The sequence below is a fragment of the Mesorhizobium wenxiniae genome, assembly GCF_002284535.1.
Classification (GTDB): domain Bacteria; phylum Pseudomonadota; class Alphaproteobacteria; order Rhizobiales; family Rhizobiaceae; genus Mesorhizobium; species Mesorhizobium wenxiniae.
The window spans coordinates 173,015-284,497 of record NZ_NPKH01000016.1 but is presented as its reverse complement, the minus strand read 5'-3'; the positions used below and the strand labels follow the sequence as shown (position 1 = coordinate 284,497).

Genomic DNA, 111,483 nt, shown 5'->3' with positions numbered 1-111,483 from the left:
GCTGCGTCATCGCTGCGATGAGCTTCATGGCGGCTTCCTTGTTCGGCGCTCCCTTCGGCACTCCAAGGCAGTCCGTGCCGATGACCGACCCCTTGAACGTGTAGTCAGCCGCGCCGCCATCTGCTTTCACAGTCTCTGCCCGTCCGTTCCAGGTGACGACCAGATCCGCCTCACCGTCTTTCAGCAACTGGGCGGACTGAGCTCCCGAGGTCCACCACACGGCGACATGTGGTTTGATTGCTTCAAGCCGCTTGATGGCGCGCTCCAGACCTTCCGGCGTGCTGAGCACGGAATAGACGTCCGCCGGCGCCACGCCATCGGAGAGAAGCGCGATCTCGATCGAGTCTTGCGCATTGGCGCGCAACGCGCGGCGGCCCGAGAATTTGGCAACGTCCCAGAATTCCGCCCAGGTCTTGGGCGGGTTCTCGCCATAGGTCTTGGTGTTCCACGACATGACGGTGCCATAGGAATCGAACGGATAGCAGTAGTCGGACTTTGCGCCGTCCGGCACGGATTTGGGATCGATGATCATGTAGTCGAGCGGCTCCAGCAGCGACTGAGCGGCCGCCTGGGCCCCTTCCGGTGAGCCCAGGTGAATGACGTCGGTCGCTACCGCACCCGAAGTGACCTGCATCTTCAACGCGGCCAGGCCGTCGCTCTGGGTCTCCTCGCGGACATCATAGCCGAGCTCTTTTGCAGCCGGGCCCCACATGGCCTCTTTCATGGCGTTGCCATAATCGCCACCTGCGGTCGTGATGGTGACTGTTTGCGCATGGACGGGCAAGGCAGCCGAGATTGCGAATGCTGCAAGGGAAATGCGTAGCCAAGACATAGGTTCTCCTCCCCAACTTTTATCAAATGTTGCTCGAAATGGCCTTTTATTTGTAATCGTAACGTTACGATTGCATCTGAATGCGCCAGAGTCAAGCTGCTTCCTATGGCAGTTTGGATTGACCGGGATGTCGAATCCGGTAACGTTATGGCGGTCAGCAATCAGCCGGCGCTTTCGCAAATGAAGTCGGGCGAACAATGGCCAATCTAAAGCAGATCGCGGCGGAACTTTCCCTGTCGGTGACCACGGTGTCCCGCGCTCTGAAGGATGGGCCGGAAGTGCAGCCCTCGACCATAGCCCGCGTCAAGGAGGCGGCTAAGCGGGTCGGCTATCTACCAAATCATCATGGTCGTGCGCTCAAAACCGGTCGAACGCTGACGCTGACGGCAATACTCCCGATGGAGACACGAGACCATCTGTCCGATCTGTTGAAGCTTCCTTTGATCGAAGGCATGACGCTGGCGGCGCGGCAAGCTGGGTATAGTCTGTCCATCTATTCCACCACTCCCGACGACGATCCCGTCGAGAGTGTGCAGCGGCAGCTTCAGGCGCGCAGCACGGACGGCCTGATCATCACGCGGTTGGTGTCGGGTGATCCGCGCGTCACGCTGCTGCTGGATAGACGCATGCCATTCGTCGCGTTTGGAAGAACCGACCTGGATGCCCCGTATCCCTATGTCGATGTCGACAACGAACAGATTGCCTACGAGGCAACCCGACGGCTCATGGATAAGGGCTGTCGACGCATTGCACTGCAACTGCTGGTTCCGGAGGATCAGGCGAGTGCCATGCGTCTTGCCGGGTATGGAAGGGCAATGGCCGAGGCCGGTATTCCGATCGACCAATCGCTGATCGGTCATGGCATGTTCACCATGGAATCGAGCGCAGCCTGGTTCGATCGCTTGCTGTCTTGTTCAGATCCACCGACAGGCTTGGCATGCGCCAACGAACTGGGCCTTCTAGGGGCGCTACACGCTCTTGGCAGAAGAGGCCTTGCGCCGGGGAGCGACGTCCACATTGTCACGCGTGACAGCACGCAGCTGGCACGCTTCCTGCCGGCGAAGATTGGAGTTCATTCCGTGGACATGGCGGGGGCCGGACGCAAACTCATCGAAGTCCTGGAGAGCCGGATCATTAATCCGCTGGGGCCGGTGGAGACAATCTTGCTAAAGGGTGACTTCGACCCTGGCGAGTAGTCTGCTTCACGGCGCAACCGATCGCCGCAATCCCGCAACCGTCCCGTCGAGCGGAGCACATACGTTTCGACTGCAGGGGGCCGGCTTATGTATGCAAGGCGACTGGCGAGACAAGTCGAATGGTCTCCGGCAACCCGTGATTGTATTAGCCGCGTTTCTGTGGCGCCGAGCGATACCGCTTGGCTGCAAGATGCTCTGGACATCACTCGGCCGGAGCCGTGCCGACCTGGCCGGCGACTTCCCGATCCAGCTCGGCAAGGAAATCCACGATGCGGGCCGCATTGTCGCCAAGGTCGTAGCGGCCGTAACGCGAGGCCGAACGCATGTCGACGATGACCGTATCGCCATCGTCGGTCACGCGGATGGCGACGTCGGTGGGAAGGCTGAGGATGAAGCTCTTGGCCAGCGCGCTGATCGTCACCTCGCTTTGCCCGATCGCACGGGGAAACGGCGCCGTTAGCTGCCAATCCCGACGATCGAGCACGGTTTCGACTGCTTCCAGAACCCGATCGAAAGGCAGGTTGTAGCTGCGTCCGGTGACAAGCGGATAGGTCTCGGTCTGCAGACGCTGCTCGCCCGGGGTCGGTGGCGAAAGCGCGTTCATGTTCCCGGTCCGGGTGCTGGTGTCGAGCACCGGCGGATCGTCGAAATCCGTCGAGATGTCCCTGAGCGGCGGAGAAGTCGCTGCCCAGTAGGCAGCAATACCAAAGGGAGCAAGCACCAACAGTGCCAGCACCGTGCCGACGGTGAGATCGCGACCGCCACGGTCGCCGAAATTCCACAGTCTCGAAAAGGCAAATCCGGCGAACAACAGCGCAAAGGCGGCAAGCAGCGCGACAATACCGAGCACCCAAAGGAAGGCCGGCGTTTCAACAAGCTCATATCGGTGGCCGAGGAGAACGGTCAGGAGCAGGACCGCCGAAAAAGCGCCTGTCCGCCGCGACCAGCCGGCCGCCTTCGACGTCTGTCGCCCGGGAATTTCCATTGTTTTCTGCACTGCTCCACCCGAACGAGCGTTTAGCGCCGTTTAGCGGCGGCTGGAAGGAGAAAGACAGCATCTCAGTTAATCCGTCGGCAGACGATAGTCCCTGAATTGCCGGCGCAAGGTGGTCTTCTGGATCTTGCCGGTGGCGGTGTGGGGAATTTCGTCGACAAAGGCGACGTCATCCGGCATCCACCACTTCGCCACCTTGCCATCCATGAAAGCGAGGATATCCATCTTGGTCGGCTCCCGGCCCGGCTTGCGGACGACGACGAGCAACGGCCGTTCGCCCCATTTCGAATGTTGGATGCCGATGGCGGCCGCCTCCGCCACATCCGGATGACCGACTGCGAGATTCTCGAGCTCGATGGTCGAAATCCATTCGCCGCCCGACTTGATGACGTCCTTGGCACGATCGGTGATCTGCATGTAGCCACTTGGGTCGATATGGGCGACATCACCGGTATCGAACCAGCCTTCTTCATCGAACTGTTCGGATCCGATGCCGCCATAATAGGCACGCGCGACAGCCGGTCCGCGGACCTTCAAGCGTCCGAATGTCTTGCCGTCCCATGGCAGCTCCTTGTCGTCGTCGTCGGTCACCTTCATTTCGACGCCGAAAGGCGGATAGCCCTGCTTGCTCTGGACGTCGAGCCGGGCTTCGCCCTCAAGCCCGGCATAGTCCGGCTTCATGGTACACAGCGTGCCGAGCGGAGACATTTCGGTCATGCCCCATGCATGGATGACCTCAACATCGTAATTGTCCTGGAACTTCGTTGTGATCGCACGCGGGCAGGACGAGCCGCCGATGACGACCTTCTTCAGATAGGGAAGTTGTTTGCCGGTCTCCTCCAGATGCTGAAGCAGCATCAGCCAGACTGTCGGCACCGCGGCGCTGAACGTCACCCTTTCGGTGTCGAGCAACTCATAGATCGAGGCGCCGTCCATCTTGCAGCCAGGCATGACCAGCTTGGCGCCGATCATCGGCGCGCTCTGGCCAAGACCCCAGGCGTTGGCGTGGAACATCGGCACGACCGGCAGTATTGTGTCGCGCGACGAGAGCCCCATCGCGTCGGGCATCGCGGCGATCATGGCGTGCAGCACGTTCGAGCGATGGCTGTAGAGGACGCCTTTCGGATCGCCTGTCGTGCCCGAGGTGTAGCACATGCCGGCGGCGGTGTTTTCATCGAACGTCTTCCAGGTGAAGGCGCCGTCGGCTTCGCCAAGCCATTCCTCATAGGCAACGACGTTCGGCAGCACCGTTTGCGGCATGTGCGCCTTGTCGGTCAGCACGACCACTTTTCTCAGCGATTTGACGGCGCCGGCGATCTTTTCAAGCAGCGGCATGAATGTCAGATCGACGAAGATCGCCTTATCTTCGGCATTGTTCATGATCCAGACGATCTGCTCGGGAAACAGGCGCGGATTGAGCGTGTGATAGATCGCGCCGACACCCATGATGCCGTACCAGGCTTCGATGTGGTGCGCCGTATTCCAGGCCAAAGTGGCGATGCGGTCGCCAAGCCCAAAGCCATCACGCTCGAGCCGCTCAGCGACCCGCAGGGCGCGGCGATGAATTTCGGCGTAAGTGGTCCGGACGATAGGGCCCTCGATCGAGCGCGACACGATCTCGCGTTCGCCGTGCTGCCTGGCTGCGTTGTCGATGAGCTTGTGGCAAAGCAGCGGCCATTCCTGCATCAGTCCGAGCATTCTTTCCTCCCATTGGTTTTTCGTTCCATTGTGGGACGAACAAGCATATTGTCCAGCCATGACCGGGCAGAAGCAGCGCATTGGTCGAAAAGACAGGGAAAACCGCCACAATCCGGCCATCGTCGGCGTTAACTTTGATTGGGCAGGGGTGCGATTGGCGAATGAAAGAGGTTCGCATGGACGCGCAGCTCGAAGACAAAACTCTCGAAGATACGCTCGCCGAAAGCCTGGCCGATCTGGTGCCGGACGCCAAAACCGTTTCCGAAGACGAATTCGTCGAAGTTGTCGGCGGCGCGCTTGAGGCGGTCGGCGGCACGCTGCTGTTCAAGATGTGCGTTCAGAACGAAGGCGAAGGCCAGCACGTCGCCGCGGCTTGCGTCGGCGATGGCGGCAACCGCCAGTTCCTGCTTCTTACCCTGCCGACCGGCGGTGGTGCACTCAAGGTCGAAACCGCGTCGAGAAGCACCAATCCGGTTGCCGGTATCGCCGCCGCCTATGCCGGGCTGTTGGATGCGTTTCAGGCTGCCGCCTGATCGGTCAACGGCAAGGCCGTTTGACGAGAGATCTGCCTGCGCCGAGGGCGATGGTTTTTGAGTCCCGTATTCGACGGCGGCCTTGCGCGGCGCGCACGCCCGACACACCTTAAAGTGCGTCGCGTCAAAGGACTTCACGCGACGCGCTTTAAGTCCTTATTTCTATGCATGTCGTTATCCCAAAACCGCTGCGCACTTTTGAGCGACATGCATTAGGTCGTGCAAGGAGAACCCGTCATGGACCAGATCGCCAATCCGTCACCCGGCTTTCAACGCAACCCGGGTAAAGTGATCACTGTCGAGCCCTACATCGGAACTGTGACCGTACGCGCCGGCGACGCGGTCATCGCCTCGTCTAAGAGGGCCAAGGTGTTGACCGAATCCCCCTACCCCCGGGTCCTCTACATTCCATTCGAAGACATCGATTTCGACCAGCTTCGCAAGACGGAATTGTCGACTCATTGCCCATACAAGGGCGATGCGAGCTATTGGAGCGTGCTGCCTGCCGCGGAAGCAGGCAAGGATGCGATGTGGGCCTATGAGCAGCCTTTCGACGAGATGATCGAAATCCGCGATCACGGCGCGTTCTATCCCAACAAGGTGACGATCGAAGCCAAACCAGCCTGAGCGGGGACGGCTCGAGACCTGTCCTTACCGATCATCCGGTGGAACGGTCACGGCCAGCGTCGTGCCCTTTACCCGCGACCGTTCTTTGCAGCCTGTACCGCCGCCTGCGCGGCAGCCAGCCTGGCGATAGGCACGCGGTAGGGCGAGCACGACACGTAATCGAGGCCGACCTCCTCGCAGAAATGGATCGATGCCGGATCGCCGCCATGTTCGCCGCAAATGCCGAGCTTGATCTCCGGCCGCGTCGCCCTGCCTTTTTCGGCTGCCATCCGCACCAGTTCGCCGACGCCCTCAATGTCAAGCGACACGAACGGATCCTGCTCGATGATGCCCTTCTGGCGATAGGTCTCCAGGAATGAGGCCGCATCGTCGCGTGAGATGCCGAAGGTGGTCTGGGTCAGATCGTTAGTGCCGAAAGAGAAGAATTCGGCCGCCTCGGCAATGACATGGGCGCGGAGCGCGGCGCGCGGTAGCTCGATCATCGTGCCGGTAAGATAATCGATCTTGACGCCGGTCTCCTCCATTACGCTCTTGGCGACGGCGTCGATCCGCGCCTTGACATAGTCGAGCTCCTTCACCAGACCGACCAGCGGCACCATGATTTCCGGAACCACCAGCGCGCCGGCCTTCCTGCCGGCCTCGACGGCGGCCTCGAAAATGGCGCGCGCCTGCATCTCTGCGATTTCGGGATAGGAAACCGCAAGCCGGCAGCCGCGATGGCCAAGCATCGGGTTGAATTCGTGCAGGGCTTCGGTGCGCTGCCTGAGCTTGTCGGGCGACACCTTCATGGCAGCAGCGACTTCGGCCACCTCTTCCTCGGTCTTGGGCAGGAATTCGTGCAGCGGCGGATCAAGCAAGCGGATCGTCACCGGCAGGCCGGCCATGATCTCGAACAATTCGAGGAAATCCGAGCGCTGCATGGGCAAGAGTTTTGCGAGCGCCGTTCGCCGGCCCTTTTCCGTGTCGGCCAGGATCATCTCGCGCATGGCAACGATACGGTCGCCCTCGAAGAACATGTGCTCGGTGCGGCAAAGTCCGATGCCTTCGGCGCCGAAGGAACGCGCCATGCGCGCGTCGAGCGGCGTCTCGGCGTTGGTGCGCACCTTCATGCGACGCACGGCATCGGCCCATTCCATGATGGCGGCGAAATCGCCCGAGAGTTCCGGCTGCAGCATCGGTACGGCGCCCTTCAGCACCTGGCCGTTACCGCCATCGATGGTAATGATGTCGCCCTTGCGGAACGTCAACCCCATCGCCATCAGCGTGCCGGCTCTGTAGTCGACGCGCAGCGAGCCCGCGCCCGACACACAAGGCTTCCCCATGCCGCGCGCCACCACAGCGGCGTGGCTGGTCATGCCGCCACGCGTGGTCAGGATGCCTTCCGCCGCATGCATACCGTGGATGTCCTCGGGGCTGGTCTCGATGCGCACGAGGATCGCCTTGCGGCCTTGCGTCTTAAGCTCCTCGGCGTCGTTGGAGGAAAAGACGATCTCGCCGGTGGCTGCACCCGGAGACGCGGGCAGACCGATGCCGATCACATCGCGCGCCGCCTTCGGATCGATGGTCGGATGCAGCAACTGGTCGAGCGAGGCCGGATCGATGCGGGCGACGGCCTCCTCCTTTGAGATGAGCTTGTCGCGCGCCATGTCGACGGCGATTTTGAGCGCCGCCTTGGCGGTACGCTTGCCGGACCTCGTCTGCAGCATCCACAATTTGCCGCGCTCAATGGTGAATTCGAGATCCTGCATGTCGCGGTAGTGCTTTTCAAGACGGTCGGAGATGGTGACGAAAGACTGGAAGGCTTCCGGCATCAGCTTCTGCAGCGACGGCTTGTCGGAGCCGGCGGCAATGCGCGCCGCCTCGGTGATGTTTTGCGGCGTGCGGATGCCGGCGACGACATCCTCGCCCTGCGCATTCACCAGGAACTCGCCATAGAGCATCTTTTCGCCGGTGGAAGGATTGCGGGTGAAGGCGACGCCGGTGGCCGAGGTCTCGCCCATATTGCCGAAGACCATGGCCTGGACGTTGACCGCAGTGCCCCAGCTTTCGGGAATGTCGTGCAGGCGCCTATAGGTGATGGCGCGGTTGTTCATCCAGCTCGAAAACACGGCGCCGATCGCCCCCCAGAGCTGCTCGTGCGGATCTTGCGGAAACGGTTTGCCGAGTTCCTCCTCGACCTTGGCCTTGTAGAGTGCGATCACGCCCTGCCATTCGATGGCCGTCAGTTCGGTATCGAGTTCGTGGCCGAGCCCGCCCTTCTGGTCTTCGAGGATTTCTTCGAACACCTCATGGTCGAGGCCCATGACGACATCGGAATACATCTGAATGAAACGCCGGTAGCTGTCATAGGCAAAGCGCGCATCGCCCGAATCGGCGGCCAGCGCCTCGACCGTCTCGTCGTTCAGACCGAGGTTGAGCACGGTGTCCATCATGCCGGGCATCGAAGCGCGGGCACCGGAACGCACCGACACCAAAAGCAGTTTCGAGGGATCGCCGAAACGGCGCCCAGTCAGCCGGCCGATGTGATCAAGCGCAACCGCGACGTCGGCCTCCAGCGAGGCCGGGTACGTGCGGCCGTTGGCGTAGTAGGCGTTGCAGACCTCGGTGGTTATGGTGAACCCCGGCGGCACGGGCAGACCCAGGCTGCACATTTCGGCCAGATTGGCGCCCTTGCCGCCCAGGAGGTTCCTATCGCCGGCACGGCCTTCCGCAGCGCCGTCGCCAAAGGTGTAGACCCATTTGGTCATGCTTGCTCTCCGGTTGCAGGAGATTGAAAAGATTGGCGAAGCCGAAATTTCGCCGTGTCCCATCCGAGCGATATGATGCTGCAGTGCGAAAGGCAAGCGTCGGCAAAGCCAGCCGGCTTCTACAATCGATTAAGAAAAAGCGATGGCAAAAAGACTTGCGGCTCGGCGGCCACTTGAGTAGAACATAACAGGAACCCCGGGGGGGGGGGGTAACACCGTGAAACTGACCGGAAAACTCGATTATCTGGAAATGCCGGCAACTGGTGGAACGCTGGATAGGCTCAAGGCTTTCTACAGCGCCGCCTTTTGCTGGTCGTTCCCCGACTACGGGCCGACCTATTCGGCCTTTTCGGAAGGTCTTGACGGTGGCTTCCAGGCTGATGCCGGCGAAGCGCCCGCCAAGCCGCTTCCTCTGCTTTATTCCGAGGATTTGGAAGAAACCCTAAGCGCCGTCGAAAATGCCGGCGGCACGATCGTCAAGCCGATTTTCTCATTCCCTGGTGGCAGGCGGTTTCATTTCGTCGATCCGGCCGGCAATGAAATGGCCGTCTGGGGTGAATAGACGCCATCGCTCGACAGCAGACGATGATATGCGAACGCCAATCTGCGGGAACCGGTGGATCAGTCCCGCGCACTTGCTATTCTCGGCATTGAGCTTTCCGTCGGCTCGTCCTATAAGGCCGCGCGCACAGCGGGCATGTTCCCGCTGTTGGGGCGTAGCCAAGTGGTAAGGCATCGGTTTTTGGTACCGACAATCCCAGGTTCGAATCCTGGCGCCCCAGCCAGTCATCTGATAATGAAACCAACAGCTTAGTTCACCTTTAAGACAACCGTGCAGTGCAGTTGTCGAGATCAACAATAGTCCCATTATTTCGACAGCGTCTGTAGCTGCCAAAAATATAAATCTCATTGCGCCGTTCCCTGCGGTGATTCCAGCGCTCTCTCCGCCAGCGCATCGGCAACGGCCATTCAACTCAGGTCGACTACTTTAGATGCTTGGATCGTCACAACTGACTTGGTGCCACTGATCCATCTGCCGCTCGTGTCTTGCCTACCTGGGCCGAGTTCGGGGCATCCTCAGCCAAGAGCGTGGTCGGCCGCGGTCCAACTGGTGCATGACCGGGGTCACCATAACGCCATGCATAACAATTGAACTCAGAACGGCGAAGCAGACGGTTACCCAAAGAATTGTCGCACCCTCGAATTCAGCCTGCCCAAGTGCAAATGCGAGGTAGTAGAACGATCCAAGGCCGCGTATTCCAAAAAAAGCAATCACGGCCTTTTCGCGTGATGACGTCTGAAATCCGATTAGCCCAACCCACGCCGCGAGCGGGCGCACAACGAAAAGCACCAAGGCGGTCGTGACGATCACCTGCCAACTCAAGGCGCCAAAAATCGACCCTTCTGCGATGGCTGCCCCAAAGCAGACCAGCAGGACCATCATCAGCAATCGCTCAATCTGCTCCGCGAAGTCGTGCAAGCTCTCATGATACTCGTGCTGGCGTTCGACAGACCGTAGCGCAACGGCCGCGACGAACACCGCAAGGAAGCCGTAGCCGTGAAGCATTTCGGTCGAGCCGTACGCAAGGCAAGTGATACCGAGCGCAACGAAGCCGTCTCTCGTCTCTGACAAACCCGACCGTTTTGGCAGATGAAACGTAAGGTAGCCCATAACTTTTCCGCCCAGCCATCCGATGCCAACGCCTGCGGCGATCTTCCAGAGAACGTCAACGGCGAGCCAGCGTGTGAAGAAAGGCTCGCCGGACGCACTGGACAGCGCAATTGCGATGGCGAGATAGACGAACGGAAACGCCGCTCCATCATTGAGCCCGGCCTCGGAGGTGAGAGCAAAACGCACATCATCCTCCTTGCCGGATTGAGGTGGACCAACCTGTATGTCGCTTGCCAGAACAGGATCAGTAGGCGCGAGAGCAGCCCCAAGCAGAAGTGCGGCAGCAAGGCCAAGCCCGAGAATTGACCAGCCGAGAAATGCAATTCCTGCGACCGTCAGAGGCATGGCGATGCCGAGAAGGCGCCATGACGGCTCCCAACCCCGCCAACTCACCGGCCGGTCCAGCTTCAGGCCTGCCCCCATCAGGGCGACGATGATAACCGACTCTGTGAGGCGCTCGGTTAGTATCCGGTTCTCGAGTGGGTTCACCCCTACGAGCGGAGAGAATGGCGACCAAACCAAAAGAACCCCGATCCCGATGCAAACCATTGGCAGCGAAACCGGAAGCTTCCTAAGAAACAGGGGTAGCCAGGCCGTGAGGAGCACGATTGCTCCAAAAACCGCCAAGAGGAGGGCATTGGATTGCATGTGGCTTAAGCCGTTGACGGCATGTTCGAAGCGCCAACATGCTTCCAACCCGAGCACAAACAGGCACCCCTCCTTACCCAATATTCGCTCGCCATATGCTTCCCAACGCGTCGTTCGACCGACGCAATCGTAGCACGGACATAGAGCCGCTGTCCGCGCCCTAAGGCAGATCACCGTCGGCGGCGACCCGCGGCCATATGCGGAGGCGCTATCGCGGCTTATCCTTCTCGAAATCGGTAGCTAAAGCTCGAGCAGGATTGATCCGTCCGCCGCACATCAGTTCATTGGCCATACGATCATTAGCATCGGCACAGCAACGATGACGACGAGGAACGATAGCGGCAGTCCCAGACGTGGATAATCGCTGAAGCGGTAGCCGCCCGGCCCCATGACGAGCGTGTTGCACTGGTGGCCGATCGGGGTGAGAAAATCGCAGCCGGCGCCAATGGCGACCGCCATCAGAAATGCTTCCGGCCTGTAGCCGAGATCGCCGGCGAACTCGGCGGCGATAGGCGCCATGACCAGAACGGTGGCGGCATTGTTGAGGAATGGTGTAACGGCCATGGCAGCGACAAGGATGAGCATCAATGCGCCGGCCGCCGGAAGAACGGTGCCCAGTCTGGCAAGCTCGCCGGCTATTACTCCTGTGGCCCCTGTACTGCGTAGCGAATCGCTCACTGGAATGAGAAGGGCGAGCATGATGAGGATTGGACCATCCAGCGATTGGTAGACGTCCCGGACCGGAATGACCCTGAAAAGCACCATTCCGACCGCGGCCGCAAAGAACGCGACGGAGACGGGGAGCAGCCCAAACGCAGTCGCCAACATAGCGAGAGCAAGGATCGTTACCGGCACGATACCCTTGCGCACGCTACCAAGCAGGATAGCCCGTTCTGCCAGCGGCAGGCAGCCGAGTTCACGCAGTATCTCGGGTATCGTCGCTGCATTGCCCTGCAACACGATGACATCACCGAGCCTTAGCTGGATTTCGGCCAGCCTACGGTCGAGGCGCTCGCCGTGACGGCTGACAGCCAGGAGGTTGACATTGAAGCGGTCGTAAAGGGCAAGGCGCTGGGCTGACCAGCCGATCAAAGGGGAGCTTTCACCGATCACGGCTTCGATAGCGATCATCTCGCTGGCCGTGTCGTCACTGCCGACCCTATCGCCCGTGACGCTGAGCTTGCCCTGCGAGACAAGGCGATCCAGCGCCTCTGGGTCGCCCTCGAGCAGCAGGATGTCGTTCGCTTTGAGGACAACATCGGGCAGTGGTGTCATCCGCATAGTCCGGTTGCGCAGGATCGACGTCACGATAGCATCGCCGCCGGACAGCTTAATGAGGTCTGCGACGGTTTTCCCAAGCACCGTGGATTCGCTGACAATTCGGGCCTCTGTCAGGTAATTCTTGATGGCGATGGCCTCATTCAGCGAACCGCCGAGCTTTTCGCGCACCGGTAACAGCCAATAGAAAAGCAGCAGGAAGATCGTTCCGGCGGCGGCTAGGGCGGCTCCAACAGGTGTAAAGTCGAACATTGTGAAGGCGGTGCCGGTCAGCTCCTCCCGCACACGGGACACAACGATATTGGGAGATGTTCCCACCTGCGTCATGAGCCCGCCGAGCAGTGATCCGAACGCCATAGGCATCAGGAATATCGAGGGTGAAACGCTCGACCGGCGCGCGAACTGGAAGGCGATCGGAATCATGATAGCGAGCGCACCGATATTCTTTACAAAGGCAGACAGGATCGTGACCACGATCACCAGCAGCGCCAATTGCGACCGAACGCCCGATAGGTTGGGAACAAAGCGCTTGATGGCGATTTCCATGATGCCCGAGCGGGCTATGCCTGCGCTCACCAGCAGGGCACTGCCGACAATGACCACGATATCGTCGCTGAACCCGCTGAAGGCCTCGTCAAAAGGCACGATGCCAACCGCGAGTGCAAGCAACAGTGCCGCGGCTGCGACCAGATCATATCGATACCGACCCCAAACGAGCGCCGCCATCATCACGAAGATGACGGCGAACGACAGAATTTGCGGCGTAGTCATGTCTTCGGATGCTCCGCCGCTAATGCGGCTGATCAGAACGGCCAAACCGCCCTTTTGTTGCCTTCGCTGATCACGGTTTTGCTAACACGGTTCTAGATGCTGAGCTTCCATGCTTGCGAACAAGCCCGTGTCGGCGATGGTCCTGCCTCTTGGGGGCCATCCTAGCAGCGTTGCATCAAGGTGCGCGATCGGTCAGTGCGCTTGCACCTTCCTCCGCGGCGCAATGTGCGCAGCAGTAGATAATGTCACCTTGTTCGACGCCATGTCCGATGATCCGGCACCCGCAATGCGGGCAGAGCGGCGCAAGTTTGTGGATCGCGCATTCGAAGCTGTCGAACGTATAGGTTTCCTCAGCCAGCTTCACTTCGAAAGCCTTGTCGTAGTCATTCCCGCATTGACCGCATCTGGCCATAGTTCTTTCCTTCTTCTTCATTGGCTCAAGCTCGACCAACCCGCCGCATGGCGACAGGTTCCCGTCAGGATCGTAGAGTCATTAGCAGGAGACGAGCGCGAGCCGGCGTCACGCGCGCCGATCGATCAAGCGGATCACCTCCTCGATGCCCCGCGGCTCGATGTCGAGTTCCTTCAGGCCAGGCGCGCCGATTGCTGCCACATTGTCGTGCCGCATAAGATCGACCTGGTTGCGCGTTATGGGCGCGGCCGGAAGGAGTTCCGCGACGCCGGCCAAGGCGCCCCACGCCGCAAACGGCACCGGCATCAGCCTGATGTGGGTACCGAGCTGTCGGGCGATCTCCCGCAGCAGTTCCTTATAGGTGTAGATGCGCGGGCCACCGAATTCGAGTGTAAATGAGCCCTTGTGGTTTCGCCCGTCGATAAGCCGGCCCACTGCTTCTGCGACGTCTGCCACATAGACCGGCTGAAGCCGTGTGCCACCATCGCCGAACAGCGGATAGACCGGCAGGAGACGTATCAGCCTCACAATCGTCGTGAGGAAAACGTCGTCAGGTCCTGTCATGACGGCGGGACGAACAATGAAGGCGCCGGGAAATGCGCTCGCCACCGCCTCTTCTCCGCGCCCACGTGCCCCAATATATTTCGAATCCGATTGAGGATCGGAGCCGATCCCCGAAATCTGGACGAACCGGTCTACCCCGCCATCGCGCGACGCAGCGGCGAGATCAGCGGCAGCTTTCACATGCACGCGTTCAAACGTCTGCGCGCCCTGCTCGACATAAAGACTGACAGCATTCACGACCGCCTGTGATCCGGCAATGGCCGAGCCGATCGAGGACGCATCCAATATATCCGCCTCGACGGCTTCGGGCATCCTTGCAGTCGAAGAAAAGACCGGGCCCACACGAGCCGGGTGGCGGGATGCGGCGCGGACCGTGAAGCCTCTTTCAAGGAGGCGCTTCACGATCCTGCGCCCGAGAAAGCCTGTTCCGCCGAACACAGTGGCGATCCGTTCCGTGTTGAGATCGTCTGGATCCATCGCCATCCCTTCTTCGCGTGCCGGCCAAGCGCCTGCCGCGAGGATTGCCCCTGGCCGGCGTATGAACCAGCCGTCGAACATCAGGACGGTTGGAGAACAATGCAGGAACGCTTTTTGTTCCAGTCAGCGCTGGGTTGATCGGGGGACGGCCGATGTCGCCATAGAAGGGCGAGTGTTTGCCGCTGAGTTGCTTTATCCGTGCTATCAAGACTGGTCGAGGCACTGCAGCGTCGAAATTGACAAATCATCGCTTGCAAATCGGTCGCCGCTGTCTTTTGCTCGCGCGACAGTTGTCCCATGACTGTTGAATGGTTGGCGAACGGATGAACAAAATCGATCGGCGACGGCCAGAGTCTGAAGCGGACGCCACCGTAAATGCCGCGCGGCTTGGAACGCGGTTGCGCCTCGCCCGGCAGACACGGGGCATGACGCTGAAGACGCTGGCGACAGCTGCGAACTGCTCTGAAAGCCTTTTGTCCAAGATCGAGAACGGCAAGGCTTCGCCATCCCTGCCCATGCTTCACCGCCTGGTCGAAGTTCTGGGGACCAATATCGGCTGGATGTTCGAACAGGTCGACGACGACGAGGCGATCGTGTTCCGCGCAGGCGCGCGGCCATTGATCTCGCTCGACGCGCTGAGGCGCGGCGAGGGCATTTCGCTTGAGCGCATCATTCCGTATTCGCCCGGTCACCTGCTGCAGTGCAATATCCATCATATCGAGGCGGACGGCGAGAGCGAAGGCCCCATCCAGCACGTCGGCGAGGAAGTCGGCTATGTGCTCGCTGGCCGGATCAAGCTGATCGTCGATGGCAAGAGCCATGATCTCGCCACTGGCGATGCGTTCGTGTTCAGGTCGGAGCTGCCGCACCATTACCGCAACATCGGCAAGGAGAGAGCCAGCATTTTCTGGGTCAACACGCCGGCGACGTTCTGACGGCGCTCAGAGATCAAATTCGTTGACAAATATTCAAGTCTCTTGAATGTTTGCCTCGTGCCTAAGCACCAATGGGACCAGCCGAACAGGTTTGGCCCGCAAGCAAGGGGAACCGTAAATGCGTCCGTTCAAACTTCTCTTCCGTTGCGCCGCCGTCATCGCCATTTGCTCGACCGCGATGGGATCGGCGTTCGCCGATACGTTCGCTCTCGTCAACATCAACCAGCAGGCCCTGTTCTTCAACCAGATCAATGAGGGCGCGCAGAAGGCCGCCGACGCCGCAGGCGCCAAGCTGGTCATCTTCAATGCCAACAACGTGCCGAGCGCGCAAAATGACGCGATCGAGAACTATATCACACAGAAAGTCGACGGCATCATTTTAGTCGCCATCGACGTGAACGGCGTCAAGCCTGCAATCACCGCCGCGAAGGCGGCCGGCATCCCCGTGATCGCCATCGACGCGCAGATTCCCGACGGCGACAACGTTGCGTTCATCGGTGTCGACAACGCCAAGGCTGGCGAGGATATCGGCAAATTCTACGCGGACTATGTCAAGTCGGAGATGGGCGGCACTGCCAAGATCGGCATTGTCGGCGCGCTTAATTCGTACATCCAGAACCAGCGGCTCGACGGTTTCAAGAAGGCGGTCACCGACAGCGGCTTGGCGATCACCTTCCTCGACACGGTCGACGGCCAGAATGTTCAGGAGACCGCAATGAGCGCTTCGGAGAATTTGATGACCGCCAATCCGGACATGACGACGCTATATGCGACCGGCGAGCCGGCGTTGCTCGGCGCTGTTTCGGCCGTAACCAGCCAAGGCCGCACCGGCGACGTCAAGGTGTTCGGCTGGGACCTGACCAAGCAGGTCATTCAGGGCATTGACGATGGTTGGGTGGTGGCGGTCGTCCAGCAGGACCCTGCCGGCGAAGGCAAGGCCGCTGTCGAAGCATTGACCAAGCTCAAGAAGGGCGAAACGGTCGACCCGATCATCAATATTCCGGTGACGATCGTAACCAAGGAGAATGTCGAGCAATACCGCGCGATGTTCCAGTAAACTGCGTCGATGACCGGTCCGCGGCGCCGCTTGAGGCTACGCTGCGGACACTTTGCAAATCCCGTGGGATCCAAGATGAGCAGTGGCGAGACCTATCGGGTGCGGATGAGCGGCATCTCAAAGCGCTACAACGCCATCCAGACGCTCGATGATGTGTCGCTGGTGCTGAAGCCGGGCGAGGTCCTGGGACTGGTCGGCGACAATGGCGCGGGAAAGTCGACATTGAGCAAGGTGCTGTCGGGGGCGGTGGTTCCCGATGCCGGCACGATCGAGATCGATGGCATGCCGGTGACCTTCAACTCGCCGGCGGATTCGCGTGCAGCGCGCGTCGAGATGGTCTATCAGGATCTGTCGCTCTGCGACACGGTCGATGTCGCCGGCAATCTCTTTCTCGGCCGCGAGCCGCGCCGCCGCATCGCCGGCATTTCCTTTCTCGACAAGAAGCGCATGCACGAACAGACGCGCCAGATGCTCGATCGACTCGGCATCGTTATCGCCGACACGCGGCTCAAGGTCGAGAACCTGTCCGGCGGACAGCGGCAGTCGATCGCGATCGGCCGCGCCGCCTCGTTCGAGCCGTCCGTGCTGATTATGGATGAGCCGACGGCAGCGCTTGCCGTCGCCGAGGTCGAGGCTGTGCTCGACCTGATCCGCGCAGTGAGCGCCCGCGGCGTCAGCGTTATTCTGATCACCCACCGCCTTCAGGATCTGTTCCTCGTATGCGACCGCATTCAGGTCATGTACGAAGGACGCAACGTCGCCGAGCGGCTGATCGGCGAAACCAATATCGAAGATGTCGTCAACCTGATCGTGGGCCGCAAATTCAGCGCTCGTTCGGCCACCAGCGCCTATCGCGATGGAGCGCCAGCATGAGCGACGTGAGTTCGACCCACTCCGCTCAGTCTCGAAGGGTTCGCGAAGGCACATGGCGAGATGCGGTGCTCGCCAATGGCAGTGTCGTGTCGATCGCGTTGTTCTTTCTTGTGGTTTGCGTCATCTTCTCGGTGACGACGGACGCTTTTCTGACGTCGCCCAATCTGCTGAACATCCTGCGGCAGTCGGCCCCGCTGCTGATCGTCGCCGCAGCGATGACCTTCGTCATCACCACGGGCGGCATCGACCTTTCTGTCGGCTCCGTGCTGGCGCTGGTGGCAACGTTGTCGGCGACACTGCTGCAGCTGGGCCTGCCATGGCCGGCGGTCATCCTGGCCATGCTTGCGCTGGGTGCCTTGCTTGGCGCGGTGCAAGGCTATTTCGTTGCTTATGAGGGCATCCCGGCCTTCATCGTCACGCTTGCCGGGCTTTCGGTGATCCGTGGCGTGGCGCTGCTGATCACCGGCGGCTACTCGATCCCGATCGAGCCGGGAAGCCCTTTCACGGTGCTGGGCCGCGCCTGGTTTCTTGGCGTGCCGGCGCCTGCGCTGATCGCGCTGGCGATCCTTGCGATCGCCTATATCGCCTTCAACGAGACGCCGTTCGGCCGCTACGTGACCGGCATCGGAGCCAACGCCGAAGCGGTCAGGCGCGCCGGCGTCAACACGCGGCTGACGACGCTTTTCGTTTACGTGATTTCCGCCGCCGCGGCAGCACTTGCGGGGATCATCATTGCGGCCCGGCTCGGATCCGGATCGTCGAACGCCGGGCAAGGCTTTGAGCTCGAAGTGATCGCTGCGGTCGTGCTTGGCGGCACCAGCCTGTTCGGCGGCCGCGGAACGATTATCGGCACGGTGCTCGGCGCGCTTACCGTGGCCGTCATCGGCAACGGCCTGATCCTGGCGCATCTGTCGCCCTTCCTGACGCCGATCGTGACCGGAACGATCATCCTGGTCGCCATCTGGCTGAACTTCCGCCTGTTCCGCGGCGCCGTACGGAGCCGTTGAGCCTATGAGTGATCTCTTCGATGACGCAGCTCCCAGGCAGCGGCTGGCGATCGGGGTCGAATCCGGCCAGGTGATGACTGTGCTCGGCCCCGTTCCGGTCGAAGAAATGGGCGTTACCCTGATGCACGAGCACATCCTGCTCGACGGCGCGCGCACCTGGAAACGCCCCTGTCATCCCGACGACATGGCGCTCGCCGAGCAGCCCGTGAACATCGAGATCATCGGCGAACTGCGCATGAACCCTTACGTCAACCGCGACAATGTTTCGCTCGGCGACAGCGACCTGGCGCTGTCTGAGCTGCAACGCTATCGCGCGCTCGGCGGCCACACCGTCGTCGACGCGACCAATATCGGCATCGGCCGTGAAGCGGAAAAGCTCGCCCGCATCAGCCGCATGTCCGGCCTGAAGATCGTCATGGGCACCGGCTTCTATCTGGAGCACACCCATCCCGAATGGCTGAAGACCATGGATGTCGACGCGGTGACCGAATTCATCGTCAACGATGTCGGCGGCGGCGAGATGCAGCCGACGATCCTGGCCGGTCTGATCGGCGAGGTCGGCGTCAGCAAGGACTTCACCTCCGAGGAACGAAAGTCACTGCGAGCTTCGGCGCGGGCCTCGCGCATCACGGGCGTGCCGCTGTCGATCCATTTGCCCGGCTGGGAGCGGCTGGCGCACGAGGTGCTCGATGTCGTCGAGGCAGAGGGCGCCGATCTTCGCCACACCGTGCTCTGCCATATGAACCCCAGCCACAACGATCTCGACTATCAGACAAGCCTCGCCCGGCGCGGCGCTTTCCTGGAATACGACATGATCGGCATGGACTATTATTATGCCGATCAGGACGCGCAATCGCCCTCCGATGAAGAGAATGCACGGGCACTTGCGGCACTTATCGACGCCGGCTTCGGCGACCGCCTGCTGCTGTCGCAGGATGTGTTCCTCAAGATCATGCTGACCCGCTTCGGCGGTTTCGGCTACGGCTATATCCTCAAGCATTTCGTACCGCGCCTGAAACGGCATGGCGTCGAGCAACCAGCCATCGACCGCATGCTGGTCGCCAATCCGAGGGCTGTGTTCTCGCGGCGGAACTGACTTACGACGGAGTTCAAATGTCCAAGAAAAAGATTCTGCTAGCCGGTGAATCCTGGGTGTCGACCGCGACCCATATCAAAGGCTTCGACCAGTTTCCGACGGTCACCTACCACACCGGCGCCGACGAATTGCTGACGGCGCTGAAGGCGACCGACTTCGATGTGACCTTCATGCCGGCGCATGAGGCGCAGCGCAGCTTTCCGCAAACAATGGAGGCGCTCTCGGCCTATGATGCGGTGGTGCTCTCCGACATCGGCGCCAACACGCTGCTTTTGCATCCCGACACTTGGGTTCACTCGAAGCCGACGCCGAACCGTTTGCGCCTGCTGCGCGATTATGTGCGCGACGGCGGCGGGCTTTTGATGTTTGGCGGCTATTATAGCTTCCAGGGCATTAATGGCGGCGCGCGCTATCGCAAGACGCCGGTCGAGGAGGTGCTGCCGGTGAACTGCCTCGCCTTCGACGACCGCGTCGAGGTGCCGGAAGGGTTTTCGCCTGTTCTGAAAGGCTCCTCGGACCACCCGATCTTGAAGGGTCTCGGTTCGGCTTGGCCAATCCTGCTCGGCTTCAACGAGGTGACGCTGAAAGACGGGGCGGAAGTTCTGGCAACCGTGTCTTCGGATTACGGATCGCTGCCGTTGCTCGTCGCCGGCCACTATGGCAAGGGCCGCACTGTGGCCTGGACATCCGATGTCGGGCCGCATTGGCTGCCACCGGAGTTCATCGCCTGGAAAGGCTACAAAACCCTGTTCGAACAGATGCTGAACTGGGCGACCGGTGAGAGCTGAGCGATGCATGTCCATGTCGTGGGCAATGCCTGCGTAGACACGATGTTTCGCGTCGGCCGCTTCCCCGCCGCCGGCGAGACTTTGAACGCCAGCAGCTACGCCGACGGCCTCGGCGGCAAAGGCGCAAACCAGGCCGTTGCGGCCGCGCGCACGGGTGCTGCGGTGACGTTTTGGACGGCGCTCGGCAAGGACCGCGCAGGCGCATGGATCCGAGCCTCTCTCGACAGGGAGTTGTCCGACCTCGAGGTGAGCGAATTCGACCTGCCGAGCGACCGCTCGACCATCGTCATTGAGGCCGGCGGCGAGAACTTCATCGTCAGCGGTGTCGCCTGCAGCGAAGCGTTCGATCCGATCGCGCAAACGGCACTTGCGCGACGGATCGCGTTCGGCGACATCGTCGTCTGTCAGGGAAACCTGCGAGGCGCCGCGATAAATGCCTGCCTGCGGGCAGCACAGGAAAATGGCGCGCGCACCGTCCTGAACGCCAGTCCTATCAATGCCGCGGCTTTGCCTGACTTCGGTCTGGCGCAGCTGTTGGTCGTGAACCAATCCGAGGCGAAAGCACTGACCGGCGAGGGTGATATGGCAGCTGCGGCCGACGCGCTCGCGGCCAAAGGCGCCGGAACAGTCGTGATCACACTTGGCGCGGAAGGTTGTCTCGTGCTTGGCCCGGACCAGGAAGCACCGCTTCGTTTGCCGGCGCCCGGCGTCGAAGCGCTCGACACCAGCGGCGCCGGCGATGTGTTTTGCGGCTGTCTGGCCGGCGGGCTTTCCAAAGGAATGTCGGTTACCTCAGCGCTGAAGTTCGCGCTCGCGGCCGCGGCAATTGCGGTGACTCGCCCGGGCACATTGATATCCTGTCCTTCCGCGCCTGAAATGGCGGCGCTCATCGATGATACGGAGCTCTCATGACCCAACTCGGCCAATCGGGCGCCGACGCGCTCGTAGAACTTTTCGGCCGCACCAAGGTGGTGATCGGTGTCGTTCATCTTGCGCCGCTTCCTGGCTCGCCGCGCTTTGACGGCGAGGCGGTCGAGGCGATCTATCAGCGGGGTCTCGATGATGCGAGGTCCTATCTCGACGCCGGATGTGACGGCGTGATCGTCGAGAATCATGGCGACATCCCCTTTGCAAAACCTGACGATATCGGACCGGAGACAGCGGCCTATATGGCGGTCGTTTCCGACCGTATCCGCCGCGAACTCGGCAAGCCGGTCGGCATCAATGTGCTCGCTAACGCCGCGATCCCTGCCCTTGCGATCGCCAGTGCCGCCGGCGCGGGTTTCATCCGCGTCAATCAATGGGCGAATGCCTATGTCGCCAACGAGGGATTTGTCGAGGGCGAGTCGGGTCGCGCGGCGCGCTACCGCGCCAAGCTTCGCGCCAACGGCATCCGCGTTTTCGCCGATGCTCATGTCAAGCATGGCGCACACGCCATCGTTGCCGACCGGCCTGTGGAGGAACTGGTCAAGGATCTGGTCTTCTTCGACGCCGACGCCATCATTGCGACCGGTCAGCGCACCGGGCACGCTGCGGATCTGAGCTACATCCGCATGATCAAGGAGGCCGCCGGCCTACCGACGCTGGTCGGCAGCGGCGTGACGCCCGACAATGCTAACGATATCCTTGGCATCGTCGATGGCGTCATCATCGCCAGCGCACTGAAGCATGACGGCGTCTGGTGGAACCAGGTTGACCCTGCCAGAGTAAAGACCTTCATGGCCGGGCTGAGGCGATGATCGAGCGGCAATGATGCCATTCTGTTTGTGGCCGGAGCGAAGTCGCGGGGCCGCAAACGCAGATGCCAACAGGCAACGACGACACTCAGGCCGCAGTCACCTTGTCGTTGATCCTGCAACCCATTCGGACCGGTACCAGTCGACGAATTTCTTCAGACCATCTTCGATCGAAACGCTCGGCTTGAAGCCGAAATCGCGCTCCAGTGCCGTCATGTCGGCATAGGTCCGCTCGACGTCGCTGCTCTGCATCGGCTCGCTGTGGCGGATCGCCTTTACACCGAGCAGTCTTTCCAGAGTGTCGATGAAATCGCCCAGCCGCACCGGCCGGTTGTTGCCGACGTTGTAAATCCTGCTGGGTGGGGCATCGGCCATGGGCGGCTTGTCGAGCACGGCAACGACCGCCCGCACCACATCGTCGACATACGTGAAATCCCGCCACATCTCGCCATTGTTGAATACCCGGATCGGCTTTCCCTCGAGGATCGCCTTGGTGAATATCCAATAGGCCATGTCGGGCCGGCCCCAAGGGCCGTAGACGGTGAAAAACCGCAAGCCGGTTTGCGGCACCCCGAAGAGATGGGCATAGGTGTGGCTCATCAATTCATCTGACTTCTTGGTAGCAGCGTAGAGCGAGACGGGCCTGTCGACCTGATCGGTCTCGCTGAACGGCACCTTGCGGTTGCCGCCATAGACCGAACTCGACGAGGCATAGACCAGATGCTCGAATGCTGGCTGCGCGCGACAGAATTCGAGCACTTCGAGATGGCCGACGACATTGGAACGGGCATAGAGCCTCGGATTGTCGAGTGAATGGCGCACACCCGCCTGAGCGGCGAGATGGACAATCCTGGTTATGCCTTGCCCGGCCAAAGCGGTGGCGAGCGCGCCCTGTTCGGCGATCTCGATCTCATGAAATGAAAAATTCTTGTGGGGCTGAAGGCGGGCGAGCCGCCCCTCTTTGAGCGCCAGGTCGTAATAGTCGTTCATATTGTCGACGCCGACGACTGCTTCCCCCCTGCTCAAGAGGTGGTGGCAAACGTAGCTGCCAATGAATCCCGCGGCTCCAGTGACAAGTATAGGCAACAAGGTTCTCCATGCACATGATCGCGAAATCGAGATCGATTTCCGAAACGACCATGTGCAACATCAAAATGCTACATCCGAATGAAGGACCGTCTCAGCTCGTGCTATAGCCGATAGGCGCTACCGACAAGCTGTGCTGTCGAAGCGTCAGCTCGCCTCGCGCAGAGCCTCGGCCGCCTGCAGATCGACCGACACGAGCTGGCTAACGCCCTGCTCGGCCATGGTCACCCCGAACAGCCGGTTCATGCGGGCCATGGTGATCGGGTTGTGCGTGATGATGACGAAGCGCGTCTCGGTGGTGGCGGCCATTTCGTCCATCAGATTGCAGAAACGCTCGACATTGTGATCGTCGAGCGGTGCGTCGACTTCGTCGAGCACGCAGATCGGCGCGGGATTGGTCAGGAACACGGCGAAGATCAGAGACATCGCCGTCAACGCCTGTTCGCCGCCGGAAAGCAGCGTCATCGTCTGCGGCTTCTTGCCGGGCGGCCGCGCAAGGATTTCGAGACCGGCCTCGAGCGGATCGTCGGACTCGATCAGTTGCAGTTCCGCCGTCCCGCCGCCGAACAGATGCGAAAACAGCCGCTGGAAATGACCGTTGACCACGTCGAAGGCAGCCAGCAGCCGTTCGCGGCCTTCGCGGTTCAGGCTCTGGATCGCCTGCCGCAGCTTGCGGATGGCCTCGATGATGTCCTCGCGTTCGGAAACGATGGTCTCGAGCCGATCGGATAGTTCCTTCTGCTCTTCCTCGGCGCGCAGATTGACGGCGCCCAGGCGCTCGCGCTCGATCTTCAGCCGGTCGAGCTGACGCTCGATCTCAGTCATCTCCGGCATCGGGCTGTCGGCCTCCAGGCCGGTGTGGCGGATGACCAGATGCGGCGGCGTGTTGAGCGTTTCCTGAATGCGCGCCTCGACCTCCAGCCGTCTTTCGTCGGCAGCGGTCAGCCGCTCTTCGGCGCGGACGCGCGTTTCGCGCGCCTCGGCCAACGACTGAATTGCTGATGTCGCGGCCTTGTCCAGTTCGGACTGCTTGTTCTCCGCCTCCTGCAACCGGTCGCCGGCTGCCTGGCGCAGGCTTTCGGCTTCGGCAAGCTGCGACAGCAAGGCGCGCCGCTTGGCGTCGATCTCGTCGGGTGCGTCGGCCAGTCTTTCGCGCTCGGCCTCGGCCTCGGCCTTGCGTTCGCCGAGTGCCGCGATCTGCGTCGAGGCGTTTTCGGCGCGCTCCAGCCAGTTGCGGCGTTCCTGGCCGATGGCGTCGAGGCGGCGCGTTCGCGCTTCGGCTTCCCGCCTCAAGCCTTCATGGACGGCGCGGGCATCGGCAAGGGTGGCGCGGTCGCGAGCGACGTTGGCGGCCGACTGTTCGAGCTGCAACTGCAGATCACCGAGGTCGGGAGCGCTTTGCAGCAGCATCTCCGCCTCGACGAATGCCGCCGCCGTCTCTTCATGGCTGTCGACGATACGCGCGCGGGCCTCGTCAAGCGCGGCGCGTCGGCTCGACAGCTCGCCGCCGGCCTTCTCGGCCTCGGCCAGCGCGTTGCGGGCGGCGTCCAGCCCATGCTGGGCATCGCGCCCGGCTTGACGGGCGTAGCGCTCGGCCTCGCTCGCCCGGGCAAGCGCCTGCTCGGCATGGGCAAGAGCCTCTTCGGCCTGGCGCAGGATGCGGGTCGCGTGGACCGCCTCGGCGTCGAGCTCGGCCAGCCGGTTTTTCTGCGCCAGCCGCTGCGCGGCCGCGGTCGGCGCGTCGGCGCTGGCGGTGAACCCATCCCAACGCCAAAGCGCCCCTTCGCGGCTGACCAGCCGTTGCCCGGGAGCAAGCAGCGCTTGCAGCCGCTTTCCGTCGCCGGCCTCGACGATGCCGATCTGCGCCAATCGGCGGGCCAGTTGCGCCGGCGCGCGCACCACAGTGGCAAGGCTCTTGATGCCTTCGGGTAGAGCGGCGTCGCCGGGCTGGATCTCGCTTTGCCCCCAATGCACCGGCGCGCTGCGGTCGAGCGGCACATCGAGTTCCTCGCCAAGGGCCGCGCCCAGCGCCGTCTCGTAGCCGCGTTCGACGCTGATCTGCTCCAGGACAGAGGGGAAGAGGTCGCCGCTCGCGGCATTCAGGATCTTGGCCAGTGTACGGGCCTCAGTTTCAATCCGCGCCAGCTCGGCCTTTGCATCCTGAACCGGCGGGCGGGCAGCGCTTTCCGCCGCGCGCGCATCGACGACAGCCTGTTCGGCGGCAATCGTTGCGGCTTCGGTCTCCTCCAGCAGCGCCAGCGCCTGTTCGACCAGCAGCCGCTTCTCGGCGGGATCGGGCAGGCCGGCGACCCTCGAAACGATGTCGGACAATTCCCGGTCGACATCGGCGAGCTGGCGGGCGAAACGGTCGCGGCGCTCGGCGGTATCGCGCAGCGTTCGTTCGATCTGGTTGCGGGAGGCGGCGGTCTCCGCCCGTTCGGCCGTGAGGCCAGCGAGTTTGGCTTCACTCGCGGCAAGCGTCGACGCCGCCTGTTCGAACGCCGCCCGGGTGCTGGCCTCGCGCTCGGCGGCGCCGGCGTTCTCAGTGTTGAGCACGGCTTCTTCGGCGGCGAGGCGCTCAAGAATATCCGCATTGTCTCGGACCATCCGCTCCTCGCGGACGATGTCGCCGTCGAGCTGCTGGAGCCGGCGGTCGAGTTCTGCTTGGCGGGCGCGGATGCGGCCCGCTTCCTCTTCGATCTGCGTCTTGGCGATCGACAGGCGCTGGAAGGCGGCAGCGGCGGCGGCTTCCGCATCGCGCAGTTCCGGCAACCGATGCGCGCTGATCCCTTGCTCCCTGGCGGCAGCCATCTGGGCGGCGGCGCGGTCGCCGACCAGTGCCGTGGCAATCGCCAGCGCCGAGCGCGCCTCGCCTTCTTGTGTTTTGGCCAACGTCCAGCGCAGATGCAGCAGCGTCGCCTCGGCCTTGCGGATGTCGGCCGACAGGTTCTTGAAGCGCGAGGCCTGGCGGGCCTGGCGCTTCAGGCTTTCGATCTGGCTTTCCAGCTCGCCGACGACGTCGTCCAGCCGTTCCAGATTCTGTTCGGCCGCCTTCAGACGCAGCTCCGCCTCGTGACGGCGTGTGTGCAGACCCGAAATTCCGGCCGCCTCTTCCAGCAGCGCGCGGCGCGCCTGCGGCTTTGCCTGAATCAGCTCGCCGATGCGGCCTTGCCCGACCATCGAGGGCGAGCGCGCGCCGGTCGACTGGTCGGCGAAAAGCAGTTGCACGTCCTTGGCGCGGGCTTCCTTGCCGTTGATACGGTAGAGCGAACCCGCCTCGCGCTCGATGCGGCGTGAAACCTGCAGTTCGTCTGCGTCGTTGAAGGCGGAGGGCGCGCTACGGTCGCTGTTGTCGAGGAAAAGAGTGACTTCGGCGGTGTTGCGGGCAGGACGCGTTCCCGAGCCGGAAAAGATGACGTCGTCCATGCCGGACGCGCGCATGTTCTTGTACGAGCTTTCGCCCATCACCCAGCGCAGCGCCTCGACAAGGTTCGACTTGCCGCAGCCGTTCGGCCCGACGATGCCGGTCAGGCCGCGTTCGATAACGAACTCGCCGGGTTCGACGAAGGACTTGAAACCGAGCAGGCGAAGGCGCGAGAACTTCATTCGCGCCGCCCAATAGCCAAGTTCCGCAAAACTGTTCGGCGGTTTTGCGACAGGGCGCCAGGCGCGCGGCACGACAAAAAGCCACGCACGCCTAAGCGCAGCCGCTTCGGCGCCGCTGAAACGTCAGAGCAGAGGGTCGATAATGGCCGAGATTTCCTCAATCGACAGCGCCCCCTTGTAGGTCTTCCCGTTGATAAAGAAGGTCGGCGTCGAGTCGACCTTGAATTCATCGGCGCCACGCTTTTGGACCGATCTCACATCGTCCAGAAGTTTCTGGTCCGTCAAGCAGGCCTCGAACGACTCCTGTGTAAAACCGGCCATCTTGGAGATTTGCAGCAGGGCGTCCTTGGTATTGGCAACACCTGCCCAGTTCGCCTGCTGCCTGAACAGAACGTCCACCATCGGGAAATAATTGTCCTTGGAGCAGCGTGCCAGCATGAAACCGGCCTCGGCGCTGGGGTCGAACGGAAATTCGCGCAGGATAAGGCGGGCCTTGCCGGTGTCGATATATTTCGTCTTCAGCTCAGGCAGGGTGGTTTCGTGGAAATGCGCGCAGTGCGGGCAGGTCATCGAGGCATATTCGACAATGGTGACCTTCGCGTCGTCCTTGCCCAGTTGCTCGTCGGGCAGTGCGCCGGGTTTCAGCAGAGCCGCCATGTCCACCGTGCCCTGGGCCTCAGGCGCCTTGGCCGCGGCAGGAGTGGCCGGCTTCATCGCATCGGCGGGAGCCGCAGGCTTTGCATCCTGCGCCACGGCTTTCTCGCCCGAGTCGCTGCAGGCGGCGAGCAGAGCCACGGCCGGAATGGCGGCCAGCGACGACAAGAGGGTTCTGCGGGACAAAAGACGGGCCATACGAATCACCTGACAATGGTTGGATTTTGCAATGCAAAGGCTAGAAAAGGCGAGAGTTGGCGCGAATTAAGGCATCCCCGTCCCCATTCCAATCGCCAAACCTTGTGTACGCGATCACGAAAGCGCGAGATTATACTTTCTTTTGACCGAGAATGGTGGCGCCGAGCCGCTCAAGCGCAGTGCGCAGTTCGTCATCCTCGATCATCCCGACCGTGCCTGACAACTTCGCCTTCTCGGCCGGGGTCAGCGGTCGGAAGCTTGGTTTAGGCCGCCCTTTGTCCGCCGTCACCGGCTTTTGGACGATTCTGATCCGGCCGATAGCGTTGAAGCCGAGGAAGGCGTTGACTCTGTTAATGATCTCGCCGGTCTCGTGCTGCAGATGGAGCGCGGCCATGCCTTCGCAGGCGATGACCAGAACCGCCGGCTCGAACGGATCATCTTCATGCATGCGGCGCGGCCACTGGATCTTTTCAGGGCGCGAAAGGCTGGCGAGCCGCGGCCCGGCAATCTCCTCCCAGGACTGGACGAGCCCGATCGACATGCCGGCCCGCTTCCGCAACACCGGATCGAGAATCTGGGTTGCGAGATCACTCACCGGAACGGGATTGCCGAAGGGCCTTTTCCCTGCCATGTGCGTTCTCCAGTCACGACCTTCACCACGCATCGGTTAGGCCAGTCTTCGATCAATGGCACTGCACGACCAGACCCGCAAGACCGCATCCGGGGATAGCAGCAAGGCTGCGTCTGGGGATAGCCGCCATATCGCGTCCCGCCTGCTCGGCTGGTACGACGCGCATCACCGCGATTTGCCGTGGCGCATTGCGCCGCGCGAAATGGCACGCGGCATGCGTCCCGATCCCTACCGCGTCTGGCTTTCAGAAGTCATGCTGCAGCAGACCACGGTCGAAGCGGTAAGATCTTATTTCCGGGCCTTTGTCCAGAAATGGCCTGATGTTGAGGCGTTGGCTGCGGCACGGGCCGAAGATGTCATGAAAGCCTGGGCCGGGCTCGGCTATTACTCCCGCGCGCGCAATCTCAAGGCCTGCGCCGATCTCGTTGCACGGCAAGGCGGCAGGTTTCCGGACACGCAGACTGCCTTGAGAGAGCTGCCCGGCATCGGCGCCTACACGGCGGCGGCGATCGCGGCGATCGCCTTCGACCAGCCGGCCGCGGTCGTCGACGGCAATGTCGAGCGGGTCGTTTCCCGGCTGTTCTCGATTGCCACGCCGCTGAGCGAAGCCAAGGGAGACATACGCGCCTATGTCGAGCGCATGGTTCCAGCGACCAGACCGGGCGATTTCGCCCAGGCGATGATGGATTTGGGCGCGACGATCTGCACGCCGCGCCGACCGCGTTGCATGCTGTGCCCGCTGCGAGAGGATTGCAGCGCCACTGTTTCAAGCGATCCCGAGCGCTTTCCTGTCCGCCTGCCGAGGGGCGAGAAACCGTTGCGGCGCGGGGCTGCCTTCGTTGCCGTACGTGACGATGGCGCCATTCTTTTGCGCAAACGTGCGGATAAAGGCCTGCTCGGCGGCATGACCGAAGTACCGACGACCGGCTGGACCGCGCGGATCGACGGCGCCACCACGGACGCGGCAGCGCCCTTCCCCGGCAACTGGCGGCCAACCGGGCGGATTGGCCATGTCTTCACCCATTTTGCGCTCGAACTCGACGTCTTCAAAGCGATGACCGATGCCGCCGCCCCGGCGGGTCATTTCTGGTCGCTGGCCCACGAAATTTCCGGCGAAGCGCTGCCCACCGTCATGAAAAAGGTAATCGAAGCGGCGATACCGGGCGCGACGAAGAAGCAGCGCGCACATTGAATCGCCTACATCACCCCACATGAATTGCATTGAACGAGGACTAGAATGACCGAAATCCGCCACATCGTTTTCGACATCGGCAAAGTGCTGATCCACTACGATCCGAACTTGCCCTTCAGCCGATTGATCCCCGACGCCGACGAGCGGAAATGGTTCTTCGACAATGTCTGCACGCATGACTGGAACATCGAGCAGGACCGGGGCCGGACCTGGGAAGAGGCCGAGGCGCTGCTGATCGCCGAACACCCGGACCACGCCGAAAACATCCGCAACTTCCGCCGCCTCTGGCACGAGATGGTGCCGCACGCTTATGACGACAGCGTCCAGATCATGGAGAAGCTGATCGAGAGCGGCCACGACGTCACCATGCTGACCAATTTCGCCGCCGACACGCTGGCTGAAGCCCGGCAGCGTTTCGACTTTCTCAACCGTCCGCGCGGTGTGACCATTTCGGGCGAGATCGGCATGATCAAGCCGGATCGCGGCATTTACGACCATCATGTGACCGCGTTCGGCCTCGAGCCCGCGGCCACCTTGTTCATCGACGACAGCCCGAAAAATGTCGACGGTGCCAAGGCGGCCGGCTGGCAGTCGGTGCTGTTCACTGACGCAAAGACGCTCGAGGCGGACCTCAGAGGGCTGGGGGTCAGAGTGTGATTTGAATGACTTCGACTGGCCGATTGATAATCCGCTTTAACATGGCAGACACATACGATCCGTTCGTCAGGCCCCTGCCCGCTCCATGCCGAGGCGGGCGATACGGCGAAGCTCGTCGATCGGGGTCAGGCCGCCGCTGCGCTCATAATGCCAGAAGGTCCAGCCGTTGCAGGCATCCAGCCCCTGAACTTCCGCGCCGATCTTGTGGATCGATCCGGCGCTGTCGCCGACCGCCACCGTGCCGTCGGCGCGCACCCTGGCCGCCCAGCGCTTCTTGGCGTCATAGAGTGTGGCACCGGGCAGCATCAGCCCGGTGTCGATGAGGCTGACGAAAGCAACGCGCGGCTCGGCGCGCTTGCCGGTGAGCACGGTGAGATCAGCGCGGTCCAGCGGCCGGACTGCATCGATGCGCTCGTTGGCGGCGTCGATATAGGCCTGCTCGCGCTCGATGCCGACGAAATGGCGGCCAAGGCGCTTGGCCACGGCGCCGGTGGTGCCGGAGCCGAAGAAAGGATCGAGCACGATATCGCCGGGCTTCGTCGAGGCCATCATGACGCGGGCGAGCAGCGCCTCGGGCTTCTGGGTCGGATGCAGCTTGTCGCCATTTTCATTCTTCAGGCGCTCGCCGCCGGTGCAGATCGGAAACAGCCAGTCGGAACGCATCTGGATGTCATCGTTCGACGCCTTCAGCGCTTCGTAGTTGAAGGTGTAGCCCTTGCCCTTCTGGTCGCGCGAGGCCCAGATCATCGTCTCATGGGCGTTCTGAAAGCGGCGGCCACGGAAATTCGGCATCGGATTTGTCTTACGCCACACGACATCGTTGAGGATCCAGAACCCCAGATCCTGCATCTTGGCGCCGACCCTGAAAATGTTGTGGTAGGAGCCGATGACCCAGATGGTGCCGCTGGGTTTCAGCACGCGGCGCGCCGCCAGCAGCCAGGCGCGAGTGAAGGCGTCGTAGACCTCAAAACTCGCGAACTGGTCCCAGTCGTCGTCGACGGCATCGACCCTGGACTGGTCGGGACGATGCAGATCGCCGTCGAGCTGCAGATTGTAGGGCGGATCGGCAAAGATCACGTCGATGGATTTTTCGGGCAGCCGGTCGAGCGCGGCGACGCAATCGCCCTTCAGGATCGTATCCAGCCATTCGGATTGCTGGGGAGCATGGGAAAGCTCGTCGAGAAGACGCACGGCAGACATTGTGACACCCAAAGCACGCGTTACTGTTTACTCCCTGTTATGGTTACCGATCAGCGTAAATATTCGATGAAGGCCGAGGGTGCGGAGCCCAGGTAATTTGCGAAGAACGGTCTGTTGGTGTATGCCGCGCCGCCTGAACCGTCTCAGCCCCTCCCTCCCGCTTTCCGGATCGCTATGCCCCAGCCAGACCTTGTCATCTTCGATTGCGACGGCGTGCTCGTCGATTCCGAAATCATTGCCGCGCGCATCGAAGCCGAGCTTTTGACGTCGGCCGGTTACGAGATATCGGCCGAGGAGCTTTCTGAAACCTATGCCGGGCTGACCTTCAAGGACATCATGATGCGAGTCGAAGAGAAGTCTCGCATCCCGTTCCAGGCCTCGCTGATCGATCGTGCCGAAGAGCTGGTCGACCGCCGGCTGCGCGCCGACGTGCGCGCCGTCGACGGGGTGCACGAGGCAGTCGCCGCGGTGACAGCACCGCGCTGCATCTGCTCGAATTCGCGCACCGAGCGGATCGAATTCATGTTGGAGAAGGTGCGTCTGCTGCCGTTTTTCACTGGGCACATTTTTTCCTCGCTGGAAACGCCGAGCGGAAAATCCAAGCCGGCGCCCGACGTGTTTCTCTTTGCCGCGGAAAAACTCAAGGCCGCCCCGGCGAACACCTTCGTCATCGAGGATTCCGTGCACGGTGTGACCGGCGCCAGGACAGCCGGCATGCGTGTGATCGGCTTCACCGGAGCGGCGCACAGCTATCCCGGACATGCCGACGCGCTGACCGAGGCCGGCGCCGAAACGGTCATCCGCCGCTGGGCGGAGCTGAAAAGCGTGATCGCCGCCCTGTCGGAATGGTCGGCGGATGCGTGATGCATGCGCCTCCGACCGTAGGCGGCTCCAACGCCGCCGCTATTCGGCCGCGGCAATCCTTTTGTCGGTCTTCTTCGGCGGGCCTTCGTCATAGCCGGCGAACGCCTGATAGTCCCGCGCGGTGGGCTCGGGAACGACAACGTTCGAATCGGTGAAGACGAACTGGTTGGCACTCGAGGGATTGGTAACCTGGACCTGATGTTGGTGAAGCTGCGAGTAAAGGACCTCGGTGCCATGCATCACAGCGATACGGATCGGCATGGTGATGGTACCCGGGCTGAACATCGGTCCCGGAACGACCTTGCCGGCGACGGCTATCTTCATCGTCAGCGAGCCGTTGGCACGGTTGCAGTCGCGGGTCACATCGGTGATCGAGGCCTGATAGATGATCTTCGCGGAATCGTCCTGCTGGTCGCTGCTCGCGTCAAGCGCGGCAGCTTCGGCGTCCTGAGCGGCGGCTTTTTTCTTGGGCTTTTGGCCGCCCTTGGCATAGGTGTTGAAGAAGGCGGTGCCGTCGCGCAGCGTCACTTTCGGACAATAGGCCTGCAATTGGCTGGCGAGAACCTTGGGGTCCGGCGGTGGTGGCGGTGTTGTGTCCGTCTTTCCGAAGCCCAGGATGCCATTGCCGCCTGATTGGCAGCCGGCAACGGTAAGCATAAAGCCAGTGAGCGCCAGACCCGCGACAAAACGACCGTTGAATGTATGAAACGCCATGAACTGCACTTCCCTCTCGCAAAGCGGGTGACGTATATCAACCGCGCGGCAAAAATGCGACTGAACAAGTCCGGAAATTAACCACTTTGCCGCGGACGAAACCGCCCGGCAGCAATGGAACATGACGATGCAATATGTGAGTACCCGCGGGGAAGCGCCCGTGCTTGGATTTTCCGACGCGGTGCTGGCGGGCTTGGCACGCGATGGCGGTCTTTATGTGCCTGATACCTGGCCGCAGTTTTCGGCGGCAGAGATCCGCGCCATGCGCGGCCTCGCCTATCCCGACCTCGCCATCCGCGTGCTGTCGCCGTTTATCGGCGGCGAGATCGCGATGCCGGTGTTCGAACGCCTGGTGCGCGAAGCCTATGCGACCTTCCGTCATGAGGCGGTCTGCCCGCTGGTGCAGACCGGCTCGAACATGTTCGTTCTGGAACTCTTCCATGGCCCGACGCTTGCCTTCAAGGACGTGGCCATGCAGCTTCTCGCCCGGCTGATGGACCATGTGCTTGCCGAACGCAACCAGCGCGCCACCATTGTCGGCGCCACGTCCGGCGACACCGGCGGCGCCGCCATCGATGCCTTCGCCGGGCGCAACCGCACCGACATCTTCGTTCTTTTCCCGCACGGCCGGGTCTCGCCGGTGCAGCAGCGGCAGATGACGACGTCCTCTGCCGCAAATGTCCATGCAATTGCGGTCGAAGGCAATTTCGACGATTGCCAGGGGCTGGTGAAGGACATGTTCAACGATCACGCTTTTCGCGACCGGGTATCGCTGTCCGGCGTCAATTCCATCAACTGGGCCCGCATCATGGCCCAGATCGCTTATTATTTCTCATCGGCGCTGTCGCTCGGCGCGCCCGACCGGCCGGTTTCCTACACGGTACCAACCGGCAATTTCGGCGACATCTTCGCCGGCTACGCCGCCAAGAAGATGGGGCTGCCGATCGAGCGGCTGATCATCGCGACCAACGATAACGACATTCTGGCGCGCACGCTGTCGAGCGGCGAATATCGCACGAAAGGCGTCTTTTCGACCACGTCGCCGTCTATGGACATCCAGGTTTCTTCGAATTTCGAGCGCTTGCTGTTCGAGGCGGCCGGCCGCGACGCCTCGACCGTGCGGCGCTACATGAGCGGCCTCAAGCAGTCCGGCGCCTTCACCATCGAAGCGGGCGAGATCGCCAGGATCCGCTCCGAATTCGATGCCGGCCGTTCGACCATGGACGAAGTCGCCGCTACGATCCGCTCGACGCTCGCAGCCAGCGACTATCTGCTCGACCCGCATACGGCCGCAGCCATGCATGTTGCGGCTGCGAAGGCCACCAATGCCGTGCCGATGGTGGTGCTGGGCACCGCCCATCCGGCAAAGTTCCCGGCCGCCGTCGAAGCCGCCAGCGGCGTGTCGCCGACCCTGCCCGCATGGCTAGGCGGGTTGATGACATCGGAGGAAAAATACACGGTACTTCCATCCGACCTGAAAATGGTGGAAGATTATGTTAGCCGCCAGACGCGGGCGGCAAGTTAGGGAGTATCAGCTATATGGGTGTTGAGGTAAGCCGTCTGTCGAACGGCCTGACAGTCGCCACCGAAACCCTTCCAAGCCTCGAATCCGTCGCTCTTGGTGCCTGGCTCAAATCAGGCGCCCGCAACGAGCGTAGCGAAGAGCACGGAATGGCCCACTTGCTTGAACATATGGCGTTCAAGGGAACCAGAAGGCGAAGCGCCTTCGAGATCGCCTCGGAAATCGAGGATGTCGGCGGCGAGATCAATGCCGCTACCAGTGTCGAGACCACCTCCTATTATGCCAGGGTGCTGAGCGACGACGTGCCCCTGGCCGTCGATATCCTCTCCGACATCTTGCAGGAATCCGAGTTCGACCCGCAGGAGCTGGAGCGCGGAGCAGCATGTGATCCTGCAGGAGATCGGCGCCGCTCACGATACGCCCGACGACATCGTCTTCGACCGCTTCACCGAGACGGCTTTTCGCCACCAGACGATCGGCCGCTCAATCCTCGGCACGCCGGAAACCGTCAAATCCTTCACCTCGAAGCAATTGCACAAATTCATCGAACGGCAATATGGCGCCGAGCGCATGGTGGTCGTCGCCGCCGGCGACATCAAGCACGACAATTTCGTGCGCGAGGTCGAGAAGCACCTTGGCGGTTTCCGCAGCAAGTCCGACAACACGATGCCGCAATTTGCGCAATATGTCGGCGGCGATTTCCGTGAGGACCGCGACCTGATGGACGCGCAGATCGTCCTGGGATTCGAGGGCCGCGCCTATCATGTACGCGACTTCTACGCCTCGCAGGTCCTGTCGATGATCCTTGGCGGCGGCATGTCGTCGCGTCTATTCCAGGAGGTCCGCGAAAAGCGCGGGCTGTGCTATTCGGTCTATGCCTTCCACTGGGGCTTTTCCGATACCGGCATATTCGGCGTCCATGCCGCGACCGGTCAGAGCGACATCGCCGAGCTGGTGCCGGTGGTCATCGACGAGTTGCAGAAGGTCGGCGAGAACATCCTGCAGGAGGAACTCGACCGGGCACGTGCCCAGTACCGTGCAGGCCTGATCATGTCCGCCGAAAGCCCGGCCAGCCGCGCCTCGCAGATCGCCCGGCAAATGCTGCTGTTCGGCCGGCCGATCGCCAAGGAAGAGCTGATGGAACGGCTGTCGGCGCTGACGGTCGAGCGCCTGACGGACCTGTCGTCACGGCTGTTTTCGACCAAGCCGACGCTGACTGCCGTCGGACCGGTGGGTACGCTCGCTCCCTATGAGGCGGTCCTCGAATCGCTTTCGGGCACGCAGACCACGGCCCGAAAGCTCGCCGGCTAAAGTCCATCAAAGCGTCATGTTCGCGCTCCCTTTCTTTCGCCGTGACCTGCCGGCACTGAAGGGTGACCGGGTCACGCTGCGCGTGCCGCTGACCAACGACTACCGCGAATGGTCGGTGCTGCGCGGGGAAAGCCGCGCCTTCCTGGAGCCGTGGGAGCCGCGGTGGAACCCCGACGAGCTCGACCGCACGGCCTGGCGGCATCGCCTCAGCCGCTATCGCGAAGATTATGCGCAGGGAACGGCCATAGCCTTCTTCATCTTCGAGAAAGGCAGCGGCAAGCTTGTCGGAGGCATCACCCTCGGCAACATCCGCCATGGCGTCGCGCAAAGCGGCCATATCGGCTACTGGATCGGCGAGCGCTACAGCGGCCGTGGTCTGATGACCGACGCGGTCAAGGTCGTGACGCGCTTCGCCTTCGATACGCTGAGGTTGCACCGGATCGAAGCTGCCTGTATTCCCGACAATGCCCGGTCGATCCGCGTGCTTGAAAAAGCCGGATTCCGGCGCGAAGGACTTCTGCGATCCTATCTCAGGATCAATGGCATCTGGCAGGACCACTACCTCTACGCCCGGATCGAAGACGATCCGCCGGGCGCGGGAACGAAGGACTAATTTTGACGAATTTCCTGCGAATCGGGTCGTTGTTCGCCTTTGTGCTGACGGCAATCGTCGTGCTCTGCGCGGCGTCCTCGGCCTTCGCCGTCGAGCCGATCAAGATCGCCCGCGACGACGTGGCGCTCGACCTTTCGGGCGCCGTCGAAATCTACCGCAACCAGGGCGAGAACTTTCAGGTGTCGACCGCTCCAGGCCCGGACGGCATCGTGCGGCGCATCGAGGTCGAGGCCAATGATGCGCGCTCGACCGGCGACTGGGCGGTGTTCGCGCTTGCCAACACCACCGACCAGCAGCTCGACAGGCTGATTGTCGCACCGCATTTCCGGCTGGTGAATTCCGGCATCTTCTGGCCGGATCTCGGCTCGACCCGCATTGCCGCGATCACGCCCAGCGAGGGCTTCGCGCTTGACCGCCAGAGCAGTCCCGACGCCGATGTGTTCCGGGTGACGCTGAACCCCGGAACGGTGATCACCTTTATTGCCGAACTTGCCTCGCCCAAACTGCCGCAGGTCTATCTATGGGATCCGGAATCCTACAAGGACTCGGTCAATTCCTACACGCTGTTTCGCGGCATCGTCATCGGCATCGCCGGCCTTCTGGCGCTGTTCCTGACCATCCTTTTCGTGGTCAAGGGGACCTCGATGTTCCCGGCAACCGCAGCACTCGCCTGGGCGGTGCTCGCCTATATCTGCATCGATTTCGGCTTTCTCAACAAGGTCCTGGAAATATCGCCCGGCAACGAGCAGATGTGGCGAGCCGGAACGGAGGTGGCGCTTGCGGCGACCTTCGTGGTGTTCCTGTTCGCCTATCTCAACCTCAACCGATGGCACGGCCATTTCAGTTACGGCGCGCTGGTCTGGATTCTGGGGCTGCTGCTGATCGCTGGCGTTGCGATCGTCGATCCGGCGGTCGCCGCCGGCATCGCCAGGCTGTCCTTCGCCGCCACCGCGCTGACCGGCCTCGGCCTGATCATCTTCCTCGGCATACGCGGCTACGACCGTGCCATCATGCTGGTGCCCAGTTGGGTCATGGTCCTGTTGTGGCTATGCGGGTCGTGGATGGCGATCACCGGCATGCTCGACAACGACATCGCCCAGCCGGCACTGGGCGGCGGGCTGATCCTAATCATCCTGCTGATCGGCTTCACCGTCATGCAGCACGCCTTTGCCGGCGGCGCACTACATCAGGGCCTGTTCTCCGATCTCGAACGGCAGGCGCTGGCCGTCGCCGGATCGGGCGACACGGTGTGGGACTGGGACGTGATGCGCGACCGCGTCGTCACCAGGCCGGATGTCAGCATCCAGCTTGGACTTGCGCCCGACAGCCTGGGCGGAGCTGCTCGCAACTGGCTGCCGGTACTTCATGCCGACGACCGCGACACGTTCCGTACCACGCTCGACGTGGTGCTCGAACACCGGCGCGGCCGGGTGTCGCAGAATTTCCGCCTGCGCGGCGCCGACGGGCACTATCACTGGTTTTCGCTGCGCGCACGGCCGGTGATCGGATCGGACGGCGAGGTCATCCGCTGCGTCGGCACCATGGTCGACGTGACGGAGCAGAAAAAGTCCGAGGAGAGGCTGCTGCACGATGCCGTGCATGACAATCTGACTGGCCTGCCGAACCGGGAATTGCTGATGAATCGGCTGGAGGCGATCATTTCGATCGCGCGCACGGAAGAGAAAGTGCGTCCGACCGTCTTCGTCATCGACATCGACCGGTTCAAGCAGGTCAATGACGGGCTCGGCATCTCGGCCGGCGATACCATCCTGCTGACGGTTGCGCGCCGGCTGCACCGGTTGCTCAAGCCGAAGGATTCGCTGTCGCGCTTTGCCGGCGACCAGTTCGCGCTGATGCTGCTTTCCGAACAGGACCCGGCCCGCATCGCAGCCGTTGCCGACGCCATCAAGCATGCGATCAACAATCCGATCACCTTTGCCAAGCGCGAGATCGTGCTGACCGCCTCGATCGGGCTGGTCACCTGGACCTCGGCGCAGAGTTCGGCCGAGGACATGGTCAAGGACGCCGAGCTTGCCATGCACCAGGCCAAACGATTTGGCGGCGATAGGATCGAGCCGTTCCGCCCCGCCTTCCGGACCGTCGGCACCGACCGGCTGCAGTTCGAGTCCGACCTGCGCCGCGCCATCGAACGGCGCGAATTCACACTCGCCTACCAGCCCATCGTGCGGCTGGAAGACGGCAGTGTTGCCGGCTTCGAGGCGCTTTTGCGCTGGGACCATCCGCGCCGCGGCATGATCCCGCCGGGCGATTTCATCCCGGTCGCCGAGAGCTGCGGCCTGATCGTGCAGCTTGGCCTGTTCGCTATGCAACAGGCCGCCGAAGATCTGGCGGGATGGCAAAAGCAGATCGGCGACGCGCCGCTGTCGGTTTCGGTCAATCTGTCCAGCCGTCAGCTCATCCGCCGCGATCTGGTCAGCGACGTCCGCTCGGTGATCGCGCGGGCCAACCTGAAGCCGCGCTGCTTCCGGCTCGAACTCACCGAATCGCTGGTGATGGACAATCCCGAGCAGACAGCCCATGTGCTGAACAAGCTGAAGAAGCTTGGCATCGGCCTGTCGCTGGACGATTTCGGCACCGGCTATTCCTCACTGGCCTATCTGACGCGCTTTCCCTTCGACACGATCAAAATCGACAAGAGCTTTGTCGACGACGCGACACCGAAGCGCGCGGTGCTGCTTAAATCCATGGTCAACATGGCGCATGAACTCGGCCTTTCGGTCGTGGCCGAGGGCATTTCGGATGAAAGCGATGCGCTCGAACTGCGCCAGATGGGCTGCGAATATGTGCAGAGCTTCATGTTCGGCGCGCCGATGCCCGGCGATCAGGTGCTGAAGACGCTGAAGGAACAGTATCCGCTGGCTCAGGCTTGATTTTGTGCATGTCGGTTGTCCCAAGTCCGCTGCGCACCTTTGGGCGACGTGCGGGGGGTCCGCTTCCCGGCGCTCGGAGGTCGCAAGTAAACCGTCCTAGTCACTCAGTATTGAAAGTTTTAGTCTCCTACCCGTGGCGCGGCCCCATCAATGTTGGCAAGCCTGAATCAACGGCGGCGATAGAGATAGCTCTCGGAAAGGCCGAGGCGACGGCACGATTGAACAGCCGGGGATGAAGGAAGCACGATGCTCTCGCAGATTGCCGCCGTAGTCTTCACAAAAGCATGCTCCCACGGCGTCAGGGTCCAGCGGTCGCCGAGTGCCAAGCGCTTGCGCACCCAGCGCGGTAGGATCTCGACGGCCGCCTTCAGAAATGGCCGCTGGAGCGGTTGAGCCACTCCCGGCAAGGCGGGAACGTCTTCCATGATCTCCAGGAATTCCAAGACGATCGGCGACGCGACGAGTCTTTGCCTCATCGCGTCGAACAGCGCGTAAAGCTCGGCCTGTGACGTGGGCGAGCCGGCCGCACCATAGAGAAGTGCGACGGGGCGAGCCTCAGCAAACATCGCGTCCCGTTCGAAAAAATGCAGACGATGCACATAGACGTGATACGCCTCCATGAAACCAAACCCGGCCGTAGCTTGCACCCAGTCCAGCAACTCCGGGTCGGTGGCGTGGTATGGCTCACCTTCGCTGGTTCGACCTGAAACGCGCCCATGCATCCTGACCACACCTTCAATCATGGCCTTAGCCTTGGTTCGAGGCCCGTAGACCGTAACCAAGGCAGCGAGGCCCGTACGCTGTAATCGTCGGAGCGCGTGCGAGCGGAATGTGCTGTGCTGCCAAATGGCGTCGCGAACCCGCGGCTCCGCCAATTCGAGCAGCACCGCAGTAACCCCGCCGATGAAGAGCGCAACAGGGTTCTTGAAAATACGCCAGGACATCGAGGTGGGCGGTAACAGCGCCGGCTCGCCTTCCGGGGTCGAGAAGTCCATCTGAGATCCGAGCCGCTGGCGCATGAACGACTGCGCAAGAGTATCCACACGACGCTCAAGTGGGTGAGGCAGAGGGATGATGCCCGAATTGCCAAACATGGTACGCCTCCGACTCCTGGGAACAACACGCGTCGAACCAGTGGCTAGCGGATGCAGTATGCACGAACGTCTTGGTCTTTCCGTCGTTCCAAATGATCAGCCTGGCGCGCTGCGCATGATCCGCAAGAACACCGGGCCCGGATGGTCATCACGAGCCCGGTCGTGCTGGCCTTATGGCGTAAGATCGAGCGCCGGCACGATTCTGTGGTAGGGCAGGCCTGCATCGTCGTTTAGACGCTTCACGTCGGCATCAGAGACAGCATCAAACAGGCACATGCAGCGCCCGTCCTCCGGTGCGAAGGTCGAGCGCAGATAGCTGATGTCGGTGCCCTTGGACGTCATCTCGGCGGCCTGGCTGATCGCCGCCTTCTGCGCATCTCCCAGAGCTTCCATGCTGATGCCCTTGAGGTCGCGTTCCACCATGTAGACAGTCATTTCCAGATCTCCTCCTTTGAACAGTGACCACAGGAGTTGAATGCAGCGGCGGGCGAAAGAGAACGACATTTTTTCTATCGATCGATAGCCGACAGTTATCGATGAAAGGGCTACAATGTCGTTTCGTGGAACCGCCTCGGGAGGGCTCGCCATGGAGATGTTTCAGGTCCGCTACGTGCTTGCTGCCGCGAAGATGCTGAATTTCACCAAGGCAGCCACCGATTGCAATGTGTCTCAGCCGGCGCTCACCAAAGCGGTCAAGACGCTCGAGGATGAGCTTGGCGCGCCCTTGTTCCACCGCGAGGGAAAGCGCGTCCTCCTGAGTGAGTTCGGGCGCTCCATTCTGCCGCATCTTCAGCAGATCATGCAGGAGGCCCACGCAACCAGGACGCTTGCCGACAATTTCAGGCTGCTCAACCAGGTGCCGATCCGCCTCGGCGTCATGTCGACCATCGGCCATGTGAAGCTCGCCCGGTTCCTGGCGAAGTTCCAGCGCGACTATCATGGCGTCGAGCTTGAAGTCAGCGAGGCGAGCGTTCAGGAACTGAAAAACAGGCTTGAGCAAGGCGATCTCGATCTGGCCGTCCTCAATCCGCTGGAGGGACTGGGAGCGGCTTTCCGCGTCCATGATCTCTACAGTGAGCGCTACGTCGTCGTATTCGCGCCGGATCACCGGCTTGCGAGCCTCAATGCAATCAAGTTAGTCGATCTCTCTCAAGAACCCTATGTCGATCGTCTGTCCTGCGAAATGCGGGACCTGGTGATGGGTGTGTGCCGGGAAAGAAACGTCAGCCTTTATGCCCGCTTTCGTTCCGAGCGCGAGGATTGGGTCCAATCAATGGTGCTGGCGCGGATCGGCTTCGCCTTCATGCCTGAATATTCGGTGACATCGCCTGAACTTCTGCAGCGTCCGCTGATCGAACCCGCGGTGGCACGCACCGTGTCCCTGGCTAGCGTTCCGGGCCGGCCCTATAGCCCGGCGACGGCGGCAATGGTCCGAGCTGCCCAGAGCTTCGATTGGCCAGGCTAGGCGTTTGTTGCTGAAGCTGATTTTAGAAGCGTTCTGCCGCCCTGGCGGTCCTCGGACCGGTACCGACCCTATCCAGGATTACCGACACTCAATCGCTGCGCATTTTGGGCGATGTGGCTGCATGAGACGCGCAAACTCGGTGAGATGGACATGGCTATGCTCGCGGTGGGAGAGATGCCCTCCAAGCTCGGCCTCGAGCTTCTGGATAGCGCGGGTCAGCGCCGGCTGGGTCACGCAGCAGCGACGCTGCCCGGAAGTAGCGGATTTCGTGTATCTCCGTGGATCGCCCTTTCCCGATGACAGCCTTGCATCGGCGCGATGAAATATTAGCATTCTTTTTCTCCGAAACGACTGCAACTTTCTTGCTTCGTTGGAATCGCGCTCGCCGAAGGAGCGCGGGAGAGGCCCACAATGGCCGGATGGAAATTGAGGGGAGGACAATCATGACCTTGCCCAGTTACGCAATGAACCAGGCAAGTTTCCCGCAGATGTACGAGCGGTGGCTGGTCGGCCCTCTCTTCCGTCCATGGGCCGAGATGGCTCTTGACGAGCTGGAATTGTCTTCGGGCGATCGCCTACTCGATATCGCCTGTGGAACAGGAATAGTGGCGCGCGTTGCAAGAGAGCGGCTCGGTGAAGCCGGATATATCGTCGGCGTCGACATCAGCCCGGACATGCTTGCCGTGGCGCTGGCTGTAGAACCAGCCATTGACTGGCGCCAGGGCAATGCCGGCGAGCTGCCTCTGCGTAACGGTGAGACGTTCGACCTGGTCGTCTGCCAGCAAGGGCTGCAGTTCTTTCCTGACAGACCCGCGGCGGTGGCGCAGATGCGTCGCGCGCTGGCGAAGGATGGCAGGCTGGCGATCGCCATGTGGCGCCCGGACGACGAAATCCCGTTCTTTCGCGAACTGCGCCGCGTTGCGGAGCGCCATCTGGGCGCCATCGCCGATCAACGGTACAGCTTCGGGGAAGCGGCTCCACTTGAGGCGCTGCTGCGAGACGCCGGCTTCCACGAGGTCCGATCAAGGATTATTTCGCGCACCATCCACTTCGGGGAAGGCGCACCTTTCCTGCATTTGAATACGATGGCACTGGTCGGAATGAGTTCTTTAGCCAAGGAAATGGGCGATCAGGAACGCAAGCGCGTCGTGGAGGAGATCGTGAGCGAGAGTGCGCCCGTGCTGCGACCGTATGGCAATGGATCGGGATTAGCCTTCGAGCTCAGCGCCAATCTGGCGACGGCCAAAGGCTAAAAAGATCTCTCTTCACAAGCAACGCATCGCCTACGCAACGCTCGATAAAATCATCTTATTGTACATTACGAACTGTCCTCGCCGCATTGCGGCCATTGTACCGCCACGATCCATGACTAGCTAGAGCAAGCACTGACCGTTCTTCTTGTCTTTTTCGACGTTGACGGCTCAACGTTGGAAATAGATCTGCCCCAAAGTATCTGGGCGGCTAGCAAGGAACGGAGGGGGACCTGGCGTCACTCCAAAGAACACGTGAATTCTTTGCTTGCGCAGACGTCATCCTTTCGGGCGGACGGCCTTTGTCGAAAAGGATCGCCGGGCTTGGCTTGGCGGCGACAGTGGCGGCCATGCCCTGGCCGGTCTATTCGGGAGTCTTGGTCAACGGAGTGACCGAAGCCGCGGTTGCCACTGCTGTTCCGTCCTCAGCTCTGAGTTTCCCCTCGGCCGCGCCCGAGTTCGACATCATCGATCCGGGCACCACGTTGACCTCCCGACGCAAGGGAGAAGGCATACTGGCCGACGCATTGAAGGGTACCGTGGCCATCCTTTCCGAAGGCGCGGAACAGATCGTCATCGGCATGTCGGTGCACGAGTTCGGCGAATACAAGGTGTCGCAGTACATTGCCAGCGAGATTCTGCGTGCCGCCAAGGACACCCAATTTCCTGCCGATACCCTTTTCGCGATCGCCGAGAAGGAGTCCTCCTTCGACCTCAACAATCGCCCGCCTAAAGGGTCGGCACTTGGTCTTATGCAGTTCCTCGACCAGACATGGCTCGAGGCGGTGAAGAAGTACGGTGCAGAGTTCGGTCTGGGCGACGAAGCGGAACTGATCCGGATCCGCTTAGAGGGCAAGCGCGAACACCATTTCGTCGACGACAAGGCCGATGAACAGCGCATTCTTGAATTCAGGCGCGATCCCTATCTGTCGGCAGCACTTGCGGCCAAGAACCTTCTCGCGGCCAAGGAACGCATCGAAGCCCGTCTCGAGAAGGCCATGGACGAAAGGGATCTTTACCTCCCCCATTTCCTTGGCACCAACGGCGCAGCACAGCTCCTGTCGAACGCCGACGAGACGCCCAATGCCACGGCCAGCAAAATTTTCCCCAAGGCGGCGCGCTTCAATACCGCGATGTTCAGGGCCGAGGGAAAACAGCTCACCGTCGGCCAGTTCCACCAGCGCCTGCGCTCCTTCTTAGAAGCCCGCATCGGCAAATACAGCGATGTCGAAAGCCGCGTGAAAGAGGCTGACCTGTCCTGGACAGCCAGTATCGAGAATCTCGTCTACGATTTGGGCAAACGGCTGGCGTCGGCAATGCAGCGATAGCCAGCCAGGTATCGGGTTTTCACCACTAGGCGTGACCGGCCGCCAGGCTGAGATGCGCGAGGTCGATACCGATCGAGGCGAGAATCCGGTCGTATTTGCGCTCGATGTCGGTATCGAACAGAAGCTCCGCATTTGCCGGGCAGGTCAGCCAACCGTTCTCGGCGATTTCGCTTTCCAGCTGACCGGCGCCCCAGCCCGAATAGCCGAGCGCCATCAGCGCGTGTCGGGGCCCGCGGCCCGACGAAATGGCGCGCAATATGTCGACGGTCGCGGTCAGGCAAATGTCGTCGGAGACGGCGAGCGACGATTCCACTCGGTAGTCGCCCGAATGCAGGACGAAGCCGCGGCTGCGGTCCACCGGTCCGCCGTTGCGCACGACGAAGTCGCGGGCCTGCGCGGGCAAGCGGATCGCCTCCTGTTCGTTCATGATGCCGAGCTGCACGAGCAGATCCGGAAACAGCATCTGCTGCGTCTGGTTGATGACCAGGCCCATCGCGCCCTCGTCGCTGTGCGCGCAAATGTAGATGACGGAGCGCGTAAAGCGGTCGTCCTTCATGCCGGGCATGGCAATCAGGAACTGGTCGTCGAGAAAGCCGCGTCCCGCAGCCATCTTCTTGTGGCGCAACAAGTCCATGAGAGGAGCGTAACGCGTTTCTGGAGCGCCGAAAAGATGCGCCGCGCGCGATTTGGTCGCGGATGTGCATCTAAGGTCAGGCAAATCTGTGCCCGAGGTCACGCAAGAGCTGTGCCCGAGGTCACGCAAAAGCTGTGCCCGAGGTCACGCAAATATGATAACAGCGACGCCATGAAGTCATTGCGCAGCCATGAACGGACGCTCAAATCACCGTCATGCAAAGCTTGAAAGTCCTGCTGCTCAGCGCCGCTGTTGGATGTGGAACCGGCCTCCCTGCCGCAGCCTCCTCGTCGACCTGGTACAATAGCGAAGGCGGCAGAGTGCGGCTTGTGACCAGCGGCAAGCCCGACGAAGCCGGGCGCATCCATGGCGTCCTCGATATTGCGCTCAAGCCTGGCTGGAAAACCTACTGGCGCGATCCGGGCGACGCGGGCGTGCCGCCGCAAATCGACATCTCGGCCAGCACCAACATTGCCAACGCGACGTTTTCGTTTCCGCCGCCCCAGCGCCACGACGACGGCTACGGCAAATGGGCCGGCTACGACCATCCGGTTTCGCTGCCGGTGAGATTCACGCTGTCGGCGCCGAACGAGCCGGCCGTCATCGATGCCGATATCTTTCTCGGCATTTGCGAGACGATCTGCATCCCGCTGCAGACGAAGCTGACCATCGATCCGGGCTCCGATCCGGACAATGCCGAAGACGCCGCTTTGGTGAAGGCGGCCCTTGCAACGCTGCCTGCGCCCGCAAGACCCGATTTCGGCGTCAATATCCTGCCGGGCGACCGCGAGACACTGATTGTCGAGGCGAGCTTTCCGGGCAGTCCCGAAGCGGCGGATTTCTTCGTCGCCGGCGAGCGGGATTACATGTTCGGCGTGCCGGCCCGCAGCGAAAAGGATGGCAAGCTGGTGTTTGCCGTGCCGATCCTCGACAGGCCGACGACGACACCGACGGATGGCGGACTTTACTACACGCTGACAACCGCGGCCGGCGCCGTCGAAGGCCTGCTGCCGTTTCCTTGATCCCGAGCAAAGGATGTTCAGGTCGAACATCCTTTGCCCAGCCTCCCCAACGGTTGCGGGGAACGCCTGAATTCGCTATCGCAAGGACACTTCCCTTCCATCTCTCAAGTGAGGACCTCGATGATGATTGCCGTTGGCGACAAGCTGCCCCAAGCGACCTTCAAGACGATGACTGCCGACGGCGCAAAAGCGATCACGACGGCCGAGATCTTCTCGGGAAAGAAGGTGGTGCTGTTCGCCGTTCCCGGCGCTTTCACGCCGACCTGCTCCAACAATCATCTGCCCGGCTATCTGGACAATTACGACGCCATCCTGGCGCGCGACGTCGACACCATCGCCGTCGTCGCGGTCAACGACGTTCACGTGATGGGCGCCTGGGCCCGCTTCAGCGGCGGTGAAGGCAAGATCCTCTATCTTGCCGATGGCAATGGCGATTTCGTCAGGTCGATCGGCCTTGACGCCGATCTTTCCGGCGGCGGCATGGGGCTGCGCTCGAAGCGGTTTTCGATGATCGTCGACGACGGCAAGGTCACCGCGCTCAATGTCGAGACAAAGCCTGGCGTCGATGAATCCGGTGCGGCTCACATTCTCGGACAGCTTTCCGTTTTGGCGACAACATAGGCCAAGGTTTGCCACGGTCCTTTTGGCCTGACGATCACGCTTAGTCGAGCGCCGAGTGTCCAACCGGGCGTGCAAAGGACGCTCCAAGACTTCTGAGCCGCATGATCCCCAACAAAAACCGGTACCGGTTTTCGGGCTCGTGCGCTAGCTCTTCGGAGTTGCTTGTTTTTTGGGGGACCTCAGTGATGTTTGACCACTTCTGGCGCGCTGTGGCGATCGGCATCGGCGCCACGGCGCTCATGGACCTCTGGGCGATTTTCCTGAACATGGTATTTGCTCAGCCGCGGCCGAACTGGGGACTGGTAGGCCGCTGGGTCTGGCATCTCAGGGACGGCAAGGTATTCCACGACGATATCGGCGAGGCAGCACCCTACGCGCATGAATCGGCGCTGGGCTGGGCCTTCCACTACTTTGTCGGCATCGTCTACGGCATCATTCTGGCCGTTTTGGCGGGAGCGGCGTGGCTGGCCGCGCCGACCTTCCTGCCGGCCTTCATCCTCGGCATCGTCACCGTGGGCGCCGGCTGGTTCCTGCTGGCGCCCGGCATGGGCGCCGGCTGGGCCGCATCAAAGCGCCCCAACCCCATGCAGATCCGCGCCCTCAATCTCGTCTCACATACGGTGTTCGCGCTCGGGCTTTTCGGCACGGCGCTGCTGATCCGTTAGCCAAATTAATCGTCGCGGTGTTGCGCCAGCCTGTCGATCGGCCGCCATCCGTGGACAACGCGACGCGCGCGGATATCGTACGCGAAATAGTTCCCACCGCCCGCTGGCTGATCCGCCTCGCGGCTGATCTCCCGCCCGCCGAGAGAAAGCAGCAGAAGCGTTCCGACACCTCCGTGGCCCACGAAAGCAACGTCGGCGGCGTCATCTGTGCCGAGCACAGTGTCTACCTCGCTCAGAATACGATGCTGAGCATCGATAGCCCGCTCCCATCCGCGAATGCTGCTGTATGGATGGGCGAAGAATTGGTCCGCGACCGCTTCGAACTCCGCAGGCGGTAGGAAACCGGTTGCCGATCGGTCATTCTCATGCATCCGTTCCCTCACCTCGACCTCAAGGCGGAGATGCCTTCCGAGTATCTCGGCGGTTTCTACCGCCTTGCGTTCACCCGATGACACGATACGCCGAATCGACCGAACCCACGGCTGATCGAGCATTGCAGACGTTCTCGCTCGCCCGATGTCGGATAGCCCCCACTCTGGCACTGGAACATTGGCATCGATCCGAACCTGGGGATGCGTGATGTAGTATGCGATCGGCATGATAGAGGTCTTCCAGCCAAAGAGCGGACCCGCAGCCGGAATTCAATAACTCTGGGTCGAGCGCCGTGGCTTTGCGACCGCCGGCTGCTTCGACTGCGGGTCTGGCTTCGGCGTCGCGGTCTTGACGGGGCCTTTCTTGAACGGCGCCATGCCGAGCCGCGCCAGCTCGTCGGCACGTTCGTTCTCCGGATGGCCGGCGTGGCCCTTGACCCAGTGCCAGACGACCTGATGGCGGTTGCGCGCCTCGTCGAGTGCCTGCCACAGCTCGGCATTCTTCACCGGTTGCCTGGCAGCGGTCTTCCAGCCGTTGCGCTTCCAGCCGTCGATCCAGCTGAAAATGCCGTCCTTGACATAGTTGCTGTCGGTATAAAGATCGACAGCACAAGGTTCTTTCAGCGCATTGAGCGCCGAGATGGCGGCCAAAAGTTCCATGCGGTTGTTGGTGGTCGCAGCCTCGCCGCCCGACAGTTCTTTCGTAACGCCGTTGAAGCGCAGGACCGCCCCCCAGCCGCCAGGCCCCGGATTGCCCGAACAGGCACCATCGGTGAAGATTTCAACGCGCTTGGTCATGTCAGTCCATATTCGGAAGGAGATTTGATCGCTCGGTGAAAACGCATCCGCCTGATATATTCGGTCGGATCGCGTTTCACGACCAGCCCGCCATTGGCAACGGTCAGCCAGTCGTAAAGCCGGGTCAGCATGAAGCGCAGCGCCGAGCCGCGTGCCAGGATAGGCAGCGCCGCTCTCTCCTCGCCGCTCAAGGGCCGCACGCTTTGGTAGCCGGCAAGTAGCGCCGTGCCCTTGGTCAGGTTGAAGGAAAAATCCTTCTCGAAGCACCAGGCATTGAGGCAGGTAGCGACATCGTAGGCGTAGAGATCGTTGCAGGCGAAATAGAAGTCGATCAGCCCGGACAGTTTTTCGCCGAGGAAGAAGACATTGTCCGGGAAAAGATCGGCATGGATGATGCCCTCCGGCAGGTCTTTGGGCCAGTTCCGCTCGAAATCGGCGAAGTCGGCATCGACCTCGGCCGCCAGTCCCGGCTCGACCTCGTCGGCGCGAAGGCGAGCGGCGCTCCACAGCTTGCGCCAGCCATCGATTGCAAGGGCATTCGGACGGGTCATCGGAAAGTCGGCGCCGGCAAGATGCAGTGCCGCCAGCGCCTTGCCGACCTCGCCGCAATGCGCTGATGTCGGCCGCCGCAGCGAAAGGCCTTCGAGAAAGGTGATGATGACCGCCGGCCGGCCGGCAAGCGTTCCGATGACGTCGCCATTATGCGCGGTCACCGGAAGCGGGCACGAAATGCCCTTTCTGGCGAGATGGCCCATGAGCCCCAGGAAGAACGGCAGGTCGGCCTTGTCGACGCGCTTTTCGTAGAGCGTCAGGATGTAAGAGCCGCTGGTTGTATGCAGCAGGAAATTCGAGTTCTCGGTGCCTTCGGCGATGCCCTTGTAGGACAGGAGATCGCCGACCGGATAGGCCTCCAGGAACGCGCCGAGCTCGCCTTCGTTGACGTCGGTGTAGACCGCCATGGGCTCTTCACGCGGCTCCGTTGACGAAGGCCATGTCGGCCGCCGTCAGTTCGACATCACGCAGGACCCGCATCACCGGAAAATCCTCGGTCTCTGTCGCCGTCACCGCCAGCTCGATCGTCACGTTGAAGCGCTGCCGGAATGCATCGATGATCTCGTCGACGATGATTTCCGGCGCCGACGCGCCTGCCGACAGACCGAGCGTCGAGATGCCGGCAATGTCAGTCCACGGGATTTCGGAGGCGCGCTGCACGAGAAGCGACATCGAGGCGCCGGCGCGCTCGGCCACTTCGACGAGACGCCGCGAATTGGAGGAGTTCGGGGCGCCGACGATCAGGAAGAGATCGGAGCCCGCGGCGGTCTCCTTGACCGCTTCCTGGCGATTGGTGGTGGCGTAGCAGATCGATTCCGCTGCCGCCGCATGCAAATCGGGAAAACGATCCTTAAGCACCCGAATGATGCCGGCGGTGTCCTCAACCGACAGCGTCGTCTGGGTGACGAAACCGAGCGCCTGCGCGTCTGCAGGCACCAAATTCGCCGCGTCGGCTTCGGTCTCGATCAAGGTGACGGCGCCGTCGGGCAATTGCCCCATCGTGCCGATCACTTCCGGGTGGCCGGCATGGCCGATCAGAAGCACATGGCGGCCGAGCCGCTGATGGCGCATCGCCTGCTTGTGGACCTTCGACACCAACGGGCAGGTGGCGTCGAGATAGAAGAGGTTGCGCGCCTGGGCGTCCGCCGGTACCGACTTCGGCACGCCATGCGCCGAAAAGACGACCGGGCTCTGGCGATGCTCCGCCGGTATCTCGGAGAGCTCCTCGATGAACACCGCACCAAGGCTTTGCAGCCCCTCGACGACGTAGCGATTGTGGACGATCTCGTGGCGGACGTAGACCGGCGCACCGTATTTCTTCAGAGCCAGCACGACGATCTGGATGGCGCGGTCGACGCCGGCGCAGAAGCCCCGCGGCTGGCAGAGCCTTATCGTCAGCGGTGGCTTTGTGGTCGTGTGAAGCATGATTACCGGCCGGCTGGTCGTAGCATGAACTCAAGTCTTGAACTCAAGGCGCGAAATGAGGTGCGCACCCCTGCCCTGTCAAGGGCGCCGGTGCCGATCATTAGAGCGACGTGCGTCCATTTGGACGCACAAAGTACGCTCTAACACTTTTTATCTACGCATCGTGCTTTTCGAATCGATTCCGATTTTCGGGCCGATGCGTCTTTCGCCGGGCGGCGAAGCATGAAGATGAGGACGCCGGCAAGGGCAGCGGCAAGGCCGTACCAGGTTACGGCATATTGCAAATGGCTGTTCGGCAGGTCGATGATGGTAACGCCGCCGACCGGCAGCCCACCCGGGTTCGGGGTGGCGTCCGCGTCGATGAAGAACGGCACCAGCCCCGCGCCGGCCGGCAGACCGGCGCTGGCCGCCATGGCGTCGCGATCCTTCCAGTAGAAGATGTTCTTCTGCGGATCATTGTCGGGAAGCATTATCGAGGGCTTTGCCGGCAGCGGATTGCGGGCGAGCCCCGTCACCGTCACCTGGCCCGCACCCTGGCTTTGCGGGCGCTTGGCCGCGTCCTTGAGATCGTACGGTACGAAGCCGCGATTGATCAGAACAACGCGGCCGTCCTCCAGTCGCAAGGGCGTGAAGACATCGAAACCCGACTGGCCTTCCCAGGTCGCGAAGAAATGTCGCTCGCCGTGATGCAGGAAAGTGCCTGATACCGTCACCGGTGTGTAGTCGACGTCGCCGGTGGAGGTGAACCGCTTTTCGACCTCGGCCAAAGGCACAGGCGCAAAGTGCGTGCGCTGGTCGATAGTCTGAATAAGACCCTCTTTCCAGTAGAGGCGCTGCACCTGCCAGGTGCCTAGCCCAAGCAAAATGAAGAACAGCACGAGGCCTAGGCCAAGCAGCAATGCCGTCTTTGGTCGCGAAAGGCCTGCCACTGAATCGGATGTCGTGCTCATTCGCCGAGGTCCAGCCTGCCCTCCGCCGCCTTGTTGCGGTATTGCAGCGTCAAGAGCACACCCTTGATCAGCCTGAGCGCGCCCAGGCAAAGCACCAGCGTTAGCGGTATCCACAACACGAGATGCAGCCAGAGCGGCGGGCTCAGCGTCACCTCCATCCACAGCGCCAGCCCGACGACGATGAAGCCGATGATCAGGATGACGAACACCGCCGGCCCGTCGCCGGCATCGGCGTAGGAATAGTCGAGGCCGCAATTGGCGCAGCGTTTGCCGACCGTGAGGAAGCCGGAAAACAGCGGTCCCTTGCCACAGCGCGGGCAGCGGCCGTGCAGGCCAGCCGAAATCGGATCGATTGGTGGCCAGATCGCCTTGTCGTCGCTCATTGCGATACCTTAGTGCCCTTCGCCCCAAAAGATAAGGCGGCCACGTCGCCGCAGCCGCCTCGTCGATTTCGTCAAGAAGATGTCAGTGGCCTTCAATGACCGCGCCGCTCGAGGCCCAGACATAGATCGACGCGAACAGGAACAACCAGACCACGTCGACGAAGTGCCAGTACCAGGCGGCCGCCTCGAAGCCGAAATGCTGCTTGGGCGTGAAATCGCCCTTGATCGCACGGACCAGGCAGACCAGCAGGAAGATCGTGCCGATGATGACATGGAAGCCGTGGAAGCCGGTCGCCATGAAGAAAGTGGCGCCGTAGATCGAATCCCTGAAGCCGAACGGGGCGTGAATGTACTCGTAAGCCTGCACCATGGTGAACAGCATGCCGAGACCGACGGTCAGCACCAGGCCGTTGATCAGCCCCTTGCGGTCGCCATGAATGAGCGCGTGGTGCGCCCAGGTCACCGTAGTGCCCGACAAAAGCAGGATGACGGTGTTGTAGAGCGGCAGGTGGAAGGGGTCGAGAACCTCGAGACCCTTCGGCGGCCATACACCGCCGGTGAAGGCGGCGCGGGCGTATTGCTGTGCCTCGCCGGGAAACAGGCTGGCGTCGAAGAAAGCCCAGAACCAGGCGACGAAGAACATCACCTCGGAAGCGATGAACATGATCATGCCGTAGCGTAGATGCAGCGACACGACACGCGTGTGGTGGCCTTCATGCGCTTCCTTGATGGTATCCGACCACCAGGCGTACATCGTGTAGATAACGATCAAAAGGCCGATGAAGAACAGCCACGGATTGGCGATGTTGAAGCCGAAGATCGGGAAATCGCCGCCCTTGAGATACTGCATGTAACAGACGCCGCCGATCGCGGTGACCAGCGCGCCGACCGAGCCAAGGAACGGCCACGGGCTCGGGTCGACGAGATGGTAGTCATGTTGTGGTTTTGCGTGAGCGTCTGCCATATCAACCCCCGAGGCTTCGTTCGGTATGTGAAACTTTGTTGCTTGTGCCTTCGGCCGGCGCCGACGACGCGACCGGTTTGTTCTTCTCGTTCCTCTCGACCGGGAACATCGTGTAGGACAGGGTAATCGTCTTCAGGTCCTTCAGTTCCGGCGCGTAGACGATGTCGGGATCTACATAGAACACGACCGGCATGTCCAGCGTCTCGCCAGGCTTCAACGTCGTGTCGGTAAAGCAGAAACACTCGACCTTGTTGAAATAAGATCCCGCCAGTTCCGGCTGCACGTTGAAGGTCGCGCGGCCGGTAGTCGCCCGGACGAACTTGTTGGTCGCGCTATAATGCGCCTGCGCCGTCTCGCCTATCTTGATGGTGATCGAGCGGTCGACTGGCTCAAACTGCCATGGCACGCCGACTGTGTTGGCGTCGAAGCGGATGGTGATATCGCGATCGAGCACGCGGTCGGCATATTGCTGCGTTGCGCGTTTCACGGTGCCGCCGTAACCGGTCGCCTGGCAGAACATCGCGTAGAGCGGCACCGCAGCATAGGCCATGCCGATCATGCCGCCGAAAAAGGCGATGCAGACGCCGGCGACGATGCGGTTGGTGTTCCTCTTTTGAGGATGGGTCACTGTTTTGCGGTTCATCTTGAGCCTCACATCGTTCCGGTGAGGTTGTGACCGAACTTCACGACGGTCGCGATATAGAAGATGACGACAAGCACCGCCAGCGCCAGGCCGATGGCTACCGAACGGTTGCGCCGGGCCTTCTGCTGGCGCTCGGTCAGCGTGACGAGTTCAAGTTTCTTATCGGCCATGGTCATGCTCCGCCCATGGCCAGCACGCGCGCGACAACGCAGTCGGCAAGGTAGATGGCGAAGATGGCGAAGAGGTAGAGCAGTGAGTAGCCGAACAATGCCTTGGCCGGCTTCATCACATGGTCGTCGTCCGCCATCTGCAGCACCTTCCACGCATACCAGACAAAGCCGGCACCGAGCAGCACCGCAAAGACCCCATAGGCGGGCGTGGTGAAACCGAGCGCCCATGGCAGCACGCCAACCGGCGCGAGGATCAGCGCGTAGGCAAAGATCTGGCGTCGGGTCGAAGCCTGGCCGGCGACATTCGGCATCATCGGGATGCCGGCCCTGGCATAGTCCTCGGACTTGAAGAGAGCGAGCGCCCAGAAATGCGGCGGCGTCCACAGGAAGATGATCAGGAACAGGACGGCGCTTTCCAGGCTGACCGTTCCGGTCACCGCGGCCCAGCCGATCACCGGCGGAATGGCGCCGGCAGCACCGCCGATGACAATGTTCTGCGGCGTCCAGCGCTTCAGCCACATCGTGTAGACGACCGCATAGAAGAAGATGGTGAAGGCCAGCAGCGTCGCCGACAGCCAGTTGACAAGCACGCCGAGCGTCATCACCGACAGCACCGACAGCACCAGGCCGAAGCTCAACGCCTCGCCCGGCCGGATGCGGCCGGCCGGCACAGGACGGCCGGCGGTCCTGGTCATCACCGCATCGATATCGGCGTCATACCACATGTTGAGCGCGCCGGACGCGCCAGCACCAATGGCAATAGCCAGGATGGCGATCACCGCCAGAAGCGGGTTGATGGTCACGGGGGCCGCGACCAAACCGACAAAGGCGGTGAACACCACCAGCGACATGACACGCGGCTTCAACAGGGCGAAGAAATCGCCCGCCGTTGCTTCCGACATGCGAAAGCCCGGTTCGTCAGTCAATGTGTCGTCGACAAGGGCCATGCGTACTTAAAGTCCATCATTCCGTTGGCCAAAACCGCCGGGCGGACCGGCGGTTCCGTATTCGCCCAGGCAGCCGCCTATTTGATCTTCGGCAGTTGTTCCCACTGGTGGAAGGGCGGCGGCGAAGGCAGCTGCCATTCGAGCGTCGTTGCACCCTCGCCCCATGGATTGGCGCCAGCTACCCGCTTCTTCTGGAACGCCTCGAACACGCCGTAGAGGAAGATGACCACGCCGACGGCGGAAATATACGAGCCGTAGGACGACACCATGTTCCAGCCGGCAAACGCATCCGGATAGTCGATATAGCGGCGCGGCATGCCGGAGAGGCCGAGGAAATGCTGCGGGAAGAAGACGAGGTTGACGCCGACGAAGGTGATCCAGAAGTGGGTGTTGGCGATGACAGGCGAATACATGTAGCCGGTCATCTTCGGGAACCAGTAGTACCAGCCGGCGAAGATGGCAAAGACCGCGCCCAGCGACAGCACATAATGGAAATGCGCGACCACGTAGTAGGTGTCATGCAGCGGGCGGTCGAGACCGGCATTGGCAAGCTGGACGCCGGTAACGCCGCCGACAGTGAACAGGAAGATGAAGCCAATCGCCCATAGCATCGGGGTTTTGAGCGAAATCGACCCGCCCCACATGGTGGCGATCCACGAGAATATCTTCACCCCCGTCGGCACCGCGATAACCATGGTGGCGAAGACGAAATAGCGCTGCGTGTCGAGCGACAGGCCGGTCGTGTACATGTGATGCGCCCAGACGATGAAGCCGACCGCACCGATCGCGACCATGGCATAGGCCATGCCGAGATAGCCGAAGATGGGCTTCTTCGAGAAAGTCGAGACGATGTGGCTGACGATGCCGAAGCCCGGCAGGATCAGGATGTAGACTTCCGGATGCCCGAAGAACCAGAACAGGTGCTGGAACAGGATCGGGTCGCCGCCGCCATCCGGCGCGAAGAAGGTGGTGCCGAAGTTGCGATCGGTCAAAAGCATGGTGATGCCGCCGGCCAGAACCGGAAGCGACAACAGCAGCAGGAAAGCGGTGATCAGCACCGACCAGGCGAACAGCGGCATCTTGTGCAGCGTCATGCCAGGCGCGCGCATGTTGAAAATGGTGGTGATGAAATTGATGGCGCCGAGGATCGACGACGCGCCGGCGATGTGCAGCGACAGGATCGCAAGGTCCATCGCCGGTCCCGGCTGGCCCGACGTCGATAGCGGCGGATAGATCGTCCAGCCGCCGCCGACGCCGTAGGCGCCAGGCGCGCTCGGCACGAAGGCCGAGATAATCAGCAGGATGAAAGCCGGTGGCAGCAGCCAGAACGAGACGTTGTTCATGCGCGGGAAAGCCATGTCGGGCGCACCGATCATGATCGGCACCATCCAGTTGGCGAAACCGCCGATCAGCGCTGGCATGACCATGAAGAAGATCATGATCAGCGCATGCGCAGTGGTGAAGGCATTGTACATGCTCTTGCCGCCATCGAGCGCGGCGTCGGCATTCAAGCCGTAGACCATCTGCGCCAGGCCGGTGAAAATCTGGATTCCCGGCTCCTGCAGTTCCATGCGCATGACGACCGAAAGGGCACCGCCAACGCAGCCCGCCATGATCGCGAAGATCAGATAGAGCGTACCGATATCCTTGTGGTTGGTCGAATTCACCCACCGGACCCAGCCATGATACGGCTTATGGTCGTGATCGTCGTGAGCTGCAGCGTCTGCCATGTTCGGCTCCGTTCCCTGATCTTTTCTGGTCGCGGCATCAGTTGCCGGCGGCCGCTACCTTGTCTTTGCTGTCGACCTCGGCCATCAGCGCCTTGTTGGCGCCGGGAAGGTCGGTGCTGGCTGCCGCCAGCCAGGTCTTGTACTGGGCGTCGGAGACGACGCGGATCGCGATCGGCATGAAGGCGTGGTCCTTGCCGCAGAGCTCCGAACACTGGCCGTAATAGAGGCCTTCCTTTTCCGCCTTGAACCAGACCTCGTTGATGCGGCCCGGAACCGCGTCGGTCTTGATGCCGAAGGATGGCATGGCAAAGGCATGAATCACGTCCGCCGCCGTCACCAGCACCCGGGTCATGGTGTTGACTGGCACCACCATCTCGTTGTCGACGGCGAGCAGGCGCGGATAAACGCCGCGATCCTCCTTGCCAGCCGCCGCGCGGTCAGAATCCGCCAGGATCGCGGAGTTGAAGGAAAGCGTGTTTTCGGTCTGGTATTCGTAGTCCCAGTTCCACTGGTTGCCGGTCGCTTTAATGGTCAGCTTGGCTTCTTCCGGCGGTGTGTATTGCGCGGTCAGGAGCTGAAACGAAGGGATGGCGAGACAGAGCAGCACGACGACCGGCCCAACCGTCCAGATCACCTCGATCAGCGTGTTATGGCTGGTGCGCGACGGGATCGAGTTGACGCTGGCACGGAATTTCAAGATGCAATAGGCGATAAGCGCGAGCACGAAGAGGGTGATCGGCACGATGAACCATAGCGTGTAGTGCTCGAACCAGGCGATCTGCCGCATCATGTCGGTGGCGGCGGGCTGGAAGGTCATTTCCCACGGCGCAGGCTGGGCCGCATGGGCGGATGCGCCGGTGAACAATGTGGCGGCAGCCCAAGCGCTCGCTAGGAGTTTGGCGCCTGCTAGGAATTTTCTCATTGCCGTCATTATCTCCCAGTTCCTCGCGATCGGACCGCAAGAATATCGAACATCGCCGGGACGGGAATCCCGGACAGTCCCGAGGCTGGTTCAAACCATACTCTATTTGCCTCCGCAAGAAAGGAGCGGAGGAAACCGTGCGGCATTTTTGCGCGCAAGCGCGGCTGCGCATTTTGGCGGCGGCCGCGGCGGTGGCGGATCGCGGAAGCCCGAGCGGCGGACTGTCCTGGCAAAATGCGCCGGGCTGTCGCAATTCGGGCGAATTTGGCACGGAAAAGCGCACAATTGCCTTGGTCGAGGCAGGCCGGAAGTGGTCTCATCCTTTACTTGCCCTTGGCGCGGCTTAAAGTGCCGTGATTCGCATTGGAGCCGTCATGAACTCTTGGCTTTGGGAACTTGGGCTTTCGAGACTTGGGCTTTCGAGAACCTTGGCGAACGTCATCTTTCTCGCCGCGGTGTCTACCGTTGGCCTGTCTGGCGTCGGCCTGTCCAGCCAGGCCAATGCTGCACAGCCAAGCGGCAAGGTGCGCTCGACGCATGGCGCGTGGTCGATCATCTGCGACACGCCGGCCGGCGCCACATCGGAACAATGCGTGATGATGCAGAACGTCGTCGCCGAGGACCGTCCAGAGATGGGGCTTTCCGTCGTCGTGCTGCGCACCGCCGACAACAAGGCTGAAATCCTGCGCGTGCTGGCGCCGCTCGGCGTGCTGCTGCCCAACGGGCTCGGCCTCAATGTCGATGGCAAGGACATCGGCCGGGCCTATTTCGTGCGCTGCTTCCAGGACGGCTGCTACGCCGAGGTCATTCTCGAAAAGCCGCTGCTCGACACGCTGAAGACCGGAACGTCAGCCACCTTCATTGTCTTCCAGACGCCGGAGGAAGGCATCGGCATCCCGGTCGAGCTCAAGGGTTTCGCCGACGGGTTCGCCGCCCTGCCTTGAGAACCGGTCAGAACCAAGATCCGAGAAAGCGATTGTGACTGGCCTTTGGCGATGACAATGGTCGTCGTCGATTGTCTCGGCGCACGTTCGCGCCTACATCGTGAGGACAACCTCTTTCCACGGACGGACCTGCCATGAACAGCCTGATCGGCCAATTCGACATTTCCGACGATCGCATCAAACAGATCGTCGCCGAGACCATCAACGGCGCCGACGACGGCGAGCTGTTCCTCGAATACAGCGAAAGCGAAGCGCTGATGTTCGACAATGGACGGCTGAAGACCGCCAATTTCAATACCGACCAGGGTTTTGGGTTGCGTGCTGTCGCCGGGGAAGCGAGCGGCTACGCACATTCCAGCGATCTTTCCGAAGCATCGCTGCTGCGCGCGGCCGACGCCGTCTCGACGGTGAAGGGCGGTTATTCCGGCACGCTTGCCGCGGCACCCGCCCGCACCAACCGCCATCTCTATGGCGACGAGAACCCGATCCCCTCGCCCTCCTTCGAGGCCAAGGCCAAGCTGCTTCAGGAAATCGATGCGTGGCTGCGAGCCGAGGATCCGCGCGTGCGACAGGTGACGGCTTCGCTCGCCGCCTCCTGGCAGCATGTCGAGATCGTGCGTGCCGACGGCCAGATGGTGCGCGACATCCGCCCGCTGGTCAGGATCAACGTGGCGGTGGTGGTCGGCAACGGCGACCGCCAGGAGAGCGGCTCCTACGGCATGGGCGGACGCAAGGCGTTTGGCGAATTCCTGGTCGAGGAGAGCTGGAAGCACGCGGCCAAGGAGGCGCTGCGGCAGGCGCTGGTCAACCTCGAAGCGGTCCCGGCGCCCGCCGGCACCTTCGACATCGTGCTGTCGAGCGGCTGGCCGGGCGTCATGCTGCACGAAGCCGTCGGCCACGGGCTGGAAGGCGACTTCAACCGCAAGAAGACATCGGCCTTCGCCGGACTGATGGGCCAGCAGGTGGCCGCGAAGGGTGTCACCGTCGTCGACGACGGCACCATGGCCGAACGGCGTGGGTCGCTGACCGTCGATGACGAAGGCACGCCGTCGGCCCGCAACGTGCTGATCGATGACGGCAAGCTTGTCGGCTATATGCAGGACCGCCAGAACGCCCGGCTGATGGGCATGGAGGCCACCGGCAACGGACGGCGCGAAGGCTATGCGCACCAGCCGATGCCGCGCATGACCAACACCTACATGACCTCAGGCGATATGCAGCCGGACGAAATCATCGCGTCGGTCAAGAACGGCATCTATGCCGTCTCCTTCGGCGGCGGCCAGGTCGACATCACCTCGGGCAAGTTCGTGTTCGGCTGCACCGAGGCCTACATGATCGAGAATGGTAAGGTAACGCAGCCGATCAAGGGCGCCATGCTGATCGGCAACGGGCCGGATGCCATGCATCGGGTTTCGATGATCGGCAACGACATGAAGCTCGACACCGGCATCGGCATGTGCGGCAAGGCCGGCCAGGGCGTGCCGGTCGGCGTCGGCCAGCCGCATCTCAGGATGAACCAGATGACGGTCGGCGGCACACGGGTTTGATAGACCGGCCGCGCCAGCTATTGTGGTCGCGAAAACCGGTCCCTCTCGGCCGCTGCCGCCCGCGATCCTTGGCAAGTGACTGTAAGGGTGGCGGAAACCGCCAGAGCGGCGTGCAAGAAGCATAGCCGTCTGCCGGCCAGTTTCGAACTGCCCTACAGCCGGGGTTTTCGGCAAACGATGGTCGGGATCGATGACCTTCAGACGCGGTGCGTTGTTCTCGTTCCATCGCCAGAGGGCGACGCATGTGCCCCCCGGCGACATGAAGGACGGGTAGATCACGCCGTGATGCCCATCGGCAATCAGGCGATCTCTCAGCGTGTGCGTCTCAGGCACCAGGCCTTGATCCATGATGTCGCGCCATTCGCATCGGTGAATGTCTGCCGTCACGCCGAGCTTGGTCAACACATCAGCGTCCGTCAGGTCGGCCAGCCGCGCGCCTGAAAGTTCGAGCTGCGCAATCACCGCCGGATGCTGGACAAAGCCCTGGTTGTACTCCGCCCAAGCGGTCGATAATTCCCGCGCAGCATAGATGGTCGGGGTGCCCACCGGATTCCAGCGCCCGCCAAAGCGGGCCGCTCCTTCGCCGGAAAGCGGAAGATGCGCCCAACGCGGCACGAAGGCACGCCATAGGCTCAGCCTGCTGTCAGGCATAGATGCCGGAGCGGACTGCCTCCAGATAGGCAAGCACCTTGTCCGTCTTGCCCTCTCGAACGAGATCGTAGGCGGTCTTTCCCGCCCAGCCGGGGATCGGCTGATGCTTGAACCAGATCGCCGCACGCTGTTCATCGCCGGCCATCTCGCCTGCCATCGCCAGGATACGGACAATCGGACTCAATGCAGCATCGACCTTGCGCGCGCCGGTCTTGGCGGCAAGCGTGTTGCGCGCGACGCCGATCAGGCCCGCCAGTTCGGTCAGATTGACGCCCAGCAATTCAGCCACCCGTCTTGCCGAAAGAAATGGCGTCCGTTCCTCGCCAAAGCGCGATGCTCGAATTTCGAGAGCTGCGGCATTCATGGTATCATCCTAGCACGTTTTGAACAGCATGTGATAAAAATGTGCTCATTTTACGCGCAATTCAAGCTCAAACAAATGCAAACCTGTTACCGCCGTCGTTTCGGCTTCTCCAAAAGCGCAACGGCTTCGACATGCGGCGACCACAGGAACTGATCGATCGGCGTCACGCATTTCAGGGCGTAGCCGCCATCGATGAGGATGCGCAGGTCGCGTGCCAACGTCACCGGATTGCAGGAAACCGCGGCGACAAGCGGCACGTCGGAACGGGCAATCTGCTTCGACTGGTCCTCGGCGCCGGCGCGGGGCGGATCGAACACAATGCCATCGAAGACATTCAACTCCTTAAATGTGAGCGGCCGCCGAAACAGGTCGCGGCGTTCGCTGGTTACCCGCTTCAGACCGCCGGCGAAACGGAACGCCCGGTCGAGCGCCGAAAGCGCTGCCGCGTCACCCTCCACCGCATGGACTTCCGACTTGGCGGCGAGACGTAGCGCGAAGCTGCCGCAGCCGGCGAAGAGATCGGCGACCTTTTTGGCGCGCACCAAATGCCGGCCGACGATGTCCGCCATCGCCTGCTCGGCCGCCTCGGTGGCCTGCAGGAAAGCACCCGGCGGCACCGCGACAGCCACGCCACCGAACATGACAACAGGCTTTTTGGGCTCGATGATGACCTCGCCGTCGATCGAAAGCCTTGCCAGTCCCTGAGCGATGACGAAGTTGGAGGCGACGCGGCGCTGGTTCTCGCCGAGCTTGCCGGAATCGTGAACCGCGACATCGAGGCCGGAACCGGTCACCGTGACCGTCATGCGAAACGATTTCGTCGTTGCGCAAACCAATTCGGCGAGTGCTTTCAGACGGTCGATCTTTGCGACGATCTCCGGCAGCGAGATCGGGCATTCCTCGATGGAAATGATTTCGGACGACAGCGCGCGAACAAAGCCGAGCCGCATGCCGGCCTCGCTCCGTCGGGCGGTGAACACGACGCGCCGACGCGTCTGCGGTGCGCACGGGACCAGCGCGTCAATGTCGCAGGTGATGCCCTTGCTGTTCAGCGCATGCGCAACCTTGTCGCGCTTCCACCGATGATAATCTTCGGCCTCAAGATGCTGGATGGCGCAGCCGCCGCATTCGGTGAAATGCCGGCAGGCGGGATCAATGCGAAGCGGCGATGCGTCCAGCACGGACATAAGCGTGGCGCGATCCTTTTCGCGCGCGGCGGTGACGGTTTCACCGGGCAACGTGAACGGAATGAAAAGCTCGCCGGTTTCCGTCTCGGCGACGCCGTCGCCCTGGGATCCCAGTCGTGTGATCGTGAAGCGCGCGTTCATCGGCCGCCGATCCCGCTGTTCTTCACTCCGGCATCCTTGATCCCGGCGAGCAGGAACTCGCGGTTGCCGTCGCCGCCTTCGATCGGCGACAGATGCAATCCCAGCGAGCGCCAACCGGGGACGCCGTCGAGCCAGTCCTGCAGCAGGCCGGCAACCCGCGCCGCATCGTATGGGTCCTTCAGCAAGCCGCCCTTGCCGATCGCCTCGCGGCCCGCCTCGAATTGCGGCTTGACCAGAAATATTGCTCTGGCGCCGCTCCTGGCGATGGCGAGCGCCGGCGGCAGTGCCAGTTTCAACGAGATGAAGCTGACATCGGAGACGATAAAATCCGGAATGCGATCGGCAAGATCGGCGGCGGAAAGATCACGGGCGTTCAATCCCTCGATCACCGTCACACGCGGATCGCCAGCGATATCCGGATGTATCTGGCCATGCCCGACATCGATAGCCGTGACATGTGCCGCGCCGCGTTCAAGCAAGACCTGAGTGAAGCCTCCGGTCGAGGCGCCGACGTCCAGCGCTTCGCTGCCGGCGGGATCGAGACCGAAATGATTGAGCCCGGCGATCAGCTTCAGCGCAGCACGCGACACGTAACCCAGTGCCGGATCATCGACGGCTATGAGGCAATCAGCCAGGACGGTCTGGCCAGGCTTGCGGGCGATGACGCCATCGGCCATCACCGTACCGCGCTCGATCGCGTCGCGGGCGCGAGAGCGGCTGGGAAACAGGCCGCGCGCGAAGAGAAGTTCGTCGAGCCGCTGGCGTCGGCTGGCTGGCAAAGGGGAGTTCATCGGCCTTCATGGCGAAAGCCCGTCACGAAGGCAAGGATATTGGGAAGAACAACGAACATCTTTGGGGGAAAGCAGGCCGCGCCACAACTTGTTGAATATCGCACCAGGTCCGGCACAATGTTGGGAACGATATGCCGTTTTGCTGCCAGAACGTGAAGGAGGACGGATGCTGACCGGAACCTGCCATTGTGGCGCGGCCCACTGGACGTTGGAGGGCGATCCCGGCTCGATCACAGCCTGCAATTGCACGCTGTGCCGCCGCTATGGCGCACTGTGGGCTTACGATTATGTCGACAAACGCATTCGCGTTGCGGGATCGACAAGGTCTTATACGCGCGCCGGAAAAGATGCCCCCTCGCTCGAGATTCTGTTCTGTCCGAGATGCGCCTGCGTTCTGGCCTGGCGTGGTTTGCGCTCCAGTGCCGCCGGTCGCACTCGAATCGCCGTCAATGTGAGGCTTGCGCCGCCTGACGCCATCGCCCACCTCCCAATCGACCATTTCGATGGTCTCCACAAGTTCGAGGACCTGCCGCGCGATGGTCGCTGCGTGCGCGATATGTGGTTCTAGTGGAAAAATCTGACACTCAGTACCGGTGCGGAAAGCAGAAGATGACCCCTTGGCGATGGTTCGTTCGCGACCGGCCGAATTCACGCCCATGACCCTGAGCTGACCTCCATCAGCCCATTTCGCTGCCCGATGGCCGACGCTCATCCCAACCAGCGTTCCTGACCCAAAGCCGACCAGAGCAGGACTAGGCTCCGAAGCGATACTCTATTATCATGGAAACAGTTGCCCAGCGCCGGAAACCTCCATGGAGCGCAGGCTTGCGGCGATACTTGCCGCTGACATCGTTGGCTACAGCCGCCTTATGGAAGCCGATGAGGCGGATACTTTGGCGCGCCTCAAGAGCACCCGCGAGAATCTGATCGATCCGAAAATTATCGCTCATAAGGGGCGCACCGTGAAGCTCATGGGCGATGGCGCGCTGGTAGAATTCTCCAGCGTGGTGGATGCAGTCGGTTGCGCAGTCGAAATCCAGGAGACGATGGCGGAGTGCAACGCCGAGCTGCCAAAGGAAAAACAGCTCGAATTCCGCATTGGCGTAAACCTTGGCGATGTGATTGTCGAAGGGCAGGACATCTATGGCGACGGCGTGAATGTCGCGGCGAGACTGGAAGGAATGGCCGAACCTGGAGGCGTCCTGATTTCGGGAACGGCATTCGATCAGGTCGAGAGAAAGCTGGGTTTCGACTTCGAATTTTTGGGTGAACAACAAGTCAAGAACATCGAAAAGCCAGTTCGCCTGTATCGGGTAGGCCCGCGGGCACGCGTCCCATCCGGGACGGTTCCAGCAAAACGCAAACCTTATGTCGAGTGGCGCCGGCTGACTGTCGCGGCGATGGCGCTGATCCTGGCCGCCGGCGGTGTAGCGCTTTGGAAGGTGCTTAGCGACGGTTCAGGACCGCCGGTCGAGGTGGCCTCGAAGACACGAATGGTGCTCCCGCTGCCTGACAAGCCATCCATCGCAGTGTTGCCGTTCACCAATATGTCCGACGAGGCGGGACAAGAGATCTTTACTGATGGCATGACCGATGACTTGATCACCGACCTTTCAAAGGTTTCCGGCCTGTTCGTAATCGCGCGAAACTCGACATTCGCTTACCGCGGCAAGCCGGTGAAAATCAGTCAGATCGCGGAAGAACTTGGCGTGCGTTACGTTCTCGAGGGGAGCGTACGGCGAGCCGACGAGCAGGTGCGAGTCAACGCACAGCTCATCGATGCTCTCACCGGCGGCCATGTGTGGGCGGACAGGTTCGATGGAAACGTCGCTGATATTTTTGCGGTCCAGGACGTTTTTGTCGCAAAGATCGTCGAAGCGTTGAAGGTCAATCTTACCACCACCGAAAAAACGGAAATTGCCCGCGCCAAGCCGGACAACATTGCAGCCAAGGAAGCTTTCGAAGAGGGTTGGAGCCTCTATCTCCGTTACAACGCACAGGACACAGCTGCGGCCATCGCTTCCTTAAAAAAGGCAACCGAACTTGATCCTGAATATGGGCGCGCCTACGCCGCCCTGGCGCTCGCCTACTTCCGGGTCGTTGACTCACTCTGGGGTAAAGAACTCGGTAGGGACGAACCATATTTCTGGTTCGGAGCACACGATTACATAGAGCTGGCCAAGAAATATCCAACGTCACTGTCTTATACGGTCGAGGCATTCCGCAATGCTTATCAAGGCGTAGCCGAAGATGCACGCAGGGATGCCGGTCGAGCGATTGCATTGGATCCCAACGACCCCGAGGCACACATCGCAACGGCTTGGGCGCTGACGATCTCAGGCGAACCCGCCGAGGCGCTGAATTTCGTCGCGACCGCCATGCGGCTCAACCCGAACTATCCAAGCCACTACGTTCTCGCTCGTGGAATAGCGCTTTTTGCAATAGGCGATCTGAAACAAGCGGCTGAGGTGTTCGAAGAAGGCGTCAGGCGAAACCCAGACGCAACTGCGCTCTTTCTGCCTCTCAGTTCGGTGCTGGCGCAGCTCGGTCGCCGGGAAGAAGCGAGACAAATGCTACTGAAGTTCCGGCCGGGTGTAGGCCAGAAAGGGCTCGAAAACCTTGCAGACTCCATACACCAATCGTTCAAATGGGATTACGAACACGAAAGCGTCCGGGAGCGCCTGAATGATGGCGTCCGTATCGCTGCGCTGCCGCTGGACGTCACCGTTACGAGCCTGGAAACAGCGCTTGAGACCGACGATCCCTTTTCCCAGCAATATGCAGCAAAGCGACTGGGCTGGTTTGGACCAGCGGCGTTACAAGCCGTTCCGGCTCTGGTTGAAGCGCTCAAGGTTGAGTATCTCCGCCGGGAGGTCATCGTGGCGCTGGGCAAGATCGGGCCTCCGGCACAAGCTGCGATACCTGCGCTCGTGGCACTCCAGAATGAAGCTCTGGTTGGCATTTACGCAAAGGACGCGTTGTCCAAGATCAGAGGCAATTGATGGACACTGGACGCGCGCCAGCAATTTCCGCTTGTGGCCCAACTCGGACCTGCTGCGATGTCCGCTCCGGAGCCGCTGTTGGGGGACAAGGGGACATCAAGCGCGTCCAGTCCGCCATCCCATTTTATGAGTACACGGGCTAGTCTTAGTCTAGGCGAACCACCAGCGTTCGGCGATCTTCCCACCGTCCATCGTCCAGTTTGACGCCACCTCGCCATGGGCGAGAGCCGTGGTGTGGGCATCGACGTAGGAGTTGAAGACCAGGTTCACCAGCCCGCCGTCGTCATGCAGCAATTGCTGCATTTCGGCATACATGCCGGCACGCTTGGTATCGTCGGTCTCCGAGCGGGCGGCGACGAGCAGCTCATTGAAGCGCGGATTTTTCCAGGATGTTTCGTTCCACACCGCTTCCGCCGCATAGGCGAGGCTGAACATCCAGTCGCAGGTCGGCCGGCCGGCCCAGAAAGAGGCGAAGAACGGCTTCTTGAGCCAGATATTGTCCCAATAGCCGTCATTGGGCTCCCTGATCACATTCAGGTTGAGCCCAGCCGCTCGGGCATGCTCCTGCCAGAGAAGAGCTGCGTCTGTCGCACCCATGAATCCGGCATCCGCAACCGACAGGTCGAACCGGGTGTTCTCGGCCCCCGCTTTCTTGAGGAGGCTCTTGACCGTGTCGGGGTCGTAGACGTGCTTGGGCTGCGGATCGATCGCGAACTTGACGGCCGGCGCGATCGGATTGTCGTTGCCGATGGCGCCGTGGCCGAGAAACACCTTCTGCACGATCTCGTCGCGATCGAGCGAGTACTTGATCGCATTGCGCACGTCGGGATTGTCGAAGGGCGCCTTCTGGACATTCATGACATAGACGTAATGGCCGTAGCCCGTCGTCTCCAAGATCGCGAGATCGGGGTTCTGCTTCAGAATGTCGAGCGTCTTCAGGTCGCAGCGATCCATGTAGTGGACCTCGCCGGTGTAGAGCGCGTTGGTGCGCGCCGTTACATCATAGATCGCCAGGCATTCGACACGGTCGAACCAACCCCTGTCGGATTTGAAGTAGTTCGGGTTCCTGTTGAAGGTGGCGATGACGCCGGGCTCGAATTTCTCGAGCATATAGGGGCCGGTGCGGTTGCCCGACTCCCAGTCGGCGCCGCCCTCTTTCGCCGGCATGACCGGGAGGTCCGACACGATGTAGGGGAAGTCGGCGTAGCCGCCGTCGAGCTCGAACACCACCGTCTCGGCGCCGTCGGCGACGATATTCTTGGCCGACTCCAAGAGCGATTTCGCATTCGATTTCGTGCCCTCGATGGTGTGATGCCTGATGGAGGCCAAGACATCGTCGGCGGTGACCGTCTTACCATTATGAAACGTGGCGCCTTTCCTCAGTTTGAACACCCACTTCCTTGCGCCGTCCGACGGCTCAAAGCTCTCGGCAAGGTCGGGGACCACGTTGCCCTTGGAATCGATCTCGGCCAGGCTGTTCGACAAGGTTCCATATAGCGCGGTGTTGGTGAACGGGTTGCCGTAGGCACTACCCGGGTCCAGTGAATCGGTGGTGGCGGCATCGCCGATGCCGATCTTCAAGGTGCCGCCCTTCTTGGGCTCGGCGCGCACCGTCTGGACGAACATCGCATTGGCGGCCGTGGCGGTAAGGCCGGCGGCGAGGGCCAGCTGAACAAAGTCACGACGCGAGACCCTGCCTTTCGCGGCAAGCTTGGGGGCCGACTGCAGTTTCGTTTCAAATTCCGTCACAGATGCTCTCTCCCTCGAAAGGAAGATCATGCGAGACCCTCGGCGGCCCGAGAGACTTTAGGACGATAGCACAACAGGCATTCCCGAGCTAACGAGGAACCTCCGGCAGCACGGTCGGACTCGTGTCCTCTCGCTTGCTCCCGCGCGGACTTGGGCCTCGCCCGGGGCGGACGGATCGGTCGATATCCAGTTCGTTGGCTGCGACGGAAAGATTGCCAACTGTATTTCGATTACACCAGGCTGGAGTTACTGGGTCCGCTTCTATCACCCGCGCACGCAAATTTTAGATCGCACGTGGGTATTCCCGGAGCCGAAGCTGATGAATTGATGTGAGGATGTCGAATGTCCGCTCTTCGAAAGCTGCCCTGGAATCGCTTTCGCTAATGTCCGTTTCTGGCGCTGGTTGCTCATTTCCAGTCGACCATCGAACGGCACGAAACCACCCATTTCTGCCCTTCACACATGGTAGCAAGCGTCAGGATTTCACTCTGCTTCTGAGAAGATTGGCCGCGAGACCAGAGACACCGTAGGCGAATGCCAAATAACAACACAAATAGTCAGTTACGACCGCGCGTCGGGAAGCTGATTCAAGCCGTTGAGACTTTGATTCAGGCGCTTTGCGCGCTGGCGGTGCGTCCTAGCGCCACGAAGACGGTGCGCACGATGCCTGCAGCGTCCAGCCCGGCGTCGGCGTACATCTTTTCGGGCTTGGCGTGATCTGTGAATGCGTCCGGCAACACAAGCGGGCGTACCTTCAGGCCGTTTTCCAGCAGCCCTTCATGGGCCAGGAATTGCAGCACATGGCTGGCGAAGCCGCCGACCGCGCCCTCTTCCACCGTCACCAGCACCTCGTGCGAGCGCGCCAGCCTCCTGATCAGGTCCTCGTCGAGCGGCTTGGCGAAACGAGCATCGGCAACCGTGGTGGAAAGCCCTGCCGCGCCGAGCTCCTCGGCCGCAGCCAGGCAATCCTGCAACCGCGTGCCGAAGGAAAGCAGCGCAACCTTGGTGCCCTCCCTGACGATACGGCCCTTGCCGATTTCGAGAACCGAGCCACGCTCCGGCAGGTCGACGCCGACACCGTTGCCGCGCGGGTAGCGGAAGGCAATGGGGCCTTCATCATAGCTTGCCGCCGTGCGCACCATGTGGCGCAGTTCCGCCTCGTCCGCCGCGGCCATGACGACGAAACCGGGCAGCGTCGCCAAGAAAGTCGTATCGAAGGCGCCGCAATGGGTCGCCCCATCGGCACCGACGAAGCCGGCGCGATCGATCGGAAAGCGCACCGGCAGTTTTTGGATCGCTACGTCATGAACGACCTGGTCGTAGGCGCGCTGCAGGAAGGTCGAATAGATCGCAGCGAAAGGTTTGAAGCCTTCCGTGGCAAGGCCGGCGGCAAAAGTCACGGCATGTTGCTCGGCGATACCCACATCGAAGGTCCTCGACGGGAACGCCTCGCCGAAGAGGTCGAGGCCGGTGCCGTTCGGCATGGCGGCGGTGATGGCGACGATGCGATCATCTTCGCGGCCTTCCTGGATCAGGCTTTCGGCAAAGACCTTCGTGTAGCTCGGCGCGTTGGCCGGCGCCTTGGCCTGCGCGCCGGTGATGACGTCAAATTTGTTGACGCCGTGATATTTGTCGGCGGCCGCCTCGGCCGGTCCATAGCCCTTGCCCTTCTGGGTTACGACATGGATCAGCACCGGGCCGTCGGCATTGTCGCGGACGTTCTTCAGCACCGGGATCAGGTGCTCGAGATTATGACCGTCGATCGGGCCGATGTGATAGAAACCCATTTCCTCGAACAGCGTGCCGCCGGTGACGTAGCCGCGCGCATGCTCGACCGCCCGCTTGATGGCGCGATCTGCGCGTTCGCCGAGATAGGACGTCAGCTTCTTGCCGAAATCGCGCAAGCCCAGATAGGCCTTGCCCGACGCAAGGCGGGCCAGATAGGCGCTCATTGCGCCGGTCGGCGGAGCGATCGACATGTCGTTGTCGTTGAGGATGACGATCAGACGGGCATCGAGCGCGCCAGCATTGTTCATCGCCTCATATGCCATGCCGGCCGACATGGCGCCGTCGCCGATAACGGCAATGACATTGTTGCGGCCACCGGAGAGATCGCGTGCCATTGCCATGCCGAGGCCGGCGGAAATAGAGGTCGAGGAGTGGGCGGCGCCGAACGGATCGTATTCGCTCTCGGCGCGCTGGGTGAAACCGGACAGGCCGCCCTCTTGCCGCAGCGTGCGGATGCGGTCGCGGCGGCCGGTCAGGATCTTGTGCGGATAGGCCTGGTGGCCGACGTCCCAGATCAGCCGGTCGTCTGGCGTGTTGAAGACATAGTGCAATGCCACCGTCAGTTCGACCACGCCAAGGCCAGCACCGAGATGTCCGCCGGTGTGGGAGACGGCGTCGATCAACTCGGTGCGAAGCTCCGACGCCAACTGCGGCAGATCACCTGCGTCAAGCGTCCTGAGGTCGGCCGGGATGCGGACCTTGTCGAGAAGTGGCGTATGGAGCTTTGCGTTCACTGGTGCTAGGGCCTGCTTTTATCCACGTGCGAAATAGGCCGCTGGCCGGCGAATGTAAATGCGTGCGAGTGACGCGGCGTAGATTCAAAGTGTTAGGGTTTCCTTTACGCGTCCAAAAGGACGCGCGGCGCTCTAATTGTCCGGCAGCGGAACGAACTCTTCTTCATCGCCAGGAACGATATCGAAGCGGCCTGTCTTCCACTCTTCTTTCGCTTGTTCGATGCGTTCCTTCGACGATGACACGAAATTCCACCAGATGTAGCGCTTGGAGCCGAGCGAGGCGCCGCCGAACAGCATGAAATGCGCTCCACCTTCCGAGGACACGACGATCTCGTCGCCGGGCCGGAACACCAGCAGCCGCTCTGCCGGAAAGCGGTCGCCGGAGATCGAAACCTCGCCTTCCAACGTATAGATGGCGCGCTCCTCGGCATCGGCAGGGATTTTCACGCTGGCACCGGGCGCCAGGCTGAGGTCAGCATAGAGCGTGTCCGAAGCAGTCGCGACCGGAGACCGCAGCCCGGAAAACGCACCGATGACGACGCGCCCGCTGACGCCTTCGGCGTCGATCTCGGGCAGACGCATGGCCGCCGTATTCTCGAAGATCGGATCGACCTCTTCCTTGTCGTCGGGCAGCGCCAGCCATGTCTGCAGGCCGGACACCGACATCGGTGCGCCGCGCAGCTCCTGTGGCGTACGCTCGGAATGGACGATACCGCGGCCGGCGGTCATCAAATTCACGTCACCGGGCTGGATTACCATTTCGGTGCCGAGCGAATCGCGATGCCTGACCTTGCCGTCAAACAGGTAAGTGACCGTCGACAGGCCGATATGCGGATGCGGACGGACATCGAGCGCCTGGCCGGCCCGCAAAATCGCCGGGCCCATGCGATCGAAGAAGATGAAGGGGCCTACCAGCCGGCGCCTGGCGGTTGGCAAGGCACGGCGAACCTGAAAGCCGCCAATATCCTTGGCGTTCGGAATGACCATCAGTTCGATCTGGTCGCTGGCGAAGGCGTCACCGGGCAGAGGGTCGTTTCCGGGGAAGAAGCTCATGCGGTCTTCCTCAGGCGAAGCGGAGTGCAGACTTGGCTTTCGCCTTGGCCGCCACCTCTTCGCGATTGCGCGGATGCTGTGTCGTCTCGAGGCTGTCTAGCAATTCGCGCGCCGACGCGGCTATGGCCTCGACGGCGTGGTCGAACGCATGCTGGTTCTGTTTCGACGGCCGCGTCGTTCCGCTCAGCTTGCGAACAAACTGGAGTGCGGCATCGCGGACCTCGTCATTGGTTGCCGGCGGATCGAAATTGAACAGGGTCTTGATGTTTCTGCACATCGTTCGCGATCTCCTCTCGTCCTGGAGCCGTTTTCAAACGGGATGAGTTTTATCCTCAATCATGATCATATCCAAAAGCCGCGAGGCGAAATTGTCGTTCGAGACCGCGCTTTACTCCGCGTCCAGCGGCTCTGTCCCCACCGGCTTACCGTCGCGCGAAAGCCTGATCTTTTCGACCTTGTCCTCGGCCGCCTTGAGCAGCCGATCGCAATGGACCTTCAGTGCCTCGCCGCGCTCATAGATGCGGATCGACTGGTCGAGCGGCACGTCACCGCGCTCCAGATCATCGACGATTTTCTCCAGCGCGTCGAGCGCCTGCTCGAAGCTCATTGCCTTAACGTCTTCGTTGGTCTCACCAGCCATCGTCTATCCTTTCATCAGTCGTCCGACATGGGCGGCGACCGAAAATGCCAATCCCTGCAGATCGTAGCCGCCCTCGAGCAGGCTGACGAGCCGGTTGTCGCTGTGGCGACCGGCGCGCTGCATCAACTGGCCGGTTGCCCAGTCGAAATCGCCCTCGGTCAGGTTGATCTCGGCCAGCGGATCGCGGTGGTGCGCATCGAAGCCGGCGGAAATTATGATGAGGTCGGGCGCGAAACTGTCGAGCGCCGGCAAGATGCGCGACAGGAAAGCGTCGCGGAAAACCTCGCTGCCGGTTTGCGGCGCCAGCGGCGCGTTGACGATGTTGCCGGCGCCGGTTTCGCTCACGGCCCCGGTCCCTGGGTAAAGCGGCATCTGGTGCGTCGAGCAGTAGAGCACCGACGGATCGTCCCAGAAAATATCCTGTGTGCCATTGCCGTGGTGGACGTCCCAGTCGACGATGGCGACGCGCTCGGCCTGGTGCTGCCTTTGCGCGTGGCGCGCCGCGATCGCCGCGGTGTTGAACAGGCAGAAGCCCATGGACGTCGTCTTTTCGGCATGATGGCCGGGCGGCCGGGCGGCGACGAAGACATTGGTGGCGTTGCCCCGAAAAACATCGTCGACGGCCGCGTTGGCGGCACCGATCGCCGTCACAGCCGCCTGCCAGCTTTTCGGGCTGGCGGTGGTGTCGGCGTCGACGCGAGCGATACCGGTGTCCGGTATCGTAGCGCGGACCCGCTCGACGAATTCCTGCGGATGTGCGTAGAGGATGGTGGCCTCGTCGCCTTCCGGCGCCTCGGCACGATCAAGAGCCGCAAAGGCCTCGTCGTCGAGCGCGCGTTCGATGGCGCGCAGGCGGTCCGGCCGCTCCGGATGACCGGGCGGCGTTATGTGTTCGAGAAAGACCGGGTGGGTATAAAGCCTTGTGACCATGCCCCCGATATAGGCGCGCCCGGCGGCTTTGACCATGTTCTGGCACCACCAAACGCAAGACGTTCAACAGGGTTTAGATGTTGGGGTGCTGGTTGGGTTTAGCGCGAGCCATTGCCGCGCGTCTTGGCTTCGAAGGTCTTGAAACAGACTCAGGCCAGCGATTTGTCAATCTCAGCCGGTGCTTGCGGACGGCCAATCCTGCGGCTTTGCTTGAGCAGCCCCTCCAAAAGCACGTTGAATGCCTGCACCGCCTTTTTCGACGTCGCTTCGGGATCCTCCGAATTTGCGATCCACTGCGCGGCATGTAGCGAGGCGCCGCTGATCAACCTTGCTGCGGCTTCGGGATCAACAGCAACGATGGTTCCCTCGTCCCTCAGCTTTTGAAGGTTCTCGCTCATCGAGCGGATGCACTCATTCTGGCTCGGCCATTGCGAAGGATCGCCGAGCACCGCCGGTCCATCGCGAAGGACAATACGCTGGATCTCCGGCTCCAGCGCCATCTCGATATACGCGGTGCATTCGTCGACAAAGCCCTGCCAGAGAGTGTCCGCCCTGGCCGAAACGATCTTCAGCCGGGCCAACATTTCCGCGTCGATCTCGGCGATGACCGCTTGGAGAAGGCCCTTCTTGTCGCCGAAGTGATGATAAAGCGCGCCACGCGTCAGCCCGGCCGATGCGGTGAAGTCGTCCATCGACGCTTCGGCATAGCCGACAGTGCCAAAGGCATGGCGCGCGGCCGCGACCAATTTGGCGCGGGTCTCGGCGATCATCTCCTTGCGTGGTTTGTGCCCCATTCGCTCATTCCTTCACATACGTCTCGTATATTAATTGACATACGCGTCGTATGTCATTATCTGACTTGCATACGCCACGTATATAAGTGGCTCGACCTCAAGAATCCAGGAGTGTTCTCATGCCCAATCCCTATCGCGAAATCTTCAAGGCAAGGGGGGCCAAGGGCTTCGCCGCAGCCGGCTTCGTTGCCCGGATGCCGATGGCCATGGCTCCGATCGGGATCGTCGCGATGCTGTCGCAGACGCACGGCGAGTACTGGCTGGCCGGCGCAGTCTCAGCGACATATGCGCTGGCCAATGCTTTCGTCGCGCCGCAGATATCGCGGCTGGTGGACCGCCTCGGCCAGGCGCGGATTGTGGTGCCCACCACTGTGATTTCCGTGCTCGCTTTCGTGGTGCTGGTTGCGGCGGCCAATCAGGACTGGCCGATATGGACACTGTTCGTGTCAGCGCTGCTGGCCGCCGCAATGCCCAGCATCCCCGCAATGGTCCGCGCGCGCTGGACAGAGCTCTTCCGGGATCGCCCCGAGATGAACACCGCGTTCGCCTTCGAGTCGGCGGCCGACGAGCTGGTCTACATCGCCGGGGCATCGCTATCGGTGGGCCTGAGCGTGGCCCTTTTCCCGGAAGCGGGGATGTTGGCGAGCACGTTGTTCCTCGCCTTCGGCTCGACAGCATTCATCCTGCAGCGCTCGACCGAGCCGCGAGTGCGACCGGTCGACCAGGGCTCGCGCGGCTCGGCAATCCGCCTGCGGCCGGTCCAAATCATCACTTTGGCCCTGATCTTCATTGGCGCGACCTTCGCAACCACGGAGGTGAGCACCGTGGCAATCACCAAAGAGCTCGGCCAGCCGGGCGCCGCCAGCCTCGTCATCGGCGTCTACGCCCTCGGATCGTTCGTCGTCGGCATCATCATCGGCGCCCTGAACCTGAAAACACCGCTGCAAATTCAGCTTGCCATCGCGATCGCCATCATCGCGCTCACCACGCTGCCGCTGCTCGTCGCCGACACGGTGCCTCTTCTGGCGCTGGCCGTCTTCGTTAGCGGTGTGGCGATCTCGCCGACCTTCATCACGGCATTCGGCCTGATCGAGCGGCGCGTGCCGGAGGCGATGCTGACCGAGGGCGTCACCTGGGTCATGACCGGCATAGGCATCGGCATGGCGCTCGGCTCCTTCGCCGCCGGATGGGTGGTGGACGCCTTCGGCGCACAGAGCGGGTTCCTGGTGTCGGTGGCGGCGGGCGCAATCGCACTGGTCATCGTGCTGCTCGGCATGCGCAGCCTTGCCACGGCGGATTGCGACACCTCCGCATGCGACGCAGCCGCGGTTCCTGCCGAATAGGCTCTTATGCGTCCGGTCCTGAGCAGGGCCGGACGCATGCGAGCGCCGCTAGGCCAGGCTAAAGAATCTCGGTGTTGGCGATGTGGATGCCAAAACCTTCGAGGCCGACATAGTGGCGTTCGCGCGAGGCGATCAGGTTGATCGACGAAATGCCTAGGTCTTTGAGGATTTGCGCGCCAAGGCCGATCTCGCGCCATTCGCTTTCGCGCCGGCGCGCCTCTTCATGGTCCTCGCGGTCGCCGGCAGCTGGCCGGTTGCGCTCCTGATGGGCGACGCCGACGGAGCCTTCGCGCAGATAGACAATGACGCCGCGCCGGCGCTCGCCCATCGATTTCATGATGCCGTCCAGCCTGTGGCTGGTACCGAAGACGTCCGTCACAACGTCCTCGGAATGCAGCCTCACCGGCACTTCCTCGCCGTCGCGGATGTCGCCGAAGACGATCGCCACATGGTGCATAGAATCCCACGGCAGCGTGTAGGTAAAGACCTGCGCCTTGCCGCCAGGCGTGTCGATGGCAGAACAGGCAACACGCTCGACCAGCGTTTCCTTGCGCTGGCGGTAGGCAATGAGGTCGGCGACCGAAATCTGCTTCAAACCGTTCTTTTCGGCGAAGGCCTGCACCTGGGGGCCACGCATCACGGTGCCGTCATCATTGACCAGCTCGGAAATCACGCCGACCGGCGGCAGGCCGGCAAGCTTGCACAAATCGACCGCGGCTTCGGTATGGCCCGAACGCATCAGCACGCCGCCTTCGCGCGCAATCAGCGGAAAGATGTGGCCGGGGCGGACGAAATCAGACGCGCCGACATTGCCATTGGCAAGATTGCGCACGGTCAATGTGCGGTCGTCGGCCGAAATGCCCGTCGTCGTGCCGTGCTTGAAATCGACGCTGACGGTGAAGGCGGTGGTGTGGGCCGAGTCATTGTCGGCGACCATCGGCGAAAGATTCAGGCGCTTGGCTTCCTCGCGCGGCATCGGCGTGCAGACGATGCCGGAGGTGTTGCGGACGATGAACGCCATCTTCTCCGGCGTGCAATGGACGGCGGCGATGATCAGGTCACCCTCGTTCTCGCGCCCGTCATCGTCCATGACAACGACGATTTCGCCGCGTTCGAACGCACGCAGGGCTTCTACGATCTTCTTCTGGTCGTAAGGCATAAGTGCTCGTTTCACTCGCAGGGGAGTAGGGGAATAGGGCAGTAAGGGAGTAGGGAAAAGGAAAATTTCTGTCGCGGGAGCTTCATAACATACTCCCCTACTGCCTTACTCCCCTACTGCCTTCCCGTTTGTCCTCGATGACGCAGATAGTGATCGGCAATCGCGCAGGCAACCATCGCCTCGCCGATCGGTACCGCGCGGATACCGACACACGGATCGTGCCGGCCCTTGGTCATGATCTCGACGTCGTTGCCGTCCTTGTCGATTGACTTTCGCGGGGTCAGGATCGACGAGGTCGGCTTGACGGCAAAGCGCGCGACGATCGCCTGGCCGGTCGAGATGCCGCCGAGGATGCCGCCCGCATTATTGGAGAGGAAGACCGGCTTGCCGTCATTGCCCACGCGAATCTCGTCGGCATTCTCTTCGCCGGTAATGCGGGCGGCCTCGAAGCCGTTGCCGATCTCGACACCCTTGACGGCATTGATCGACATCAGGCCCGAGGCAATGTCCTGGTCGAGCTTGGCGTAGATCGGCGCGCCGAGGCCTGCCGGAACGCCATCGGCGACGATCTCGATCACCGCGCCGACCGAGGAACCCGCCTTGCGGATGCCGTCAAGATACGCGGTGAAGGTGGCGACCGATGCCGGGTCGGGCGTGAAGAACGGATTTTCGGCGTCGCCAACGAAATTCCAGTTCCAGTTGGCGCGGTCGATCGATTTCTCTCCCATCGAGACCAGCGCACCGCGCACGACCATACCGGGCACGATCTTGCGGGCCAAGGCTCCGGCCGCCACTCGCGCCGCCGTCTCACGGGCCGAAGACCGGCCGCCACCGCGATGATCTCGCAGGCCGTATTTGGCATCGTAGGTGTAATCGGCATGACCAGGCCGGTACTGGCGGGCGATCTCGCCATAGTCCTTGGAGCGCTGGTCGACATTCTCGATCAGCATCGACACCGGCGTGCCGGTGGTGATCATGGTCTCACCGTCCTCATCCAGGATGAAGCCGGACAGGATCTTGACCTCGTCGGGTTCGCGACGCTGCGTCACAAAACGCGATTGACCCGGACGGCGCTTGTCGAGGTCGGCCTGGACCTCCGCGCGCGTGAAGCGGATGCCGGGCGGACAGCCGTCGACCACGCAGCCGAGCGCTGCGCCATGGCTTTCGCCCCAGGTGGTGACGCGGAAAAGGTGGCCAAACGTATTGTGAGACATGAAAACCAGCCCTGCCGGCATCGGAGCCGGCTTAGCGCATGACCGCGAAAATCGGAGCGATTTTCGGGGTCATGCGCAAAATCAAAGTGCTTCAGCGTCCTGCGCGCGTCCAACGGGGCGCGCGGCGCTGTAGCCTGCGTTCTATTGGCGTTTTCGGCAGCGGTCAAACTGTGATCTGGCGGATTTAGTTTTGACACATTCGGTTGGTTTCTGCTTCCTTCGATCCGTCTGTTGAACACCCGCCGCCACCGTGCCGGCGCAATGATAAGAGGACGATGATGCGTATCCTACTCGGCGCCGTTGCCGCCATGTTGCTGATTTCCACCGCCGCCTTCGCCGGCCAAACCGAAGGTCTGATCAAAGAGATCGATAAGGACACGTTGACGCTGACACTCGACGACGGCAAATCCTACAAGCTGAACGCCGAAACCGATCTCGAAGCGCTGAAACCCGGCATGGATATCGTGATCGCCTACGACGAGACAAACGGCGAGAACGTCATCACCGACATGCAATTGCCGGATTCAACCGAATAGCGCCTTTCCGGCTGACCTGTCCCGAAAGCCGGGATGAAGGTCGTGTGACCTACCATCTTGTCCGAACCCCCGGTTCGGGATCACGGTCTTAGTCAAAACTCATTCAGCCGACTTCAGGCCTTCGTTCACGACACACTCTGTCGGGCAGCGACGCACCACGCCTGCTCGGCAATGGGCGGCTCCATCGTCGAAATGGCCGGTGAAGAGTTCCGGCTAGATACGGCCTGACTCATGCCGGAGCTCCATCGAGCCAGAGCTTGTTCGCCGCCCTCGACCGGATCGGGGGCCGCGATGATCGTCGCCACGGCCTCAAGATCGGCAGGTGTCCTCAATGTCAGCATGTCGGACGGCTTTGCCGGCCGGTGTGAAGCGACGGCGAGAGGGCTGAACACGGTCGTTCAGAGTGAGTGGGTTTCGACCCTTAGAGCCACTCCAGGCGTCGTCCCTCTAGCCTGAGCAAGCGATCCTGCGGCACATTCAGGGTTGCGGCTTCTTTCTCGGGCATTCCCAGCACCATGCGGAACAGGGCGCGCACGACGCCGCCATGGGTCACGCAGACCGTCTGGCGGTCCAGCGCGTCGAACCACGGCTTTATCCGTTCGAGCAGCATTTGATAGCTTTCGGCGCCCTCGCCGGGCGGCAGGAAATTCCATTTATCGAAGCGCCTCTCCCTGGCTGAGCCCAAATGCCGGGCCTCGAGTTCGGGAAAGGTGAAACCCTGCCAGTCGCCGAAACTCATTTCGACAAGGCGAGGATCGGTACGATAGGCATGCGGATCGAGCTTCATCGCCGCGCGCAGGCGCTCCATGGTCTCGCGCGTGCGCCGCATCGGGCTGGTGACAAAGTCGAAATCCTGGGGGTTATGGACAAATTCGGCCAGCCGGCGCCCGTTGCGGCTAGCCTGCTCGCGGCCGAGCGCATTGAGATCGGTGTCGGCCTGCCCCTGCAACCGCGACTCGGCGTTCCACTTCGTCTGGCCGTGGCGTGCGATGTAGACGAGCGGATACATCAGGTCTTCCGGAAGAGATCGGGAGCAGACAGGCAGGATTGGTGTTCGTGGAAGGAACTAGTCCTTGACGGTCGAAATGTCGGGTGCGTCGACGGCCTTCATGCCGACGACATGGTAACCGGAATCGACATGGTGGATCTCGCCGGTGACGCCGCGTGAAAGGTTGGACAGGAAATAGACGGCTGAATCGCCGACTTCCTCCTGAGTGACCGTCTGCTTCAGCGGCGAATTGTATTCGTTCCACTTCAGGATGTAGCGGAAATCGCCGATGCCGGAGGCCGCGAGCGTCTTGATCGGCCCGGCCGAGATGGCGTTGACGCGGATCTTCCTGGCGCCAAGGTCCACGGCCAGATAGCGCACGCTGGCTTCGAGCGCCGCCTTGGCGACGCCCATTACGTTGTAGTGCGGCATCACCTTTTCCGCGCCATAATAGGTCAGCGTCAGCAGCGAGCCGCCCTCGCTCATCAGCGCCTCGGCGCGCTTGGCGATGGTGGTGAAGGAATACACCGAAATGTCCATGGTGCGCAGGAAATTGTCGCGCGTCGTCTCGACATAGCGGCCTGTCAGTTCGTCCTTGTCGGAAAAGGCGATGGCGTGGACGAGGAAATCGAGCTTGCCCCAATGCTTGGCGATGTCGTCGAACACCGCACCCAGCGTTGCCGGATCGGTCACATCGCAATGGCCGGCGACATGGGCGTTGAGTTCCGCCGCCAGCGGCTCGACGCGCTTCTTGAACGCCTCACCCTGATAGGTCAGCGCAATCTCGGCGCCGTGGTCGACGCAAGCCTTGGCTATGCCATAGGCGATCGACCGATTGTTCGCGACGCCAAGGACAAGCCCGCGCTTGCCGGCCATAATGCCTTGTCCACCCGCCATGTGAGCGCTCTCCGCAATATCTTCTGCTTTGTGGAGTGGCTATCGCACAGGCACAGAGCCCCTTCAAGCGTTCAACACGGACAGTTCAGGGACAAAAGCATCGCCCCACAGCGCCGCGCGTCCCTTTGGACGCACAAAGGACGCTGTAGCACCTAACCTTGCGCATCGATTTTAGGGGGTCATGCGCTAGCGTTTCCGGTTGCGCATCAGCGCTTCGAGATCGCTGTCGCCCCCTTCGGGAAGCATCAGCCGCACATGCGCGTAGAGATCACCGTGTCCGCCAACTTTTTCCGGCAAGCCCCTGCCCTTCAGCCGCAGGACCTTGTCCGAGCTCGACCAGGGGGGAACATTGACCGCAACCTTGCCGGTCGGCGTTTCGACCGCCACCTTGGCTCCCAACACGGCATCCGCCAGTGCAACCGGCAGGTCGGCGTGGAGGTCGCGGCCTTCGACACGATAGCGCGGGTGCCGCCGGAAGCGGATCTTGACCAGCGCGTCGCCCGGCTGGCCCGGCCCTTGCTCGCCCTGGCCTTTCAGCCGGATGGTCTGGCCGTCCTCGACATAGGCTGGCAGCTTGACGGCGACCTTGCGTCCGTCGGGGAACATCGCCGTTACCTTCTCCGCAGTCGCCGCTTCCTCGATGGTGATGTCGAGCGTCACGTTCAGGTCGGCGCCGGACGGCGCCTGCCGGCCGGCGCCCATGCCGGCACCGCGAGAGAAGGTCTCGCCGAATATCTGGCTGAAGATGTCGCTGTTGCCGTCGAACGGATCGCCGCCCGGACGGCTTGAGCGAAACTCGAAACGTGAGCCGCCCGGCCCTTGCTGCCGGCGAAAACCTGCGAACGGATCGGCGCCGCCGGCGGCACCCTCGAAACCTTGAAAGCGCGGCTTGCCCTCGGCGTCAATCTCGCCGCGATCGAAAGCCGCACGGTTCTTCTCGTCGCCGACGATTTCGTAAGCCTGGTTGGCTGCGGCAAACCGCTCCTTCGCCTTGGGATCCGGATTCTGGTCCGGATGATACTCCTTGGCGAGTTTGCGGTATGCCGATTTTATGTCCTTGGCCGATGCGTTCTTGGCAACGCCCAGCACCTCATAGGGGTCGCGCATGCTTCCTGCCCTGGAGAAGGAGTGAGTCCACGATTGCCATCTATATGCGCTCGCATAGGAAGAAATTCCAGTGGCGCGCGGTCATATGATGGTGGAAAATCAGAGCGCTTTGAAGTCCTGCATCCGCCAGGCGCCGGCGCCGGCCAGGCACACCTCGCCCTTGAACAGGGCTACGCCGTCGAAGCTTTCGCGCGACGCGGTGAAGCGGCGGCAAAGCTGGCCGTTGTCTCTGGACTCCGCCAGTTCGGTGATCGAGCCGCGCGAACCGGTATCGGAATTCGCCCAGGGAACGGCCTGCCCGCCAAGTTCCTGGATATCGGCGGAAGACACCGCGTTGCGGATCGTCGCCTGGTCCGAGGCGCGATCCTGATCGATCGGCGAGGCAGCAGCAGGCGTGCTGCTGGTCAGGATCGTACGGTCGACCTCCGCCTGCTCCAAACTGAAGCCGCCGGCACCGCAGGCCGCAAGCGGCAAGGCGACCAGCACGATCGCGACCTTGACCGCAGCCTGGGCGCTGGCCGAAGCAATAAGGCTCCATTGCCTGCTGTCAAAAGGTTGCGCGATGCGCGACAATCGGCAATCTCCCCGGCCGGCAATAGAATTTGGAAAAACTATGAGCGAAACTGAGTTAACAAGCGGTGACTTTACCGAGGCTGCCGAGCCATTCCGCCTGTTTGCCGCATGGCTCGACGACGCAACGAAAAGTGAGATCAACGATCCCAACGGCGTGGCGCTGGCGACCGTCGATGCCGAGGGCATGCCGAATGTGCGGATGGTGCTGCTCAAGGGGTTCGATGAAAGCGGATTTGTCTTCTATACGAATTTCGAGAGCGCCAAAGGCCGCGAGATTCTTGGCAGCATGAAGGCGGCGATGTGCTTTCACTGGAAATCGCTGCGGCGGCAGGTGCGCGCACGCGGGCCGGTGGAGATCGTTACCGAGGCGGAAGCGGACGCCTATTACGCGACGCGTCCGCGAGGCAGCCGCATCGGCGCTTGGGCCTCGAAACAATCGCGGCCGCTGGAGAGCCGCTTCGCACTGGAAAAAGCCGTTGCCGAATACACGGCGCGCCATGCGATCGGCGAGATCCCACGGCCGAAACACTGGTCGGGCTTCCGTATCGTGCCGCAGACGATCGAGTTCTGGCACGATCGGCCTTTCCGGCTGCACGACCGCCTCGTCTTTTCCCGCAACGCGGAGGGCGGCTGGGACAAGACAAGGCTTTATCCCTAACATTCAGGCGCATCAACTTCTTCGGGAAACGATCGGGATGAAAATGCCCATTATCGGATTGAAGAGTTTCGATCGCAGAACGCTAGGTTATTTCTTCCTGGTCATGAAGGCCATCAAGGCCGCGCGGGCCTCCTCGGACTTGAGCCGCTCGCGGAAATGCTCGCTTTCCTGGCCAATACGGGCAACAAGGTCTTCACGCGAGCCGCGCATCAGGTCACGCGCGATCTTCAGCGCTTGCGGCGGCTTGGCCGCGATTTGACTGGCCGCTGCCAGGACGGAGGCTTCGAGCTCGTTATCCTCGACCACCGCGTAGATCAGCCCGGCAGCTTTCGCCCGCTCGGCAGAAAAACCTTCACCGAGGCCAAGCAGCGCGAAGGCGCCTTGCCGGCCGAGAATCTGCGGCGCAAGCAGGCTCGACCCCGCCTCGGGGACCAAGCCGAGATCGACGAAGGGCGTGCGGAATAGTGTGCGCGGCGTGGCGAAGGTCAGGTCGCAATGCAGGTTGAGCGTGGTGCCGATGCCGACCGCGATGCCATCGACGCCGGAAACCATGGGCTTTTCCGTCCTGGCCAGTGCCATCAGGAAATCCCAGACCTCGGTGCCGCCCTCGCCGCCGGTGGCGACGACCATAAAATCGGCAAGGTCGTTGCCGGACGAGAAGGCGCCTGAAACACCGAAGAAGACATGGACGCGGATCGCCGGATCGGCGTCGCCCTCGGCAAGCGCCGCCGACATTTTCGCATACATGGCGCGCGTCAGCGCGTTCTTCTTGTCCGGACGGTTCATGCGGATGATCTGGATGGCGCCCTGGCGCTCGACGAGGATGTGGTCTGTCACGGGTGATCCTTTGTGAACGTCAGCCTTTTCGTGAAACGGCAACCTTATGGATGTCAGGCAGAAATCAGTGTCTTGCCCGCAGCGGCAAGGCTTTCGGCGCCGCCGATGACGCGCTCCTTCAGCGCGCCCGCCTCGCGAAGCAGGTTTTCGGCGAAGAAACGGCAAAGGGCGACGCGGCTTTGGTCGGCAAGCGCGCCGCGTGCCAGATAGGCGCCGCCCGCCGCAAGCGAGATCAGCCGCAGATACGACGTAGCACCGGCCAGCGCCTCGTCCGAGCGCCCGTCGGCAAGCAGCCCTTGCAGGAAACGCGTCGCGTGGCCGACGTCGTCGAGCGCCTGGTCGAGAGCATCGGCGGTGCGGCCAAAACCCCTGGGATTTGAGGTCCGCACTTCATCGGCGACCGCTTTTAGTTCGGCGATGTAACCATGCACATGCTCGCCACCGCCCAACGGCAGCTTACGCGCCACTAGGTCGATCGCCTGGATGCCGTTGGTGCCTTCGTAGATCGGCGCGATGCGCGCGTCGCGATAAAGTGCTGCCGCACCCGTCTCCTCGATGTATCCCATACCGCCATGAACCTGCAGCCCGAGCGAGGCGACTTCGACGCCGACATCGGTGGAAAAGGCCTTGGCCAATGGCGTCAACAGATTGGCACGTTCCTGCCAATGGATGGCTTCATCGCCGACGGATACGCGCGCGTAGTCAATGGCATGCGCGCAGGAATAGCTGATGGCGCGTGCAATCTGGGTCAGCGCCTTCATGGTCAGGAGGTTGCGCTGCACGTCCGGGTGATGGACGATCGGCGCCATGCCGTTGCCATCATAGCTCGCGGCCTTACCTTGCCGGCGGTCATTGGCATAGGCGAGCGCCTTCTGCGTGGCCGTTTCGGCGACCGCCACGCCCTGCATGCCGACGGCAAGCCGCGCATTGTTCATCATGGTGAACATGCAGGCGAGGCCCTTGTTTTCCTCGCCGATCAGCCAGCCGATCGCACCAGGCGCCATCCCGTCGAAACCATCGCCATAGATCATGGTACAGGTCGGCGAGGCGTGGATGCCCAATTTGTGCTCCAGCCCGGAGCAGAAGACATCGTTGCGTGCGCCCAGCGCGCCATCCTCGCCGACAAGGAATTTCGGCACCAGGAACAACGAAAGGCCACGTGTGCCGGCCGGCGCATCCGGCAGCCGCGCCAGCACCAGGTGGACGATGTTGTCGGTGAAATCGTGCTCGCCATAGGTGATGAAGATTTTTTGCCCGAAGATGCGGTAGGTGCCGTCGCCGGCCGGCTCGGCGCGGGCGCGCAACGCATTCAGGTCCGAGCCCGCCTGCGGCTCGGTCAGGTTCATCGTGCCCATCCATTGGCCGGAGACGAGCTTTTTCAAGTATTTGGCCTTCAGCGCCGGTGAGGCGTGCTTGTCGAGCGCTTCGACCGCGCCCATGGTCAGCGTCGGGCCGATGCCGAAGGCCATGGCGGCGGAGTTCCACATTTCGAGCGCAGCGACGCCCAGCATGGTCGGCAGCGCCTGGCCGCCGAATTCCTCCGGTGCCGACAGCGCGTTCCAGCCGCCGTCGATCCAGCGGCGGTAGAGCGCCTTCCAGCCGGGCGGCATGGTGACGGCAGCGCCGCTCAGCACCGCGCCTAGTTCATCGCCGATCTTGTAGAGCGGCGCGACCTCCTCTGTGGCGAAGCGGCCGGCTTCCGCCAGAATGGCGTCGACGAGGTCTTCGCCAAGCTCGCCAAAGGAGCCGGCGGCGAGCGCCGGCTTCAGGCCGGCCACATACTTCAGCGTGAAGGCGATCTCCTCGACCGGTGCCCGATACATGCCGCTCGCTCCTCCTCTGTCCGGCAGGGAAATTTATGATCCGTGCGGACACAAAACCATTCGCTTTTGGGTCGCCGCTCCCGCCTTCTTTTTACGTAAACGTCAAATTTTGTCACGCGGATTTTGCATTTGGAGCTGTTCAGGCTAAAATCGGCAAAAAGCCGGACAAGCCGACCGGCGACAGACCAAGAATACTGGATCGGACCGCACGTGCTCGCCAGACCTCACGCCTATCGCTGCATCGAATGCGGCCTGCCCTATCGAGCGGCAGGTTTTTGGCACCATCGGGGCAAGATCGAGGTCGGCTCCGCCTATTGGTCGGATCGCGGCATTCTGTGTTCGCCGAAATGCTCGCTGGCCCATCATCGCAAACGCGAGGCTGAGGAAACGCTGCCGCAGGCGCCGGCGCCCGACCTGTTCCAGATCCAGCCGCTCTCCCCTCGTTGATGGCCAGCAAAACCATAACCGGCCGAATTGCGGCATTCGCCACGGACCGCCGAAAGCATTCCCTTAACCATGGCGGTTCAGGATCAGGCTTTGGCCAGCAAGGATCTGCTGTTTGAAGCCGCCGGCGCACCCTCTCCGCCGCCTAGGACTCCTCGTCGCGACCGCGATGATAATGGCGTTGGGGCCGGCACAAGCCTCGGATTTCTCCGAGCCGTGGAAGGCCGACCGGGCGCTGGTGATCGACGCCTACGAATACAATTCCATCGATTGGGCTGAACTTGCGACCGACAAGCGGATCGTCGGTTTCATCAACAAGGCGTCCGACGGGATGCCGCCAGCCTATTTCTGTTTCGGCGACGAGACCGAGACGCGGCTCTGCAAGGCGCTGTGGAAGCGCCATGCGGTGGCACAGGAACTGTTCCAGACGCGCAAGGTGGTGGCCAAGGCGCTCGGCCTGAAATGGGGCGCTTACCATCTCGCCCGCCCCGGCAATCCCGTGGGACAGGCCAATAATTTCATCAACTTCGCGAAACCTGGTCCGGATGACCTGCTCGCCCTCGACATCGAGGATGACGACCCCACGAAATGGATGTCGCTCGAGGATGCAGAGGAATTCGTCCGCCATGTGCATCGGCGGCTGGGCCGCTTTCCGGTGCTCTACACCAACGGCAAGACCGCCAGGCACATCGCCGACAACAAGTACAAATACCGGCTCCTGTCGCGGCTGCCGCTCTGGTATGCGCGCTACAAGCCGGACATCGGCATGCATTTTCCGATGGGCAACTGGCAAGGCTACGCACTCTGGCAGTTCTCGGCAAAAGCCAATTGCGGCCGGTTCCGCTGTCCATACCGGGTGGCCGGCACGCCGAACGATATCGACGTCAATGTCGCACCGATGGATGCCGCCACATTGCGCGCGCAATGGCCCTTCGGCGGCCTGATCGACGTGCAGCCGGACTACCTTGCCTCGATACCGGTGCCTCTCTCGCGCGAGGCCGGCCTTGCGGGCAATGCCATCACCTACGCCACCGTGGTGGCACCATCGACCTTCACCGAAATCACCGCCATGTTCAGCGCCCGCTGGGCCAAGTTCCGCAGCAGCTTTCAAATGCCTGCTGTGAAGACGTTGCTGCGCCTTCCGCGCGGGATTGCCGAATATGTGGCCTGGACGCGGAACGAAAAGCACTCGGCATCAGCGGTTGAAGCCACGCCCGCCGCCGGCGATCCGGTCAGCACCGCATCAACCGAGTTCGACCATGGCCAGCGCTAAAAGCTGAAAGCCGTTCGGCGTCAGCGCGCCTGCTCGCGCGCGACGGCCTGCCAGCCGATGTCGCGGCGGCAAAAACCTTGCGGCCAATCGATCTGGTCGAGTGTGGCATAGGCTCGTCTCTGCGCCTCTCCGACCGTGTCGCCGACAGCCGTGACGTCGAGCACACGGCCGCCATTGGCGATCAGCGCGCCGCTGTTGATGGCGGTACCGGCGTGAAAGATCTCGACGCCATCGCCAGCGGCCTCTTCGAGGCCGCGGATGACCGAGCCCTTTTCCGGCGTGCCGGGGTAACCCCTTGCCGCCATCACCACAGTGAGCGCCGCCTCGTCGCGCCAGCGCACGGAGGTATGTGCAAGCTGGCCGTCGGCAGAAGCGTTGAGCAGGACCAGGAGATCGTCCTTCAGCCGCATCATCAGCACCTGGCATTCCGGGTCGCCGAAACGGGTGTTGTATTCGATCAGCTTCGGCCCCTCGCCTGATATCATCAGCCCGGCAAACAGCACGCCGGAAAACGGTGCGCCAAGTTCGGCCATGCCGCGCATGGTTGGCTCTACGATCTCGCGCATGGTCCGGTCGATGATCTCCGGCGTCATCACCGGAGCCGGCGAATAAGCCCCCATACCGCCGGTGTTCGGGCCGATGTCGCCGTCACTGAGGCGCTTGTGATCCTGTGCGGTGCCGAACGGCAACGCGGTGGCGCCGTCGCACAGGCAAAAGAAACTCGCCTCCTCGCCGGTGAGAAACTCCTCGACCACCACCTCGGCGCCGGCCTGTCCGAAGGACCCGTCGAAACAGGCATCGAGTGCGGCCAGCGCCTCGGCCAACGTCATGGCGACGGTGACACCCTTGCCGGCGGCGAGGCCGTCGGCCTTGATGACGATCGGCGCGCCCATCTTTTCGACATAGGCCCTGGCCGAGGCCATGTCGCCGAAGCGGCCATAGGCGGCGGTCGGGATATCATATTTCGCACAGAGGTCCTTGGTGAAGCCTTTCGAACCTTCCAGCCGCGCCGCCGCCCGGGATGGGCCGAAGACGCGAATGTTCGCGGCGCGGAGGTCGTCGGCAATGCCGGCAACCAGCGGCCCTTCCGGCCCTACCACGACGAGGTCGATGTTTTTCTCCGTGCAGAACCGGGCCACCGCCGCATGATCGGCAATGTCTAACGTCACCAGTTCGGCTTCGTGGCCGATGCCCGGGTTGCCGGGGGCCGCGTAAAGCTTCGTCAGCAGCGGCGAGGCCGCGATCTTCCAGGCCAGCGCATGCTCGCGGCCGCCGGAGCCGATCAACAAAACACGCATGCCAGATCCCTTGCCATTCCACGATCAGGACTGCGCTATTGCGCCCCGGACGATGGGTCAAGACATTTGGGAGAGTTTGAAGCAATTCCACACGGGAACGAGGCCTGCTTGATGCTTGACGGCGTTCGCCACTGCTGCCACTCCAACACTATGGAACCCATCCAATCGAAAGCTGCCCAGGGCCGCGTCGCCGATGCGCCGAGCGGCCACTGGGTCTACCGCATTCTGCCGCGCTGGCTGTGGCCCTATGCGCAGCTTGCCCGGTGGGACCGGCCGATCGGCTGGCAGTTGCTGCTGTGGCCGTGCTGGTGGTCGGCAGCCCTTGCCGCGAGTGCCTATTCACGCCCTACCGATACGCTGCTCTCGCTGCTGCCGACACCTTTGTACCTGCTGCTGTTCCTGATTGGCGCCATCGCCATGCGCGGCGCCGGCTGCACCTATAACGATCTGGTCGACCAGGACATCGACAACCAGGTGGAACGTACGCGCTCACGGCCGCTGCCGGCGGGAAAGGTCACGCGCCGGCAGGCTTGGGCGTTTCTCGTTATTCAGGCACTGATTGGACTCGCTGTGCTTCTGCAGTTCAACGGCTTTGCCATCCTGCTCGGCATCTGCTCGCTCGCCGTAGTCGCCATCTACCCATTCATGAAGCGGTACACCAACTGGCCGCAACTGGTTCTCGGCCTTGCTTTTTCCTGGGGTACGCTGATGGGATGGGCGGTCGAGTTCCGCGATCTCGACGGCCCGCCCGTCATGCTCTATATCGGCTCGATCCTGTGGGTGATCGGCTATGATACGATCTATGCGCATCAGGACAAGGAGGACGACGCCATCGTCGGCGTGCGCTCGACCGCACGCCTGTTCGGCGACAACACCAAGGCCTGGCTCGTCGGGCTTTATGGCGGGGCGCTGGTCTGCTTCGCCATCGCCTTCGCGTCGGCGCAGGCGCCCGTGCCGGCGCTGGCCGGACTGATCGCCGCCGGAGCGCATATGGCGCGGCAAATCGCAGTGCTGGACATCGACGATCCGGACCAGTGCATGCTCTTGTTCAGATCGAACAACCAGGTCGGCTGGCTGATCTTCCTTGGCCTGATCGGCGGCGCGCTGTGGGTGGCGTTGAAGCCGCTGGTGTAGCTATCCGCGCGAAATGATCTCCTGGCCGCCAATCACCAGCCTGAGGCCGAGATCGCCGGCCCTGCGACGGGCGAGGAAGCGCGGACGACGCGTGGTCGAAACCCGACCCTTGCGGCGGTTCTGCGCCGGCAATGTCTTGATGGCGGCGCCAAGCGATTCCTCCAGCGTGCGGGCGATGCCGTCTGATTCGATCAGAAGCATCGGCAGACGGTAGGCATCGGCCCAGGCACGCCAGTCGGCGGCGACATCCTCGAGATCGTCGGCCACTAGCAGCGGCACCGACAGCATCGGATCATTGTGCAGAAGCTCCAGCGTCACCGTGACATTGCCATCCGGATCCTCCATCGCGCGGGCGGCCACGCCACGAAACGCGTTGGCGGGCAGAGCGATGAACGCCGGCAGGCCGCTCATCTCCAGCATGCGGCGAATGACGGCGCCACGGTGGTCGATGGTGAAGGTAACGTCGCCATAATCGTCGCGCGTGGCGTAGCTCACCACCTGCGGCAGGCGGAATGGGTCGAGGCGCATGTTGCGCCCGGCCCAGACTGGCTTCAGTCCAGTGTTCATATTGTGCCTTTCCTGTCTCTCCTGAGAGCCGGTCTTCCGGTTCTCCGGGCCGGTTTTCCAGCCTCGTTGTGGAGAAACATTAGGGCGGGCTTCTTATCGCAGCGCTTAAGAAAGTCGGTTAAATTTTGCTGATCTCGAGGGGATGGTTATCGGAATGCAACCATTCACAAGACGTCGAAAGGATCAGATAACCTTACCAGGATTCATGATGCCGGCCGGGTCGAAGGCCGCCTTCACCCTGCGCATCAAATCGATCGCCATCGGCGGCGCTGTCGCGATCAATTCATCCCGCTTCAGCTGGCCAATGCCGTGCTCGGCCGAGATCGAGCCGTGAAAGCTGCGCACGACATCGTGCACGGCCTTGTTCATGGCGTGATAGAGCCCGAGAAACGCTTCGTCATCGCCGCCGACCGGCCGGGAGATATTGTAGTGGAGATTGCCGTCGCCCATGTGGCCGAAACACACCTCGCGCGCACCGGGGCTGACCGATTGAACGGCGCCGGCCGCCTTTTCGATGAATTGCGGGATGGCCGCCACCGGCACAGAGATGTCGTGCTTGATCGAGGCGCCTTCGGGCTTCTGCGCCTCGGGCAGCACCTCGCGGAAATTCCAGAAAGCATCGCCCTGCGCGATGCTCGCCGCAATCACTGCATCGCCGACGATCCCCTGCTCGAGGCCGGCTGAGAGCACCTCCTCGATCAGGGCCCTCGCATCCTCCGCCGAGCGCCCCGACGAGATCTGCATCAGCACATACCACGGCCAATCCCCGGACAGCGGCCGCACGACGCCTGGCGCGTGCAGAAGCGTAAATTCGTAGGGTCTCTGGCCGATCAGTTCGAAAGCGGTGAGTGCAGCGCCGGCGCGATCCATCGCCAGGCTGAACAGGGACAGTGCCGCCTCCGGCGAGGACAGGCCGGCAAAGGCCACCTCGCGCCCCTTGGGCTTGGGGAAAAGCTTGAGCACGGCGGCGGTGATGACGCCGAGCGTGCCTTCAGCGCCGACAAACAGGTTCTTCAGATCGTAGCCGGTGTTGTCCTTCTTCAGCTTGCGCAGATCGTCGAACACCTCGCCGGTCGGCAGCACCACTTCGACGCCGAGGCAGAGCTCACGCGCATTGCCATAGGCAAGCACGCCGGTGCCACCGGCATTGGAAGAGAGATTGCCGCCGATCTGGCAGGAGCCCTGCGCGGCAAGCGACAGCGGAAACAGCCGGTCGGCGGCGCCGGCCGCTTCCTGCAGCGTCTGCAGGATGACACCGGCCTCGACGGTGACGGTGTTGGAGAGGAGGTCGATCTCACGGATGCGGTTCAGCCGCGACAGCGACAGCACGATCTCGCGGCCGGACATATGCGGCACCTGCGCGCCGACCAGCCCGGTGTTGCCGCTTTGCGGCACGACCGGCGTTCCCGTCTCGGTCGCCAGCCGCATGATGCGGCTAACCTCGTCGACGCTGCCCGGCCTCAGCACCAGCGCCGTTCGGCCATGCCAAAGGCCGCGCCTTTCTATGAGATAAGGCGCGATATCCTGCTGGTTCCGAAGCGCGTATTTGTCGCCGACGATTGCCGCAAAGCGGTCAATGAGGGCGACGTCGAGATCCCGGGATATGTCGTTCATAGGTGGAAACTATGGTGCCCAATCGATCTTGTCACGAGGGGCGGCAGCGCGCGAAAGCCGGTCGTTGATCGCCTCGCCCAGCCCGTCGAACGGAATCGGCTCGACGGCGATTGTCTTGGCGCCGCTGCGATCGAGATCCTGCATGTGGGCAAAGAGGTTGGCCGCGGCTTCACGCAGGTCGCCGGTCTCCGACAGGTTGCGCAAAGCAGCAGCACCTTGCCAGCCTTCGGCACGGCGGGGGCCGAACGCCAGCAAGGCTTCGCCCTTTGCGACTTTTGCGGCGTTGACCCGCACCGCAGCACCCGGCGCGTAATGCGAGGCGAGCATGCCCGGCGCCTCGATGCCCGTCGCACCGCGCGACAGCGTCGTGCCGGCGACCGCTTCAATCTCCTCGGCGGCAATGCCTCCCGGTCGCAGCAGCCGCAGCTTTCCGCCCTCGATCTTGACGATCGTCGATTCGAGCCCGACGGACGTTGCGCCACCATCGACCACCAGCTTGATTTTTGCACCGAGATCCGCCGCCACTGCCTTGGCTGTCGTGGCGCTGATCTTGCCTGAGGAATTGGCGCTGGGCGCTGCGAGCGGGCGTCCGAGCCTAGCGATCAGTTCGCCGCCAAAGCCTTTCGGCATGCGCAGCGCGATCGTATCCAGCCCGGCGGTGACCAGCGGATGAATGCCGTTGCCGGGCCGCTGCGGCAGCACCATCGTCAGCGGTCCCGGCCAGAATGTCTGCGCCAGTCTTTTCGAGAGGGAATCGAACAGCGCGATGTGCTCGGCCATCGCCAGATCGGCAACATGGGCGATCAGCGGGTTGAAGCGCGGCCGGCCCTTGACCTCGAAGATGCGCGCTACGCCGACGCCATTGGTGGCGTCGGCGGCCAGCCCGTAGACGGTTTCCGTCGGAATGGCGACGACATCACCGCCTTCGAGCAGCGCCAGCGCCCGCTCCATCGCCTCGCCGGCGGCAAGTATCTCAGCCACTCTCATCACCTTACAGAAGCAGGACCTCACAGATGTGGGTGCGTAATACGGTGACGTTTACGGGGCAAGTCCGGGCGTTAGCGAATTACCAAATCGCTAAAATGCTAGCTTTCCTCGCAAGCCCGCATCAATTCCCGGACGGTATGTTGACTGCCTGTTGGGCAGGGGATCTATCATGGTCTGGGTGCGTATCCTGGGAGCGCTTGGTCTCACTCTGGCGGCGGGCGGAGCACACGCTTCGTCCTTCGTTGTTCTCGGTGCACCATCCTCGACGCCGTCCGTCGTCAAGCTCGGCGCGCCTGAACCGGTGAAGGTGGCTGGGAGCTCCTCGACGCTATCGATCGTGGCGCTCGGCGAACCAGTGCCTGATGTCACCTATGAAAAAGTTGCTGCGATCCCGAGCCAGCCCAAGCCCAAGCATGATTTCATGCAAAGCCCGATGATCATTCGCGGCGGCATCGTCGGCGATGCCTTCGCAAAGCCGGCCCCGAGCGCCGCGCCTGCCGCGACAACCGCTGCAGCACCTGGGGCGGCCACCAGATCCGACAAAAAGATAACGGCAACGAACAGCCCGCCTGAGCCGGCAACGCCGCAACCGACGCCCATTCCCGAGATCGAGCAGGCCAGATAGCCGTTCGAAGGCTATGACGAACGCTCGCGCTCAGCCGGCGATCTTCGAGAAATCCGCAACCTGGTCGGTCGCTGCCCGGATGCGCGCCAGCAGTGCCAGACGATTGGCACGAACGGCCTGGTCCTCATCATTCACAAGAACGCGTTCAAAGAATGAATCAACCGGTTCACGCAACGCGCTGAGCGCCAGCATGGCGGCGGAAAAGTCTTCATTGTGAATCGCTTGGCCGGCTTCCTTCTCGGCTTGATTTACCGCGGCAAACAGCGTTTTTTCGGCATCTTCCCGGAATAGACCCGGCTCAACACGTTCGGCAACCGTCGTTTTCTTCTTCTCCTCGGCGGCCAGGATGTTGGCCGCACGCTTGGTGCCGGCAAGCAGGTTCCTGCCGTCCTCGGTGTCGAGGAAGGAGCCAAGTGCTTGGACGCGGCGGACGATTTGGAGGAGATCGTCGTTGGACGATTGGCCAATCTCCCCCCTTGAGGGGGAGATGCCCGGCAGGGCAGAGGGGGTCGTCTTGCGTGGGTCGGCGACCCCCTCTGTCGCCTTCGGCGACATCTTCCCCTCAAGGGGGGAGATCAGGCGCGAGCCCGCTGACAACACCGCATCTATCAAATCATGCCGCGCACCCTGGTCGCGCAAATAGACTTTTAAGCGATCGTGGAAGAAGGAGATGAGGTCGGCAATTATTTCAGCCGCAGAATGGTCTGGGGGTTCTACGCCACGTACCTCCGAGGACAACAAACCTGCTCGCTCACTGAGCAGATCATCGGCCGATCCAACGCCAGTAGTGAAATCACCCCCGTCATCCGCTCGCCAGACCACCGAAAAACGATTACCGCCATTGTAGGTAAGTCCGAACAGTGCGTTAAGAAACTGGCGCTGGACCGGTAGCCGCACGCCATTCTCGACCAAGATCCTGATCACCCCTAGCGCTGCTCTTCTCAGCGCATAGGGATCCTTTGACCCCGTCGGCTTTTCGTCAATCGCCCAGAAGCCGACCAGCGTGTCGAGCTTGTCGGCGAGCGCTACGGCCACCGATACCGGGTCGGTCGGAACACGGTCGGACGGGCCCTGCGGCTTATAATGTTCCTCAATCGCGGCGGCGACCGAGGGATGCTCTCCCTGTAGCAGCGCGTATTTGCGGCCCATGGCGCCCTGCAATTCGGGGAATTCGCCGACCACTTCGGTGGTGAGATCGGCCTTGGCCAAGACGGCAGCGCGACGTGCGAGCGCGGGAATCTCCCCCCTTGAGGGGGAGATGTCGCCGAAGGCGACAGAGGGGGTCGGCACGTCCTGACGCGACGCCCTATCGCGGACAGAGGATGCCGGAGTTTCACGCGCAGCCACCCCCTCTGGCCTGCCGGCCATCTCCCCCTCAAGGGGGGAGATTGAACTCGCTACGATCGGCGCCAACTCCTCAGCAAGCCGTACAATCCGCTCCACCCGCTCACCTAGGGTGCCGAGTTTGGCATGGAAGGTGACGCCGAGATGGTCGAGGCGGGCCATGCGCTGGTCGAGCGGCTTTTTGAGATCGAGCCCGAACTTTTCCGCCGATGCCTGCAACTGGTCGAGATCAGGCAGGTCGCCCTGGTCGGTCTTCCAGAAATAGAGCGCGTCGGACAGCCGCGCGCGCACCACCTTGCCGTTGCCGTAGGCGATCTCCTTGCCGCCATCCTTGGCTTCGATATTGGCGGTCAGGATGAAGCGGTTGGAAAGCTCTTCACCGACGCCCTGCGGCCGCGCGACGAAACACTTCTGGTTGGCGCGGATGGTCAGCCGGATCACCTCGGCCGGAATGGCGAGAAAGTCTTGCTCGAACTCGCCCATCAGCACCACAGGCCACTCGACCAAGCCTGACACCTCCTCGAGCAGCCCCTCGTCCTCGACAAGGTCGAGCCTGTTGGCGAAAGCCAGATTCCTGGCGTCGGAAAGGATGATCTCCTTTCGCCGGTCGGCGTCGAGCACGACCTTCGCCGCCTCCAGCTTGGCGGCATAGTCGTCGAAGCGGCGCACGGTGATCGCGCCCGGGGCGTGAAAACGGTGGCCGTACGTTACGTTGCCCGAGCGGATGCCGTCGATCTCGAAATCGACGACCACCGGCTCCTCGGTCTCAGGGCCGAAGGTGCAGAGGATGGATTGCAGCGGCCGCACCCAGCGCAACGATCCGGGTTTCGCCGAGGCCGGCCCCCAGCGCATCGATTTCGGCCATGGAAAATCGCGGATGACGCCTGGAACCAACTCGGCAATGATTTCTTCCGCCGCCCGGCCCGGCTTCGCAATATGGGCGACATAGAAGTCTCCCTTCTTCGGATCGGCATGGATATGCGCCTCGGCGATCGAGGAGAGACCGGCCTTGCGCAGAAAACCCTGGACCGCTTGTTCGGGAGCCTTGGTCGAAGGCCCCTTGATCTCCTCGCTGATGTCCTTCGAGCGCGCGGTCACGCCGCGAATGTCGAGCGCGAGCCGCCGCGGCGTCCAATATTCGCGCGCCGCCTCATAGGTCAGCCCGGCCTCGACCAAACCGTCCGTCATCATCTTCTTCAGGTCGCCCGCCGCCTTGCGCTGCATGCGCGCGGGAATCTCTTCCGAACGGAGTTCTAAAAGCAGGTCGGGCATAAATTAGCTCCTCACCCTCCCCTTGATGGGGAGGGTCGGCGCGTCAGCGCCGGGGTGGGGTGGCGGCGTCTCGGTCACCAGCGCCCTCTGCGTTATCTCTCGGGGCGAAGGTGTAATTTCCGTTCTTCCACCGCCGCATAGATCGTATCAAGCACGGAATCCAGTTCGTTTTTCACTTCATGGTTCCAGAAGCGGATCACGCGATAGCCCTGGGTTTCGAACCACTTCGTTCGAACCTCATCACGGCGCTGCTGGCCATCAAAGCTGTGGTGGGCACCGTCGACCTCGATGATCAATTTCAGCCGATGGGACATGAAGTCCGGAAAGTAAATCCCGACGGATGCTTGTTTACGGAAGTGCGCGCCTTCCACGGGGATTCGCCAGAGATGCCGCCACAAGATGCGTTCCTCATCGGTCATTGCCGCCCGAAGCCGTTGCGCAGACTGCAGCTTGAACCGGTCAAGCTTCGGCATTGGCAAATCGCCCCGGCACCCCCACCCGCCGCTTCGCGGCGACCTCCCCCATCGAGGGGGAGGTAAAGAGGGCATAGCAACTCGGCTGGCTGCTGTCACCCTTCCCCATGCAATCGGCATGTTTACCGGCGATTTCCAAAAATATTCCGCTGCCTGTCGGGTCGAAGCGGGGCTATCCGTCCTTGGATCACAGATTTCCATGAACCGAACGCAGCGCTGAAGCGACCAACGCTCAGGCAGAGGACTATTGGCTGAACGACCATGAAGACGGCATCGACATTCCTGCAGATCCTCGCGCTCAGCGCCTGTTTCGCGGCGCAGGCTCATGGCACGTTCACGATGCCTGGCGTTAGACAGGCGCTGCGGACGATGGCTGGTTCCAGCGGCCAAGGTGTACTGCCAATCAGCGCTTCAGTCGAAATCGCAAATTGCCTCTGGAGCTAAGCCGCCAGCCCACCTGCCTGCGTCAGCAAAAACGCCTCGCCGCAGGCTTTCGCCAGATTGCGCACCCGCAAGATGTAGCTCTGGCGCTCGGTGACGGAAATCACGCCGCGCGCGTCGAGCAGGTTGAAGACGTGGCTGGCCTTGATGCACTGGTCGTAGGCGGGGAATACCATCCGGTGGTTCCCCTCCCCCTTGAGGGGGGAGAAAGGCGCGCCGGCTTCGAGCAACGCCTTGCACTCGGCTTCGGCGTCCTCGAAATGCCGAAGCAGCATCGCGGTGTTGGCGAATTCGAAATTGTGCCGCGAATATTCCTGCTCGGCCTGCAGGAAGACGTCGCCATAGGTCACCTTGTCGGCGCCGTCGCGGCCGTTGAAGTTGAGGTCGTAGACATTGTCGACGCCCTGTACATACATGGCCAGCCGCTCCAGCCCGTAGGTAAGCTCGCCCGCCACCGGCGCGCATTCGATGCCGCAGACCTGTTGGAAATAGGTGAACTGTGACACTTCCATGCCGTCGCACCAGCACTCCCAGCCCAGCCCCCAGGCGCCCAGCGTCGGGCTTTCCCAGTCGTCCTCGACGAAGCGGATGTCATGCAGAAGCGGATCGACGCCGATCGCCGCCAGCGAGCCGAGATAAAGCTCCTGCAGATTAGGCGGGTTCGGCTTCAGGATCACCTGGTACTGGTAATAGTGCTGCAGCCGGTTCGGGTTCTCGCCGTAGCGCCCGTCCTTGGGCCGGCGCGAAGGCTGCACATAGGCCGCGTTCCAGCGCTTTGGCCCGAGCGCGCGCAGTGTCGTCGCCGGGTGGAACGTGCCGGCGCCGACTTCCATGTCATAGGGCTGGAGAACGACGCAGCCATAGTCGGCCCAGTGGTTATGCAAGGTCAGGATGAGCCCCTGGAACGACCGGCTGGGATGCATATGGGCTGGGATATCAACGGTCACGGCGGCCTCACGGAGCGGCGGGATGCGGCACCTATTGGATGAGACCGCATGATCTTGTCCGAAAAGTCTGCAACTTTTCGGGATCAGGCTCTAGAGCGCCGCCTGCCAAGCGTCAAGGCGAAGGGTCAGCCCTTCGGCGCGGGCGCCGGTTCGGGCTTGACCTTCGGGGTTTCCTGCGCCGTGTTGGATTCGATCGGCGGCAGGCCCTTCAGCAGTTTCTGCTGTAACGCGGCGAGCACGTCGGGATCCGGCTTCAGGTCGCGGGCCTGGTTCCACTGGAAGGTGGCTTCCAGCCTGCGGCCAACGCGCCAATAGGCATCGCCGAGGTGATCGTTCAGCACCGGATCTTCCGGCTTCAGCGACACGGCACGCTCCATTTCGCGCACAGCGTCTTCAAACCTGCCCAGGCGGAAATAGGCCCAGCCCAGCGAATCGACGATGTAGCCGTCGCTCGGCCTGAGGTCGACGGCCTTCTGGATCATCTGAAGGCCTTCCTCGAGGTTGATGTTCATGTCCACCCAGGAATAGCCGAGATAGTTCAGAACCTGCGGCTGGTCGGGGAACATTTCCAGCGCCTTGCGGAAATTCGGCTCGGCCTTCGGCCACTCCTTCAGCCGCTCATAGGCGATGCCGCGCTGGTAGAAAATGTTCCAGTCGGCGCGGGTCGGGGTCTTCAGCATCGCTACCGCCTTGTCATAGAGACCGGCCGCGGAGCGGAAATCCTCCTTCGAGGCATAGACGCCACCGAGCGCCTGATAGGCGCGCATGTCGTCGGGATGCGCTTCGACGAGGGCCTTCAGATGGGCGATGGCCTCCTCATAGCGGTCGAGATCGGCAAGGTTGAGGCCGAGCTGCAGTTCCGAAAGCGGCTTCAGCGGCGAACTGGCCGGGATGCGCCGATAGAAGGCGATGGCGCCTTCGCCGTCCTTCAACTGCTCGGAAACGGCGGCGAGTTGGACAAGGGCCGCGTCGCTGTCGGGCCGCAGTGCCAGGGCATATTGCAGATAGAGGCGGACGAACGGCTCGCCGCCACCGCGATTGAGCGCGGTGGCGAGATCGAGCAGTATTTCCGAGGCGCCGTCGGAGGGGCCGGCAACGAAGGGTTCGACCTTCTCGCCCTTGGTGATCCTGTCGCGAAGCGCTGATATCTCGACCTTGCCGGGTGCAAATGCCTCGGCCTGATCGAGCACGGACAGCGCCTTGTCCTTGTCGCCCTTGCGGGCAAGGAAGGAGGCATAGGCCTGCGCATTCCGCATCCAGGTTTCGGGCGCCGCGCTACCGGTCGCGGTGTCCTGCAAGGTGGCGGCGTAGATCGCGTCCGCCTTTTCGGGCAGGCCCGACGCATCGGCGATCAGCGCGCGATGGAAGGATTTGAAGAGGCCGAACCAGTCCGGACCCTGCAGCCTGTCGATGGAGGACATGGCCTCGCTGGGGTCGCCGGCGCCCTGCTTGGCCCAGCCGGTCATAACGCCGGAGATCAGCCGGTCGAGGTCGGATTCGAGCGAAAGCTTCAGCCAGTACTCGGCCTTGGTGAAATCCTTTTTGTGAAAGGAACCGACGGCCAGCGCCAGGCGCGAGAACCGCTCGACGTCGGGAACCGTCTTGAGCTTGTCGGCATAGACCAGCGATTCTTCGAAGCGCCCTTGCGCGATCAGCGACAGCATCAGGCTTTGCTGCAACGACGTATCACCGGGAGCGAAGGCGAGCGCCTGCTTGTAGTAGGCGATGGCGCTGTCGAGATCATTGTCGCCTTCGGCGACCCGCGCGGCAAGATAGGCGCCCGAGAACGACGTGATATTGACTGGCTCGGTGGTCTCTTTGGCATAGGCAGGCAAACCGGAGATCGCCATGCCCGTCACAATTGCCAGCCCTGTCAGCCAGCGCGCACATCCTTGCCGCATCGTATCCCTTTCAGTCAAAGCCATGCCCGCGTCGGCGGGATCGCCGTAGACTCGATCTTTTCCAGGCAAAGCATGGCCTTTTTGGGGTCATGCTTCAACCCGGCCGAATTCACAATCGGGTCATGCGATCAAAAACCACGCTAGGAGCGCCAATTGCGACCGTCCAGCGCGCTTCGTTGAAGATTTCTGCGGCAGGCCGGATTTCTGTATACAGGCATCCCCATATCCGCTTGAACGCGCTGCACAGGCCGGCCCATCCACGATGCGTGAAATTCACGGTTTCCCCGAAAGTCTTGCGTCCAGCACCTGCATCGCGACGGTGACCAGAGCGTGCAGCCGCTCTTTCGGCACGCCGTCGCGCGCCTGCACCGAGAGACCAAACAGAACCGTGGTGTAGTAATCACCCAGGACCTCCGGGCCCGTGTCCGGTTTGAGTTCCCCGTCCCGAATGCCCTTTCTCAGGCGTTCGACAATGAGTGTATTGCGCGCCCGGCGACGCTCAGCCAGCCAGCGCAGCACACCATCGTTTTCAACGGCGCAGTTGGTCGCCGCCGAGACTACCATGCAGCCCCGCGGCAAATCCGGCCTGGTGTAGACTTCGATTGCATCGCGCAGCAACCGCTCGACAAACCGCCGAGCGGTCGGCTCCTCGGCAAGCGCCCGGGTGGCGAAGCTTCCTTCCCTGGTTTCGTAAAGAACGACAGCTTCCCGAAACAGGTTCTCCTTCGAGCCGAAGGCGGCATAGATACGCGGCGAGGCCAGACCAAGCGCCGACACGAGATCGGCCATCGAGGTGCCCTCATAGCCGCGCGTCCAGAAGGCGTCGCGGGCCTTCTCGAGCGCCTGGTCCCGATCGAACTCCCTTGGCCTTCCCGCCATTGCGGCCTCCATTTTTTATCAATCAACAAATAATCCACTTGACTTCGGATTGCAAACTTCATTCTTTGTCGATCGATAAAGAATCATCAGCATGGAGATTGACATGAGTTCACTCGATCAAGGCGCACCGTTCGGCGCCGCGGCAACAGGAGGAGTCGGCGCGAAGCGCGGCGCCACGCTGGCATTGCTCGCCTTCGCGCAGCTTATCATCGCACTCGACCTCAACATCGTCTTCGTGGCGTTGCCGGAAATCGGCGCGGGGCTAGGCTTTTCGGGCCAGACCCTGCAATGGGTGGTCAGCGCCTACACCGTATTCACCGGCGGCTTCCTGCTGTTCGGCGGCCGCGCCGCCGACCTGATCGGCCAGCGCCGGATCTTTATCTTCGCGCTCTGGCTCTATGCGCTTTCGTCCCTGGTCGGCGGCTTCGCCTGGTCGCCGGAAATCATCATCGCGGCCCGTGCGGTGCAAGGCATCGGCGCCGCGTTCCTGTTCCCGGCCACGCTGTCACTGATCAATCGCCTGTTTGCCGAGGGGCCGGAACGCAACCGGGCGCTTGCGGTCTGGGGCGGCGCCGGAGCGAGTGGCCTGACGCTCGGCTCGCTGACGGGAGGGCTTCTCACCAGCGCGTTCGGCTGGCCATCCGTCTTCTATGTCAACGTGTTTTTGGCTGGGATCGCCATCATCGCGGCTTTCGCCATCATTCCGCGTGACGGCAAGCGGCATGAACATCGCAGCTTCGATCTGCCGGGCGCGCTAACCGTCACTGCCGGTGCGACCCTGCTTGTCTTCACGCTGGTCCAGGGGCCCGAATATGGCTGGGGGTCGGCCGCCATCGTCTTCAGCGCTGCACTGGCGGCATTCTTCCTGATCGCCTTCGCAGCGATAGAGGCAAGGAGCGCCGACCCGCTGATGCCGCTGCGCCTGTTCCACAACCGCAGCCTCGTCGCCGGCATGACGATCACCTTCCTCTTCATGGGGACTTTCGGCGCCCTGCCCTACTTCCTCACCGTGCTTTTACAGAACGTGCATGGCTTCACCGCCTTGCAGGCCGGCCTGGCGTTCCTGGTGCCATCAGTTGCCATCGCGGCCGGCACGCAGGTCGGCGAACGTCTGGCAACGCGTTTTTCGACGCGCGCCACGCTGGTTGGCGGCATGGTCATCGGCGCGATCGGGACGGCCTTGATGGTATCAGGTGCAAACGCCGACAGCAGCTATCTATCCCTCGTACCCGGCCTGATCATCTCCGGAGTTGGACAAGGCATCGTCTGGACCGCGATGTGGATCGCCGCCGCTTCGGGTGTTTCCCATGACGAGCAGGGTGTCGCGTCGGGGATGGCCTCCACCATGCTCAATGTCGGCAATGCGATCGGCATGGCGGTGTTGATCGCGATTGCCAACCGCAATGTCGGCGGATTGACAGGTGATGCCTTGAAGATCGCTGTCGCCGACGGCATCCAGGTCGCCTTCTGGCTCTCTGCGGCAGGCATCGTTTTCAGCCTGCTCGCTGCAATGGTCCTTCCGGGGAAACCAAAATGACGTGCGGACGCCGTGCCGGCCAAATATCGGCGATGCCTCTCAGTTCACCCGGCTGATGCAGAAATCGATGACGTCGATCAGCGCCGATTTCTGCGGCGTCGCTTCGAGCGGCGCCAGCGCGTCGCGGGCGATCTCGCCGAAATGGCCGGCGCGCCCGATCGTGTCGGCGATCGCGCCGTGGCGGGTCATCAATCCGATCGCCTTCTCCAGCCCGGTGTCGTCGGTGACATTGTCCTCGATGGCGCGCTTCCAGAAGGAGCGTTCCGCCTTGGTGCCGCGCCGGTAGGCGAGGATCACCGGCAGCGTCACCTTGCCTTCGCGAAAGTCGTCGCCGACATTCTTGCCCAGATCCTTGCTGGTGCCGCCATAATCCAGCGCATCGTCGATCAGCTGGAAGGCAAGGCCGAGATTCATGCCGTAGGAGCGCAGCGCCGCGCGATCGTTGCGCGTCGCCTGGGCGATGACCGGACCGACCTCGGCGGCGGCCGAGAACAGGGCCGCGGTCTTGGCCTTGATCACTGCGAAATGCTCATCCTCCGTGGTTTCGAGGTTCTTGGCGGCGGCGAGCTGCATCACCTCGCCCTCAGCAATGATCGAGGCGGCGCTGGACAAGATGTCGAGCGCTTCCAGCGAACCGACATCGACCATCATGCGGAAAGCCTGGCCAAGCAGGAAATCGCCGACCAGCACGCTCGCCTGGTTGCCCCAGATCATACGGGCGGTCTTCTTGCCGCGCCGCATGCCGCTCTCGTCGACGACATCGTCGTGGAGGAGCGTGGCGGTGTGCATGAACTCGACTGATGTAGCGAGCTTGACGTGCCCCTCGCCGGAATAGCCGAACATCTGGGCCGAGGCGAGCGTCAGCATCGGCCTCAGCCGCTTGCCACCGGAAGAGATCAGGTGGTTGGCAATCTCCGGGATCATCTCGACGTCGGAACCGGCCTTCGACAGGATCAATTTGTTGACACGCCCCATATCGGTGGACGTCAGGTCGATGAGATCCTTTATGGAGGCGGCTTCGCGCTTCCCGTTTTCGATGTTGAGAACGACACCCACCACAAACACTCCCGTCCAGAAGTCACGCGCACGACGGCACCCCGATCCCGCGGCAGACTCTAGGGCGGTACCCACGGGCACGGCAAGAGGCGAATTGGCGCGGTCGAGGCTGGCGTCCGGAGCCACCCACATTTACATAAACGCTGCAACCTGCGAGTTTCGCCCGATGATAGAGCTTATCCGCACCAACGATGCCGTGATCATTTCCTTTGTCGAATCGCTGATGCGCGATGCCGGCATCGGCTGTTTCGTCGCCGACCAGAACATGAGCGTGCTCGACGGTTCGATCGGCATCCTGCCCAGGCGCATCCTGGTCGACGCCGACCAGGCCGATGCGGCGCGGCGCATCCTGACGGATGCCGGCATCGCCAACGAGATCCGCCAGACATAATGTCCGCGGTGCGCGCCACCCTTGTCCAGGACACGCCGGCCCATACGGTCGATGCCTTCCATCGCGGGCGGTTCTGGCTGGTGCAGCCGAAACAAGCCGGCCATCGCGCCGGCATGGACGCCATGATGCTGGCCGCTGCCGTGCCGTCCTCCTTCGCCGGGCGCCTTGCCGATTTCGGCGCGGGCGCTGGCGCCGCAGGCCTGGCCGTGCTGTCGCGCTGTCCTGATGCCGAGGCCGTGCTCATCGAACGGTCTCCGGAAATGGCAGCCTTCGCCGCAACGACGCTTGCCCATCCCGGCAATGCGCATCTCAACGACCGCGCCTCGGTGCTCGCCGCCGACGTTGCGCTGTCGGGCCAAGCGCGAACAGCCACTGGGCTTGCCGACAACTCCTTCGATTTCGTCATCATGAACCCGCCCTTCAACGCGGCCGAGGATCGCGCCACGCCCGACCCGCTCAGGAAGGCGGCGCATGTCATGGAGGATCGGCTGTTCGACAGCTGGATCCGAAGTGCGGCTGCCGTGGTCAGGCCGCGCGGCGGTCTTGCCGTGATTGCCAGGCCCGATCAGCTCGGCGCCATCCTCGATGCGATATCAGGCCGCTTCGGCGACGCCGAGATGCTGGCCGTCCACCCTCGCCCCGAAGCAGCGGCGATCCGCATCGTCGTCAGGGCAATACTTGGCTCACGCGGAAAACTGTCGATCCGCCCGCCGCTGATGCTGCATGCGCAATCGGGCGACGGACCAACCGAGCGGACCGAGATGATCAATAACGGGCTGGCTTCGCTGTTCGGCGACTGAGCCTTTTCTACCAGCAAGCGGCGCGGGCATTGCCGTTGGCCGGCGAATCCCTACATGCCTTCAAGCCAATTGACCGGAGACCCCGTGAAACGCTTCCTAAACCGCCTGCTGCCGAAATCCTGGCGCTCCGACATCGTCGTTATTCCTGTTATCCGGCTGCACGGTACGATCATGCCCGGCGGCGGCCAGTTCCGGCCGAGCCTGTCGCTCGCGTCCACTGCCGGCCCTATCGAGAAGGCGTTTTCCTTCGATGCGCCCGTGGTCGCCATTTCGATCAATTCGCCAGGCGGCTCGCCAGTGCAGTCGCGGCTGATCTTCAGACGCATCCGCGATCTGGCGACCGAGAAGAACAAAAAGGTTCTGGTCTTCGTCGAGGACGTGGCGGCTTCGGGCGGCTACATGATAGCGATCGCCGGCGACGAGATCTTTGCCGATCCGTCCTCCATCGTCGGTTCGATCGGCGTGGTGTCGGCCTCGTTCGGCTTTCCCGAGCTGTTGAAGAAGATCGGCGTCGAGCGCCGCGTCCATACTGCCGGCCAGAACAAGGCGGTGCTCGATCCGTTCAAGCCCGAGAAGAAGGAAGATATCGAACGGCTGAAGGCGCTGCAGCTCGATGTCCACGAGACCTTCATCGATCTCGTCAAGGACCGGCGCGGCCCTAAGCTCAAGGACGACCCGGACCTGTTCACCGGCCTGTTCTGGACCGGTAAGAAGGGGCTGGAGCTCGGCCTTGTCGATGCGCTCGGCGATATCCGCAGCGTGCTGAAGACCCGTTTCGGGCCAAAGACCCAGCTCAAACTGATCACGGCGCCGCGCGGCCTGTTCGGCCGGTTCGGCTGGTTCGGCTCGAGCAGAGCGGGTCTTTCGGCGCCCGAGATCGCCGCGGCTGCCGCAATGAGCGTGATCGATGCGGCGGAAGAGCGCGCATTATGGGCGCGCTTCGGGCTTTGAAAAGCCGGTAAAAGCGTTTAGCTTGAAAGCTTGACCGACCCGACCGGCCGTCGCAGTCGGCCTTGTGAGGGAGGAGTTTGACATGCCACAGATCATTTTCTTCATCACAGTCGGCCTGCTCGCCTATTTCGGCTATCGCTCCTTCGTCAGGGAAGCCGAGCGCGTGACGGCCAAGATACGGCGCACCGAAAAGCAGGCTACCAACGGCACAATGGGCACGTTGGTCAAGGACCCGAAGACCGGCGAATACCGGCTGGCCAAGGACTGACATCATCCCCCTCGCGACTGACCCCGTGGATTCCGGCATCACTGTCCGGGCGTGGCATGCGCACGCCAAGATAAATCTCGCGCTGCACGTCACCGGCAGGCGCGCCGACGGCTATCACATGATCGAGAGCCTGGCGGTTTTCACGCGCTTCGGCGACAGGATCGAGATCGAACTTGCCGACAGCGACGGGTTTTCCGCGTCGGGCCGATACGTCTCCGCGGTCCCGCTCGACGACAGCAACCTAGCCGTCAAAGCGCGCGACGCGCTGCGAAAGCAGGCCGGTCCGGCGCAAACGCCGCCGGTCGCCATCAGGCTCGAAAAGAACCTGCCGGTCGCATCCGGCGTCGGCGGCGGGTCGAGCGACGCCGCAACGGTGTTGCGCGGGCTCGCTGAGATATGGAGGCTGGATCTCGACGACGCCGAACTGGCGCGGATCGGCCTCTCGCTGGGCGCCGACGTTCCCATGTGCCTTGCGGCAAAGCCGCTGATCGCGCTCGGCATTGGCGAAGAGTTGTCGGCCGTGCCGGGCTTTCCGGCACTCGGGCTGGTCCTCGTCAATCCCGGCACCGCCGTCTCCACGGCCGAGGTGTTCAATGCCCTTTCTGATCGCCACAATGAGGGCCTGCCGCCACTGCCGCGCGACCTCGACTTCCACAGCATCCGCAACTGGCTGGAGATTACGCGCAACGATCTCGAGCCCGCGGCGCGGGCAATCCAACCCGCCATCGGCAAGGCGCTTTCGGTGCTCAACAAGGCTGGAGCGGGGTTCACCCGGATGTCGGGTTCCGGCGCGACCTGCTTCGGACTGTTTGAGACTGGCAATGTCGCCAAGCGCGCGGCCGTCGATATCCGCAGCCGCCATCCCGACTGGTTCGTCGCCGCGACGCGAACCATGACATCTGAGGCTGACACGCATGGCCAGGATTGACGAGAGCCGTTCCTTTATTCCCGTGCGCATCGCGGTACTGACCGTTTCCGATACGCGCAGCCTCGCCGACGACAAATCCGGCCAGACGCTGGCCGACTGCATCGTGGAGACCGGCCATTTACTCGCCGCCCGCGACATCGTCACCGACGACCGCGAGAAAATTCGAGACAAGGTTCTGGGCTGGTCGAGGGACCAAGCGATCGATGTCGTCATCACCACCGGCGGCACCGGCTTTACCGGTCGCGATGTGACGCCGGAGGCGCTGGAGCCGATCTTCGAAAAGCGCATGGACGGCTTTTCCGAAGTGTTCCACCGCATTTCCTACGACAAGATCGGCACTTCGACGATCCAGAGTCGGGCGACCGGCGGCGTCGTCAACGCGACCTTCGTTTTTGTGCTGCCGGGTTCGCCCGGCGCCTGCAAGGACGCCTGGGACGGTATTTTGAAGCCGCAGCTCGACTACCGGCACATGCCCTGCAACTTCGTCGAGATCATGCCGCGCCTGGACGAACATCTGCGGCGCGGCGGCACCAAGACAAGTTAGGCCAAGCTCCCAAGGCTGTTTCGGGGCCAAAAATCAGCGAATAACCGGCTCGCCGTGGAACCGCCGGCGCGAGGGCGGCGAAACGCCGAAGCCGACTTCCATCATCAGCCGCGGCTTGCGCGTCGGCACTGTGCCCATGTGGAAGCCGAAGGGATCCTCGACAAAGCCCAAACCTGCCTCCCCGGTCAGCGTAATCGGGCTCTGCGCGCCGTAGACGTTCAGAACCTCTTCCGCGGGATGGCCGACGAGGAGCGTCAATTGGTGCTTGAGGGCGCGGCGGTTGTGGCTGCCGCGGACATAGACATGCGGACCAGTCTCGGCATCGACCGGATTGAGATAGAAGAAGAATTTCAGCATCCGCCAATCGTCGAGATCGAAGTGGTATTTGCCAAGCGACGCCAGGCTCTTCTCGGCGTCGGAGGCGGAGCTCGTCGGAAAGCTCCACCAGACGCGCGTGGTGATCAGCTTCGCCTGGCTGCCGAGGTAATGGGCGGCGATGTCGAGAAGCAGCGGATCGCGCTGCACGGTAAGCGCAGCATTGCAGTCGAGAACCCGCTCGAAAAAGTGGCCGCTGAGCAAGGGACGGCCGAAGTGCGTCTCGGCGTCGGCGTGCTTGGCCGGCAGGAACTCCAGCCGTCGGTCGAAATTCCCGAAGCAAGGCGTGCGCTGCGCAAAGCTGGCGATCTCCTGGTGGACCGACGACGGCAGGGCAAGCCCGGAAAAGAGGCCGTCCGAGCGGAGCGCGCCGACCACGGCATCACGATCGACGCCGGTGAACATCGTCTCCTCAGCTTTTTGAGCCCGTCGAACCGGTTTTGCGCCGCGCCAATGCAACCGCCGCCCCGGCATGGTGCGCGCCAGCATGAACATCGGCAGCCATGCCGGATTCTCGCGAAGATCCGACAGATAGGTTGGAATCCGCACGGCAATGCGGCGCAGCAGGCTGCCGTTTCGAGCGATCGACTCGAGGCTTGCAGCACCGGATTTGTCAGGGCTTGAAAGGGCCATCAGGATCCTCAGCTATGAGGGCAGAGTCGACGAAGCGTCGGCCGCTCACCGCTCAGGCGTTACCCTTAACCGATCCGCCCGCATCAAACGAATGGTAACCCCCGGTCAGATTTTGTGCAATGCACAATGAAAGGAGCTGTCGCAAACTTTCCGGCAAGCTTGACAGAGCGTTAAGGCTCGTCGATTTCGCGACAGCGAGTGTTTCGAGCGAGGTGGAACGGAGGCCGCGCGCGGCGGAGAAGATCGCGACGAAGCGATCAAACCCCGTCGAGAATGATGATCGTCGGCCGGTCGGGCAGGGTCTTCAGCGAAACCGTCAGCGACCGGCCGGAGAGGAATTCCACCGCGAAATCGTCGCCCATCCTGCCTGTGAATTCGCTGATCGCGGTGGCATGGCGATGCATCGGCAGGATCATCGAGGAATAGAGCCGCGCGGTGATTTCGGTCATCCGGTCAAGCGACAGCGTCATGCCGCCGTCGATAGGCACCATAAGGATATCGAGCCGGCCGATGGCGCCGTAATGCGCATCCTCCAGCCGGTGGTGCAGATGGCCGAGATGGCCGATGCAGAGTCCCGCCACTTCGAAAATGAATATGGAATTGCCGTCCTTGCCGAGATCGCCGCCATTGCGGATATCCGTGGGCACGTTGCGGATGTAGACATCGTCCACGACAACGGCGTGGCGCGCCGGACCGCCGTCCGGATTCCAACCGCGCAGCACATATTCGATGGCGGGATCCGGATGGTCCGAATAATGGGTGCGGTGGGCCTTGTTCATGGTCACCACGCGCGGCAGCGGGTCAGCGCCATAGACGCCGGAAAAGTCGGTGGCGATCCTGACGCCAGCGGGCGTCTCGATGATGTAGGTCGAATGGCCGGCATAGGTGATCGTAACGTCGCCGTCGACGAAAGCCTCGGCCAGCAGAGGCGTCTGCGCCTTTGGCGCTGTGAAGCTGGCATAGGTGGCCGACGGCAGCGCTTCGGCGATCGCAACGCATCTCGATGGCGGCGGCTCTTCCTGGGCCGACGCGGCGAACGGCCAGAAAGCCAGGGTCAGCAGAACGGCAGCAGATCGGCGGAGCATGACTGCCTCCCGTGGCAGGATCGGCGCTCATGCTACGATAACGCTAGCAATTGTGATGGCTATCGTCGGGACAGTCACGTTTTCGCGAGCGCCGGAGGGGATGGTAGTCCGGACCTTTTGTCCCGACTTGCGCGACAAATCGCGCGGAATGGAACACTCCCTGGCCCGGCCTCCCACTGACATCGCCAGTGATCAGGGCGTCGGACGGAAGACGCCGTTCCCGTCGCGCTTGAGCGGTGCGGTTTGCCGGGAAAGCGGCACACCAGGCGCTTCGGTGACCGAAACGCCCTCCGTCCAGTCGGCGGGTGCAATAGCGACGTAACGCGCATATCCGCCTGACCCGCCGAGCGGCTTGGCAAAGCCGATTGTGACCAACGCCCCGGCCTCCGGCACCTTGTCGAGGTTTGCAACGCCTTCTGCCTGCGTGAAATCGTTGTGAAGCAGCCAATGTTCGCCTTCGAGATTGGGCGTGGTGTCGGTGTCCAGCGGCTCATGACCATGAAACAGAATCTTCCGCTCCAGATGCAGGAACTTCAGCGCGTTCAAACTGACGCCTGGAAACGGCTTCTGATTGAAGCGGGCGGCATCGGGCCATTTCTTGTGCCAATCCGAACGCACGAAGACGACCGAACCCTCCGGTATGCGGCCGTGCTCCTTTTCCCATTCTTCGATGTCAGCTACCTGGAGGTGATAGCCTTCGTCAGTTTGCACCTTGCCGCTGATGTCGATTACGACGAGCGGCCGCACAGCATAAGTGGCCGGCAGGTCGCTGATCGTTGCACCGAGTGGGTTCCAGTGGGAGGGCGGATCGAGCTGCGTGCCATACTGGTCCGTCGTCAACTCGTAGGCGCTCGCGACGAACCCATGCTTGTCGTAGGTGAACTCTTCGCCGGCCTTGACGTAGCCCTCGATATCCTTGCCGGCGACAGTCGGTTTAAACTTGGCATTGGCGAAGCCCGGCCATACGGGCTGCACCGGCTCGAAGGCATGGGTCAGATCGATGTACTTGGCCGATTTGAGCGTGTTCTCATAAACCGACCAAAGGGACGATTCCTGCGCCACCGCGATCGCCGTCACTGACCAAGCGGCTCCGAGTAAGGCGATACGAACGAATTGAGATACATTCATCTGCAATCTCCCCTAGACGTCGCCGAGTATCGCGAGTTTCCCGCAGGACGACAAGCATATGCATTTCCTCGCAGGAGTGTCGCGCCAATACGGCTTCCACCAAGCCGCTTTCCGCCCACGGCTTGCGCGCCGCCTCATCCCAGCGGAGGACGCGCTCTTCCCTCGCCCGCTTACTGGGAGAGGGACGCCCTTCACTTCACCGGCGCCACCCAGATCTCGGCGTCGAGCCTCTTGGTCGCCAGGCCGCGCGCGATGGCTTCGGCGCTGCGGGCGTTTTTCGACATGGCCGCGGCCTGACGCTTGCTGATCACCAGCCCTTCGGCCAGTGCCCGGTTTCCCGAAAACACCCGCGACAGGAACGGCACGCGGCTGCCGCGCGCCCGCGAGAACCGCGCCGGCATGGTTTGCCTGGCGGTGTGGGCGACGACCTCGTCGATCCAGCCCTCCGCCAGCCGTGCGCCCGGCTCCAGCAGCAGCAGCCAGTCGCCCTTGGCCTGCCTGATGCCGGCAGCAATGCCACCGCTCGCCACATAAAGGCAACCGGCATGTTCGGCAACGCGGTGCGTCTGGTCGGTCGAGCCGGTGTCGCAGACGATCACATCGCGCACCACGCCCTCGACCGCGCCGCCGATCAGCGAGGCGAGCGTGCGGGCAAGTCTTTCCTCGTCATTCAGGGTCTGGATGAGAACGCTGAGCATCGTTAGCCGAATAGCGGAAAGCCGGGCGCAGCGCCAGTTTTTGCGTCGCATCGTAAAATTGTTCTTGATCTGTTCTCGTAAACGAAATAGGAATAATTTCATGAACAGAGCGATTCGACAGCCAGCCGACAGTCCCTGGGAGAGGGCGAAAATGGAACAGATCGTGCGTGCCGACATTGCAGCCTTCGGAGCAGGAAGAGCCGAGATGGCCAATGCGATGATCGAACAGAGCGGGATGCGCGTGCGTCCGGAGCGCAATCGCGGCCGTTCCGCGGGCATCAATCCGTCCGGGCGGTTCGAGCCGGTCAGCCGGCATGTCTTCGACGACGGCTGGAATTCGCTGGAGGAGTTGCCGCCGTTCAAGACCGAGGTGCAGGTCGAGAAGCCGCGCACCATCATCACCCGCAACGAATCACCCGATATTTCCTTCGACCGCTCGATCAACCCCTATCGTGGCTGCGAACATGGCTGCGTCTACTGTTTCGCCAGGCCAACGCACGCCTTCATGGGCCTGTCGCCGGGGCTGGATTTCGAATCGAAGCTGTTCGCCAAGCCGGATGCGGCGCGCATGCTCGACAAGGAACTGTCGAAGGACGGCTACCAACCGCGCACCATCGCCATCGGCACCAACACCGATCCCTACCAGCCCATCGAGAAGCAGTACCGGATCATGCGCGAGATCCTCGAAGTGCTGGAGGCGCGCGGCCACCCGGTCGGCATCGTCACCAAATCCGCGCTGGTGACGCGCGACATCGACATCCTGTCGCGCATGGCCGAGCGCGGACTGGCCAAGGTGGCGCTGTCGGTGACGACGCTCGACCGCATGCTGGCGCGCACCATGGAACCCCGCGCCTCGACGCCGACCAAGCGGCTGGAGGCGATCAGGCAGCTCTCGGATGCCGGCATTCCGGCCTCTGTCATGGTTGCACCGATCGTCCCTGGCCTGACCGACCAGGAGATGGAGCGCATCCTCGATTCGGCCTACGCGGCGGGCGCGCGTGAGGCGGGCTACGTCCTGCTGCGGCTACCGCTGGAGGTCGCGCCGATCTTCAAGGATTGGCTGCTGCGCCATTATCCCGACCGCTACCGTCACGTGATGTCGCTGATCCGCTCGATGCGCGACGGCAAGGATTACGATTCGGAATGGGGCAAGCGCATGAAAGGCTCTGGCCCGTATGCCTGGCAGATCGGCCGGCGCTTCGAGATCGCCGCCAAACGGCTTGGCCTCAATGCCGAGCGGCGGTCGCTCAGGACCGACCAGTTCGTCGCTGCGGCCAAGGCAACCGAGCAACTGATGTTGCTTTGAAGGCATCATGTGCCGCAGCTGCCGGCGGCACATGGAAAAATCCCGTCCGGCCTGTCCTGTCCCCGGGCTTGCAGACGGTGCCCTCCGGGTCCGGTGCCTCACCGACCCGGAGGGGCTTGC

Annotated in this window: 106 protein-coding genes, 1 tRNA gene and 2 pseudogenes (1 of these 109 running past the window's edge); 45 read left to right on the top strand and 64 right to left on the bottom strand. The window is 62.2% G+C overall.

The annotated features are described in order from the left end of the window. A protein-coding gene (locus CIT31_RS09235) for an ABC transporter substrate-binding protein (protein WP_095518328.1) crosses the window boundary here: on the bottom strand, nucleotides 1-832 show its 5' portion. Its footprint begins 209 nt before the window's first position; 832 of the gene's 1,041 nt are visible here — the first part of the coding sequence; the start codon lies at nucleotides 830-832; its stop codon lies off the left edge, out of view. Nucleotides 833-1,029: 197 nt separating this feature from the next. Between CIT31_RS09235 and CIT31_RS09230 the strand changes: the two genes are divergently transcribed. Then, nucleotides 1,030-2,028 (top strand): LacI family DNA-binding transcriptional regulator, encoded by a 999-nt coding sequence (locus tag CIT31_RS09230; protein WP_095518327.1) that lies wholly within the window; start codon nucleotides 1,030-1,032, stop codon nucleotides 2,026-2,028. 202 nt (nucleotides 2,029-2,230) lie between these two features. Here CIT31_RS09230 and CIT31_RS09225 read toward each other — a convergent pair whose 3' ends face one another. Together CIT31_RS09225 and CIT31_RS09220 are read right to left on the bottom strand one after the other, a co-directional pair. Continuing rightward, nucleotides 2,231-3,013, bottom strand: a complete 783-nt coding sequence (locus tag CIT31_RS09225; RefSeq protein WP_095518326.1) for a DUF1499 domain-containing protein — start codon at nucleotides 3,011-3,013, stop codon at nucleotides 2,231-2,233. Nucleotides 3,014-3,091: 78 nt separating this feature from the next. Beyond that, the gene (locus CIT31_RS09220) at nucleotides 3,092-4,720 is read right to left on the bottom strand and encodes a fatty-acid--CoA ligase (RefSeq protein WP_095518325.1); all 1,629 of its coding nucleotides are present in this window, start codon (nucleotides 4,718-4,720) and stop codon (nucleotides 3,092-3,094) included. A gap of 176 nt (nucleotides 4,721-4,896) precedes the next feature. Between CIT31_RS09220 and CIT31_RS09215 the strand changes: the two genes are divergently transcribed. Further along, nucleotides 4,897-5,253, top strand: coding sequence for a hypothetical protein (locus tag CIT31_RS09215; RefSeq protein WP_095518426.1), 357 nt, complete (start codon nucleotides 4,897-4,899; stop codon nucleotides 5,251-5,253). A 237-nt stretch (nucleotides 5,254-5,490) separates the two neighbouring features. After that, entirely contained in the window at nucleotides 5,491-5,880 is a 390-nt protein-coding gene (locus CIT31_RS09210) for a DUF427 domain-containing protein (protein WP_095518324.1), read from the top strand. 68 nt (nucleotides 5,881-5,948) lie between these two features. Here the strand turns inward: CIT31_RS09210 and ppdK are convergent, their stop codons facing one another. Next, nucleotides 5,949-8,627, bottom strand: coding sequence for a pyruvate, phosphate dikinase (gene ppdK / locus CIT31_RS09205; RefSeq protein WP_095518425.1), 2,679 nt, complete (start codon nucleotides 8,625-8,627; stop codon nucleotides 5,949-5,951). 217 nt (nucleotides 8,628-8,844) lie between these two features. On the opposite strand from ppdK, the gene CIT31_RS09200 reads away from it, so the two are divergent. Continuing rightward, a complete protein-coding gene (locus tag CIT31_RS09200) occupies nucleotides 8,845-9,189 on the top strand; it encodes a VOC family protein (protein ID WP_095518323.1) in 345 nt (114 codons plus the stop codon). A gap of 148 nt (nucleotides 9,190-9,337) precedes the next feature. Further along, nucleotides 9,338-9,412 (top strand) — tRNA-Gln (locus CIT31_RS09195). A 266-nt stretch (nucleotides 9,413-9,678) separates the two neighbouring features. Here CIT31_RS09195 and CIT31_RS09190 read toward each other — a convergent pair. The 4 genes from CIT31_RS09190 to CIT31_RS09175 form a co-directional block, all read right to left on the bottom strand. Further along, nucleotides 9,679-10,947, bottom strand: coding sequence for a cation:proton antiporter (locus CIT31_RS09190; RefSeq protein ID WP_095518322.1), 1,269 nt, complete (start codon nucleotides 10,945-10,947; stop codon nucleotides 9,679-9,681). A gap of 276 nt (nucleotides 10,948-11,223) precedes the next feature. Further along, nucleotides 11,224-12,996 carry an SLC13 family permease gene (locus tag CIT31_RS09185; protein ID WP_095518321.1) on the bottom strand — a complete coding sequence of 591 codons (1,773 nt, stop codon included), beginning with the start codon at nucleotides 12,994-12,996 and terminating at the stop codon, nucleotides 11,224-11,226. Between the two features lie 175 nt (nucleotides 12,997-13,171). After that, entirely contained in the window at nucleotides 13,172-13,429 is a 258-nt protein-coding gene (locus CIT31_RS09180) for a hypothetical protein (RefSeq protein WP_245316148.1), read from the bottom strand. 87 nt (nucleotides 13,430-13,516) lie between these two features. After that, entirely contained in the window at nucleotides 13,517-14,455 is a 939-nt protein-coding gene (locus CIT31_RS09175) for a complex I NDUFA9 subunit family protein (protein WP_095518423.1), read from the bottom strand. A 317-nt stretch (nucleotides 14,456-14,772) separates the two neighbouring features. Here CIT31_RS09175 and CIT31_RS09170 point away from each other — a divergent pair, with 317 nt between their 5' ends. From CIT31_RS09170 to CIT31_RS09135, 8 genes are all read left to right on the top strand, one after another. Continuing rightward, complete coding sequence (locus tag CIT31_RS09170; protein WP_095518422.1) at nucleotides 14,773-15,384, top strand: cupin domain-containing protein; 612 nt, start codon at nucleotides 14,773-14,775, stop codon at nucleotides 15,382-15,384. Between the two features lie 118 nt (nucleotides 15,385-15,502). Further along, nucleotides 15,503-16,441 carry an ABC transporter substrate-binding protein gene (locus CIT31_RS09165; protein WP_095518320.1) on the top strand — a complete coding sequence of 313 codons (939 nt, stop codon included), beginning with the start codon at nucleotides 15,503-15,505 and terminating at the stop codon, nucleotides 16,439-16,441. A 75-nt stretch (nucleotides 16,442-16,516) separates the two neighbouring features. Continuing rightward, nucleotides 16,517-17,314, top strand: a complete 798-nt coding sequence (locus CIT31_RS09160; protein ID WP_095518319.1) for an ATP-binding cassette domain-containing protein — start codon at nucleotides 16,517-16,519, stop codon at nucleotides 17,312-17,314. Continuing rightward, nucleotides 17,311-18,321: an ABC transporter permease gene (locus CIT31_RS09155; protein ID WP_029355682.1), complete on the top strand. Its 1,011-nt coding sequence runs from the start codon at nucleotides 17,311-17,313 to the stop codon at nucleotides 18,319-18,321. The genes CIT31_RS09160 and CIT31_RS09155 overlap by 4 nt, the downstream gene beginning before the upstream one ends. Before the next feature lie 4 nt (nucleotides 18,322-18,325). Continuing rightward, nucleotides 18,326-19,417, top strand: coding sequence for a phosphotriesterase family protein (locus CIT31_RS09150; protein ID WP_095518318.1), 1,092 nt, complete (start codon nucleotides 18,326-18,328; stop codon nucleotides 19,415-19,417). A gap of 17 nt (nucleotides 19,418-19,434) precedes the next feature. Continuing rightward, on the top strand, nucleotides 19,435-20,205 hold the full coding sequence (locus CIT31_RS09145) for a glutamine amidotransferase (RefSeq protein ID WP_065006247.1): 771 nt from the start codon (nucleotides 19,435-19,437) through the stop codon (nucleotides 20,203-20,205). A 3-nt stretch (nucleotides 20,206-20,208) separates the two neighbouring features. Beyond that, nucleotides 20,209-21,117, top strand: a complete 909-nt coding sequence (locus tag CIT31_RS09140) for a PfkB family carbohydrate kinase (RefSeq protein WP_095518317.1) — start codon at nucleotides 20,209-20,211, stop codon at nucleotides 21,115-21,117. Beyond that, nucleotides 21,114-21,944 (top strand): BtpA/SgcQ family protein, encoded by an 831-nt coding sequence (locus tag CIT31_RS09135; RefSeq protein WP_095518316.1) that lies wholly within the window; start codon nucleotides 21,114-21,116, stop codon nucleotides 21,942-21,944. The genes CIT31_RS09140 and CIT31_RS09135 overlap by 4 nt, the downstream gene beginning before the upstream one ends. A 96-nt stretch (nucleotides 21,945-22,040) precedes the next feature. Here the strand turns inward: CIT31_RS09135 and CIT31_RS09130 are convergent, their stop codons facing one another. The 4 genes from CIT31_RS09130 to CIT31_RS09115 all read right to left on the bottom strand — a co-directional run bounded on the left by CIT31_RS09130 (nucleotide 22,041) and on the right by CIT31_RS09115 (nucleotide 28,116). Then, nucleotides 22,041-23,027 (bottom strand): NAD-dependent epimerase/dehydratase family protein, encoded by a 987-nt coding sequence (locus CIT31_RS09130; protein ID WP_095518421.1) that lies wholly within the window; start codon nucleotides 23,025-23,027, stop codon nucleotides 22,041-22,043. 147 nt (nucleotides 23,028-23,174) lie between these two features. Next, the gene (smc, locus tag CIT31_RS09125; RefSeq protein ID WP_095518420.1) at nucleotides 23,175-26,633 is read right to left on the bottom strand and encodes a chromosome segregation protein SMC; all 3,459 of its coding nucleotides are present in this window, start codon (nucleotides 26,631-26,633) and stop codon (nucleotides 23,175-23,177) included. Between the two features lie 123 nt (nucleotides 26,634-26,756). Then, nucleotides 26,757-27,485 (bottom strand): DsbA family protein, encoded by a 729-nt coding sequence (locus CIT31_RS09120; RefSeq protein ID WP_095518315.1) that lies wholly within the window; start codon nucleotides 27,483-27,485, stop codon nucleotides 26,757-26,759. 130 nt (nucleotides 27,486-27,615) lie between these two features. Continuing rightward, nucleotides 27,616-28,116, bottom strand: a complete 501-nt coding sequence (locus tag CIT31_RS09115) for a DUF721 domain-containing protein (protein ID WP_095518314.1) — start codon at nucleotides 28,114-28,116, stop codon at nucleotides 27,616-27,618. A gap of 55 nt (nucleotides 28,117-28,171) precedes the next feature. On the opposite strand from CIT31_RS09115, the gene mutY reads away from it, so the two are divergent. Together mutY and CIT31_RS09105 are read left to right on the top strand one after the other, a co-directional pair. Continuing rightward, entirely contained in the window at nucleotides 28,172-29,308 is a 1,137-nt protein-coding gene (gene mutY / locus CIT31_RS09110) for an A/G-specific adenine glycosylase (protein ID WP_095518313.1), read from the top strand. Between the two features lie 45 nt (nucleotides 29,309-29,353). Then, entirely contained in the window at nucleotides 29,354-29,965 is a 612-nt protein-coding gene (locus CIT31_RS09105) for an HAD family hydrolase (RefSeq protein ID WP_029355668.1), read from the top strand. Between the two features lie 66 nt (nucleotides 29,966-30,031). Here the strand turns inward: CIT31_RS09105 and CIT31_RS09100 are convergent, their stop codons facing one another. Then, nucleotides 30,032-31,165 carry a site-specific DNA-methyltransferase gene (locus CIT31_RS09100; protein ID WP_095518312.1) on the bottom strand — a complete coding sequence of 378 codons (1,134 nt, stop codon included), beginning with the start codon at nucleotides 31,163-31,165 and terminating at the stop codon, nucleotides 30,032-30,034. A gap of 174 nt (nucleotides 31,166-31,339) precedes the next feature. On the opposite strand from CIT31_RS09100, the gene CIT31_RS09095 reads away from it, so the two are divergent. Then, nucleotides 31,340-32,029: an HAD family hydrolase gene (locus CIT31_RS09095; protein WP_095518311.1), complete on the top strand. Its 690-nt coding sequence runs from the start codon at nucleotides 31,340-31,342 to the stop codon at nucleotides 32,027-32,029. Nucleotides 32,030-32,068: 39 nt separating this feature from the next. Here the strand turns inward: CIT31_RS09095 and CIT31_RS09090 are convergent, their stop codons facing one another. Beyond that, the gene (locus tag CIT31_RS09090) at nucleotides 32,069-32,743 is read right to left on the bottom strand and encodes a hypothetical protein (RefSeq protein ID WP_095518310.1); all 675 of its coding nucleotides are present in this window, start codon (nucleotides 32,741-32,743) and stop codon (nucleotides 32,069-32,071) included. A 127-nt stretch (nucleotides 32,744-32,870) separates the two neighbouring features. Between CIT31_RS09090 and thrC the strand changes: the two genes are divergently transcribed. The 4 genes and pseudogenes from thrC (at nucleotide 32,871) to CIT31_RS09070 (ending at nucleotide 39,080) form a co-directional block, all read left to right on the top strand. Next, nucleotides 32,871-34,268, top strand: a complete 1,398-nt coding sequence (thrC, locus tag CIT31_RS09085) for a threonine synthase (protein WP_095518419.1) — start codon at nucleotides 32,871-32,873, stop codon at nucleotides 34,266-34,268. Nucleotides 34,269-34,282: 14 nt separating this feature from the next. After that, nucleotides 34,283-35,576 (top strand): annotated as a pseudogene (locus CIT31_RS09080) (M16 family metallopeptidase). 16 nt (nucleotides 35,577-35,592) lie between these two features. After that, the gene (locus CIT31_RS09075) at nucleotides 35,593-36,189 is read left to right on the top strand and encodes a GNAT family N-acetyltransferase (protein WP_029355659.1); all 597 of its coding nucleotides are present in this window, start codon (nucleotides 35,593-35,595) and stop codon (nucleotides 36,187-36,189) included. Between the two features lie 2 nt (nucleotides 36,190-36,191). Continuing rightward, entirely contained in the window at nucleotides 36,192-39,080 is a 2,889-nt protein-coding gene (locus tag CIT31_RS09070) for an EAL domain-containing protein (RefSeq protein WP_029355657.1), read from the top strand. Nucleotides 39,081-39,247: 167 nt separating this feature from the next. Here the strand turns inward: CIT31_RS09070 and CIT31_RS09065 are convergent, their stop codons facing one another. Both CIT31_RS09065 and CIT31_RS09060 read right to left on the bottom strand, forming a co-directional pair. After that, on the bottom strand, nucleotides 39,248-40,174 hold the full coding sequence (locus tag CIT31_RS09065; RefSeq protein ID WP_206073345.1) for an oxygenase MpaB family protein: 927 nt from the start codon (nucleotides 40,172-40,174) through the stop codon (nucleotides 39,248-39,250). Between the two features lie 171 nt (nucleotides 40,175-40,345). Next, entirely contained in the window at nucleotides 40,346-40,678 is a 333-nt protein-coding gene (locus CIT31_RS09060) for a DUF4242 domain-containing protein (RefSeq protein WP_245316147.1), read from the bottom strand. 82 nt (nucleotides 40,679-40,760) lie between these two features. Between CIT31_RS09060 and CIT31_RS09055 the strand changes: the two genes are divergently transcribed. Next, nucleotides 40,761-41,639, top strand: a complete 879-nt coding sequence (locus CIT31_RS09055) for a LysR family transcriptional regulator (RefSeq protein ID WP_165778383.1) — start codon at nucleotides 40,761-40,763, stop codon at nucleotides 41,637-41,639. 78 nt (nucleotides 41,640-41,717) lie between these two features. Here CIT31_RS09055 and CIT31_RS09050 read toward each other — a convergent pair whose 3' ends face one another. Beyond that, nucleotides 41,718-41,972: a helix-turn-helix domain-containing protein gene (locus CIT31_RS09050; protein WP_206073344.1), complete on the bottom strand. Its 255-nt coding sequence runs from the start codon at nucleotides 41,970-41,972 to the stop codon at nucleotides 41,718-41,720. Here CIT31_RS09050 and CIT31_RS09045 point away from each other — a divergent pair. Continuing rightward, nucleotides 41,945-42,892 (top strand): class I SAM-dependent methyltransferase, encoded by a 948-nt coding sequence (locus CIT31_RS09045; protein WP_206073343.1) that lies wholly within the window; start codon nucleotides 41,945-41,947, stop codon nucleotides 42,890-42,892. The two genes, CIT31_RS09050 and CIT31_RS09045, sit on opposite strands and share 28 nt — an antisense overlap. 347 nt (nucleotides 42,893-43,239) lie before the next feature. Continuing rightward, nucleotides 43,240-44,217: a transglycosylase SLT domain-containing protein gene (locus CIT31_RS09040; RefSeq protein WP_245316159.1), complete on the top strand. Its 978-nt coding sequence runs from the start codon at nucleotides 43,240-43,242 to the stop codon at nucleotides 44,215-44,217. A gap of 25 nt (nucleotides 44,218-44,242) precedes the next feature. On the opposite strand, the gene CIT31_RS09035 is transcribed toward CIT31_RS09040, so the two are convergent. Continuing rightward, nucleotides 44,243-44,851, bottom strand: coding sequence for a YqgE/AlgH family protein (locus CIT31_RS09035; protein WP_023799312.1), 609 nt, complete (start codon nucleotides 44,849-44,851; stop codon nucleotides 44,243-44,245). A 215-nt stretch (nucleotides 44,852-45,066) separates the two neighbouring features. Between CIT31_RS09035 and CIT31_RS09030 the strand changes: the two genes are divergently transcribed. The 3 genes from CIT31_RS09030 to CIT31_RS09020 all read left to right on the top strand — a co-directional run bounded on the left by CIT31_RS09030 (nucleotide 45,067) and on the right by CIT31_RS09020 (nucleotide 47,159). Further along, complete coding sequence (locus CIT31_RS09030; protein WP_095518306.1) at nucleotides 45,067-45,873, top strand: protein-disulfide reductase DsbD domain-containing protein; 807 nt, start codon at nucleotides 45,067-45,069, stop codon at nucleotides 45,871-45,873. Between the two features lie 120 nt (nucleotides 45,874-45,993). Continuing rightward, entirely contained in the window at nucleotides 45,994-46,494 is a 501-nt protein-coding gene (locus CIT31_RS09025) for a peroxiredoxin (protein WP_095518305.1), read from the top strand. 185 nt (nucleotides 46,495-46,679) lie between these two features. Continuing rightward, nucleotides 46,680-47,159, top strand: coding sequence for a DUF2938 domain-containing protein (locus tag CIT31_RS09020; protein WP_095518304.1), 480 nt, complete (start codon nucleotides 46,680-46,682; stop codon nucleotides 47,157-47,159). A 5-nt stretch (nucleotides 47,160-47,164) separates the two neighbouring features. Here the strand turns inward: CIT31_RS09020 and CIT31_RS09015 are convergent, their stop codons facing one another. From CIT31_RS09015 to coxB, 12 genes are all read right to left on the bottom strand, one after another. After that, nucleotides 47,165-47,758 carry a histidine phosphatase family protein gene (locus tag CIT31_RS09015; protein ID WP_095518303.1) on the bottom strand — a complete coding sequence of 198 codons (594 nt, stop codon included), beginning with the start codon at nucleotides 47,756-47,758 and terminating at the stop codon, nucleotides 47,165-47,167. Nucleotides 47,759-47,800: 42 nt separating this feature from the next. Then, nucleotides 47,801-48,328 (bottom strand): ribonuclease HI, encoded by a 528-nt coding sequence (rnhA, locus tag CIT31_RS09010; RefSeq protein ID WP_095518302.1) that lies wholly within the window; start codon nucleotides 48,326-48,328, stop codon nucleotides 47,801-47,803. Next, entirely contained in the window at nucleotides 48,325-49,287 is a 963-nt protein-coding gene (locus tag CIT31_RS09005) for a homoserine kinase (RefSeq protein WP_095518301.1), read from the bottom strand. The genes rnhA and CIT31_RS09005 overlap by 4 nt, the downstream gene beginning before the upstream one ends. 7 nt (nucleotides 49,288-49,294) lie before the next feature. Continuing rightward, nucleotides 49,295-50,305, bottom strand: coding sequence for a 4-hydroxy-3-methylbut-2-enyl diphosphate reductase (gene ispH, locus CIT31_RS09000; RefSeq protein WP_029355631.1), 1,011 nt, complete (start codon nucleotides 50,303-50,305; stop codon nucleotides 49,295-49,297). 140 nt (nucleotides 50,306-50,445) lie between these two features. Next, entirely contained in the window at nucleotides 50,446-51,255 is an 810-nt protein-coding gene (locus CIT31_RS08995) for an SURF1 family protein (protein ID WP_165778381.1), read from the bottom strand. Then, nucleotides 51,252-51,638, bottom strand: a complete 387-nt coding sequence (locus CIT31_RS08990) for a DUF983 domain-containing protein (RefSeq protein ID WP_095518299.1) — start codon at nucleotides 51,636-51,638, stop codon at nucleotides 51,252-51,254. The genes CIT31_RS08995 and CIT31_RS08990 overlap by 4 nt, the downstream gene beginning before the upstream one ends. A gap of 82 nt (nucleotides 51,639-51,720) precedes the next feature. Beyond that, nucleotides 51,721-52,602 carry a cytochrome c oxidase subunit 3 gene (locus CIT31_RS08985; RefSeq protein WP_065006224.1) on the bottom strand — a complete coding sequence of 294 codons (882 nt, stop codon included), beginning with the start codon at nucleotides 52,600-52,602 and terminating at the stop codon, nucleotides 51,721-51,723. 1 nt (nucleotide 52,603) lies between these two features. Beyond that, the gene (locus tag CIT31_RS08980; protein ID WP_095518417.1) at nucleotides 52,604-53,245 is read right to left on the bottom strand and encodes a cytochrome c oxidase assembly protein; all 642 of its coding nucleotides are present in this window, start codon (nucleotides 53,243-53,245) and stop codon (nucleotides 52,604-52,606) included. An 8-nt stretch (nucleotides 53,246-53,253) separates the two neighbouring features. Further along, nucleotides 53,254-53,415: a hypothetical protein gene (locus CIT31_RS08975; protein WP_077381685.1), complete on the bottom strand. Its 162-nt coding sequence runs from the start codon at nucleotides 53,413-53,415 to the stop codon at nucleotides 53,254-53,256. 2 nt (nucleotides 53,416-53,417) lie between these two features. Beyond that, entirely contained in the window at nucleotides 53,418-54,362 is a 945-nt protein-coding gene (locus CIT31_RS08970; RefSeq protein ID WP_095518298.1) for a heme o synthase, read from the bottom strand. 77 nt (nucleotides 54,363-54,439) lie between these two features. After that, nucleotides 54,440-56,092 (bottom strand): cytochrome c oxidase subunit I, encoded by a 1,653-nt coding sequence (gene ctaD, locus CIT31_RS08965; RefSeq protein ID WP_029355618.1) that lies wholly within the window; start codon nucleotides 56,090-56,092, stop codon nucleotides 54,440-54,442. Nucleotides 56,093-56,129: 37 nt separating this feature from the next. Beyond that, the gene (coxB, locus tag CIT31_RS08960) at nucleotides 56,130-57,014 is read right to left on the bottom strand and encodes a cytochrome c oxidase subunit II (RefSeq protein WP_095518297.1); all 885 of its coding nucleotides are present in this window, start codon (nucleotides 57,012-57,014) and stop codon (nucleotides 56,130-56,132) included. A gap of 374 nt (nucleotides 57,015-57,388) precedes the next feature. Here coxB and CIT31_RS08950 point away from each other — a divergent pair, with 374 nt between their 5' ends. Together CIT31_RS08950 and tldD are read left to right on the top strand one after the other, a co-directional pair. Further along, nucleotides 57,389-57,958 (top strand): invasion associated locus B family protein, encoded by a 570-nt coding sequence (locus CIT31_RS08950; protein WP_095518296.1) that lies wholly within the window; start codon nucleotides 57,389-57,391, stop codon nucleotides 57,956-57,958. 134 nt (nucleotides 57,959-58,092) lie between these two features. Then, a complete protein-coding gene (gene tldD, locus CIT31_RS08945) occupies nucleotides 58,093-59,505 on the top strand; it encodes a metalloprotease TldD (protein WP_095518295.1) in 1,413 nt (470 codons plus the stop codon). A 156-nt stretch (nucleotides 59,506-59,661) separates the two neighbouring features. Here the strand turns inward: tldD and CIT31_RS08940 are convergent. The 4 genes and pseudogenes from CIT31_RS08940 to CIT31_RS08925 form a co-directional block, all read right to left on the bottom strand. Continuing rightward, nucleotides 59,662-60,156: pseudogene (locus tag CIT31_RS08940) on the bottom strand (RES family NAD+ phosphorylase); the annotation flags it as partial. Continuing rightward, nucleotides 60,149-60,520, bottom strand: coding sequence for an antitoxin Xre/MbcA/ParS toxin-binding domain-containing protein (locus CIT31_RS08935; RefSeq protein WP_029355607.1), 372 nt, complete (start codon nucleotides 60,518-60,520; stop codon nucleotides 60,149-60,151). The pseudogene CIT31_RS08940 and the gene CIT31_RS08935, both read right to left, overlap by 8 nt. A gap of 86 nt (nucleotides 60,521-60,606) precedes the next feature. Continuing rightward, nucleotides 60,607-61,848 carry a class I SAM-dependent RNA methyltransferase gene (locus tag CIT31_RS08930; protein WP_095518294.1) on the bottom strand — a complete coding sequence of 414 codons (1,242 nt, stop codon included), beginning with the start codon at nucleotides 61,846-61,848 and terminating at the stop codon, nucleotides 60,607-60,609. After that, on the bottom strand, nucleotides 61,845-62,639 hold the full coding sequence (locus tag CIT31_RS08925; protein ID WP_095518293.1) for a TlyA family RNA methyltransferase: 795 nt from the start codon (nucleotides 62,637-62,639) through the stop codon (nucleotides 61,845-61,847). The genes CIT31_RS08930 and CIT31_RS08925 overlap by 4 nt, the downstream gene beginning before the upstream one ends. Nucleotides 62,640-62,805: 166 nt before the next feature. On the opposite strand from CIT31_RS08925, the gene CIT31_RS08920 reads away from it, so the two are divergent. Continuing rightward, the gene (locus tag CIT31_RS08920; RefSeq protein ID WP_065006216.1) at nucleotides 62,806-63,207 is read left to right on the top strand and encodes a GFA family protein; all 402 of its coding nucleotides are present in this window, start codon (nucleotides 62,806-62,808) and stop codon (nucleotides 63,205-63,207) included. 244 nt (nucleotides 63,208-63,451) lie between these two features. Next, complete coding sequence (locus CIT31_RS08915) at nucleotides 63,452-65,641, top strand: adenylate/guanylate cyclase domain-containing protein (protein ID WP_095518292.1); 2,190 nt, start codon at nucleotides 63,452-63,454, stop codon at nucleotides 65,639-65,641. Between the two features lie 150 nt (nucleotides 65,642-65,791). Here the strand turns inward: CIT31_RS08915 and CIT31_RS08910 are convergent, their stop codons facing one another. The 7 genes from CIT31_RS08910 to CIT31_RS08880 form a co-directional block, all read right to left on the bottom strand. Further along, nucleotides 65,792-67,390 (bottom strand): ABC transporter substrate-binding protein, encoded by a 1,599-nt coding sequence (locus CIT31_RS08910; RefSeq protein ID WP_206073342.1) that lies wholly within the window; start codon nucleotides 67,388-67,390, stop codon nucleotides 65,792-65,794. Between the two features lie 608 nt (nucleotides 67,391-67,998). Continuing rightward, complete coding sequence (gene dxs / locus CIT31_RS08905) at nucleotides 67,999-69,912, bottom strand: 1-deoxy-D-xylulose-5-phosphate synthase (protein WP_095518290.1); 1,914 nt, start codon at nucleotides 69,910-69,912, stop codon at nucleotides 67,999-68,001. A 132-nt stretch (nucleotides 69,913-70,044) separates the two neighbouring features. Beyond that, entirely contained in the window at nucleotides 70,045-70,965 is a 921-nt protein-coding gene (locus CIT31_RS08900; RefSeq protein WP_095518289.1) for a pirin family protein, read from the bottom strand. A 10-nt stretch (nucleotides 70,966-70,975) separates the two neighbouring features. Continuing rightward, the gene (locus CIT31_RS08895) at nucleotides 70,976-71,242 is read right to left on the bottom strand and encodes a DUF2277 domain-containing protein (RefSeq protein WP_023716908.1); all 267 of its coding nucleotides are present in this window, start codon (nucleotides 71,240-71,242) and stop codon (nucleotides 70,976-70,978) included. A 111-nt stretch (nucleotides 71,243-71,353) separates the two neighbouring features. Then, on the bottom strand, nucleotides 71,354-71,605 hold the full coding sequence (locus CIT31_RS08890) for an exodeoxyribonuclease VII small subunit (protein ID WP_029355594.1): 252 nt from the start codon (nucleotides 71,603-71,605) through the stop codon (nucleotides 71,354-71,356). A gap of 3 nt (nucleotides 71,606-71,608) precedes the next feature. Beyond that, a complete protein-coding gene (locus tag CIT31_RS08885; RefSeq protein WP_029355589.1) occupies nucleotides 71,609-72,535 on the bottom strand; it encodes a histone deacetylase family protein in 927 nt (308 codons plus the stop codon). Nucleotides 72,536-72,684: 149 nt separating this feature from the next. After that, nucleotides 72,685-73,329: a TetR/AcrR family transcriptional regulator gene (locus CIT31_RS08880; protein ID WP_095518288.1), complete on the bottom strand. Its 645-nt coding sequence runs from the start codon at nucleotides 73,327-73,329 to the stop codon at nucleotides 72,685-72,687. A 119-nt stretch (nucleotides 73,330-73,448) separates the two neighbouring features. On the opposite strand from CIT31_RS08880, the gene CIT31_RS08875 reads away from it, so the two are divergent. Further along, entirely contained in the window at nucleotides 73,449-74,672 is a 1,224-nt protein-coding gene (locus CIT31_RS08875; protein WP_095518287.1) for an MFS transporter, read from the top strand. A gap of 58 nt (nucleotides 74,673-74,730) precedes the next feature. Here the strand turns inward: CIT31_RS08875 and ribB are convergent, their stop codons facing one another. Both ribB and aroC read right to left on the bottom strand, forming a co-directional pair. Beyond that, on the bottom strand, nucleotides 74,731-75,831 hold the full coding sequence (gene ribB / locus CIT31_RS08870; protein WP_065006209.1) for a 3,4-dihydroxy-2-butanone-4-phosphate synthase: 1,101 nt from the start codon (nucleotides 75,829-75,831) through the stop codon (nucleotides 74,731-74,733). 113 nt (nucleotides 75,832-75,944) lie between these two features. Then, nucleotides 75,945-77,045 carry a chorismate synthase gene (gene aroC / locus CIT31_RS08865; protein ID WP_095518416.1) on the bottom strand — a complete coding sequence of 367 codons (1,101 nt, stop codon included), beginning with the start codon at nucleotides 77,043-77,045 and terminating at the stop codon, nucleotides 75,945-75,947. A gap of 278 nt (nucleotides 77,046-77,323) precedes the next feature. Here aroC and CIT31_RS08860 point away from each other — a divergent pair, with 278 nt between their 5' ends. After that, the gene (locus CIT31_RS08860) at nucleotides 77,324-77,581 is read left to right on the top strand and encodes a DUF1344 domain-containing protein (protein WP_029355578.1); all 258 of its coding nucleotides are present in this window, start codon (nucleotides 77,324-77,326) and stop codon (nucleotides 77,579-77,581) included. A gap of 125 nt (nucleotides 77,582-77,706) precedes the next feature. On the opposite strand, the gene CIT31_RS33785 is transcribed toward CIT31_RS08860, so the two are convergent. From CIT31_RS33785 to CIT31_RS08840, 5 genes are all read right to left on the bottom strand, one after another. Continuing rightward, nucleotides 77,707-77,973, bottom strand: coding sequence for a hypothetical protein (locus CIT31_RS33785; RefSeq protein ID WP_133116120.1), 267 nt, complete (start codon nucleotides 77,971-77,973; stop codon nucleotides 77,707-77,709). Nucleotides 77,974-78,002: 29 nt separating this feature from the next. Beyond that, nucleotides 78,003-78,590 carry a histidine phosphatase family protein gene (locus CIT31_RS08855; protein WP_095518286.1) on the bottom strand — a complete coding sequence of 196 codons (588 nt, stop codon included), beginning with the start codon at nucleotides 78,588-78,590 and terminating at the stop codon, nucleotides 78,003-78,005. A 57-nt stretch (nucleotides 78,591-78,647) separates the two neighbouring features. Next, complete coding sequence (gene fabI / locus CIT31_RS08850) at nucleotides 78,648-79,466, bottom strand: enoyl-ACP reductase FabI (RefSeq protein WP_095518285.1); 819 nt, start codon at nucleotides 79,464-79,466, stop codon at nucleotides 78,648-78,650. A 186-nt stretch (nucleotides 79,467-79,652) separates the two neighbouring features. Further along, on the bottom strand, nucleotides 79,653-80,573 hold the full coding sequence (locus tag CIT31_RS08845; RefSeq protein WP_095518284.1) for a DnaJ C-terminal domain-containing protein: 921 nt from the start codon (nucleotides 80,571-80,573) through the stop codon (nucleotides 79,653-79,655). Between the two features lie 99 nt (nucleotides 80,574-80,672). Further along, nucleotides 80,673-81,146 (bottom strand): RT0821/Lpp0805 family surface protein, encoded by a 474-nt coding sequence (locus CIT31_RS08840; RefSeq protein WP_095518283.1) that lies wholly within the window; start codon nucleotides 81,144-81,146, stop codon nucleotides 80,673-80,675. A 40-nt stretch (nucleotides 81,147-81,186) separates the two neighbouring features. Here CIT31_RS08840 and pdxH point away from each other — a divergent pair, with 40 nt between their 5' ends. Further along, nucleotides 81,187-81,804, top strand: coding sequence for a pyridoxamine 5'-phosphate oxidase (pdxH, locus tag CIT31_RS08835; RefSeq protein WP_029355567.1), 618 nt, complete (start codon nucleotides 81,187-81,189; stop codon nucleotides 81,802-81,804). An 87-nt stretch (nucleotides 81,805-81,891) separates the two neighbouring features. Here the strand turns inward: pdxH and CIT31_RS08830 are convergent, their stop codons facing one another. Next, nucleotides 81,892-82,641, bottom strand: coding sequence for a crotonase/enoyl-CoA hydratase family protein (locus CIT31_RS08830; RefSeq protein ID WP_095518415.1), 750 nt, complete (start codon nucleotides 82,639-82,641; stop codon nucleotides 81,892-81,894). Nucleotides 82,642-82,694: 53 nt separating this feature from the next. After that, nucleotides 82,695-84,464, bottom strand: coding sequence for an acyl-CoA dehydrogenase family protein (locus CIT31_RS08825; RefSeq protein WP_095518282.1), 1,770 nt, complete (start codon nucleotides 84,462-84,464; stop codon nucleotides 82,695-82,697). Nucleotides 84,465-84,674: 210 nt separating this feature from the next. Here CIT31_RS08825 and CIT31_RS08820 point away from each other — a divergent pair, with 210 nt between their 5' ends. Continuing rightward, complete coding sequence (locus CIT31_RS08820) at nucleotides 84,675-84,911, top strand: hypothetical protein (RefSeq protein ID WP_095518414.1); 237 nt, start codon at nucleotides 84,675-84,677, stop codon at nucleotides 84,909-84,911. Nucleotides 84,912-85,083: 172 nt separating this feature from the next. Next, nucleotides 85,084-86,181: a glycoside hydrolase family 25 protein gene (locus CIT31_RS08815; protein ID WP_165778393.1), complete on the top strand. Its 1,098-nt coding sequence runs from the start codon at nucleotides 85,084-85,086 to the stop codon at nucleotides 86,179-86,181. Nucleotides 86,182-86,201: 20 nt separating this feature from the next. Here the strand turns inward: CIT31_RS08815 and purD are convergent, their stop codons facing one another. Next, entirely contained in the window at nucleotides 86,202-87,479 is a 1,278-nt protein-coding gene (gene purD / locus CIT31_RS08810; RefSeq protein ID WP_095518280.1) for a phosphoribosylamine--glycine ligase, read from the bottom strand. A gap of 150 nt (nucleotides 87,480-87,629) precedes the next feature. Between purD and ubiA the strand changes: the two genes are divergently transcribed. Then, nucleotides 87,630-88,613 (top strand): 4-hydroxybenzoate octaprenyltransferase, encoded by a 984-nt coding sequence (ubiA, locus tag CIT31_RS08805; protein WP_095518279.1) that lies wholly within the window; start codon nucleotides 87,630-87,632, stop codon nucleotides 88,611-88,613. Here the strand turns inward: ubiA and CIT31_RS08800 are convergent, their stop codons facing one another. The 3 genes from CIT31_RS08800 to CIT31_RS08790 all read right to left on the bottom strand — a co-directional run bounded on the left by CIT31_RS08800 (nucleotide 88,614) and on the right by CIT31_RS08790 (nucleotide 91,775). Next, nucleotides 88,614-89,180, bottom strand: coding sequence for a DUF6101 family protein (locus CIT31_RS08800; protein ID WP_029355556.1), 567 nt, complete (start codon nucleotides 89,178-89,180; stop codon nucleotides 88,614-88,616). Nucleotides 89,181-89,363: 183 nt separating this feature from the next. Beyond that, on the bottom strand, nucleotides 89,364-90,794 hold the full coding sequence (locus CIT31_RS08795) for an FAD-binding oxidoreductase (RefSeq protein WP_095518278.1): 1,431 nt from the start codon (nucleotides 90,792-90,794) through the stop codon (nucleotides 89,364-89,366). Between the two features lie 9 nt (nucleotides 90,795-90,803). After that, nucleotides 90,804-91,775, bottom strand: a complete 972-nt coding sequence (locus CIT31_RS08790) for an L-threonylcarbamoyladenylate synthase (RefSeq protein ID WP_165778380.1) — start codon at nucleotides 91,773-91,775, stop codon at nucleotides 90,804-90,806. Between the two features lie 175 nt (nucleotides 91,776-91,950). Here CIT31_RS08790 and CIT31_RS08785 point away from each other — a divergent pair, with 175 nt between their 5' ends. Then, nucleotides 91,951-92,406: a hypothetical protein gene (locus CIT31_RS08785; protein WP_095518276.1), complete on the top strand. Its 456-nt coding sequence runs from the start codon at nucleotides 91,951-91,953 to the stop codon at nucleotides 92,404-92,406. A gap of 30 nt (nucleotides 92,407-92,436) precedes the next feature. Here the strand turns inward: CIT31_RS08785 and glyS are convergent, their stop codons facing one another. From glyS to CIT31_RS08755, 5 genes are all read right to left on the bottom strand, one after another. Further along, nucleotides 92,437-95,022, bottom strand: coding sequence for a glycine--tRNA ligase subunit beta (glyS, locus tag CIT31_RS08780; protein ID WP_095518275.1), 2,586 nt, complete (start codon nucleotides 95,020-95,022; stop codon nucleotides 92,437-92,439). Between the two features lie 92 nt (nucleotides 95,023-95,114). After that, nucleotides 95,115-95,495, bottom strand: coding sequence for an endonuclease domain-containing protein (locus tag CIT31_RS08775; protein WP_095518274.1), 381 nt, complete (start codon nucleotides 95,493-95,495; stop codon nucleotides 95,115-95,117). A 440-nt stretch (nucleotides 95,496-95,935) separates the two neighbouring features. Continuing rightward, nucleotides 95,936-96,883, bottom strand: coding sequence for a glycine--tRNA ligase subunit alpha (locus CIT31_RS08765; RefSeq protein WP_095518273.1), 948 nt, complete (start codon nucleotides 96,881-96,883; stop codon nucleotides 95,936-95,938). 125 nt (nucleotides 96,884-97,008) lie between these two features. After that, nucleotides 97,009-98,784 carry a tetratricopeptide repeat protein gene (locus tag CIT31_RS08760; protein ID WP_095518272.1) on the bottom strand — a complete coding sequence of 592 codons (1,776 nt, stop codon included), beginning with the start codon at nucleotides 98,782-98,784 and terminating at the stop codon, nucleotides 97,009-97,011. A 273-nt stretch (nucleotides 98,785-99,057) separates the two neighbouring features. Beyond that, on the bottom strand, nucleotides 99,058-99,663 hold the full coding sequence (locus CIT31_RS08755; protein WP_095518413.1) for a TetR/AcrR family transcriptional regulator: 606 nt from the start codon (nucleotides 99,661-99,663) through the stop codon (nucleotides 99,058-99,060). A gap of 103 nt (nucleotides 99,664-99,766) precedes the next feature. Here CIT31_RS08755 and CIT31_RS08750 point away from each other — a divergent pair, with 103 nt between their 5' ends. After that, nucleotides 99,767-101,200: an MFS transporter gene (locus tag CIT31_RS08750; RefSeq protein WP_245316145.1), complete on the top strand. Its 1,434-nt coding sequence runs from the start codon at nucleotides 99,767-99,769 to the stop codon at nucleotides 101,198-101,200. Between the two features lie 39 nt (nucleotides 101,201-101,239). Here CIT31_RS08750 and CIT31_RS08745 read toward each other — a convergent pair whose 3' ends face one another. Further along, complete coding sequence (locus CIT31_RS08745; RefSeq protein ID WP_029355543.1) at nucleotides 101,240-102,256, bottom strand: polyprenyl synthetase family protein; 1,017 nt, start codon at nucleotides 102,254-102,256, stop codon at nucleotides 101,240-101,242. A 166-nt stretch (nucleotides 102,257-102,422) separates the two neighbouring features. Between CIT31_RS08745 and CIT31_RS08740 the strand changes: the two genes are divergently transcribed. From CIT31_RS08740 to moaB, 6 genes are all read left to right on the top strand, one after another. Further along, nucleotides 102,423-102,647, top strand: coding sequence for a putative signal transducing protein (locus tag CIT31_RS08740; protein WP_029355541.1), 225 nt, complete (start codon nucleotides 102,423-102,425; stop codon nucleotides 102,645-102,647). Next, nucleotides 102,647-103,447, top strand: coding sequence for a tRNA1(Val) (adenine(37)-N6)-methyltransferase (locus CIT31_RS08735; RefSeq protein ID WP_095518270.1), 801 nt, complete (start codon nucleotides 102,647-102,649; stop codon nucleotides 103,445-103,447). Before CIT31_RS08740 ends, CIT31_RS08735 begins: the two co-directional genes overlap by 1 nt. A gap of 84 nt (nucleotides 103,448-103,531) precedes the next feature. Beyond that, nucleotides 103,532-104,398, top strand: a complete 867-nt coding sequence (locus tag CIT31_RS08730) for a S49 family peptidase (RefSeq protein WP_095518412.1) — start codon at nucleotides 103,532-103,534, stop codon at nucleotides 104,396-104,398. An 82-nt stretch (nucleotides 104,399-104,480) separates the two neighbouring features. Further along, nucleotides 104,481-104,666, top strand: a complete 186-nt coding sequence (locus CIT31_RS08725; protein ID WP_065006190.1) for a hypothetical protein — start codon at nucleotides 104,481-104,483, stop codon at nucleotides 104,664-104,666. A gap of 25 nt (nucleotides 104,667-104,691) precedes the next feature. Further along, a complete protein-coding gene (locus tag CIT31_RS08720) occupies nucleotides 104,692-105,594 on the top strand; it encodes a 4-(cytidine 5'-diphospho)-2-C-methyl-D-erythritol kinase (protein WP_095518269.1) in 903 nt (300 codons plus the stop codon). Continuing rightward, nucleotides 105,581-106,138, top strand: coding sequence for a molybdenum cofactor biosynthesis protein B (gene moaB / locus CIT31_RS08715; RefSeq protein WP_095518268.1), 558 nt, complete (start codon nucleotides 105,581-105,583; stop codon nucleotides 106,136-106,138). The genes CIT31_RS08720 and moaB overlap by 14 nt, the downstream gene beginning before the upstream one ends. A 33-nt stretch (nucleotides 106,139-106,171) precedes the next feature. On the opposite strand, the gene CIT31_RS08710 is transcribed toward moaB, so the two are convergent. From CIT31_RS08710 to CIT31_RS08695, 4 genes are all read right to left on the bottom strand, one after another. Beyond that, nucleotides 106,172-107,146, bottom strand: coding sequence for a phytanoyl-CoA dioxygenase family protein (locus CIT31_RS08710; RefSeq protein WP_095518267.1), 975 nt, complete (start codon nucleotides 107,144-107,146; stop codon nucleotides 106,172-106,174). 257 nt (nucleotides 107,147-107,403) lie between these two features. Next, nucleotides 107,404-108,231 (bottom strand): MBL fold metallo-hydrolase, encoded by an 828-nt coding sequence (locus CIT31_RS08705; protein WP_095518266.1) that lies wholly within the window; start codon nucleotides 108,229-108,231, stop codon nucleotides 107,404-107,406. A gap of 192 nt (nucleotides 108,232-108,423) precedes the next feature. Further along, nucleotides 108,424-109,359, bottom strand: a complete 936-nt coding sequence (locus CIT31_RS08700; protein WP_095518265.1) for a cyclase family protein — start codon at nucleotides 109,357-109,359, stop codon at nucleotides 108,424-108,426. Nucleotides 109,360-109,550: 191 nt separating this feature from the next. Then, nucleotides 109,551-110,057, bottom strand: a complete 507-nt coding sequence (locus CIT31_RS08695) for a glycosyltransferase (protein WP_065006297.1) — start codon at nucleotides 110,055-110,057, stop codon at nucleotides 109,551-109,553. 151 nt (nucleotides 110,058-110,208) lie between these two features. On the opposite strand from CIT31_RS08695, the gene CIT31_RS08690 reads away from it, so the two are divergent. Beyond that, nucleotides 110,209-111,363 (top strand): PA0069 family radical SAM protein, encoded by a 1,155-nt coding sequence (locus CIT31_RS08690; protein ID WP_127314365.1) that lies wholly within the window; start codon nucleotides 110,209-110,211, stop codon nucleotides 111,361-111,363. Nucleotides 111,364-111,483: the final 120 nt, after the last annotated feature.

What these genes read in the sequence shown, in the direction of transcription:
- CIT31_RS09230 (WP_095518327.1), top strand. Translation starts at nt 1,030, where the DNA reads ATGGCCAATCTAAAGCAGATCGCGGCGGAACTTTCCCTGTCGGTGACC.
- CIT31_RS09225 (WP_095518326.1), bottom strand. Translation starts at nt 3,013, where the DNA reads ATGGAAATTCCCGGGCGACAGACGTCGAAGGCGGCCGGCTGGTCGCGG.
- CIT31_RS09220 (WP_095518325.1), bottom strand. Translation starts at nt 4,720, where the DNA reads ATGCTCGGACTGATGCAGGAATGGCCGCTGCTTTGCCACAAGCTCATC.
- CIT31_RS09215 (WP_095518426.1), top strand. Translation starts at nt 4,897, where the DNA reads ATGGACGCGCAGCTCGAAGACAAAACTCTCGAAGATACGCTCGCCGAA.
- CIT31_RS09210 (WP_095518324.1), top strand. Translation starts at nt 5,491, where the DNA reads ATGGACCAGATCGCCAATCCGTCACCCGGCTTTCAACGCAACCCGGGT.
- ppdK (WP_095518425.1), bottom strand. Translation starts at nt 8,627, where the DNA reads ATGACCAAATGGGTCTACACCTTTGGCGACGGCGCTGCGGAAGGCCGT.
- CIT31_RS09190 (WP_095518322.1), bottom strand. Translation starts at nt 10,947, where the DNA reads ATGCAATCCAATGCCCTCCTCTTGGCGGTTTTTGGAGCAATCGTGCTC.
- CIT31_RS09185 (WP_095518321.1), bottom strand. Translation starts at nt 12,996, where the DNA reads ATGACTACGCCGCAAATTCTGTCGTTCGCCGTCATCTTCGTGATGATG.
- CIT31_RS09180 (WP_245316148.1), bottom strand. Translation starts at nt 13,429, where the DNA reads ATGAAGAAGAAGGAAAGAACTATGGCCAGATGCGGTCAATGCGGGAAT.
- CIT31_RS09175 (WP_095518423.1), bottom strand. Translation starts at nt 14,455, where the DNA reads ATGGCGATGGATCCAGACGATCTCAACACGGAACGGATCGCCACTGTG.
- CIT31_RS09170 (WP_095518422.1), top strand. Translation starts at nt 14,773, where the DNA reads ATGAACAAAATCGATCGGCGACGGCCAGAGTCTGAAGCGGACGCCACC.
- CIT31_RS09165 (WP_095518320.1), top strand. Translation starts at nt 15,503, where the DNA reads ATGCGTCCGTTCAAACTTCTCTTCCGTTGCGCCGCCGTCATCGCCATT.
- CIT31_RS09160 (WP_095518319.1), top strand. Translation starts at nt 16,517, where the DNA reads ATGAGCAGTGGCGAGACCTATCGGGTGCGGATGAGCGGCATCTCAAAG.
- CIT31_RS09155 (WP_029355682.1), top strand. Translation starts at nt 17,311, where the DNA reads ATGAGCGACGTGAGTTCGACCCACTCCGCTCAGTCTCGAAGGGTTCGC.
- CIT31_RS09150 (WP_095518318.1), top strand. Translation starts at nt 18,326, where the DNA reads ATGAGTGATCTCTTCGATGACGCAGCTCCCAGGCAGCGGCTGGCGATC.
- CIT31_RS09145 (WP_065006247.1), top strand. Translation starts at nt 19,435, where the DNA reads ATGTCCAAGAAAAAGATTCTGCTAGCCGGTGAATCCTGGGTGTCGACC.
- CIT31_RS09140 (WP_095518317.1), top strand. Translation starts at nt 20,209, where the DNA reads ATGCATGTCCATGTCGTGGGCAATGCCTGCGTAGACACGATGTTTCGC.
- CIT31_RS09135 (WP_095518316.1), top strand. Translation starts at nt 21,114, where the DNA reads ATGACCCAACTCGGCCAATCGGGCGCCGACGCGCTCGTAGAACTTTTC.
- smc (WP_095518420.1), bottom strand. Translation starts at nt 26,633, where the DNA reads ATGAAGTTCTCGCGCCTTCGCCTGCTCGGTTTCAAGTCCTTCGTCGAA.
- CIT31_RS09120 (WP_095518315.1), bottom strand. Translation starts at nt 27,485, where the DNA reads ATGGCCCGTCTTTTGTCCCGCAGAACCCTCTTGTCGTCGCTGGCCGCC.
- CIT31_RS09115 (WP_095518314.1), bottom strand. Translation starts at nt 28,116, where the DNA reads ATGGCAGGGAAAAGGCCCTTCGGCAATCCCGTTCCGGTGAGTGATCTC.
- mutY (WP_095518313.1), top strand. Translation starts at nt 28,172, where the DNA reads ATGGCACTGCACGACCAGACCCGCAAGACCGCATCCGGGGATAGCAGC.
- CIT31_RS09105 (WP_029355668.1), top strand. Translation starts at nt 29,354, where the DNA reads ATGACCGAAATCCGCCACATCGTTTTCGACATCGGCAAAGTGCTGATC.
- CIT31_RS09100 (WP_095518312.1), bottom strand. Translation starts at nt 31,165, where the DNA reads ATGTCTGCCGTGCGTCTTCTCGACGAGCTTTCCCATGCTCCCCAGCAA.
- CIT31_RS09095 (WP_095518311.1), top strand. Translation starts at nt 31,340, where the DNA reads ATGCCCCAGCCAGACCTTGTCATCTTCGATTGCGACGGCGTGCTCGTC.
- CIT31_RS09090 (WP_095518310.1), bottom strand. Translation starts at nt 32,743, where the DNA reads ATGGCGTTTCATACATTCAACGGTCGTTTTGTCGCGGGTCTGGCGCTC.
- thrC (WP_095518419.1), top strand. Translation starts at nt 32,871, where the DNA reads ATGCAATATGTGAGTACCCGCGGGGAAGCGCCCGTGCTTGGATTTTCC.
- CIT31_RS09075 (WP_029355659.1), top strand. Translation starts at nt 35,593, where the DNA reads ATGTTCGCGCTCCCTTTCTTTCGCCGTGACCTGCCGGCACTGAAGGGT.
- CIT31_RS09065 (WP_206073345.1), bottom strand. Translation starts at nt 40,174, where the DNA reads ATGTTTGGCAATTCGGGCATCATCCCTCTGCCTCACCCACTTGAGCGT.
- CIT31_RS09060 (WP_245316147.1), bottom strand. Translation starts at nt 40,678, where the DNA reads ATGTCGTTCTCTTTCGCCCGCCGCTGCATTCAACTCCTGTGGTCACTG.
- CIT31_RS09055 (WP_165778383.1), top strand. Translation starts at nt 40,761, where the DNA reads ATGGAGATGTTTCAGGTCCGCTACGTGCTTGCTGCCGCGAAGATGCTG.
- CIT31_RS09050 (WP_206073344.1), bottom strand. Translation starts at nt 41,972, where the DNA reads ATGCTAATATTTCATCGCGCCGATGCAAGGCTGTCATCGGGAAAGGGC.
- CIT31_RS09040 (WP_245316159.1), top strand. Translation starts at nt 43,240, where the DNA reads ATGCCCTGGCCGGTCTATTCGGGAGTCTTGGTCAACGGAGTGACCGAA.
- CIT31_RS09035 (WP_023799312.1), bottom strand. Translation starts at nt 44,851, where the DNA reads ATGGACTTGTTGCGCCACAAGAAGATGGCTGCGGGACGCGGCTTTCTC.
- CIT31_RS09030 (WP_095518306.1), top strand. Translation starts at nt 45,067, where the DNA reads ATGCAAAGCTTGAAAGTCCTGCTGCTCAGCGCCGCTGTTGGATGTGGA.
- CIT31_RS09025 (WP_095518305.1), top strand. Translation starts at nt 45,994, where the DNA reads ATGATGATTGCCGTTGGCGACAAGCTGCCCCAAGCGACCTTCAAGACG.
- CIT31_RS09020 (WP_095518304.1), top strand. Translation starts at nt 46,680, where the DNA reads ATGTTTGACCACTTCTGGCGCGCTGTGGCGATCGGCATCGGCGCCACG.
- CIT31_RS09015 (WP_095518303.1), bottom strand. Translation starts at nt 47,758, where the DNA reads ATGCCGATCGCATACTACATCACGCATCCCCAGGTTCGGATCGATGCC.
- rnhA (WP_095518302.1), bottom strand. Translation starts at nt 48,328, where the DNA reads ATGACCAAGCGCGTTGAAATCTTCACCGATGGTGCCTGTTCGGGCAAT.
- CIT31_RS09005 (WP_095518301.1), bottom strand. Translation starts at nt 49,287, where the DNA reads ATGGCGGTCTACACCGACGTCAACGAAGGCGAGCTCGGCGCGTTCCTG.
- ispH (WP_029355631.1), bottom strand. Translation starts at nt 50,305, where the DNA reads ATGCTTCACACGACCACAAAGCCACCGCTGACGATAAGGCTCTGCCAG.
- CIT31_RS08995 (WP_165778381.1), bottom strand. Translation starts at nt 51,255, where the DNA reads ATGAGCACGACATCCGATTCAGTGGCAGGCCTTTCGCGACCAAAGACG.
- CIT31_RS08990 (WP_095518299.1), bottom strand. Translation starts at nt 51,638, where the DNA reads ATGAGCGACGACAAGGCGATCTGGCCACCAATCGATCCGATTTCGGCT.
- CIT31_RS08985 (WP_065006224.1), bottom strand. Translation starts at nt 52,602, where the DNA reads ATGGCAGACGCTCACGCAAAACCACAACATGACTACCATCTCGTCGAC.
- CIT31_RS08980 (WP_095518417.1), bottom strand. Translation starts at nt 53,245, where the DNA reads ATGAACCGCAAAACAGTGACCCATCCTCAAAAGAGGAACACCAACCGC.
- CIT31_RS08975 (WP_077381685.1), bottom strand. Translation starts at nt 53,415, where the DNA reads ATGGCCGATAAGAAACTTGAACTCGTCACGCTGACCGAGCGCCAGCAG.
- CIT31_RS08970 (WP_095518298.1), bottom strand. Translation starts at nt 54,362, where the DNA reads ATGGCCCTTGTCGACGACACATTGACTGACGAACCGGGCTTTCGCATG.
- ctaD (WP_029355618.1), bottom strand. Translation starts at nt 56,092, where the DNA reads ATGGCAGACGCTGCAGCTCACGACGATCACGACCATAAGCCGTATCAT.
- coxB (WP_095518297.1), bottom strand. Translation starts at nt 57,014, where the DNA reads ATGAGAAAATTCCTAGCAGGCGCCAAACTCCTAGCGAGCGCTTGGGCT.
- CIT31_RS08950 (WP_095518296.1), top strand. Translation starts at nt 57,389, where the DNA reads ATGAACTCTTGGCTTTGGGAACTTGGGCTTTCGAGACTTGGGCTTTCG.
- tldD (WP_095518295.1), top strand. Translation starts at nt 58,093, where the DNA reads ATGAACAGCCTGATCGGCCAATTCGACATTTCCGACGATCGCATCAAA.
- CIT31_RS08935 (WP_029355607.1), bottom strand. Translation starts at nt 60,520, where the DNA reads ATGAATGCCGCAGCTCTCGAAATTCGAGCATCGCGCTTTGGCGAGGAA.
- CIT31_RS08930 (WP_095518294.1), bottom strand. Translation starts at nt 61,848, where the DNA reads ATGAACGCGCGCTTCACGATCACACGACTGGGATCCCAGGGCGACGGC.
- CIT31_RS08925 (WP_095518293.1), bottom strand. Translation starts at nt 62,639, where the DNA reads ATGAACTCCCCTTTGCCAGCCAGCCGACGCCAGCGGCTCGACGAACTT.
- CIT31_RS08920 (WP_065006216.1), top strand. Translation starts at nt 62,806, where the DNA reads ATGCTGACCGGAACCTGCCATTGTGGCGCGGCCCACTGGACGTTGGAG.
- CIT31_RS08915 (WP_095518292.1), top strand. Translation starts at nt 63,452, where the DNA reads ATGGAGCGCAGGCTTGCGGCGATACTTGCCGCTGACATCGTTGGCTAC.
- CIT31_RS08900 (WP_095518289.1), bottom strand. Translation starts at nt 70,965, where the DNA reads ATGAGCTTCTTCCCCGGAAACGACCCTCTGCCCGGTGACGCCTTCGCC.
- CIT31_RS08895 (WP_023716908.1), bottom strand. Translation starts at nt 71,242, where the DNA reads ATGTGCAGAAACATCAAGACCCTGTTCAATTTCGATCCGCCGGCAACC.
- CIT31_RS08890 (WP_029355594.1), bottom strand. Translation starts at nt 71,605, where the DNA reads ATGGCTGGTGAGACCAACGAAGACGTTAAGGCAATGAGCTTCGAGCAG.
- CIT31_RS08885 (WP_029355589.1), bottom strand. Translation starts at nt 72,535, where the DNA reads ATGGTCACAAGGCTTTATACCCACCCGGTCTTTCTCGAACACATAACG.
- CIT31_RS08880 (WP_095518288.1), bottom strand. Translation starts at nt 73,329, where the DNA reads ATGGGGCACAAACCACGCAAGGAGATGATCGCCGAGACCCGCGCCAAA.
- CIT31_RS08875 (WP_095518287.1), top strand. Translation starts at nt 73,449, where the DNA reads ATGCCCAATCCCTATCGCGAAATCTTCAAGGCAAGGGGGGCCAAGGGC.
- ribB (WP_065006209.1), bottom strand. Translation starts at nt 75,831, where the DNA reads ATGCCTTACGACCAGAAGAAGATCGTAGAAGCCCTGCGTGCGTTCGAA.
- aroC (WP_095518416.1), bottom strand. Translation starts at nt 77,045, where the DNA reads ATGTCTCACAATACGTTTGGCCACCTTTTCCGCGTCACCACCTGGGGC.
- CIT31_RS08860 (WP_029355578.1), top strand. Translation starts at nt 77,324, where the DNA reads ATGCGTATCCTACTCGGCGCCGTTGCCGCCATGTTGCTGATTTCCACC.
- CIT31_RS08855 (WP_095518286.1), bottom strand. Translation starts at nt 78,590, where the DNA reads ATGTATCCGCTCGTCTACATCGCACGCCACGGCCAGACGAAGTGGAAC.
- fabI (WP_095518285.1), bottom strand. Translation starts at nt 79,466, where the DNA reads ATGGCGGGTGGACAAGGCATTATGGCCGGCAAGCGCGGGCTTGTCCTT.
- CIT31_RS08845 (WP_095518284.1), bottom strand. Translation starts at nt 80,573, where the DNA reads ATGCGCGACCCCTATGAGGTGCTGGGCGTTGCCAAGAACGCATCGGCC.
- pdxH (WP_029355567.1), top strand. Translation starts at nt 81,187, where the DNA reads ATGAGCGAAACTGAGTTAACAAGCGGTGACTTTACCGAGGCTGCCGAG.
- CIT31_RS08825 (WP_095518282.1), bottom strand. Translation starts at nt 84,464, where the DNA reads ATGTATCGGGCACCGGTCGAGGAGATCGCCTTCACGCTGAAGTATGTG.
- CIT31_RS08815 (WP_165778393.1), top strand. Translation starts at nt 85,084, where the DNA reads ATGGCGTTGGGGCCGGCACAAGCCTCGGATTTCTCCGAGCCGTGGAAG.
- purD (WP_095518280.1), bottom strand. Translation starts at nt 87,479, where the DNA reads ATGCGTGTTTTGTTGATCGGCTCCGGCGGCCGCGAGCATGCGCTGGCC.
- ubiA (WP_095518279.1), top strand. Translation starts at nt 87,630, where the DNA reads ATGGAACCCATCCAATCGAAAGCTGCCCAGGGCCGCGTCGCCGATGCG.
- CIT31_RS08800 (WP_029355556.1), bottom strand. Translation starts at nt 89,180, where the DNA reads ATGAACACTGGACTGAAGCCAGTCTGGGCCGGGCGCAACATGCGCCTC.
- CIT31_RS08795 (WP_095518278.1), bottom strand. Translation starts at nt 90,794, where the DNA reads ATGAACGACATATCCCGGGATCTCGACGTCGCCCTCATTGACCGCTTT.
- CIT31_RS08785 (WP_095518276.1), top strand. Translation starts at nt 91,951, where the DNA reads ATGGTCTGGGTGCGTATCCTGGGAGCGCTTGGTCTCACTCTGGCGGCG.
- glyS (WP_095518275.1), bottom strand. Translation starts at nt 95,022, where the DNA reads ATGCCCGACCTGCTTTTAGAACTCCGTTCGGAAGAGATTCCCGCGCGC.
- CIT31_RS08775 (WP_095518274.1), bottom strand. Translation starts at nt 95,495, where the DNA reads ATGCCGAAGCTTGACCGGTTCAAGCTGCAGTCTGCGCAACGGCTTCGG.
- CIT31_RS08760 (WP_095518272.1), bottom strand. Translation starts at nt 98,784, where the DNA reads ATGCGGCAAGGATGTGCGCGCTGGCTGACAGGGCTGGCAATTGTGACG.
- CIT31_RS08755 (WP_095518413.1), bottom strand. Translation starts at nt 99,663, where the DNA reads ATGGCGGGAAGGCCAAGGGAGTTCGATCGGGACCAGGCGCTCGAGAAG.
- CIT31_RS08750 (WP_245316145.1), top strand. Translation starts at nt 99,767, where the DNA reads ATGAGTTCACTCGATCAAGGCGCACCGTTCGGCGCCGCGGCAACAGGA.
- CIT31_RS08740 (WP_029355541.1), top strand. Translation starts at nt 102,423, where the DNA reads ATGATAGAGCTTATCCGCACCAACGATGCCGTGATCATTTCCTTTGTC.
- CIT31_RS08735 (WP_095518270.1), top strand. Translation starts at nt 102,647, where the DNA reads ATGTCCGCGGTGCGCGCCACCCTTGTCCAGGACACGCCGGCCCATACG.
- CIT31_RS08725 (WP_065006190.1), top strand. Translation starts at nt 104,481, where the DNA reads ATGCCACAGATCATTTTCTTCATCACAGTCGGCCTGCTCGCCTATTTC.
- moaB (WP_095518268.1), top strand. Translation starts at nt 105,581, where the DNA reads ATGGCCAGGATTGACGAGAGCCGTTCCTTTATTCCCGTGCGCATCGCG.
- CIT31_RS08710 (WP_095518267.1), bottom strand. Translation starts at nt 107,146, where the DNA reads ATGGCCCTTTCAAGCCCTGACAAATCCGGTGCTGCAAGCCTCGAGTCG.
- CIT31_RS08705 (WP_095518266.1), bottom strand. Translation starts at nt 108,231, where the DNA reads ATGCTCCGCCGATCTGCTGCCGTTCTGCTGACCCTGGCTTTCTGGCCG.
- CIT31_RS08700 (WP_095518265.1), bottom strand. Translation starts at nt 109,359, where the DNA reads ATGAATGTATCTCAATTCGTTCGTATCGCCTTACTCGGAGCCGCTTGG.
- CIT31_RS08695 (WP_065006297.1), bottom strand. Translation starts at nt 110,057, where the DNA reads ATGCTCAGCGTTCTCATCCAGACCCTGAATGACGAGGAAAGACTTGCC.
- CIT31_RS08690 (WP_127314365.1), top strand. Translation starts at nt 110,209, where the DNA reads ATGGAACAGATCGTGCGTGCCGACATTGCAGCCTTCGGAGCAGGAAGA.